Annotated in this window: 86 protein-coding genes and 1 tRNA gene (1 of these 87 cut by a window edge); 23 read left to right on the top strand and 64 right to left on the bottom strand. The window is 71.6% G+C overall.

Annotated features, from left to right (window positions below; genetic code table 11):
- Positions 1 to 114: 114 nt before the first annotated feature.
- The 4 genes from AB0435_RS01475 to purD all read right to left on the bottom strand — a co-directional run bounded on the left by AB0435_RS01475 (position 115) and on the right by purD (position 5991).
- Positions 115 to 1014, bottom strand: coding sequence for a phosphoribosylaminoimidazolesuccinocarboxamide synthase (locus AB0435_RS01475; RefSeq protein WP_366425901.1), 900 nt, complete (start codon positions 1012 to 1014; stop codon positions 115 to 117).
- A 69-nt stretch (positions 1015 to 1083) separates the two neighbouring features.
- Positions 1084 to 2553 carry a N,N-dimethylformamidase beta subunit family domain-containing protein gene (locus AB0435_RS01470; protein ID WP_366425900.1) on the bottom strand — a complete coding sequence of 490 codons (1470 nt, stop codon included), beginning with the start codon at positions 2551 to 2553 and terminating at the stop codon, positions 1084 to 1086.
- Between the two features lie 195 nt (positions 2554 to 2748).
- Entirely contained in the window at positions 2749 to 4470 is a 1722-nt protein-coding gene (locus tag AB0435_RS01465) for a hypothetical protein (protein ID WP_366425899.1), read from the bottom strand.
- Between the two features lie 261 nt (positions 4471 to 4731).
- On the bottom strand, positions 4732 to 5991 hold the full coding sequence (gene purD, locus AB0435_RS01460) for a phosphoribosylamine--glycine ligase (protein WP_366425910.1): 1260 nt from the start codon (positions 5989 to 5991) through the stop codon (positions 4732 to 4734).
- Positions 5992 to 6264: 273 nt separating this feature from the next.
- On the opposite strand from purD, the gene AB0435_RS01455 reads away from it, so the two are divergent.
- Entirely contained in the window at positions 6265 to 6996 is a 732-nt protein-coding gene (locus tag AB0435_RS01455; protein WP_366001985.1) for an SLATT domain-containing protein, read from the top strand.
- A gap of 59 nt (positions 6997 to 7055) precedes the next feature.
- On the opposite strand, the gene AB0435_RS01450 is transcribed toward AB0435_RS01455, so the two are convergent.
- From AB0435_RS01450 to AB0435_RS01435, 4 genes are all read right to left on the bottom strand, one after another.
- Complete coding sequence (locus tag AB0435_RS01450; protein ID WP_366001986.1) at positions 7056 to 7706, bottom strand: hypothetical protein; 651 nt, start codon at positions 7704 to 7706, stop codon at positions 7056 to 7058.
- 154 nt (positions 7707 to 7860) lie between these two features.
- A complete protein-coding gene (locus AB0435_RS01445; RefSeq protein ID WP_366425909.1) occupies positions 7861 to 10374 on the bottom strand; it encodes a dolichyl-phosphate beta-glucosyltransferase in 2514 nt (837 codons plus the stop codon).
- A 103-nt stretch (positions 10375 to 10477) separates the two neighbouring features.
- Positions 10478 to 11149: a GntR family transcriptional regulator gene (locus AB0435_RS01440; protein WP_366001989.1), complete on the bottom strand. Its 672-nt coding sequence runs from the start codon at positions 11147 to 11149 to the stop codon at positions 10478 to 10480.
- Between the two features lie 123 nt (positions 11150 to 11272).
- Positions 11273 to 12628, bottom strand: coding sequence for an aspartate aminotransferase family protein (locus tag AB0435_RS01435; RefSeq protein ID WP_366001991.1), 1356 nt, complete (start codon positions 12626 to 12628; stop codon positions 11273 to 11275).
- Positions 12629 to 12937: 309 nt separating this feature from the next.
- Between AB0435_RS01435 and AB0435_RS01430 the strand changes: the two genes are divergently transcribed.
- Positions 12938 to 13141, top strand: a complete 204-nt coding sequence (locus tag AB0435_RS01430; RefSeq protein ID WP_366001993.1) for a cold-shock protein — start codon at positions 12938 to 12940, stop codon at positions 13139 to 13141.
- A 104-nt stretch (positions 13142 to 13245) separates the two neighbouring features.
- Here AB0435_RS01430 and AB0435_RS01425 read toward each other — a convergent pair whose 3' ends face one another.
- Positions 13246 to 14532: an adenylosuccinate synthase gene (locus AB0435_RS01425; protein ID WP_366001994.1), complete on the bottom strand. Its 1287-nt coding sequence runs from the start codon at positions 14530 to 14532 to the stop codon at positions 13246 to 13248.
- Between the two features lie 175 nt (positions 14533 to 14707).
- Between AB0435_RS01425 and AB0435_RS01420 the strand changes: the two genes are divergently transcribed.
- Positions 14708 to 15661, top strand: a complete 954-nt coding sequence (locus tag AB0435_RS01420; protein ID WP_366001995.1) for a diacylglycerol kinase — start codon at positions 14708 to 14710, stop codon at positions 15659 to 15661.
- A gap of 350 nt (positions 15662 to 16011) precedes the next feature.
- On the opposite strand, the gene AB0435_RS01415 is transcribed toward AB0435_RS01420, so the two are convergent.
- From AB0435_RS01415 to AB0435_RS01340, 16 genes are all read right to left on the bottom strand, one after another.
- Positions 16012 to 16671 (bottom strand): response regulator transcription factor, encoded by a 660-nt coding sequence (locus AB0435_RS01415; RefSeq protein WP_366001996.1) that lies wholly within the window; start codon positions 16669 to 16671, stop codon positions 16012 to 16014.
- Complete coding sequence (locus AB0435_RS01410) at positions 16668 to 17960, bottom strand: histidine kinase (protein WP_366002180.1); 1293 nt, start codon at positions 17958 to 17960, stop codon at positions 16668 to 16670. Before AB0435_RS01410 ends, AB0435_RS01415 begins: the two co-directional genes overlap by 4 nt.
- A gap of 169 nt (positions 17961 to 18129) precedes the next feature.
- Positions 18130 to 18852: an alpha/beta hydrolase gene (locus tag AB0435_RS01405; RefSeq protein ID WP_366001997.1), complete on the bottom strand. Its 723-nt coding sequence runs from the start codon at positions 18850 to 18852 to the stop codon at positions 18130 to 18132.
- Positions 18849 to 20087, bottom strand: a complete 1239-nt coding sequence (gene kynU / locus AB0435_RS01400) for a kynureninase (protein WP_366425898.1) — start codon at positions 20085 to 20087, stop codon at positions 18849 to 18851. The genes AB0435_RS01405 and kynU overlap by 4 nt, the downstream gene beginning before the upstream one ends.
- Entirely contained in the window at positions 20080 to 20937 is an 858-nt protein-coding gene (locus AB0435_RS01395) for a tryptophan 2,3-dioxygenase family protein (protein WP_366425897.1), read from the bottom strand. The genes kynU and AB0435_RS01395 overlap by 8 nt, the downstream gene beginning before the upstream one ends.
- Positions 20938 to 21171: 234 nt before the next feature.
- Positions 21172 to 21585 (bottom strand): DUF3151 domain-containing protein, encoded by a 414-nt coding sequence (locus tag AB0435_RS01390; RefSeq protein ID WP_116212718.1) that lies wholly within the window; start codon positions 21583 to 21585, stop codon positions 21172 to 21174.
- 828 nt (positions 21586 to 22413) lie between these two features.
- Positions 22414 to 23856 (bottom strand): DHA2 family efflux MFS transporter permease subunit, encoded by a 1443-nt coding sequence (locus AB0435_RS01385; protein ID WP_366002000.1) that lies wholly within the window; start codon positions 23854 to 23856, stop codon positions 22414 to 22416.
- Positions 23857 to 24113: 257 nt separating this feature from the next.
- Positions 24114 to 25136, bottom strand: coding sequence for a class II fructose-bisphosphate aldolase (gene fbaA, locus AB0435_RS01380; RefSeq protein ID WP_366002001.1), 1023 nt, complete (start codon positions 25134 to 25136; stop codon positions 24114 to 24116).
- Between the two features lie 687 nt (positions 25137 to 25823).
- Entirely contained in the window at positions 25824 to 26135 is a 312-nt protein-coding gene (locus AB0435_RS01375) for a hypothetical protein (RefSeq protein ID WP_366002002.1), read from the bottom strand.
- On the bottom strand, positions 26132 to 26329 hold the full coding sequence (locus tag AB0435_RS01370) for a hypothetical protein (RefSeq protein ID WP_366002003.1): 198 nt from the start codon (positions 26327 to 26329) through the stop codon (positions 26132 to 26134). The genes AB0435_RS01375 and AB0435_RS01370 overlap by 4 nt, the downstream gene beginning before the upstream one ends.
- Before the next feature lie 76 nt (positions 26330 to 26405).
- On the bottom strand, positions 26406 to 27629 hold the full coding sequence (locus tag AB0435_RS01365) for a helix-turn-helix transcriptional regulator (protein ID WP_366002004.1): 1224 nt from the start codon (positions 27627 to 27629) through the stop codon (positions 26406 to 26408).
- Positions 27630 to 27963: 334 nt separating this feature from the next.
- Positions 27964 to 28503 (bottom strand): orotate phosphoribosyltransferase, encoded by a 540-nt coding sequence (gene pyrE, locus AB0435_RS01360; RefSeq protein WP_366002005.1) that lies wholly within the window; start codon positions 28501 to 28503, stop codon positions 27964 to 27966.
- A gap of 165 nt (positions 28504 to 28668) precedes the next feature.
- A complete protein-coding gene (locus AB0435_RS01355; protein WP_366425896.1) occupies positions 28669 to 29472 on the bottom strand; it encodes an aldose 1-epimerase in 804 nt (267 codons plus the stop codon).
- A gap of 110 nt (positions 29473 to 29582) precedes the next feature.
- On the bottom strand, positions 29583 to 30368 hold the full coding sequence (locus AB0435_RS01350) for an SRPBCC domain-containing protein (RefSeq protein ID WP_366425895.1): 786 nt from the start codon (positions 30366 to 30368) through the stop codon (positions 29583 to 29585).
- 91 nt (positions 30369 to 30459) lie between these two features.
- Positions 30460 to 31110 (bottom strand): NAD(P)H-binding protein, encoded by a 651-nt coding sequence (locus tag AB0435_RS01345; protein WP_366002008.1) that lies wholly within the window; start codon positions 31108 to 31110, stop codon positions 30460 to 30462.
- A gap of 54 nt (positions 31111 to 31164) precedes the next feature.
- The gene (locus AB0435_RS01340) at positions 31165 to 31788 is read right to left on the bottom strand and encodes a DsbA family protein (RefSeq protein WP_366002009.1); all 624 of its coding nucleotides are present in this window, start codon (positions 31786 to 31788) and stop codon (positions 31165 to 31167) included.
- Positions 31789 to 31914: 126 nt separating this feature from the next.
- On the opposite strand from AB0435_RS01340, the gene AB0435_RS01335 reads away from it, so the two are divergent.
- Positions 31915 to 32832, top strand: a complete 918-nt coding sequence (locus AB0435_RS01335; RefSeq protein WP_366002010.1) for an AraC family transcriptional regulator — start codon at positions 31915 to 31917, stop codon at positions 32830 to 32832.
- Here the strand turns inward: AB0435_RS01335 and AB0435_RS01330 are convergent.
- Entirely contained in the window at positions 32807 to 34417 is a 1611-nt protein-coding gene (locus AB0435_RS01330; RefSeq protein WP_366002011.1) for a polyamine aminopropyltransferase, read from the bottom strand. The two genes, AB0435_RS01335 and AB0435_RS01330, sit on opposite strands and share 26 nt — an antisense overlap.
- Before the next feature lie 98 nt (positions 34418 to 34515).
- The gene (locus AB0435_RS01325; RefSeq protein ID WP_366002012.1) at positions 34516 to 35034 is read right to left on the bottom strand and encodes a DUF2617 family protein; all 519 of its coding nucleotides are present in this window, start codon (positions 35032 to 35034) and stop codon (positions 34516 to 34518) included.
- Between the two features lie 850 nt (positions 35035 to 35884).
- Here AB0435_RS01325 and AB0435_RS01320 point away from each other — a divergent pair.
- Complete coding sequence (locus tag AB0435_RS01320; RefSeq protein ID WP_366425894.1) at positions 35885 to 37093, top strand: hypothetical protein; 1209 nt, start codon at positions 35885 to 35887, stop codon at positions 37091 to 37093.
- A 49-nt stretch (positions 37094 to 37142) separates the two neighbouring features.
- Here the strand turns inward: AB0435_RS01320 and AB0435_RS01315 are convergent, their stop codons facing one another.
- Together AB0435_RS01315 and clpB are read right to left on the bottom strand one after the other, a co-directional pair.
- Positions 37143 to 37673, bottom strand: coding sequence for a YbjN domain-containing protein (locus AB0435_RS01315; protein ID WP_366002014.1), 531 nt, complete (start codon positions 37671 to 37673; stop codon positions 37143 to 37145).
- Positions 37674 to 37749: 76 nt separating this feature from the next.
- A complete protein-coding gene (gene clpB / locus AB0435_RS01310; RefSeq protein WP_366002015.1) occupies positions 37750 to 40419 on the bottom strand; it encodes an ATP-dependent chaperone ClpB in 2670 nt (889 codons plus the stop codon).
- A 256-nt stretch (positions 40420 to 40675) separates the two neighbouring features.
- On the opposite strand from clpB, the gene AB0435_RS01305 reads away from it, so the two are divergent.
- Both AB0435_RS01305 and AB0435_RS01300 read left to right on the top strand, forming a co-directional pair.
- The gene (locus AB0435_RS01305; RefSeq protein WP_366002016.1) at positions 40676 to 41080 is read left to right on the top strand and encodes a PPOX class F420-dependent oxidoreductase; all 405 of its coding nucleotides are present in this window, start codon (positions 40676 to 40678) and stop codon (positions 41078 to 41080) included.
- 96 nt (positions 41081 to 41176) lie between these two features.
- On the top strand, positions 41177 to 41548 hold the full coding sequence (locus AB0435_RS01300; protein WP_366425893.1) for a hypothetical protein: 372 nt from the start codon (positions 41177 to 41179) through the stop codon (positions 41546 to 41548).
- Between the two features lie 89 nt (positions 41549 to 41637).
- Here the strand turns inward: AB0435_RS01300 and AB0435_RS01295 are convergent, their stop codons facing one another.
- The 4 genes from AB0435_RS01295 to dnaK are packed head-to-tail and all read right to left on the bottom strand — an operon-like array spanning position 41638 to position 45816.
- Positions 41638 to 42099: a helix-turn-helix domain-containing protein gene (locus AB0435_RS01295; RefSeq protein WP_361521335.1), complete on the bottom strand. Its 462-nt coding sequence runs from the start codon at positions 42097 to 42099 to the stop codon at positions 41638 to 41640.
- A 1-nt stretch (position 42100) separates the two neighbouring features.
- On the bottom strand, positions 42101 to 43273 hold the full coding sequence (gene dnaJ / locus AB0435_RS01290; RefSeq protein ID WP_366002018.1) for a molecular chaperone DnaJ: 1173 nt from the start codon (positions 43271 to 43273) through the stop codon (positions 42101 to 42103).
- A gap of 42 nt (positions 43274 to 43315) precedes the next feature.
- Positions 43316 to 43957 carry a nucleotide exchange factor GrpE gene (grpE, locus tag AB0435_RS01285; RefSeq protein WP_366002019.1) on the bottom strand — a complete coding sequence of 214 codons (642 nt, stop codon included), beginning with the start codon at positions 43955 to 43957 and terminating at the stop codon, positions 43316 to 43318.
- Positions 43954 to 45816, bottom strand: coding sequence for a molecular chaperone DnaK (gene dnaK, locus AB0435_RS01280; protein WP_366002020.1), 1863 nt, complete (start codon positions 45814 to 45816; stop codon positions 43954 to 43956). The genes grpE and dnaK overlap by 4 nt, the downstream gene beginning before the upstream one ends.
- A gap of 277 nt (positions 45817 to 46093) precedes the next feature.
- On the opposite strand from dnaK, the gene AB0435_RS01275 reads away from it, so the two are divergent.
- Both AB0435_RS01275 and AB0435_RS01270 read left to right on the top strand, forming a co-directional pair.
- Entirely contained in the window at positions 46094 to 48397 is a 2304-nt protein-coding gene (locus tag AB0435_RS01275; protein ID WP_366002021.1) for a (Fe-S)-binding protein, read from the top strand.
- Between the two features lie 227 nt (positions 48398 to 48624).
- Positions 48625 to 49608, top strand: a complete 984-nt coding sequence (locus AB0435_RS01270) for a Yip1 family protein (RefSeq protein ID WP_366002181.1) — start codon at positions 48625 to 48627, stop codon at positions 49606 to 49608.
- A 110-nt stretch (positions 49609 to 49718) separates the two neighbouring features.
- Here AB0435_RS01270 and AB0435_RS01265 read toward each other — a convergent pair whose 3' ends face one another.
- The 3 genes from AB0435_RS01265 to AB0435_RS01255 form a co-directional block, all read right to left on the bottom strand.
- Positions 49719 to 50216 (bottom strand): phosphoribosyltransferase, encoded by a 498-nt coding sequence (locus AB0435_RS01265; protein ID WP_366002022.1) that lies wholly within the window; start codon positions 50214 to 50216, stop codon positions 49719 to 49721.
- Between the two features lie 24 nt (positions 50217 to 50240).
- Complete coding sequence (dcd, locus tag AB0435_RS01260; protein WP_071962992.1) at positions 50241 to 50816, bottom strand: dCTP deaminase; 576 nt, start codon at positions 50814 to 50816, stop codon at positions 50241 to 50243.
- 82 nt (positions 50817 to 50898) lie between these two features.
- Positions 50899 to 51081 (bottom strand): hypothetical protein, encoded by a 183-nt coding sequence (locus AB0435_RS01255; protein WP_301894422.1) that lies wholly within the window; start codon positions 51079 to 51081, stop codon positions 50899 to 50901.
- A gap of 267 nt (positions 51082 to 51348) precedes the next feature.
- Here AB0435_RS01255 and AB0435_RS01250 point away from each other — a divergent pair.
- From AB0435_RS01250 to AB0435_RS01230, 5 genes are all read left to right on the top strand, one after another.
- Positions 51349 to 51419 (top strand) — tRNA-Gly (locus tag AB0435_RS01250).
- A gap of 703 nt (positions 51420 to 52122) precedes the next feature.
- Positions 52123 to 53103: a hypothetical protein gene (locus AB0435_RS01245; protein WP_366002023.1), complete on the top strand. Its 981-nt coding sequence runs from the start codon at positions 52123 to 52125 to the stop codon at positions 53101 to 53103.
- 5 nt (positions 53104 to 53108) lie between these two features.
- Complete coding sequence (locus AB0435_RS01240) at positions 53109 to 55943, top strand: DUF87 domain-containing protein (RefSeq protein ID WP_366002024.1); 2835 nt, start codon at positions 53109 to 53111, stop codon at positions 55941 to 55943.
- A 755-nt stretch (positions 55944 to 56698) separates the two neighbouring features.
- Entirely contained in the window at positions 56699 to 57571 is an 873-nt protein-coding gene (locus AB0435_RS01235) for a hypothetical protein (RefSeq protein WP_366425892.1), read from the top strand.
- The gene (locus AB0435_RS01230; protein ID WP_366425891.1) at positions 57558 to 58436 is read left to right on the top strand and encodes a hypothetical protein; all 879 of its coding nucleotides are present in this window, start codon (positions 57558 to 57560) and stop codon (positions 58434 to 58436) included. Before AB0435_RS01235 ends, AB0435_RS01230 begins: the two co-directional genes overlap by 14 nt.
- 119 nt (positions 58437 to 58555) lie before the next feature.
- On the opposite strand, the gene AB0435_RS01225 is transcribed toward AB0435_RS01230, so the two are convergent.
- The 17 genes from AB0435_RS01225 to AB0435_RS01145 form a co-directional block, all read right to left on the bottom strand.
- Positions 58556 to 59272, bottom strand: coding sequence for a hypothetical protein (locus AB0435_RS01225; RefSeq protein ID WP_366425890.1), 717 nt, complete (start codon positions 59270 to 59272; stop codon positions 58556 to 58558).
- Positions 59273 to 59330: 58 nt separating this feature from the next.
- Positions 59331 to 60572, bottom strand: a complete 1242-nt coding sequence (locus AB0435_RS01220; protein WP_366425889.1) for a peptidase M23 — start codon at positions 60570 to 60572, stop codon at positions 59331 to 59333.
- A gap of 4 nt (positions 60573 to 60576) precedes the next feature.
- A complete protein-coding gene (locus tag AB0435_RS01215; protein WP_366002030.1) occupies positions 60577 to 61368 on the bottom strand; it encodes a hypothetical protein in 792 nt (263 codons plus the stop codon).
- A 5-nt stretch (positions 61369 to 61373) separates the two neighbouring features.
- Entirely contained in the window at positions 61374 to 63542 is a 2169-nt protein-coding gene (locus tag AB0435_RS01210; RefSeq protein ID WP_366425888.1) for a hypothetical protein, read from the bottom strand.
- Positions 63539 to 64111, bottom strand: a complete 573-nt coding sequence (locus AB0435_RS01205) for a hypothetical protein (protein ID WP_366002032.1) — start codon at positions 64109 to 64111, stop codon at positions 63539 to 63541. Before AB0435_RS01205 ends, AB0435_RS01210 begins: the two co-directional genes overlap by 4 nt.
- Positions 64108 to 66663: an ATP-binding protein gene (locus tag AB0435_RS01200; RefSeq protein WP_366425887.1), complete on the bottom strand. Its 2556-nt coding sequence runs from the start codon at positions 66661 to 66663 to the stop codon at positions 64108 to 64110. The genes AB0435_RS01205 and AB0435_RS01200 overlap by 4 nt, the downstream gene beginning before the upstream one ends.
- A 12-nt stretch (positions 66664 to 66675) precedes the next feature.
- A complete protein-coding gene (locus AB0435_RS01195) occupies positions 66676 to 67329 on the bottom strand; it encodes a hypothetical protein (RefSeq protein WP_366425886.1) in 654 nt (217 codons plus the stop codon).
- Positions 67326 to 67559 carry a TcpD family membrane protein gene (locus AB0435_RS01190; protein ID WP_301886368.1) on the bottom strand — a complete coding sequence of 78 codons (234 nt, stop codon included), beginning with the start codon at positions 67557 to 67559 and terminating at the stop codon, positions 67326 to 67328. The genes AB0435_RS01195 and AB0435_RS01190 overlap by 4 nt, the downstream gene beginning before the upstream one ends.
- Before the next feature lie 94 nt (positions 67560 to 67653).
- Positions 67654 to 68865 (bottom strand): conjugal transfer protein, encoded by a 1212-nt coding sequence (locus AB0435_RS01185; RefSeq protein ID WP_366425885.1) that lies wholly within the window; start codon positions 68863 to 68865, stop codon positions 67654 to 67656.
- 224 nt (positions 68866 to 69089) lie between these two features.
- Complete coding sequence (locus AB0435_RS01180) at positions 69090 to 70058, bottom strand: hypothetical protein (RefSeq protein ID WP_366002036.1); 969 nt, start codon at positions 70056 to 70058, stop codon at positions 69090 to 69092.
- Entirely contained in the window at positions 70055 to 70546 is a 492-nt protein-coding gene (locus AB0435_RS01175) for a hypothetical protein (RefSeq protein ID WP_366002037.1), read from the bottom strand. The genes AB0435_RS01180 and AB0435_RS01175 overlap by 4 nt, the downstream gene beginning before the upstream one ends.
- A gap of 88 nt (positions 70547 to 70634) precedes the next feature.
- Positions 70635 to 71117: a hypothetical protein gene (locus AB0435_RS01170; RefSeq protein ID WP_366002038.1), complete on the bottom strand. Its 483-nt coding sequence runs from the start codon at positions 71115 to 71117 to the stop codon at positions 70635 to 70637.
- Between the two features lie 37 nt (positions 71118 to 71154).
- Positions 71155 to 72048 (bottom strand): hypothetical protein, encoded by an 894-nt coding sequence (locus AB0435_RS01165; protein WP_366002039.1) that lies wholly within the window; start codon positions 72046 to 72048, stop codon positions 71155 to 71157.
- Between the two features lie 59 nt (positions 72049 to 72107).
- Positions 72108 to 72599: a hypothetical protein gene (locus tag AB0435_RS01160; protein WP_366002040.1), complete on the bottom strand. Its 492-nt coding sequence runs from the start codon at positions 72597 to 72599 to the stop codon at positions 72108 to 72110.
- Positions 72599 to 73270, bottom strand: a complete 672-nt coding sequence (locus AB0435_RS01155; protein WP_366425884.1) for a hypothetical protein — start codon at positions 73268 to 73270, stop codon at positions 72599 to 72601. Before AB0435_RS01155 ends, AB0435_RS01160 begins: the two co-directional genes overlap by 1 nt.
- Entirely contained in the window at positions 73267 to 74316 is a 1050-nt protein-coding gene (locus tag AB0435_RS01150; protein WP_366425883.1) for a hypothetical protein, read from the bottom strand. The genes AB0435_RS01155 and AB0435_RS01150 overlap by 4 nt, the downstream gene beginning before the upstream one ends.
- Positions 74317 to 74325: 9 nt before the next feature.
- On the bottom strand, positions 74326 to 76158 hold the full coding sequence (locus tag AB0435_RS01145) for a type IV secretory system conjugative DNA transfer family protein (protein WP_366002043.1): 1833 nt from the start codon (positions 76156 to 76158) through the stop codon (positions 74326 to 74328).
- Between the two features lie 427 nt (positions 76159 to 76585).
- Between AB0435_RS01145 and AB0435_RS01140 the strand changes: the two genes are divergently transcribed.
- Positions 76586 to 78205 (top strand): translation initiation factor 2, encoded by a 1620-nt coding sequence (locus tag AB0435_RS01140; RefSeq protein ID WP_366425882.1) that lies wholly within the window; start codon positions 76586 to 76588, stop codon positions 78203 to 78205.
- A 73-nt stretch (positions 78206 to 78278) separates the two neighbouring features.
- On the opposite strand, the gene AB0435_RS01135 is transcribed toward AB0435_RS01140, so the two are convergent.
- Positions 78279 to 80351: an NB-ARC domain-containing protein gene (locus AB0435_RS01135; protein WP_366425881.1), complete on the bottom strand. Its 2073-nt coding sequence runs from the start codon at positions 80349 to 80351 to the stop codon at positions 78279 to 78281.
- A 121-nt stretch (positions 80352 to 80472) separates the two neighbouring features.
- On the opposite strand from AB0435_RS01135, the gene AB0435_RS01130 reads away from it, so the two are divergent.
- Positions 80473 to 80895 carry a hypothetical protein gene (locus AB0435_RS01130; protein ID WP_366425880.1) on the top strand — a complete coding sequence of 141 codons (423 nt, stop codon included), beginning with the start codon at positions 80473 to 80475 and terminating at the stop codon, positions 80893 to 80895.
- Between the two features lie 81 nt (positions 80896 to 80976).
- Here the strand turns inward: AB0435_RS01130 and AB0435_RS01125 are convergent, their stop codons facing one another.
- The 5 genes from AB0435_RS01125 to AB0435_RS01105 all read right to left on the bottom strand — a co-directional run bounded on the left by AB0435_RS01125 (position 80977) and on the right by AB0435_RS01105 (position 84812).
- Positions 80977 to 81846, bottom strand: a complete 870-nt coding sequence (locus tag AB0435_RS01125; protein WP_366002047.1) for a methyltransferase domain-containing protein — start codon at positions 81844 to 81846, stop codon at positions 80977 to 80979.
- Between the two features lie 158 nt (positions 81847 to 82004).
- Positions 82005 to 82700: a hypothetical protein gene (locus tag AB0435_RS01120; protein ID WP_366002048.1), complete on the bottom strand. Its 696-nt coding sequence runs from the start codon at positions 82698 to 82700 to the stop codon at positions 82005 to 82007.
- A gap of 117 nt (positions 82701 to 82817) precedes the next feature.
- Positions 82818 to 83264: a rodlin gene (locus AB0435_RS01115; RefSeq protein ID WP_366002049.1), complete on the bottom strand. Its 447-nt coding sequence runs from the start codon at positions 83262 to 83264 to the stop codon at positions 82818 to 82820.
- 223 nt (positions 83265 to 83487) lie between these two features.
- Entirely contained in the window at positions 83488 to 83886 is a 399-nt protein-coding gene (locus AB0435_RS01110) for a rodlin (protein ID WP_366002050.1), read from the bottom strand.
- 224 nt (positions 83887 to 84110) lie between these two features.
- Positions 84111 to 84812: a DsbA family protein gene (locus AB0435_RS01105; protein ID WP_366002051.1), complete on the bottom strand. Its 702-nt coding sequence runs from the start codon at positions 84810 to 84812 to the stop codon at positions 84111 to 84113.
- 513 nt (positions 84813 to 85325) lie between these two features.
- Between AB0435_RS01105 and AB0435_RS01100 the strand changes: the two genes are divergently transcribed.
- Complete coding sequence (locus AB0435_RS01100; protein ID WP_366002052.1) at positions 85326 to 85895, top strand: TetR/AcrR family transcriptional regulator; 570 nt, start codon at positions 85326 to 85328, stop codon at positions 85893 to 85895.
- A gap of 5 nt (positions 85896 to 85900) precedes the next feature.
- On the opposite strand, the gene AB0435_RS01095 is transcribed toward AB0435_RS01100, so the two are convergent.
- Positions 85901 to 86575 (bottom strand): ScbR family autoregulator-binding transcription factor, encoded by a 675-nt coding sequence (locus AB0435_RS01095; RefSeq protein ID WP_366002053.1) that lies wholly within the window; start codon positions 86573 to 86575, stop codon positions 85901 to 85903.
- 245 nt (positions 86576 to 86820) lie between these two features.
- Between AB0435_RS01095 and AB0435_RS01090 the strand changes: the two genes are divergently transcribed.
- The gene (locus AB0435_RS01090) at positions 86821 to 87882 is read left to right on the top strand and encodes an alpha/beta hydrolase-fold protein (protein WP_366002054.1); all 1062 of its coding nucleotides are present in this window, start codon (positions 86821 to 86823) and stop codon (positions 87880 to 87882) included.
- A 72-nt stretch (positions 87883 to 87954) separates the two neighbouring features.
- On the opposite strand, the gene AB0435_RS01085 is transcribed toward AB0435_RS01090, so the two are convergent.
- Entirely contained in the window at positions 87955 to 89130 is a 1176-nt protein-coding gene (locus tag AB0435_RS01085) for an alpha/beta hydrolase-fold protein (RefSeq protein ID WP_366002055.1), read from the bottom strand.
- A 215-nt stretch (positions 89131 to 89345) separates the two neighbouring features.
- Between AB0435_RS01085 and AB0435_RS01080 the strand changes: the two genes are divergently transcribed.
- The 3 genes from AB0435_RS01080 (at position 89346) to AB0435_RS01070 (ending at position 92950) form a co-directional block, all read left to right on the top strand.
- Positions 89346 to 89894, top strand: a complete 549-nt coding sequence (locus AB0435_RS01080) for a GNAT family N-acetyltransferase (protein WP_366002056.1) — start codon at positions 89346 to 89348, stop codon at positions 89892 to 89894.
- 88 nt (positions 89895 to 89982) lie between these two features.
- Positions 89983 to 91332: a carotenoid oxygenase family protein gene (locus tag AB0435_RS01075; RefSeq protein ID WP_366425879.1), complete on the top strand. Its 1350-nt coding sequence runs from the start codon at positions 89983 to 89985 to the stop codon at positions 91330 to 91332.
- Positions 91333 to 91585: 253 nt separating this feature from the next.
- Entirely contained in the window at positions 91586 to 92950 is a 1365-nt protein-coding gene (locus AB0435_RS01070) for a VWA domain-containing protein (protein WP_366425878.1), read from the top strand.
- 153 nt (positions 92951 to 93103) lie between these two features.
- Here AB0435_RS01070 and AB0435_RS01065 read toward each other — a convergent pair whose 3' ends face one another.
- From AB0435_RS01065 to AB0435_RS01055, 3 genes are all read right to left on the bottom strand, one after another.
- Positions 93104 to 94297 carry a HAMP domain-containing sensor histidine kinase gene (locus tag AB0435_RS01065; RefSeq protein WP_366002059.1) on the bottom strand — a complete coding sequence of 398 codons (1194 nt, stop codon included), beginning with the start codon at positions 94295 to 94297 and terminating at the stop codon, positions 93104 to 93106.
- A complete protein-coding gene (locus AB0435_RS01060; RefSeq protein ID WP_366002182.1) occupies positions 94294 to 94947 on the bottom strand; it encodes a response regulator transcription factor in 654 nt (217 codons plus the stop codon). The genes AB0435_RS01065 and AB0435_RS01060 overlap by 4 nt, the downstream gene beginning before the upstream one ends.
- 440 nt (positions 94948 to 95387) lie before the next feature.
- A complete protein-coding gene (locus AB0435_RS01055; RefSeq protein WP_366425877.1) occupies positions 95388 to 96593 on the bottom strand; it encodes an RICIN domain-containing protein in 1206 nt (401 codons plus the stop codon).
- 221 nt (positions 96594 to 96814) lie between these two features.
- On the opposite strand from AB0435_RS01055, the gene AB0435_RS01050 reads away from it, so the two are divergent.
- Positions 96815 to 97012 (top strand): hypothetical protein, encoded by a 198-nt coding sequence (locus tag AB0435_RS01050; protein ID WP_366002193.1) that lies wholly within the window; start codon positions 96815 to 96817, stop codon positions 97010 to 97012.
- Positions 97000 to 97239, top strand: partial view of a hypothetical protein gene (locus AB0435_RS01045; protein WP_366002061.1) — the 5' portion only. Its footprint extends 30 nt past the window's final position; the window shows 240 of its 270 coding nt (coding positions 1-240); it begins with the start codon at positions 97000 to 97002; its stop codon lies beyond the right edge, outside the window. The genes AB0435_RS01050 and AB0435_RS01045 overlap by 13 nt, the downstream gene beginning before the upstream one ends.

Raw genomic sequence — 97239 nt, 5'->3', positions numbered from 1 at the left:
GCTGTGGTGCACGACGCCGTACCGCTCGGGCTACTACGGCGCGAACGGCGGCCGGCGCACCGAGGTGACCGTCATCGACCCCGACACCCGCCGCAGGCGCAGCCGAGCCGCCGTCTACGACCAGCTCAGCCCCGTCAGCCGCTCGTACGCCTCCACGTACTTCGCCCGCGTCCGCTCCACGACCTCCGGCGGGAGTGGCGGCGGCGGCAGCTCGCCGTGGCGGTCCCAGGCGGACGCCGGTGACGTCAGCCAGTCGCGGACGAACTGCTTGTCGAAGGACGGCTGGGCGCGGCCCGGCTGCCACTCGTCGGCGGGCCAGAAGCGGGAGGAGTCGGGAGTGAGGACCTCGTCGGCGAGGACCAGTTCGCCGTTGTCGAAGCCGAATTCGAACTTCGTGTCGGCGAGGATGATGCCGCGGTCCCGGGCGATGTCGCGGGCCCGGCCGTAGACGGCGAGCGTCGTCTGGCGCAGCTGCGCGGCGGTCTCCGCGCCGACCTGCCGGGCGACCTCCTCGTAGGAGACGTTCTCGTCGTGCTCGCCGACCTCCGCCTTCGTCGCGGGTGTGAAGATCGGGGACGGCAGCTCGGAGCCGTCGGTGAGGCCCTCGGGGAGGGCGAGCCCGCAGACGGTGCGGGTCTGCCGGTATTCGGCGAGGCCGGAGCCCGTCAGATAGCCGCGGGCCACGCACTCGACGGGGGCCATGTCCAGGGAGCGGCAGATCAGCGTCCGGCCCTCCCAGTCGGCGGGGGCGCCGGCGGGCAGCTCGGTGGACAGGACGTGGTTGGGGACGAGGTCGGTGAGCCGGTCGAACCACCACAGGGACAGCTGGGTGAGCACCCGGCCCTTGTCGGGGATCTCGGTGGGCAGCACCCAGTCGTAGGCCGACTGCCGGTCGGAGGCGACCATGACCAGCCGGCCGGCCTCGTCGCGGTAGAGGTCGCGGACCTTGCCCGTGTGCAGGTGCACAAGGCCGGGCACCTCGACCGGTTCGGGCTTCTCTACGAATCCGGACACACGTCCTCCTGGTGGTTTGTCCAAGCACCACGATTCTGCCGTACGGCCGCACGCGCGGTCCGACGAGGGTCAGCAGCGCTTGCAGATGCGATCCAGGAGGTTGGCCGTGGCCCGCTGGACGCGGGTGTCCACATGGCCGGGCCGGTCCAGCGCCGGGGACCAGGCGAAGGTTCCGGAGGCGAAGACCAGGGCGCCGCTGGGGGCGCGGTAGAGCGAGGTCTCCTGGTGCCGCACGGCGCCCTCCGCGTCCTCGTACGGCGAGTGGGCCAGCAGGATGCGGCGGGTGTGCTGCGGCAGGGCCGTACGGGGGAAATAGCGGTCAGCCTCGCCCGCGACCAGGCCCGGCAGCTCGTCGCCCTCGCCGGCGCCGGTGGCGTCCCACAGCCAGTGGCCGGCGTTGCGGACGACCATGGGGGACGGCTCGGGCACCCGGCCGCCGTACTGGATGCCCAGCAGTTGCTGTTCGGCGGGCGAGGCGTCGCGCCAGAGGGCGGAGCGGCCGGGCCCGCGACGTTTTCGGCAGGTGAGCAGGCGGTCGGGGCCGGCGGGCGAGGGGGCCAGCTCGCACTGCCAGTACATGGTGTTCGCGGACAGGAACACCAGTGAGGTGCCGGAGTCGCGGGCCAGTTCGGCGGAGCGGCGCATGGCGGGCGACCAGTATTCGTCGTGGCCGGGGAAGACCAGGCCGCGGTAGCGGGAGGGGTCGACGCGGCCCGCGTGGAGATCGCGGGTGTCGGCGTAGGCGAGGTCGTAGCCGTAGCGCTCGGCCCAGCGGATGAAGTCGTAGGCGTGCCCCACGTGGAGCGGCAGGCCGGCGCCCGCGTAGGGGCGGTCGAAGGAGACCGTGGTGGCCGCCCCGCTCTCGCCCAGCAGCCGCCCCTCCTCGTCCCACGCGTGGTAGAGGCTCGCGCCCGTGCGGCCGTCCTCGGGGTAGAGGTTGTACGCCTGCCAGGTGATGTCGGGCAGGACGAGCAGCAGGTCGGCGGGGCGGCTGTCGCGGACCAGGAAGGGGATGTGGCTGCGGTGCCCGTCGGCGGTGGTCAGGACGGCCACATAGGCGCCGAGGCTCCAGTAGCCGGGGATCTGGAGCCGCCAGGACAGCCACCAGTGGTGGCAGGAGACCGTGCGGTCGGCGGTGAGCGGCGGGGGCTGGACGATGCCCGACAGCCGGGGGCTGGTGGTGATCTTCGCGGCGCCGTCGCCCGCGTAGTGGCCGACGCGGTAGACGTCCACGCTGAACGGCTGCGGCGGGTCCACCGTGATGCGGAAGTCCATGGCCTCGCCGGGGGCGACGGCGCTGTTGGAGGCGAAGCCCTTGATCTGCCGGCGCACGTCGTCGGCGGTGCGCGGCACGGGGACGCGGGAGGCGCGCCGCCGGTCGGGGACGTGGCTCTCGGCGTACCAGGCGAGCATCCGGCCCGACTCGTCGACGTAGGTCTCGCTGTCACGCAGCCAGGGCAGCGGGCCCTGGCCGAAGGGGTCGGCGACGGCGTGTGCGAGCGCCCCCGACTCCCAGCGGCGGATCCGGTCCGTCCCCATCGCGCTCCCTCCCCGCGCTTCCGACGCGTACGCATTTCCGTCGTCCGGCCCGGTGTGCCCCGGTGCGGCCGCACCCGTCGCCCCCCAGCACACCACATGGCGCACCCGCACCGTCACGGTCTGTCGCACTTTTTCCGGCCGGGCGGCCGGGAGCGGGGGCCGGTCGCACCGGCGGCCGGGGGGCGGCACGGGCCCTCACACCAGGCGGACCGGTTTCTCGGGTCGCACGCCGACCTCGCCCAGCCAGGCGCGCAGCGGCCCGGCGTCGCCGTCCTCGATCAGGCTCAGGACCGTGCGCGCCAGGTCGGCGCGGCGGGCGCCGCCGACCAGCAGGGCCGGGCCGTCCAGCCAGTCCAGACCGGGGCGGGCCCCGGCGGTGTCGACGGCGGCGCAGCACACCATGGCCGTCACGTGGTCGGTGAGCAGCTCCCGGCCGCTGCGGGGCGGCTGGAGCGGGAACAGCGGGGTGAGGCCGTCGAGCCAGGGCTCGGCCGCCGAGCCGAACGCGGCGCGGTCCACGGAGCGCTCCTCCGAGGCGGCCTCCCGGGCCACCTCGGTGCTGAGCCGCGCCTCCAGCTCCTCCGCGACCCCGGTGGCCGCCGGTCCGGTGAGGCGCTCCAGGACCCGGGCGACGGTGGGCGCGGCGGCGTCGAGCTCCGGGCCGGGCAGGCCAGGCAGGCCGGCCGGCCCGGCGGCACGGGCGGGGACGGCGTCCGGGACGGGCGGCCCGGTCACGGGATCCGGATACGGGACGGGGAGGTCGTCCAGGCAGCGGTGCAGGCGGGCCGCCTCCAGCCGCCACTTACGGTCCACGACCTCCTCCGGATACTGGCTCCAGGCGACCGGGGACCAGTCGGGCCCCGCCATGGCGGGGCCGCCGTGGAAGAGGCGGGCGGCCAGCAGGGAGGCCGCCTCGTCCATCGCGCCGGGCTCCTCCAGCAGATCGCACGCGGGGCGCTCGCCCAGCCGGGAGGTGAAGCCCTCGGCGAGGCGGTCGCGGCGGGAGAGCTCGGTGAGGGCGGAGACGACTCCGGCGTCCAGCCGGGAGGGCCAGCGGCCCATGCGCCAGGCGGGGAGCGCGACGCGGTTCAGCAGCCGGTCCCAGCCGGCGTAGGCGAGGCCCACCTGCTCCTGGGCGACGACCCGCAGGCCGTAGTCGACGGCCTGGGCACGCTCCGAGGCGGCCGCCGCCACCCCGCGCTCCATCTCCGTGGCGTGGTTCCGGCAGGAGCGCAGCAGCAGCCGGGCGACGCCCCCGACGAAGGCGAGGGCCGGTCGCCCCGCGGCGACGGCCACGGCGGCGTCCAGGCCCCGGACGAAGCGGCGGGCCGCGGCTATGTCGGGATGGGCGGACGGGCCCGTGCCCGCGACGACCGGGGCCAGCAGGGCGCGCAGCTCGGCGACGCGCATCCACCACAGGAAGGGCGAGCCGATCACCAGCACCGGGGCGGCGCCCGTACGCCGGGAGACGCGCGGGATGCCGTGCGGGGGCCCGTGCGCGGGGTGCGTACGGTCCTCCAGCCAGCTGTCGCAGTCCGGGGTGAGCGCCATGGCGGAGGGCGCCGGGACGTCCAGCCGCTCGGCGAGGTCGCGGACCATCCGATAGAGGTCGGGGGCCGTCTCCTCGGGGATCGGGACGGTGGGGCTCAGCGCGGGCCTGGCCCGGACGACCACGGTGCCGACGGCGGCCGCCAGCACCAGGGCCAGGACGGCCGCGCCGACGACGGCCCAGCGGGCCGTGCTCCAGCCGCCGCCGTCCGGGATGCGGCCCATGGCGACGCCCGCCAGCAGCACGACGGCCGCGGCGGCCGGCAGGAGGGCGACGGCCAGCGCGGTGCTGCGGATGCGCAGCACCGCCAGGGCTCGGGCGCGTGCGACCAGCACGCCTGCTTCCGGACCTGCCACGAGACCGATCACCCCCTGTTGCCTTGTCCGGGCTCCGCCGAGGAGTGCGACAGCGGACGCAACGCGGAGTGCGTTGCCTATCCCCCCACTGTGGCACCGGCCACTGACACCGCAATGCCGGTGGGCCAGTTGCCGGATGCACTTGGCTTGCGCCGCACCCTAGTTGGGGGCGCTGCGCGCGTCAGCCAGTTGGACAACTGGTCACCCGATGGAATGGCTTCGGTCAAAGCGGTGGCCAGAGACGGGCGGTGTGTGAACCCGGTGGCGCGCCCCTTACTGCTCGGCTTGCTGCTCCGACACCCGCTGCGCGATGTCCGTGCGGTGGTGGGAACCCGCCAGGCGGATCAGGCCGACGCCCTCGTACGCGGCGGAGCGCGCCGCGGCCAGGTCCGGGCCCGTCGCCGTCACGGACAGGACGCGCCCGCCCGCGCTGACCACGGAGCCGTCCGCGTCGTGGGCCGTGCCCGCGTGGAGGACGTAGGCGTTCTCCAGCGCCGCGACCTCCGGCAGCCCCTCGATCACATCGCCGGTGCGCGTGGTACCGGGGTAGTTGTGCGAAGCGACAACCACCGTGACGGCCGCGCCGTCGCTCCAGCGCAGCGGCGGGAGGGTCGCGAGGGTGCCGGTCGCGGCGGCGTGCAGCAGTCCGGCGAGCGGGGTCTTGAGGCGGGCGAGCACGACCTGCGTCTCCGGGTCGCCGAAGCGCGCGTTGAACTCGATCACGCGGACACCGCGCGAGGTGATCGCCAGCCCCGCGTAGAGCAGGCCCGAGAAAGGCGTGCCCCGGCGGCGCAGCTCGTCGACGGTGGGCTGGAGAACGGTCTCCATGACCTCGTCGACCAGCTTGGGGTCGGCCCACGGGAGCGGGGAGTACGCGCCCATGCCGCCGGTGTTCGGGCCCTCGTCGCCGTCGAGGGCACGCTTGAAGTCCTGGGCGGGCTGGAGCGGGACGACGGTCTCGCCGTCGGTGACGGCGAAGAGGGAGACCTCGGGGCCGTCGAGGAACTCCTCGATGACCACGCGGCCGCAGGCGAGCGCGTGCTCACGGGCGGCGGCCAGGTCGGAGGTGACGACGACGCCCTTGCCGGCGGCCAGCCCGTCGTCCTTGACGACATAGGGCGCGCCGAAGGCGTCGAGGGCCGCGTCGATCTCGGCGGGGCCGGTGCAGACGTAGGCGCGGGCGGTCGGGACGTTCGCGGCGGCCATGACGTCCTTGGCGAACGCCTTGGACCCCTCCAGCTGCGCCGCTTCGGCCGACGGCCCGAAGACGGGGATGTTGCGCTCGCGGACGGCGTCGGCGACGCCCGCGACGAGCGGGGCCTCCGGGCCGACGACCACGAGCTCCGCCCCCAGGGACACGGCGAGGCCGGCGACGGCCGCGCCGTCGAGGGCGTCGACCGCGTGCACCTCGGCGACCTCGGCGATCCCGGCGTTGCCGGGGGCGCAGTGCAGCGCGGTGACGTCGGGATCGATGGAGAGTGAGCGGCACAGGGCGTGTTCGCGGGCGCCGCCGCCGATGACGAGGACCTTCACACCGGTCACCCTATTGCCTCGTCGACTGATCGACTCCCGGGGCCGGTGCGCGACCGTACGGAAACGTCACTTCTCCGGCACGGCGGGGCTGCGGAACGGCGGAGGTCCGGCGACCCCGCCCTGTCCACCCACTCTTTCGGGTGAGTGTGTTTGGCGCCTATACCGGATTCCTCAGCAATTACGGACGGAAAAGCATGGATCTTGTGTCCAAGACCGTCCGTTCGGCGGTAGGAAGGTGGCTCGCGATCCATAGCTGCGAGAGGGAGTGCACGGGTGAGCCAGCCGGAGATGCAGCCCGAGGGGCTCCCCCGCGAGCAGGGTGGGAGGCAGCGGGGCGACCTGCGTGGCCGCGCCTTCCCACTCGGTGACTGGGGGGAGCCCGCGGAGCGTCTCGATGAGCTGTACCGATGGGTGGAGAACGGCGCGCTGTATCTCGTCGACTGGTATCTCGCGGACCGCGCCTGGAAACGCCGCTGGGCACGGGCGCTGCGCATCAGCGCCGCGGTCTGCGCGACGGTGGGCGCGGCCCTTCCGCTGCTCCAGTTGACGAACGTGGTCCGCACCGGCGCCGCTTGGGGATTCCTCGCGCTGCTCGGCGCGGTGGCCTGTGTGGCCGGTGACCGGTATTTCGGGCTGACGTCGGGCTGGATGCGGGCCGTGGCGACGGCGCAGGCCGTGCAACGGCGGCTGGAGGCCCTGCAGTTCGACTGGGCCTCCGAGTGCGTACGCGAGGTGCTCGGCCCGACCGAAGGGACGGCCAGTGAGGCGGCGGAGCGCTGCCTGACGGTGCTGCGGCGCTTCTCGGAGGACGTCTCGGAGCTCGTACGGGCGGAGACGGCCGACTGGATGGTGGAGTTCCGGGCGGGGCAGACGCCGCTGGTGACGCAGTCGCTGGTGTCGTGGGGGCCGCGCGGCGAGGGCGGCGGTCCGCTGCCGCGCTTCCCGCTGCCGCCGGGCACCCGGCCGAACATGCCGAGGCAGCGGCCGCCGGAATCACCACGCTGACCTGGTACGGAAGAACGGAAGAGCCCCGCGGCCGACCGCCGCGGGGCTCTTCCGTGCCACTAGCTGAAGACGATCATCGAGCCTTGGCCCAGGCTACGGGTGGCCGCCGCGTGCAGCCCCAGCCAGACGTGGCGCTCCCGCGCGAACGGGCTGTCGTCGTGCGGGCCCGGCGCGGCGGGCTCCTCCAGCCCCGTCGGCCGCTCCGGCGCGGCGGGTGCGGCCGGGGGGTTGGCGGGATCGATCCCCAAGGCCGGTGCCACGGTGTGCAGTTCCCGCAGCAGGCCCTGACTGGAACCCAAGGGGCCGCCGCCTTCGAGGAGTTCGTCGTTGGACAGCGGGTGCGCGAAGTCCACCGGTACGTACGCCCCCGCGTGGTCGTAGTGCCAGACCAGGTGCGACTGCTGGGCCGTCGTCTCGAACATCTCCAGCAACTGCTCGTAGTCCCCGCCCAGTTCGTCCACGGGGGTCACGGCGAGGCCGCACAGGTTCAGCAGGTGGGCACGGCGCAGGAAGTGCAGGGCGTCGTAGTCGAAACCGGCGACGGGGGCCACGTCCCCCGAGAGCCCCGGCATGTACCCGAAAACGGGCACGGGCGGCAGTCCCGCCTCGTCGAGCGCCTTGTCATAGACGGCGATCTCCTCGGCGAAGGGGTTGTCGGGGCTGTGGCACAGCACATCGACGAGCGGAACAAGCCAGAGGTCACAGGCCACGTGAGCTCACTCTCGTTGGGGGTCGCGGTCGCGGTGCGTGCCGGTGGTTCGGGCCAGAGTAATGCGGATGGGGCGGTTGTCATACTGGGCGATTCGCCGTTGTCCGGTGGGGGTTTCCTGTCGCCTGCGGCGTAGCGCCCTGCGGGCTGCGGCCTCAAGTGCCGGCCGGGCTTGTTTTTTCCCCAGCCCCGCCCCCCACATCCCACAGCCATACCCCGCCCGTCTTCACCGGCTCGTGGCCCGTCAGGGACGTCACCGCCTCGCGCAGCGCCGCCCCGTTCGTGCCCGGGTCCAGGATCAGCGCGTCCGCCTTCCAGAAGCGGAGGTCCGCGCGGAATTCGCGGCGCTGTTGGTCCCCGATGGCGGGCAGCGTGCCCGTTTCGTGGACCTTGCGGAGGAGTTCGGACGTGGGGCGCGGCTCGGGGCCGTAGATGCCGATGCGGTCGGGGCCCCAGGGGCCGTTGAAGTAGCCGCCGGGGAACGGGAAGCCGAGGCCGGCGCGGACCTGCCAGTGCAGCGCGTCCACGTCGGAGGGGCTCGGCACGGGGACGGGCACCAGCGAGCGGCCGGGGCGTACGTGCTCGCGCCACGTGCCGTCCGCGACGAGCGCGGGGACCGGCGCCCGTTCGACCGTGGGGTACGGCGTGGGGACGAGCGGCAGGAGGGCCACGGCGAGGGCCGCCCAGCCGAGCAGCCGGTGCGAGCGCTCGCGTTCGCTGCGCATCCTGCGCGCGGCCAGCCGGTCGCAGGCGAGGGCGAGCAGGATGCCCAGGGCGGGCACGCAGATCATCGCCACGCGGGACTCGATGACCGACTCGAAGAACGGCAGCTTGCCGACGAGCCGCCAGGGGCCGGGCAGCGTCCTGTCCGTACCGAGCAGCGGGATGTCGCGGCCGAGGGAGAGCACCGCGGCGGCGAGCGCGGTGAAGCCGAGGGCGCGGACGCGCGGCTGGTGCCACATCCGTACGACGAGGGCGACGGCCAGGACGACGAGGGGCCAGCCGAAGAAGGCGTTCTCCTCAGTCCTGTTGACGGACAGCGAGGCGGCGGTGCGGGCGTCGCCGCCCAGCGACCGGGTGGCGTACTCCAGCAGCGCCATCGGGTTGTTGCCGACCTCGCCGTGCAGCACGCTGTGGTAGCTCTGCGGGCCGAGGAACTGCCAGCCCAGCGGGAAGGCGACCAGCGGCACGGCGACGGCGGCGGCGACGCAGAGGCCGCGGAGCAGGCGCCCGGAGACGGCGCGGGCCGCGTCGGGGTCGGCGACGGCGTAGCCGAAGGCGAAGAGCACGAGGCCGGTCACGGCCAGCAGCAGCGCTTCCTCGCCGAGGAAGATCTGGTAGGTGAGGAACAGGCCGAGCAGCACCGCGTCCCGCGTCGGCCGGGTGCCCTCGCACAGCCGCAGCATCCGGTCGACGATCAGCGGGATCATGAACAGGACGAGGAAGTTGGGGTGCGCGTTGCCGTGCGAGATCATCGGCGGCGCGAAGGCGCAGAACGCGCCGCCCAGCGCGGCCGCCCAGCGGGAGCGGACGAAGCGCCTGGCGATCAGCCAGTACCAGGAGCAGGCGGTGGCGGCCAGGCCGCCGGTGAGCACGATCGCCCAGGTGACGTGCGCGCCGAAGGCGAGCGTCACGGGGGCGAGCGGCACGGACAGCCCGAGCATGGCGGTGTTGGCCATGAGGTTCACACCGAGCGGGAAGTTCTGCAGCTCGGTGAAGAGCGGGTTGTGGAGGTGGGCGACGTTGTCGGCGGTGACGGCGAAGAACCACTCCCACTGCGTCTGGTCGGAGCCGGCGTCGGCGAGGTAGCTGTGGCCGAGGCCGCCCCACAGTCCGCCGTAGAGCACGAAGGAGACGAGCAGGAAGAGCGCGGGCACGACGAAGCGCACGGGGTCGGCCGCGCGCCAGCGCAGGCGCACGAGGTCGGCGAGCACGGTGGGGTACGCCGACGGCCGGATCTTGGAACCGGGCTGGTGGGACCAGCGGACGGGCACCTCGTCGACCTCCCAGCCCCGCTGGTGGAAGAAGCGCAGCAGCTCGACGTCGTAGCTCCAGCCGTCCAGCCGGGAACTCGCGAAGGCGGTACGGGCCTTGTCGCCGTCGAAGAGCTTGAAGCCGCACTGGGTGTCCCGTATGCCCGGCACGGCGGCGGCCCGTATCAGCCGGGAGCCGGCCCGGCCCATGAGCTCGCGCACCGCGTGCTGGCGGACGGCTATCCGGGAGCCGGGCAGCGCGCGGGAGCCGACGGCGGCGGTGGCGCCCGCGTCCAGGCTGCGGCCGAGGAGGCCGAGCTCCTCGATGGGGGTGGCCAGGTCGGCGTCGGTGATCAGGACGCGGCGGCCGCGCGAGGCGAGCACCCCGGTGCGGACGGCGTGGCCCTTGCCGCGGTTCTCGGGGGTGCGCAGCAGCCGGATGCGGGGTTCGGTGGCGGCGGCGGCCTCGGTGATGCCGGCGGTGGCGTCCGTGGACCCGTCGTCGACGACGATCAGCTCCCAGGTGGCCGTGTCCTCCGCGGTGAGGTGGGCGCGGATCGCCTCCAGCGTGGGGCCGAGGCGGTCCTCCTCGTCGTACGCGGGGACGATCACCGTCAGGTCGACGACCGCGGTGGTGCCGGGCCGGGAAGCGGTGGCGGGGGCCGGTGGCGGGGCGGGCTGCTGGGAGGGCGGCATCACGAGATTTGGACGCCTTCGCACACGTTCCGGTTGCGGGTTCGCGATATTTTCATTCCTGATTCCATCCCCTCAACCGGTGGCCATGACCTGGCCTTCGACCCTATTCGGTCAGCCCGCTGATCAATGCCAGGGAATGTTCGTTGTATGCGGCAATGATGCTTTCCGCGGCCACGGCGTCCTGCGCCGTCACGGCCTCGACGAGCTCGCCGTGCCCGTGCCACAGACGGCCGCGGAGGGACGGTACGCGGCGCAGCAGCGGCACCGTGAAGATCCAGCTCTGCACCCGGACCCGGTCGAGGAAGTCCGATATGTAGGGGTTGCCCACCAGTCCGGCCAGCTCGCGCCAGAAGCGCAGGTCGTAGCCGATGAGGATGTCGAGGTCGCCCGCGAGCGCCGCCCGGCCCGCCTCCTCGGCCCGCCGTCGCACGGACGCGAGGGCCGCCGGGCTGGCCTCGCACAGCGCGCGCCCGGCGGAGCGCCGGAAGATCCCCTCGACGATCAGGGCGCGGGCCTCGACCATGTCGCGGAAGTCGGCGTAGGTGAACTCGCGCACGCGGTAGCCCTTGTGCAGCTCCACGTCGAGCAGCCCCTGCGAGCAGAGGTCGAGCAGCGCCTCGCGCACCGGGGTCGCCGAGACGCCGTACTGCTCGGCGATCTCCTTGACCGTGAACTGGCGGCCTGCCGGGAGCCGCGCCGCTATCACCTCGTCGCGCAGGGCGTCGGCGATCTGCGAGCGCAGCGTCGTCCGTCTGACAGCCTCGCTGCCGGGCATCGTCGTCCGTCTCCCCTTCCGTGACCGCGCGCCCGCATGCGAACGGCCCCCGACCAAGATAGGCGAGGGCCGTCGCGGTGCGTACGGGCGTGCGCGCGGGAAGGAAGAACGCTACCTTCCGCGTCAGGCGGTGTGCGCGTCGGCCACCGTGAGCGCGGCGTCGAGGAGGGCCAGACCCTCCTCGGCCTCCGCCTCCGTGAGGGTGCACGGCGGGACGACGTGGGTGCGGTTCATATTTACAAAAGGCCACAGACCGGACTTCTTGCAGGCCGCGGCGAAGGCGGCCATGGGGGCGTTCGCCTCGCCGGAGGCGTTGTACGGCACCAGGGGCTCGCGGGTGGCGCGGTCCCTGACGAGTTCGAGCGCCCAGAAGGCGCCCAGGCCCCGGACCTCGCCGACGCTCGGGTGGCGCTCGGCGAGCTCGCGCAGGCCGGGGCCGAGGACGTTCTCGCCGAGGTGCGCGGCGTTCTCCACGATGCCTTCCTCGGCCATCGCGTTGATCGTCGCCACGGCCGAGGCGCAGGCCAGCGGGTGCCCGGAATAAGTGAGTCCGCCGGGGTAGGGGCGCTGGTCGAAGGTGGCGGCGATCTCGGCCGAGATCGCGACGCCGCCGAGCGGCACATAGCCGGAGTTGACGCCCTTGGCGAAGGTCAGCAGGTCGGGGGTGACGCCGAAGCGGTCGGCGGCGAACCAGTAGCCCGTACGCCCGAAGCCGGCCATGACCTCGTCCAGCACGAAGACGATGCCGTGCCGGTCGCAGATCTCGCGGACGCCCGGGAGGTAGCCGGGCGGCGGGACCATGATCCCCGCGGTGCCGGGCACGGTCTCCAGGACGATCGCGGCGATCGTCCGCGGGCCCTCGAAGGCGATGGTGTCCTCGAGGTGGCGCAGCGCGCGCTCGCACTCCTGCTCCTCGCTCTCCGCGTGGAAGGGCGAGCGGTAGAGGAAGGGCGCCCAGAAGTGCACGACGCCCGCCGAGGCGGTGTCGGAGGGCCAGCGGCGCGGGTCGCCTGTGAGGTTGATGGCCGCCGCTGTCGCGCCGTGGTACGAGCGGTAGGCGCTGAGCACCTTGGGGCGGCCGGTGTGCAGCCGGGCCATCCGGACGGCGTTCTCGACGGCCTCGGCGCCGCCGTTGGTGAAGAAGATCTTGTCGAGGTCGCCGGGGGTGCGCTCGGCGATCAGCCGCGCCGCCTCGGACCGCACGTCAACGGCGAAGCCCGGCGCGATGGTGCACAGCTTCGCCGCCTGTTCCTGGATCGCGGCGACGACCTTGGGGTGCTGGTGGCCGATGTTGGTGTTGACCAGCTGGGAGGAGAAGTCGAGGTAGCGGTTGCCGTCGTGGTCCCAGAAGTACGCGCCCTCGGCCCCGGCCACGGCCGGCGGGTCGATGAGGCCCTGCGCGGACCAGGAGTGGAAGACGTGCGCGCGGTCGGCGGCCTTGACGGCGGCGCCCCGGCGGGGGTCGGGCTGCGTGCTCACGGTCGGTACCTCGGATCGGTGGGATGCGCGGAGACGTCAGCGTAGGGAGCGCGGCACCGCCGGGGTACCGGCACTGTGTATGGCGCTCGCCATGCCCGCCGACACAGTGCCGGGTGACCGCGGGGCCGCCGCGAAAAATGGCCACGGAGAGATTCACCGAAGTTCCCGCCGCTCGTGCTACGGTCATTTTCCGTTGCGGTTTTGGATCCGGTTTTCCCTGTGCGCCTGACGGTCTGTGACCTTTGGGCGCACTTGCATATTCAGTTGCAGTACGGAATTTCGGCACCGCTCTCTTGTAGGAGACCTGTCTTGGCTACCGGCACCGTTAAGTGGTTCAACTCGGAAAAGGGCTTCGGCTTCATCGAGCAGGACGGCGGCGGCGCCGACGTCTTCGCCCACTACTCGAACATCGCGACGCAGGGCTTCCGTGAGCTCCAGGAGGGCCAGAAGGTCTCCTTCGAGGTCACCCAGGGCCAGAAGGGCCCCCAGGCGGAGAACATCGTCCCCGCCTGACGCGCTCCGCGCCGGTGAATGAAAAACGGCCGGGCCCCGCACTGTGAGCAGTGCGGGGCCCGGCCGTTCGGCGTTCGGCCGCGGAGGACCTACGAGCCGAGGACCTACGAGAGGAACGAGTTGATCTCGATCGTCTCGGTGCGGCCCGGGCCGACGCCGATCGCGGAGATCGGGGCGCCGGACATCTCCTCCAGGGCCTTCACGTACGCCTGCGCGTTCTTCGGCAGGTCGGAGAAGGTCTTGGCCTTGGTGATGTCCTCGGACCAGCCCGGCAGCATCTCGTAGACCGGCTTCGCGTGGTGGAAGTCGCTCTGGCTGTAGGGCAGCTCCTCGACGCGCTTGCCGTCGATCTCGTACGCGACGCAGACCGGGATCTGCTCCCAGCCGGTGAGCACGTCGAGCTTGGTGAGGAAGAAGTCCGTCAGACCGTTCACGCGGGTCGCGTAGCGGGCGATGACGGCGTCGAACCAGCCGCAGCGGCGGTCACGGCCGGTGGTCACACCGCGCTCGCCACCGATGGTGCGCAGCGCCTCGCCGTCCTTGTCGAACAGCTCGGTCGGGAACGGGCCGGCGCCCACGCGCGTGGTGTACGCCTTGAGGATGCCGATCACGCGGCTGATCTTCGTCGGGCCCACGCCGGCACCCGTGCAGGCGCCGCCCGCGGTCGGGTTGGACGAGGTGACGAAGGGGTACGTGCCGTGGTCGACGTCGAGCAGCGTGCCCTGGCCGCCCTCGAAGAGGACGACCTTGCCGTCGTCGATGGCGTTGTTGAGGATCAGCGTCGTGTCGGCCACGTACGGCTTGATCTGCTCGGCGTAGGTGAGCAGCTCCTCGACGATCGCGCCGGCCTCGATGGCACGGCGGTTGTAGAGCTTCGCCAGGATCTGGTTCTTGAAGTCGAGAGCGGCCTCGACCTTCTGCGTCAGGATCGACTCGTCGTAGAGGTCCTGGACGCGGATGCCCACGCGGTTGATCTTGTCGGCGTAGGTCGGGCCGATGCCGCGGCCCGTGGTGCCGATCTTCCGCGAGCCGAGGAAGCGTTCCGTCACCTTGTCGACCGTGGTGTGGTACGGCGTGATCAGGTGCGCGTTACCGCTGACCAGCAGCTTCGACGTGTCGACGCCGCGCTCGTTGAGTCCGCTCAGCTCGGAGAGCAGGACCGCCGGGTCGACGACGACTCCGTTGCCGATCACCGGGGTGCACCCCGGCGAGAGGATTCCGGAAGGGAGGAGATGCAGCGCGTATTTCTGGTCGCCGACGACCACCGTGTGGCCGGCGTTGTTGCCACCTTGGTAGCGCACCACATAGTCCACGGATCCACCGAGGAGGTCGGTGGCCTTTCCCTTGCCCTCGTCACCCCACTGAGCACCGAGCAGCACAAGTGCGGGCACAGGCGTACACCCCTTCCGGGCGGGGCATGTCCAACGTGCGTGGTGGTGTTCACCCGCTTGCTCAGGGCGTACACCACCGCTAGAGCCGTCGAACCGGTGCCCCGGATAGACGAAGCCCCTGGCGCAACAGCGACAGGGGCTCTTGCACCGAGAGATTACCTGAGGAAGGACCGAGGTGTCGGCTCCAGACTCCACCGAGCAGCCTCTGCTCGTGGTCATCGACCCGGTCGCCCGCCGCGTTGACGGCGAGTCCGTACGGATCGCGAGGGATGTCCTATGCGGCGGCGCGGTGGCCAAAATCTGTTTTCCCGAGGGGCCGCAGGACGTCGAGCGCGCCCTGGCCCGCAGGGGCCGCAGACGGCCCGTCGTCATCGGCGACGACCGGGCGCTGCTGCGTGTCGTCCAGCTGCTGCACCAGCGCCGTGACCTGCCGGAAGTCCCCGTTTCCCTGGTCCCGGTCGGGGCCCTGCCCGCCGTGGCCCTGGCCCGCGCGCTGGGGGTGCCGCTGGGCACGGTCGCGGCCTCCCGGGCCGTGCTGGACGGCGCCGAGCGGCGGCTGGACGCCCTGGTCGACGACGCCGGCGGGATGGTCCTGGGCGAGCTGTGGGTCCCGGGCCCGGGAGGTGGCCTGAACCCGCCGCCGAACCCGGTGGAGACCACTGAGCTGAACGGGTCGCCCGTGGCCCCCGTGCCGGCGGCCGCGGACGGCATAGCCGACGTGGCTGATGTCACTGAGGCCGCCGACGGGAGCGGCAGCGGTGACCATCAGTCGTGGTGGTCGCCGGCGGCGCGCACCGCGCGCTCGGCCCTGACGCTGCTGACGGGCCCGGCGGCCCGCCACCAGCTGCCGTCCTGCACCCGGCTGCGGGTGGAGGCGGACGGGGTGCTGCTGGTCGATCTGGACGACCCGGTGGCGCGGGTCGCGGTCCGCGCGGTGGACGGTCATGCGGAGGTGACCGTCCACACGTACGCCGCCGCGGACGCTCCTGTGTCGGCCCTGGCCGAACGGGTCTCGATCTCGGGGCCCTCGTTCCACTACCGCGCGGACAACGTCCACACGGGGCCGGTGCGCACGCGGACGTGGTCGGCGCGGGAGGGGGCGTGGGGGTTGGTGCTGCCGCGGGGGTGAGGGGGTGGGTGGGCGCGGCTTGGGGTGCGGGTGCGTTGTCGGCTGCGGCGGGCTTGTTCCCCAGCCCCGCCCCTTCCCGAAACTGGGGCGCGTGCCCCAGCCCCCCGGCCACCGGTCCGTTGCCGCCTGCGGCGGGAGCGCCCTGCGGGCGCGTCCTCAAGCGCCGGACGGGCTGGATGGTGCGGACGGTGACCAGCGAACTCAGCCCGTTGGGGGCACCTCCCAGCGGTAGCTGGGGGAGTTTGAGGACAACGCGCGAAGCGTGTTGCGGGGTCTGGGGCGGAGCCCCAGTTTCGGGAAGGGGGCGGGGCTGGGGAAGAAAGCAGCCCGCCGCAGGCGGACGGAGAAGGTCACCCTCCCGGCGTCACCAAGCCGGTCTCGTACGCGAACACCGCCGCCTGCGTCCGGTCACGAAGGCCGAGCTTCACCAGGATCCGGCTCACATGCGTCTTCACCGTGGACTCGGCCACGACCAGGCCCGCCGCGATCTCGGAGTTGGAGCAGCCCTGGGCCACCAGGACCAGGACCTCCGTCTCGCGCTCGGTGAGGTCGCCGATCCGCTCCTGTGTGGGCACCTTCGGCGTGCCGAGGCGCGAGAACTCCTGGATGAGCCGCTTGGTGACCGTCGGGGCGAGCAGTGCCTCGCCGGACGCCACGACCCGTACGCCGTCCGCGAGCTGGCGGGCGGACGCGTCCTTGAGCAGGAAGCCGCTCGCGCCGGCCCGCAGCGCTTGGTAGACGTACTCGTCCAGGTCGAAGGTGGTGAGCACCAGCACCTTCGCGTCGGCGTCGGCCGCGACGATCTCCCGGGTCGCCTCCAGGCCGTTGAGCACGGGCATCCGGATGTCCATCAGGACGACGTCGGGGCGCAGCTCGGCGACCCGCTCCACGGCCTGTCTGCCGTCCAGCGCCTCGCCGACGACCTCGATGTCGGGCTGGGCGTTCAGCAGGACGGAGAAACCTTCGCGGACCATCATCTGGTCGTCGACGATCAGTACGCGGATGGTCATGCGGCGGTCTCCCCCAGGGCCACGGGCAGGAACGCGAGGACCTCGTAGCCGCCCTCCGGCGTGGCCTCCGCGGTCATCTCGCCGCCGAGCATCGTGACCCGCTCCCGCATGCCGAGCACGCCGTGCCCGGCGCCGGGCGAGGGCTTGGCCAGGCGGTCCGCCGGGCCGTTGGCGACGCGCAGGCCGAGCCCGCCGAGCACGTAGCTGATCTCCACGCGGACGTGGGCGCCGGGCGCGTGCCGCAGCGCGTTGCTCAGCGCCTCCTGCACGATGCGGTACGCCGACAGCTCCACGCCCTGCGGCAGCGGCCGCACCGCGCCCGTGGTGACGTGCTCGACGGCGGGGCCGGCCGCGCGGACGTTGTCGATCAGCGCGCCGATGTCGGCGAGGGTGGGCTGCGGCGCCTCGGGCCCGGCGAAGGCGTCGGGGTTCTCCGACCGCACGACGCCGAGGACGCGGCGCAGCTCGGTCAGGGCCGCCACGGCGTTCTCGCGGATGGTCTGGAAGGCGGCGGCGAGCTCCGGCGGGGTGTCCTGGACGCGGTACGGGGCGGCCTCGGCCTGGATCGCGACGACCGACATGTGGTGGGCGACGACGTCGTGCAGTTCGCGGGCGATGGTGGTGCGTTCCTCCAGGACCGTGCGCCGGGACCGCTCCACCTCGGTGACGGCCGCCTGCGCGGCGACCTGCTGCTTGGACTCGCGCAGGCCGCGTACGGCCAGGACGGCGAAGAGCACGATCCCGGAGATGGCCATCGTCTCGAACAGGTCGGAGACGAAGAAGCCGTCGCTGTACGGGCGGAACGTCCTGATGAACAGCTCGACGAAGACCCCCAGCGCGCCGGTGAGCAGCCACATCTCGGCCGCCACGCGGGGCCGGGTGCGCAGGGCCACGAGCAGCATGACGCAGAGGTGGGAGAAGAAGCCGCCGGTGGACGACGGCGCGAGGCCGTAGCCGCTCAGGAGCACCCCCGAGAACAGGAGCGCGCCCACCGACAGCCACCAGGCGCCGACGGGCCGGAAGAGCGTCGTGATGATCGGCACGCCGATGATCAGCGATATGAACAGCCCGTAGATGCCGCCCCAGTGCCCGCCCGCCGCGAACATGACGAGGCAGGTGAAGCCGGCGACGACAGCGTGCGGGGACCACCGGGCGTAGTGCGCGGCCCGGTCCGGCATCCTGCGGACGAGCCAGTGGTCGGCGCGCAGCGGGGGCAGCGGCCGGAAGGCGAAGGCGTCGGTGAAGAGGTCCTCGCGAAGCCCGCCGATGGCGCTCTTCGCCAGGCGCATCTCGCTGCGCAGACTGGGCTCATAGGTGTCGGTCACACCATCAAAGGTAGGCAAAGGCACGGGCGTGCCGCGTCCGCACGAATGGGGATCTCCGAAGGTCCGTCTCAAGGACTACGCGCGGCTCCACCTGGGGTGATGCCCACGGCCGGAGGCCCGTGACCCGGCACGGTCAGGGTCCGTCGACCGCCACGAGAACCTCGTCACACGCCGCCGCCCCCGGTGTCACCACCGCGTAGTGCCCGGCCCCCGGCAGGAGCCGGAGCTCCACCGGGCCGCCCACCGCCGCCGCGTACCTCCGGGAGAAGTCCACCGGCACCTCCTCGTCCGCCTCGCCGTGCACCAGCAGCGTCGGCACCGGGGGCGGCCGGAGCCGGACCGGGTCCGCCTCCGGCCGGTCCGTACCGCCCAGCAGTTCGTCGGCCGCCCCGCCGCTCAGGCGGAGCACCCGCGCCCGTGCGAGGTCCGTGACCGCCGCCACGGCGACGACGCGGGAGACCGTGCCCGGCGCCGTGCTCGCCGCCCACAGCGCGAGGTGGCCGCCCGCCGAGTGCCCGACGAGGACGTGCCGGCCGCCCGGCACATCGCGGGCGAGCACCGCCGCCACGTCGTCGAAGGTCTCCGGCCAGCCACCGCCGCCGCCCACCCGGCGGTACTCCGCGAGGGCGACCTCCGCCCCGCGTACCGCCAGCGCCGCGGCCAGGGGCGCGAGGTGGCGCCGGTCGTACGCCTCCCGCCAGAAGCCGCCGTGCAGGAGCGTCACGCGGGTGCCGGACGGCTCGGCGGGCCGGTAGACGTCGATCACCTGGCTGGGGTGGACGCCGTACGCGACGGTCTCGTCCGGCGGTACGTACTCCAGGGCCAGCAGCGCGTGCGCCTCGGCCTCCCCGGTCATGGGGCCGGCACCTCGGCCAGCGTCTCCGCCAGCACCCGCGCGGCGCGCTCGGCGTCCGCGAAGGCCGTGTACAGCGGGGTGAAGCCGAAGCGCAGGACGTCCGGGGGCCGGAAGTCCCCGACGACGCCGCGGCGTATGAGCTCCTCCATCACCGCGCCTGCGCCGGAACAGCGCAGCGCCACCTGGCTGCCGCGCTCCGCGTGCGCGGCGGGCGTGACGCTCTCGACGCGGCCCGGGGGGACGTACTCCCCGACGCAGCGCAGGAAGAAGTCCGTCAGGGCGAGGCTCTTGGCCCGGACGTCCGCGAGCGCCACCCCGTCCCACACGTCGAGCGCGGTGTCGAGCGCGAGGAGGGAGAGGATCTCCGGCGTGCCGACCCGGCCGCGCGCCGCGCCCTCGGCGGGGGCGTAGGCGGGGGCCATCGCGAAGGGGTCGGCGTGGGAGTTCCAGCCGGGCAGCGGTGAGTCGAAGCGGGGCTGGAGCTCACGACGGACGTGGAGACAAGCGGGCGAACCGGGCCCGCCGTTGAGGTATTTGTACGTGCAGCCCACGGCGAGGTCCACGCCCCACGCGTCGAGTTCGACCGGGAGGGCGCCCGCGCTGTGGCAGAGGTCCGCCACGAGGCGGGCCCCGGCTCCGTGCGCGGCGGCGGTCAGGGCCGGCAGGTCGTGGAGGCGGCCCGTGCGGTAGTCGACGTGGTTGACCAGCACGGCGGCGGTGCGCGGCCCGGCCGCCCCGGCCAGCTCCGCCGCGGGCACGGCCCGGACGCGACAGCCCGTCATCCGGGCGGCGGACTCCGCGACATAGCCGTCGGTGGGGAACGTGGCCGCGTCGACGAGGACTTCGTCGCGGCCCGGCGCCTCCTCCCGGGCGATGCGGACCGCCGCCACGACCGCCTTGAAGACATTGACACTCGTGGAGTCACCGACCACGACCTGGCCGGGCGCGGCCCCGACGAGCGCGCCGATCCGGTCGCCGATCCGCTCGGGCGCGGACCACCAGCCGGACTCGGTCCAGGACCGGATCCCCAGCTGCCCCCACTCCCGCCCGATGACGTCCGCGATCCGGGCGGACACCGCGCCGGGCAGGGCGCCCAGGGAATTGCCGTCGAGATACACGACCTTGTCGGCCAGCGCGAACTCGGCGCGCTTTGCGCGCAGTACATCACCGGCGTCGAGCTCGGCGGCCTCCCGGCCGAGTGCTCCGCTCATGCCCGCTCCCTCCACGTCAGACATGGCTGCGCGCCGTCCACAGCTCGGGAAAGACGTTCTTCGCGGCGCGCTTCTCCAGCCAGGCCACTCCCGAGGAGCCGCCCGTGCCGGGCTTCGCGCCCATCGCCCGGCGGGTGGCCACGAGATGGTCGTTGCGCCAGCGCCAGACCAGCTCGGCGACCTCGGTCAGGCTCTCGCCCAGACGGCACTCGTCGCCGTGCCGCGGGCCCTCGTAGATCCGCTGCCAGACCCGCTCGACGCCCGGGTCGGCGGCATACCGCTCGGCGACGTCGCGGTCGAGCACGGCCCGGGGTATCTCATGGCCGAGCCGCGCCAGATAGCGCAGCACCTCGTCGTACAGACTCGGCTCGTGCAGCGCCTTCTCCAGCTCCGCGCCGTCTCGGGGGGCGCCGCGATAGGGCGTCAGCATGGCCGCGGACTTCTCACCGAGCAGGAACTCCAGGCGGCGGTACGTGGCGGACTGGAACCCGGACGCCTCGCCGAGCGCGCCCCGGTACGCATTGAACTGACTGGGCGTCAGGTGCGCGATGGGCTTCCAGGAGGCGTTGAGCGACTCCAGCTCGTACGCGGACCGCTTGAGCGCGGCCAGCGCGGCCTCCGGGTCGTCCCGCCGGAGGGCGTGCCGGGCCGTGCGCCACTCGTGCACGAGGACGGTGAACCACAGCTCCATCACCTGAGTGGTGACCAGGAAGGCCATCTCCCCGGGGTCGTCGGAGAGCGGCTCCTGGAGCCTGCTGAGCACCGAGGCCCGGACGTAGTCCTCGTACGGCGTGGTGCCCTCGAAGTCGAGATTCGGGGAGACCGATCCGGCGGTCTCCGGGGCGGGCGGACAGGGTGACTGCGGCTGCGGCATCGCGCTCTCCTCGGCATGACGTGCTTCCGGGTAGCGGTCCGCCCCTTCCCGTCGGCATCGGAGCCCCGGTCCCCTGCCACGCATCATCCGTCCCGGCCGCCGCCCGCGGCAAGGCCTGTGGATAACCCCGCGGACAGCCGGAACGCCCCGCGTGGAGCGGGGCGTTCCGGCCGGTCCTGACTGGTTCTGACTGGTTCTGGCCGGTCCTGGCCGGTCCTGGCCGGTCGCGTCAGGTCAGCCCAGCGTGTTGGCGGCCGTCGGGGAGCTGTCCCGCAGGAACGCCGAGCAGCGCTCGTACTCCTCCTGCTCCCCGATCGACTGCGCGGCCCGCGCGAGCGCGTGCAGCGCGCGCAGGAAGCCGCGGTTCGGCTCGTGCTCGAACGGCACCGGGCCGTGGCCCTTCCAGCCGCTGCGCCGCAGGGCGTCGAGCCCGCGGTGGTAGCCGGTGCGCGCGTACGCGTAAGACTCGACGACCCGGCCACCCTCGAACGCCTCGTCGGCGAGCTGCGCCCACGCAAGCGAGGACGCCGGGTATTTGGCCGCCACCTCGGCCGGGGCGGCACCGGAGGCGAGCAGCTCGCGCGGCTCGGGGTCGTCGGGCAGGTGGGTCGGGGGCGGTCCCCCGAGCAGGTTCTCGTGAATGGACATGGGCTCCAGTCTGCCTTGTCGCTGCGCTGGCCGGGTGGGTGTGGGGGTTGCCGTTGTCTTGTTACGCGCCTGCCGGCGGGGCGCCTCTGCGGGCGGCGGTTGGTGGGGGTGTGCGCCGCTTGTCTTGTGCGGGTCCGTCTGCCGCCTGCGGCGGGTGGCCTCAATCGCCGGCCGGGCTGGGTTTGTGGCTGGACCGGGGGTGTGACCTCCGGGCTGAGGACCTGGAACGCGGTGCGGGCGCCCTGATCCGTATTGGGTGCCCCGACAACGCACCGCGTTCCAGAACCCCACCCTCCGGCCCCACCCCCTCCGCCGGAGGGCAAGTTGAAGGCCGGTGGGTGCGCCTCTCTTTTCCGCCAGGTGCGCCTTCCTCTTCCGCCGGGCACGCCGTTCTTTTCTTTTCCGCCGGGTGCGCGAAATCCAGCCCGTTGGGGCACCTCCCAGCGGTAGCTGGGGGAGTTTGAGGACGCGCCCGCAGGGCGCCCCCGCCGCAGGCGGCGAACCGGCCCGCAGCTCGGGGTCTGGGGCGCAGCCCCAGTTCGGGGTACGGATCCAGCCCGTCCGGCGTTTGAGGACAACGCGCGAAGCGTGTTGCGGGGTCTGGGGCAGCGCCCCAGTTTCGGGAAGGGGCGGGGTGGGGGAAAGCCCGCCGCAGGCGCCGACGGATCCGCAGCCCGGGGGGCCTGGGGCACGCACCCCCAGCACGGGAGGGCAGGCCAGAGCCCAACCGACCCCCGTCCCGGACCCCGGGCGGAGCCCCCACGCGGCGGAGCCGCACATCGACCGCGGCCGGGAAAGGGCGAGGCAGGGGACCCCACCCGCCAAGACCTACCTCTCATCCCCCGGATCCAGCGGCGGTGCCGAAACACCGCAGTGGTACGCCGCCTCCGGCCGGCACCGCCCGCCCGGAGGGCGCACCGTCGACCAGCCGAGCAGTGCCCCCACCACGAGCGACCCCGCGCACAAGAGCATCGAGCGGTGGAACGCCCCCGTGAACGCGCCGGGATCGCGGTACGTCTCCGGGCCCATGCCCGCGAGCAGCGGTAGCGCGGCCACGGCGATCAGGCCTGCCGCGCGGGCCGCCGCGTTGTTGATGCCGCTGGCGAGGCCCGCGCGGCCGACGTCCACGGAGGCCAGGACCGTCGAGGTGAGCGGGGCGACGAGCGCCACCATGCCCATGCCGAGCACGACGAGGGCGGGCAGGACGTCCCGCCAGTACACCGCGCCCGGTCCGACCCGGGTCATCAGCAGCATCCCCGCCGCGCACAGCAGCGGTCCGACCGTCAGCGGGATCCGCGGGCCCATGCCCTGCGCGACGCGGCCGGAGCGCGCGGACAGCAGCAGCATCAGGACCGTCGTGGGCAGCAGCGCGGTGCCCGCCTCCAGCGCGGACCAGCCGACCACGATCTGGAGCTGGAGCACCGCCAGGAAGAAGAAGCCGCTGAAGGCGGCGTAGACGCAGACGGTGACGGCGTTGACCGACGTGAACATCCGGTTCGCGAAGATCCCCGGCGGCAGCATCGGCTCGGCCCGCCGGTTCTCCACCTGCCAGAACGCCACGCCCAGCAGCACCCCGCCGACCGCCGGCCCGATCACCCAGGGCGACGCGCCCTTCCCGGGGGCGGCGATCAGGGCGTACGTCACCGCGCCGAGCGCCAGCGCCCCCAGCGCCGCGCCCAGGACGTCGAACCGCCCGTGCGCCCTCGGGTCGCGGGTCTCCGGCACGTGCCGGAGGGCCACCGGAACGCACACGGCCGCCAGTGGCAGGTTGATCAGGAACACCCAGCGCCAGCCCGGCCCGTCCACCAGCCAGCCGCCCACGAAGGGCCCGACCGCCGACGCCACCCCGCCGAGCCCGGACCACGCCCCCACCGCCCCGGCCCGGTCGTCCGGGTGGAAGACCGCCTGGATCAGGGCGAGCGAACCGGGCGTGAGCAGCGCCCCGCCGATGCCCTGCAGCGCCCGCGCGGCGATGAGCACGCCGGCGTCCGGCGCGATCCCGCACAGCAGCGACGCGAGCGCGAACCACACGACGCCCACCACGAACACCCGGCGCCGCCCGAACCGGTCCCCGAGCGCCCCGCCCAGCAGGATCAGCCCGGCGAGGGTGAGCATGTACGCGTTGACGGTCCACTGGAGCACGGCCAGGTCGGCGTTGAGGTCGGCGCCGATGTGGGGCAGCGCCACGTTGACGACGGTGCTGTCGAGCATCGCCATCCCGGAGCCGAGCACGGCCGTCAGCAGCACGAAGCGCCCTGCGGGCGTGCCCATACGGATGGCGGGGGAAACGGCGGAGGAAATTGCGGGGGAAGCAGCCGCGGTGTCCCCGGGCCGTGCTTCCGGCACGGCAGCCGGATCGGGCCTGCCGCCCGGGTCCCCTGCGGAGTCGCTCATGCCCGGATCATCGCGCGGCCGCGGCGTCCGGGCCAGCTGTGCGGAAGGGTCTGGCCCACGCTCGTCGAGCGTGGGCCAGACCCTTCCGGCACGGCATGTGCACCGGCGCCGCGAACGTCACCGGTGCCGCACGGCTACTTCAGCTTCGTGCCCGTGGAGCGCAGGTCCGCGCACGCCTTGGTGACGCGCTGGGCCATGCCCGCCTCGGCCAGCTTGCCCCAGGTGCGGGGGTCGTACGTCTTCTTCTCGCCGACCTCGCCGTCGACCTTCAGGACGCCGTCGTAGTTCTTGAACATGTGGGCCGCCACCGGACGGGTGAAGGCGTACTGCGTGTCCGTGTCGAGGTTCATCTTCACGACGCCGTTCTCCAGCGCGGTGCGGATCTCCTCCTCCGTGGAGCCGGAGCCGCCGTGGAAGACGAAGTCGAACGGGTCGGCCTTGCCGTACCGCTCGGCGACACCCTGCTGAAGGTCCTTGAGCAGCTCGGGACGGAGGACGACGTTGCCCGGCTTGTAGACGCCGTGGACGTTGCCGAAGGAGGCGGCCAGGAGGTAGCGGCCCTTCTCACCCAGGCCCAGGGCCTCGGCGGTGCGCAGCGCGTCGTCGACGGTGGTGTACAGCTCGTCGTTGATCTCGTGGCTGACGCCGTCCTCCTCGCCACCGGTCGGGGTGATCTCGACCTCAAGGATGATCTTGGCGTCGGCGGCCTTGGCGAGCAGCTCCTGGCCGATGGCCAGGTTGTCGGCGAGCGTCTCGGCGGAGCCGTCCCACATGTGCGACTGGAACAGCGGGTTCTGGCCGTTGGCGACACGCTGCGCGGAGATGTCGATCAGCGGGCGGACGTAGCCGTCCAGCTTGTCCTTCGGGCAGTGGTCGGTGTGCAGCGCGATGTTCACCGGGTACTTCTGGGCGACGACGTGCGCGAACTCGGCGAGCGCGACGGCGCCCGAGACCATGTCCTTGCTGTACTGACCGCCCAGGAACTCCGCGCCACCGGTGGAGATCTGGATGATGCCGTCGCTCTCCGCCTCGGCGAAACCGCGCAGCGCGGCGTGCAGCGTCTGCGTCGAGGTCACATTGATGGCCGGGTAGGCGAACTTGCCTGCCTTCGCCCGGTCGAGCATCTCGTTGTAGACCTCGGGGGTTGCGATAGCCAAGACACAATCCTCTCATGCGCTGGTTCAGGGCCTGGGCAGAGCCACTGTGCCGTGGCTGTTCGGCCGTCCTACGTCAGCCCCAGGCTACCGCCCGCGCTCGAACACGGACATTGGCATGCAATCGCGGAGCTCCTGCCCAGGCCACGCCCGCGACAGCAGGAAGCCCCACCCGCACGCCACGGAGACAACGCACGAGCGGGGCCGGTGTCGGCGCCCTCACCGCCGAAGAGGCACCCCCAGCGAAGCGAAGGGGCTGACCGGGACGAGAGCTCAAGCGCGTCCGCTTGGTCCTGGCACATCTGCCCACGCTCAAGGCTTGTCCGGTCGGGGGAACCTGCCGCCCACAGCGCCGGGAGATCACCACATCTCACGCCGAGGACGGCCTACCCGAGACGCTCAGGAAGGGATGCCGCCCAACCCCGCGTCCGGGATCTTGCAGCGGGGACAGCCCCCGCTCGTCTCAGTACTGCCGCTGCTCCGTGCAGAGGGCGCACGGGAAGCGGCACGGCGGGTGACCGGCCTCTTGGGGGATGTAGACCACCCCGGAGCGCCCATCTGCCGCCCCGCCGTACTTGGTCCACCATCCCTCGGGGGAGTCCGTATACGGGCCGTCAGGGTCGTCTATGGGGCTGACCAGTTCCGAGGTCGGCAACGGGGCCAGGGGGCGCCTGTGGAGCCTTGCGGGGGTCACCGGGTCGCTGCCCGCTCTTGCCGGGCCAGCCGTCCCGCCAAGACAGATCCCGGCGGGGGCGTGATGATCGTGTAGCAGGTGGAGCGCTCCACGAACAGCCGGTGCCCCGTCTTCTCGACGTGGGCCTTCTGCCGCTTGTCCGCCTCTTCCCGGTCGTCCAGGATGCGGAACTCCCAACGGCACACGGTGTCGTGCTCCTGGTCGCCGTCGCCCGGGATCACGTCACGGCAGATAACCACATACTCAGCGGCGGCGGTCTCGTCCGGGACGGTCACCCAGTCGACGAACCGGAAGTTCCGGGAGGTCACTTGGCGCCCCCGGCCTTGTCGGCGCACTCCTGGTGCCAGTAGACGGCGACGGGGGACGAGGAAGCCCGTTCGATGTCCCCTCGTCGGCAGGGAGTGTCAGTGGGGATGGGCTTCCGGCACTTCCCGCACGCCTGCCCCGCCGGCGCGTAGGTCACGTAGTCGTACGGGTGCCCGGTCTCGCGCGCTCTCGCCATCGTCGCTGTCCCCTCGCGTAGGTAGCGGAAGACGGTAAGCGGAACGGGAACTCACGAGAGGCCCAGTCTGTCCCCCTCAGCTCGCTAGTACCTGTACCTCCTCGGCGAGTGCCATCGCGTCCGACTTCAGCGGCCCACGGGCTTCCTTCGCCAGGTCGTAGACCAACCCCCGGGCAACCGGCGTGAACCGCACCGTCTCCGGCGACGCCTCCACAGCGCGCCTCATCCAGTGCAGCGCCCCGGCATGGTCCTTCCGCTGCTTCTGCGCGCGCCCAAGCTCGATCAGCACCCGCGAACGGCGCTCAACGCTCGGCACCGTTTCCAGGTCCACCGTTTCGGCTCGGCTCATCGCCGTCCCGGGCGTCCGAAGGTCGGTGGCGACGCTCACGGCATGGATGTCCGCGTTACCCCTGCCGAACACCGTCCATGAATGCGCGTAGCCATCGGGCAGCCGGTTCGCGGTGCGGTCAGCCTCGTCCCAGTGCCGCCACGCGTCGCCCTCAGCACCCTCACGAGCGTGTGTAATGGCCGCATGGAGGTGAAGGGCCCCATAAACGCCCCGCAGGTCGTCAGAGCCCCTCTCAAGATGCGTCTTAATGGCCTCAGCAGCCTCAGTGACGACGCGGATCGCTTCTTCGGCATAGCCGGACTCGCGGAGCCCGTTCGCCCACGTCCACGACGCCCCAGCGAGGCACAACGGACTGTCAGCGTCTTGCGCAGCGTTCCTGCCACGGTCGGCGATCAGCCAATACAGCTCCGGTTCGACGGCGAACGCGGCCGCCTGCTGTGCGAGGTGGTATACGTCGGCGAGAACGGCATACGCCTTCCGACGCTCCGGCCCGTCAAGACGACGGGGCAGCGCGGAAGCGTCCCGAATGAGGCCGGGGAGAAGGCTGGAGACCTCCGACCGTTGGAAGCGGGACGAGTGCCACAGCCGCCATGCCTCAGCCACACGCCCTCGGATCACGTCCACGCTCAGCGGCTCATCCGGGACGGCGAACAGCGGGCCCCGCAAGGCGTCACGGAGGTCAGCAACACCGGGCAGTACGAGCCGCGCGGACGGGCCTACCGGGGAGGGCACGGAATCACCCGTCAAGGTGGTCAGGTCGCTGATCTTCAGCGCGGTTGCGAGCCTGACAAGGAGGGTGTGGTCACGTAGCTGCCGCTCGCCAGATTCGATCTTCTTCAACCAGTCGGAGCCACGGCCAACTAGTCCAGCAAGCACAGGCCGCGTCATCCCGCGTCGCTCTCGGTAGAACCGGACACGCTCCCCGGTCGTCATCCCGGCCAGGTCTGTCATAGCCGCTCCTCGTACGAAGTCAAGCCCTTCTGGCCAGCGTACGCCGTGCGGTCAGCGCGAACGAGTCTTGTTCAGACGTTAGTTGACGCTCGCCCGCGAGATCGCTGACGCTCTTCCTCGTCGCCGACGAGCGACAGGGCGGCGGGGCACTCCCGTCGCGTGCGCGAGGCTGTGACAGGGGTCGCCAGACGCGCCCACAGCGAACTTCAGCAACACCCTGCCCCAGACTCACCGAATTGCTCCACATGGGTGCTCGGCCGGGGAAGCCCGAGGGGCGGGCTGGTTTCACGTGAAACCAGCCCGCCCCTCGGGGACGCTTTGACAAAATCGCAGGTCAGGACAGGCCGAGGTCGCCCAGGGAGTAGCCCGTCACATAGCGCAGGCCCGCGCCCTCGATGGCGGAAGCGGCACCGCGGTCGACGATCGTCGCCACGGCGACGACCTCCGCGCCCGCCTCGCGCGCCGCCTCGACGGCGGTCAGCGGCGAACCGCCGGTGGTCGAGGTGTCCTCGACCACCAGGACGCGGCGGCCCTTGATGTCCGGGCCCTCGATGCGGCGCTGCATGCCGTGCGTCTTCTGCGCCTTGCGGACGACGAACGCGTCGAGCTTGCGGCCGCGCGCGGCGGCGGCGTGCAGCATCGACGTGGCGACCGGGTCGGCGCCGAGGGTGAGGCCGCCGACGGCGTCGTACTCCAGGTCCGCCGTGGCGTCCAGCATCACCTGGCCGACCAGGGGCGCCGCCTCGGCGTCCAGGGTGATCCGGCGCAGGTCGATGTAGTAGTCGGCCTCCTTGCCGGAGGAGAGGGTCACCTTGCCGTGGACCACGGCCTTGTCCTTGATCTGCTGCAGCAGGGCGTCACGCGCTTCGCTCATGGTCCTGAGCTTAGGCCGTGTCCGGCGGACCTCGTCCCAGCGCGGGCCGTCCGCGGCGGGGACGCCCTCGGGGTCCCCCCGGACGGGGTCCGGGTGTCCCCCATCTCCGGACGGGCTCGACGCGGCTGACGTGGGTGCGCGCTTACGCCGTTCCGCCGGACCGGATCACGCCGGCGTCCGCCACGTCCACGTCGTGGAGATCTCCAGGGGGTCGATCGGAGTGACGAGGCGCGGCAGGGTGTTGAGGCCGTTCGGGGGGCCGGACTGCGGTTCGACGCAGACGGCCTCCTTCTCCTCGTCGTAGATCACGACCCACTCGGCCCGGCTGGCGACCTTCAGCTCCAGCTGTCCCGGCCAGGTGAGGGTGACGTCCACGCCGTCGGGCATGCCGAAGCAGTCGTCCCAGGGGCCGGGCTTCGGCGCGATGCGGCGGCCCGTCGGCAGGTGGTCGTCGCCACGCTCCTCCTGCCACTCCGCGTCGAACGCGAGCTCCATGTCACCGCCCGAGCCGAGGTCGCGCAGGAACCACGGGTGCCAGCCGGCCTGCGCCGGAAAGGAGTTGTCGTACGTCTCGACGCCCATGGTCAGCGTGAGGGAGTCCGGCCCCAGCTCCACCAGCTGGGTGACCCGGCCGGTGTACGGCCACGGCTCGGCGAGGTCGTACGTGAACGCGGCGGAGGTGTCGTCCGCGCGCGCCGTGCTCCAGGCGGTGTCGCGGCCGGTGCCGTGGATCGCGTGCGGGGGATGGTTGACGGGCATCTGATGGCGCTCGCCGCCGTTGCGGAACTGCCCCAGCTCGATGCGGCCGCACCAGGGGACCATGGGGAAGGCGCCGTACTTGGCACCCTGCCGCAGGAGTTCGGTGCCGCGGATACGCAGACTGGTGAGCCTGCATCCGTTCCGGGGATCCACGGTCAGTTCGGCGTCGCCGGCCTTCAGGTGGACCTGATTCGTCTTGTCGGTGCTCACGATGCGACCTTATGGGCAGGCCACCGGGATTCGGGGCTCCGCCCCGAATCCGGACCCCCGTTCGCCGGTCGCGCCTGTCCGCCGAGCCGCCCGGCTCCGGGGAACGCGGCTCAGCGCCTGCGGCGGAGCGCCCGGCTCACCACCACCGCCGAGGCCAGGGCCACCGCCGCCGCCGGGGCCGCCCAGCGCAGCGCAGCGGCCGTCGCCGAGGCCGCCTCCGGGGCGGGGACGGGCGCGTAACGGCCGCGCGGCGGCGCGTGGTCGACCTCTTCCGCGCTGCGCCCGATCATCGTGCGGCGCGCGTGCGCGGCCTCCGCGGGCGGCTCGTCGTCCTCGTCGTCGTCCACGTCGAGTTCGTCGTCGGCCGACGGGTCGAGGGACGGCGGCGGGACCTCCGTGTCGAAGACGCTGCCGCCCTCCAGCCGGGGGCCCTCACCCGCGGCGCCCGCCTCCTCCTCCGCGTCCTCCCGCAGCTCCTCCATGAGCGCGGCGGCGAAACGGTCCAGCAGGCGGCGGGCCGTGGCCTCCGTGGCCTTCTCGTCGAAGTCCGCCAGCCGGCCGGTGCTGCCGACCGTTCCCGTGCAGGTCAGCCGGGATCCGTCGGCGGTGGCCGCCAGCACGCCGCGCAGCGCGAGCGTCACCGTGCCGGAGCCGCGCACCTCACTGCCCTCACCCGACAGCTCGTAGGAGCCGTCGCGCTCGGTCAGGTGCAGCGAGCCCCGGTAGGTGATGGTCGAGCCACCTATGCGCAGCCGGAGGCGTCCGGCCACGAGCGCGCCGGAGGCATCCGCGACGTCCTGTTGGAGGCCGGGAACGCAGCGCACCACGCGGGCGGGGTCGGCGAGGACCCGGCGGACGGAGTCGACGGAAAACGGAACGAACACCTCATGCTCCATAGCAAGCGAGCCTACCCATCAGGCCCCTCACCAGTGCCTCTCAGGCCGAACTTTCCGTCGCGCCCCGCCCGCGGAGCCCCGAAGGGCGGGGTCAGTCGCCGACCGTGAAGCGCTCGCCCACGTGCTGCGGGCGCTCGATCTCGTCGACGAGCGCGACCGCGTAGTCCTCGGCGGAGATACGGCTCTTGCCGTCGGCACCGATGACGAGGTCCTCCAGCGCGGTGCGGTACGCACCGGTGCGCTCACCCGGCTCGATCAGCCCGGCGGGGCTGATGTTGGTCCAGCGGACATCGCCGACGGTGCGGTAGAAGTCCAGCGCGTCACCGTGCGCGTGCATGATCTGCAGCAGGAACTCGGGGAGCCCCTCGGCGTCCCAGACCTGCTTGCCGTCGGGCGTGCGCAGCGAGCCCGCGCCGCCGACCGAGATGACGCGCGGGGCCGCGTCACCGAGCGCGCGCACGCCGGCCACCAGCGACTCGGCGGAAGGCTTGATCGTCGCGACGTGGCCAGGGCCGTCGCCGCCGCCGACAGCGCTGACGACGACGTCCTGGCCCTCGGCGGCGGCGGTCACCGACTCCGCGTCGAGGACGTTGCCGGTGGTGACCGTGAGCGCCGGGTGGGTCTCGGTGACCTTCGCGGGGTCACGGACGACGGCGGTGACCTGGTGACCGCGGTCGAGTGCCTCGCGCAGGACGCGGCTGCCGATGGTGCCGTTGGCGCCGAAGAGGGCGATCTTCGCCATGGGGGTGCTCCTCAGAGAAAGAAATGAGTGGGGGGAAAGAAGGGGAGAAGGGGGTCAGTGCTGGTCGAGCGCCCGGGTGAGCGCCTGCGCGGACGACATCGGCCCGCCGAGCCGCCGCACCCCGCCGGGCGTGTGCAGCAGCAGTGTGGGGAAGCTGTCGACGCCCAGGCGGCGCACCTCGCGGAAGTCCGCCTCCGCCTCACGGCGGGTGTCCGTGTCCGCGGCGGCGGCCACGACGGCCTCGCCGTCGACGCCGTCGAGCCCGGCGGCGACCGCGCGCAGGGTGTCGGGGGCGGAGAGGCTCAGCCCGTCGACGTACCAGGCGCGCTGCAGGGCACCGGCGAACTCCAGTGTCCTCTCGGGCGCCTGTCGGCGCAGCGCGACCAGGGCCGCCGCGGCGTCGGCCGAGTCGAGCACGGCGGTGCCGTCGGCGAACGCCTTGGCGTAGCCGGGGCCGAAGACGGCGCCGGTCAGCTCGCCGATGCGGGCGTCGGCCTGCGGGATGTAGGAGTACGCGGAGACGGGCTGCGCCCGGGGACCGGTGAAGAGGCCCCCGCTGCGCACGGTCAGCTCGATACGCCCGGCGTTCGCCGCGGCGAATTCCCGGACGGCCGGGCCGAAGCCGTAGCACCAGCCGCAGTAGGCGTCGAATGCGTAAGTGAGCTTGTGCGGTGCCATGTCTTTCCCTGGAACGGGCAGCTGTCCCGGCCGGGACGGCTGCTGTGATCCATGCACTCCTTGTGGTGCGTTATGGCCACGCTATGGCCGTTTCCGGAGGCCGACCAGGTACGCTCAGGTCTCCTCATGGTGAAAAAGCGACACGCCCGTCAGGAAGAGATCGTCGAGCTCACCTACCGGGCCCCGCCGGGCACGCCCGAAGGGGTCGAGGTGATGACGCTCGCCCAGCTGCGCGCCCGCTCGCCCGAAGGCCTGCTCGCCAAGCCTCAGCGGCTGGACTTCCACCAGATCATCGTCGTCCGCTCCGGGGCCGCGGGACACACCGTCGACTTCACCGGTTACTCCCTGGAGGAGGGGTCGGTGCTGTGGGTGCGGCCCGGACAGGTGCAGCAGTACGGCGCGGTGGAGGGGATCGACGGCGCGGTCATCCTGGTGCAGCCCGGCTTCCTCTCCCCCGGCACGGCCGTCGCGGCGGTGGCCGACGACCCCTTCCGGCCGGTGCTGTGGCAGCCGGTCGGGCAGGACCGGGAGGCCGTCTTCTGCGCGGTGCACCACCTGGAGGCCGACTTCCGCACCAGCCGCGGACTGCCCGCCGACGTGCACTCCGCCGTGCTGCGGCACCTGCTGTCCGTGCTGGTGCTGCGCCTCGCGCATCTCACCGCCCCGGTCGGCAGCAGCGTTCCGGCGCCGGGGGACGCCTTCGTGCGCTTCCGGGCCGCCGTCGAGCGGGACTTCGCGGCCAGTCACCGGGTCGCCGACTACGCCCGCACGCTCGGCTACTCCCCCCGGACCCTTTCGCGCGCGGCCCTCACGGGCGCGGGGGTGGGCGCCAAGGAGTTCATCGACCGCCGGGTGATACTGGAGGCCAAGCGGCTGCTCGCGCACAGCGAGCTGCCCGCCGCCCGGATCGCCGAACGGATCGGCTTCGACGACGCGGCGAACTTCTCCAAGTTCTTCCACCACCGCGCGGGTTGCTCCCCGGGCGCCTTCCGCGCCACGCTCCGCCGGCGGCCCGGCGTCACTCCGCATAGCGGGGGTGCATGAGGGTCGACGGCAGCAGCCCGGTCTCACGGCTGCGCTCGGCGGCACGGGCGGCCGCGGTCAGCTCCCCGGGCGTCAGCGACTGCAAGCAGGGGCGCACCGGCGGGAGTTGCAGGGATATGGAATCCCGGGACGCCAGGACGAAGCTCCAGTCGTCCCCCTCCTCCTCGCGCTCGACGGCCCGCCGCTCGACCGCCCGCCGCTCGACCGTGCGCGCGGGCCCGCCGGGCGCGCCACCGCCCACCCGGTAGGCCCGGGTGCGCAGGCCCAGCGAGCGGATCGTGGCCTCCACCGTCCAGAAGACGTGCGGGCGGGCGTCGACCGTGCCTGCGTGGACGGCGAGCCGCCCGCCGGGCGCCAGGCGGCGCTCCGCCAGGCCGTAGAACTCCTGCGAATACAGCTTGGTGCTGGGCGTGATGCCCGGGTCGGGCAGGTCGCAGATCACCACGTCGTACGGGGGGTCGTCGGCGGGCCGGCCGCGCAGCCAGTCGAAGGCGTCGCCGACGACCGTGCGCACCCGCGGGTCCCGGAAGGCGTCGTGGTTGAGTGCGGTCAGATCGCGGTCGGTGCGGGCCAACCGCAGGAGGGCGCGGTCCAGTTCGACGACGGTGACCGAGGCGACGTCCCCGTAGCGCAGCACCTCGCGCAGGGCGAGGCCGTCGCCCCCGCCGAGCACCAGGACCCTGTGGTGCGGCCCGGACATCGCGGGGTGGACCAGCGCCTCGTGATAGCGGAACTCGTCGTCCCCGCTGACCTTCAGCCGCCCGTCGAGGAAGATCGAGAGCGGCTTGCCGCTCCCGGCTCCGCCGGTGAGCACGACCTCCTGCACGTCCGACTGCACGGCCACCCGCACGTCCGAGCCGTAGACCGCCTGGCGCGCGGCCCGCTCGAAGGGGCCGGTGAGGACCGTGCCCGCGGCCAGCAGCGCCAGCACCAGCGCGTTGGCGGCGAGGAGCGCCCAGCGCGAGCGCACGCTCAGATCGCCGCGGAAGAGCCAGAGCACCAGCGCCCCGCCCGCCGCCGCGTTGACCGCGCCGGTGAGCAGCGCGCCCGTCAACTGCCCGAGCACGGGCAGCAGCAGGAAGGGGAACGCGAGCCCGCCGACCAGGGCGCCCACATAGTCGGCGGCGAAGAGGTCGGCGACCGCGCCGCCCGCGTCCTGCCGCCGGATGCGCTGGATGAGGGTCATCAGCAGCGGCACCTCGGCGCCGATCAGCACCCCGATCGTCAGGGAGAACGCCACCAGGGCCGGCCGCGCCTGGCCGAACCAGGCGAAGCATGCGTAGAGCGCCATGGCCGACAGGCCGCCGGCCAGCGCCAGCACCGCCTCGACGGCGGCGAACCCCAGGGCGGCCCTGGCTCTCAGTCTCTTGGCGAGCAGCGAGCCGAGGCCCATCGCGAAGACCATCACCGACAGCACGACCGACGCCTGGGTGACGGAATCGCCGATCAGATACGAGGCCAGGGCGACCAGCTCCAGCTCGTACACCAGCCCGCAGGCGGCGCAGATGAAGACGGTGGTCAGGACCACGAAGCGGCCGAGCCCGGCCGGTACGGGCAGCCGCGCCGGCACCGGGCGGTAGATCATGATGGGAACGCTACGTCACGATCCGACAACCTTTTGTCACCCACAAGGGTTTATTACAGGTGTTCCATGGCGCGTTTCCGGGTGCCCCACGGGGCCGTTCAGAGGGCCGCGGCGGCCCGTGCGGCCACTCTCGTGCGGGTGGCGACCAGCCGCCCCTCCTGCGGATACGCGTGCCAGGTGCGCCAGCTGACCTGGCCCTCGCGCCGCTGCGCGAGCAGCGCGGTGAAGGCGTGCGGGCTCCCCGGGAAGGTGCCGGCCAGTCCGTACGGATGCTCGGCGACCAGCGCCAGCAGCTCCTGCGCCCGGCCCGCGAAGGAGCCGTGCGACAGGGTCTCTATCCGGGCCGCGAACTCGTACTCCCAGGCGCCGACGCGGCGGGCCACGCCCAGCGGCAGCGGGGTGGCGCTGCCCGGCAGACAGGCGACGGTCTCCGAGCAGACGCCGCCCTCCTCCTCCAGCAGCACCTGGTGGGAGGCGCCGAGCAGGCGCAGTTGGACAAGGGAGTCGGCGAGCCGCAGATCGAGGACGGCCAGGGCGGGGAGGGGGTCCTTCCCCAGACACCAGGCGAGGTCGGCGGCACGGGTGTCGGTGTAGGTGGTCTTGAGGGTGGTGAGCATGGGTCGGCTCCGCAAGCACGCAGTGGAGGGTGGGCCGGCCCGCCGAGGAGGACCAGAGTCTTCGAGTGCGCCGGCTCATGCCCACATATGAGTGTTCCGTGGGGTCCGATGACAGTGATTCCGAGGATTCCGTGAGGAGTCGTCGTCCGACACGTGTCTCTGAATGAGAGGGAATCATGAATTGACCGGCGCTCACAGCGTTTTTACCCATCTCATCGTGCTTTCCATCCACGCGAGGGCCAGGCAGTTCAACTGTTCAGAATCATTGCGCGCGGCAGGCCCCCGACAAGCGGCCGGACGCATATGCGATCAGCCATGAGCCATCTGCAAATCCCCTGCTCAAACAGCGTTTCCGAGCACTGTCGACGCCATGGGCACGGGTTCTTCACCAATACGGAACGAGAAATGCACGACACTGGAGGGCGCATTGGGGCGCGTCGCGAAGGCGGGCGCACGAATACCCACCACCCCGGCGCGCGGCGGGAGTTCACAGGGAAATCGCACGCCGCCCGGACGCGTCCACGCGCGGACTGCCGGTGCCGGTGCCGGGCGCCCTCCGCGCGCACCGCGGCGGGACGCGCGGGCAGGCGGCGGCCCACGCCCCCGGCGGACGGCGCGCACCACCCCCGGCCCGCCCCTCAGCACACCCGCACCCCCGTCCCGCGCAGACACTCCGCCGTGCCCGCCGAGCGGGTGGAAGGCGCACCGCTAACGGGCGTTCCGTGTCGCGCGCGTGACGCGCGAGACGCATGGTCGGTATGCCGAACCGCCCCCGTCCGTACCCGTGCCCCGGCCCCCCGCACCGCCCCCGCGGCGGACACCGGGCCGCGCCCGCACCGGAGGTGCCCCCGTGTCAGCCGACACCGCCGTGCCCGTACGAGCGCCGGAACCGCACCCCGCGGCCCCGAGTGCCCGTGCCCGCCGCCTCGACCGGGTGCGCGAAGCCCTGCGCAGAGCCGCCCCCGCGCTCGCGCTCTACGCCGCCGTCCGGCTCACCGGCATGTCGGTCATGGCGGGCTGGGCCTGGTGGATCGGACGGCATCCGCGCACGCTGCTCGGCCACTCCTGGGACGGCATCTGGTACGCCGACATCGCCCGGCACGGCTACGGCCTGATCATCCCCTCGCCCACCACCCGCGGGGTGGTCTTCAACGACCTGGCGTTCTTCCCGCTGTTCCCCGGTCTGGTGCGGGCGGTGATGACCGTGCTGCCGTTCACCGCGGTCACCGCCGGGCTGCTCGTCGCCTGGTTCTCTGCCGGCGTGGCCGCCTGGGGCATCTACGCGGTCGGCGAGCGGCTGCACGGGCACAAGCCGGCCACCGCGCTCGTCGTCCTCTGGGGGCTGCTGCCGCACGCGATCGTGCAGTCCATGGCCTACACCGAGCCGCTGATGACCGCCCTCGCCGCCTGGGCGCTCTACGCGGCTGTCACCGGACGGCGGCTGTGGGCCGGTGCGCTCGCGCTGCTCGCGGGGCTGTCGCGGCCCAACGCCGTCGCGGTGGCCGCGGCCGTCTGCGTCGGCGCCGCCCTCACCCTGGCCCGCGACCGGCGGGCCCGTACGGACTGGCGGGTCTGGGCGGGCGCCGCGCTCGCGCCGCTCGGCTGGACGTCCTACGTGCTGTGGGCCGGATTCCGCTCCGGCGGCGGGGTGCTCGGCTATTTCGACGTGCAGCGGCTGTGGGGGTCACGGTTCGACTTCGGGCGGGACGCGTTCCGGTTCGTCCGGCACCTCTTCATCGGCCGGGACGCCATGGCCTACTACGTGACCCTGGCGATCCTGGGCGTCGCGCTGGTCGCGCTCGTCCTGCTCTTCCTCGACCGGCCACCCGCGGTGCTGGTGGTCTACGCGCTGGTGCTCGTCGTCATCGCGGTCGGCGGCTCCAGCTACTTCGCGTCCAAGCCGCGCTTCCTGCTGCCCGCGTTCCCGCTGCTGCTGCCGGCGGCCCTGGCGATGGCGAGAGCCCGGCAGCGCACCGTCGTCGTGACGGTCGGCGCGCTGGCCGGGCTCTCGTTCCTCTACGGGACGTACCTGCTCACGGTCGCCCGCATGCCGATGTGAGACCGGCGGCACACGGGCCCCGCCGGTCGCCGGCCGGGGGCCGGAACGCTCAGGCGTCCTCGTCCGGCTTGTCGTCGCCGGACTCGGCGTCGGCCTCCAGGCCGAGCTGCTCGACGAGCCACTTGTCGAACTCGATCGAGGCGCGCACCCAGCTGACCGTGCTGGAGACGAAGTGCTCCAGGGAGACGCCGACGCCGATCAGCATCTGCGCCTCACCGATCAGCCGGACGGTGCCGTCGTCGTTGGTGTGGGTGTAGACCTTCGGCCACAGGGTGCGGCGGTTCCAGTCGTCGACGACCTCGAGGAGCTGTGCCTTTTCCTCGATGCCGTGCGGACGGTCGTAGAACGTCCGCACGGAGAAGACCTGCTGCTCGTCCTCGCCGCGGAACATGAAGTACGTACGGAACTGCTCCCACGGTGCGGCGAGGTCTCCCTCGTCGTCCACGACGTACTTCAGCTCCATCTGCTCGAGGAGCTGCTTGACCAGGTCCTGGTCGGGGATGACGGGGCCGGCCGGGCCCGTCTCCTGCGGTTCGGGCTGGCCCCCGAAATTCGGAATCGAGGACGGGTCGATGCTCACCGTGAATTTCCCTTCGTACGGTTCCCGCCATCCTCCCCCATGCCGGGCGGGGGCTGGCAACCCCCGCCCCCCGGGATCACGCCGCCGGTGACGGACCCGCGAGCGCTTCCCGCCGCTCCGGCCCCACCGTCAGGCCGTCCCCGGCCGGATCGACGTCCACCTTTACAGTGTCGCCCTCCCGGATCCCACCGGCCAGGATCGCCTTCGCGAGGCGGTCGCCGATGGCCGTCTGCACCAGGCGGCGCAGCGGGCGGGCGCCGTAGGTGAGGTCGGGCGCGGACCCGTCCGGGGCGTCCGGGCTCTGGCCGAGGGTGGCGAGCCAGTGCAGGGCGGGCTCGGTGACATCGAGGGTGAGGCGGCGGTCGGCCAGGCGCCGCTGGAGGTGGGCGATCTGGATGGTGGCGATCCGCTCCAGCTGGCCCACGCCCAGGGCGTGGAAGACCACGAGGTCGTCGAGGCGGTTGAGGAATTCCGGCCGGAAGGAGGCGCGGACGGTCTCCAGCACCTTCTCCCGCTTCTGGTCCTCCTTGAGCAGCGGATCCACCAGATAGGTGGAACCGAGGTTGGAGGTGAGGATCAGGATGGTGTTGCGGAAGTCGACCGTGCGGCCCTGGCCGTCGGTGAGCCGTCCGTCGTCGAGGACCTGGAGCAGGATGTCGAAGACCTCGTGGTGGGCCTTCTCGACCTCGTCCAGGAGCACGACGGTGTAGGGGCGGCGGCGGACGGCCTCGGTGAGCTGGCCGCCTTCCTCGTAGCCGACGTAGCCGGGCGGGGCGCCGACGAGGCGGGCCACCGAGTGCTTCTCGCCGTACTCCGACATGTCGATGCGGACCATGGCCCGCTCGTCGTCGAAGAGGAAGTCCGCGAGTGCCTTGGCCAGCTCGGTCTTGCCGACGCCCGTCGGGCCGAGGAAGAGGAAGGAGCCGGTGGGGCGGTCGGGGTCGGCGATGCCCGCGCGGGAGCGGCGTACGGCGTCGGAGACGGCGGTGACGGCCTCCTCCTGGCCGATCAGGCGCTTGCCGAGCTCCTCCTCCATGCGCAGCAGCTTCTGCGTCTCGCCCTCCAGCAGGCGGCCGGCGGGGATGCCGGTCCAGGAGGCGACGACGTCGGCGATGTCGTCCGGGCCGACCTCCTCCTTGACCATGAGGTCGCGGGTGGCGGCCTCCTGCTCGGCCTCGGCCTCCGCCTGGGCGGCGGCCGCGAGCTCGCGCTCCAGGCCGGGGATCTCGCCGTAGAGCAGCTTGGAGGCGGTGTCGAAGTCGCCGTCGCGCTGGGCGCGCTCGGCCTGCCCGCGCAGGTCGTCCAGGCGTTCCTTGAGCTCGCCCACCCGGTTGAGGGACTGCTTCTCCTTCTCCCAGCGGGCGGTCAGGCCGCGCAGTTCCTCCTCCTTGTCGGCGAGGTCGCGGCGCAGCTTCTCCAGGCGCTGCTTGCTGGCCTCGTCCACCTCCTTGGAGAGCGCGAGCTCCTCCATGCGCAGCCGGTCGACGGCGCGCTGGAGCTCGTCGATCTCCACGGGGGAGGAGTCGATCTCCATGCGCAGCCGGGAGGCCGCCTCGTCCACGAGGTCGATGGCCTTGTCGGGCAGGAAGCGGGAGGTGATGTAGCGGTCGGAGAGGGTGGCGGCGGCGACCAGGGCGGAGTCGGCGATCTGGACCTTGTGGTGGGCCTCGTAGCGGCCCTTGAGGCCGCGCAGGATCGCGATGGAGTCCTCCACGGAGGGCTCGGCGACCAGCACCTGCTGGAAGCGGCGCTCCAGTGCCGGGTCCTTCTCGATCCGCTCGCGGTACTCGTCCAGTGTCGTCGCGCCGACCATGCGCAGCTCGCCGCGGGCCAGCATCGGCTTGAGCATGTTGCCCGCGTCCATGGCGGAGTCGCCGCCGGCGCCCGCGCCGACGACCGTGTGCAGCTCGTCGATGAACGTGATGATCTGGCCCTCGCTGGACCTGATCTCGGCCAGGACGGTCTTGAGCCGCTCCTCGAACTCACCGCGGTACTTCGCGCCCGCGACCATCGCGCCGAGGTCGAGCGAGACGAGCCGCTTGTTCCGCAGCGACTCCGGGACGTCGCCCTTGACTATCCGCTGGGCCAGCCCCTCCACCACGGCGGTCTTGCCGACGCCCGGCTCGCCGATGAGGACGGGGTTGTTCTTCGTGCGGCGGGAGAGCACCTGCACCACGCGGCGGATCTCGGTGTCCCGGCCGATGACCGGGTCGAGCCTGCCCTCGCGGGCGGCGGCGGTGAGGTCCTGGCCGAACTTCTCCAGCGCCTTGTACGTGCCCTCCGGGTCCGGCGAGGTCACGCGCTGTCCGCCGCGGGCCGCCCCGAAGGCGTTCAGCAGCTTCTTCGCGGACGCGCCCTGCCGCTCCAGCAGCTCACCGGTGCGGCCGCCCTTGGCGGCGAGGCCGATGAGCAGGTGCTCGGTGGAGATGTAGGTGTCGCCCAGCTCGCGGGCGCGCTGCGAGGCGTCGGCGATGACGGCCAGCAGCTCGCGGTTGGGCTGCGGCGGCGCGACCGTCGACCCCTGCACGCTCGGCAGCCCGGCGAGCTCCCGCTCGGCACCCGACCGCAGCGCCGCGGCATCGGCCTCGACGGCCGCGAGCAGGTCCATCACGTTCTCGTTGTCCTGCCCGGCGAGGAGGGCGAGCAGCAGGTGCGCGGGCGTCATGTCGGCATGCCCTGCCGACACGGCCCGCTCACTGGCACCGCTCAGCGCCTCACGGCTCTTGTTCGTCAGCTCGGCATCCACGACTGTGCGCTCCTCCTCTGTGTCTGTGCTGCTCCGATGGCTGTCCTGCTGAAGCCAACGTGCGATAAGTTGAGCCTATTCCACTCAACCTTGTTCTGGCCAGCACGCCAGAGAAGTGGATCATGGACGCCCTGGCAGCCGGCCACGCCCCCTCTTCTCCTGGTCTTCCCATGGTCCGGCCGCGGGGAGCTCCCCGCGCCCCGGGGGCCGCCGCCGCGCCGATGCGGGCCGGGCGCTCCCCACTACCCTTCCCTGCATGGCTCACGATCTGCGCAACCTCTCCCCCGCCTACGCCGAGTTCTGGCGGGAGCGGCACCTCTGCACCCTGACCACCACCCGCCCCGACGGCAGCCCGCACCTCGTGCCCGTGGGCGTCACGTTCGACCCCGAGGCCGGGATCGCCCGCGTCATCACCAACAAGGGCAGCCGCAAGATCGCGAACATCCTGGCCGCCGGGGCGGACGGCGCCCGGGTCGCGGTGTGCCAGATAGGTGAGCGGCGCTGGGCCACGCTGGAAGGCGTCGCCGTCGTCCGCACCGAGCCGGAGGCCGTCGCGGACGCCGTCGCGCGGTACGCCGAGCGGTACGGGCGGACGCCCGCGCCCAACCCCGACCGCGTCCTCGTCGAGATCACCGTCACCAAGGCGCTGGGGCTGGTCTGAACCGACCCCGGTTGGCCCTGTGCTGATGCCGCGCGGCGCGGGCACTCGTACCGTCGGGATGACGGTCGTCTCGACGACAAGAGGAGTACCCACGTCATGAGCGGCGCCGAGAGCGCGGATCACGTCAGCGTCCATCTGACCGGCTGTGGACACCAGGACGCGGGCGCGGTGTTCCGCGCCCTGGAGGCCGCGTTCCCCGAGGGCGCCGGGCCGCCGCGCAGCGAGACGAACGCGGCGGGCCCGGAACACCCCATGGTGTGGTGCATGGTCGTCGACGCCCGCACCCGCCGCGCCCCCGCGAAGGCCGCGCCGGTCCCGCTGTCCGGCCCGGTCGACGCCGACCTCTTCGGCGCCGCGGACCCCGTGCGCCAGGTCGGCGAGGAACTGGCCATGGCCTTCACCGTGGAGAGCCGCGGCACGGTCCCGGGCGAGCACGAGCTGGAGGTCCGCCTCCGCCTCACCGGCTGAGGCCGCAGGCGACGAAAAGCCGGACGGAAGCCGGACAAAAGCCGGAGGGGCCCGTGGAGCGATCGCTCCACGGGCCCCTCCGGACCGGCTCAGCCCTGGTCGCGCCTGGGGCGCCAGACCACGAGCGCGCTCGTCTGCTGCACGTCCTGGTACGGGACCAGGTCGCGGCGGTACGACGCGTGCACCGCGGCCTCACGCTGCTGCATGGCCGTGGCGGCGCCCTCGACCGCGCCCTGGAGCTCCGCGATGCGCGCCTTGAGGGCGGACACCTGGTTCTCCAGCTCGATGATGCGCTTGATGCCGGCGAGGTTGATGCCCTCGTCCTGGCTCAGCTGCTGGACCTGCCGCAGCAGCTCGATGTCGCGGGCCGAATAGCGCCGGCCGCGCCCGGCCGTGCGGTCCGGGGAGACCAGGCCGAGCCGGTCGTACTGCCGCAGCGTCTGCGGGTGCAGACCCGACAGCTGCGCGGCCACGGAGATGACATAGACCGGCGACTCGTCGGTCAGCTGGAAAGGCTGTGCTGGTTCGAAACGCCGTCGTCGGCCGTCCATCTCATGCTCCCTTCGCGGCCTGGAACAGCTCGGCCCTAGGGTCCTGGCCCGCCGTCGCCTCGCGGTACGCCTGGAGGGCGTCCCGCGCCTTGTCGTCGAGCTCCTTCGGCACGGCCACCTCGACGGTGACGAGGAGGTCGCCGCGGGTGCCGTCCTTGCGCACCGCGCCCTTGCCCCGGGCGCGCATCGTACGGCCGTTGGGCGTGCCCGCCGGCAGCTTGAGGGTGACCGGGGGGCCACCGAGCGTCGGGACCTTCACCTCGCCGCCCAGCGCCGCCTCCGCGAAGGAGACCGGCACGGTGACGGTGAGGTTGTCGTCCTTACGCCCGAAGACCGGGTGGGTGTCGACGTGGACGACGACGTACAGATCGCCGTTCGGCCCGCCGCGCTCGCCCGGGGCGCCCTTGCCGCGCAGCCGGATCCGCTGGCCGTCGGAGACGCCCGGCGGGATACGGACCTGCATGGTGCGGGAGGACGTGGCCCGGCCGCTGCCCTTGCAGACGTCGCAGGGGTTCTCGGGAATCAGCCCGCGGCCCTTGCAGTCGGGGCAGGGATCGGTCAGCGAGAAGCCGCCGCCCGAACCGTGCGACACCTGACCGGTGCCGACACAGGTCGGGCAGACCCGCGGCGTGCCGTTCTTGTCGCCCGTGCCGGAGCACGTCTTGCACGCCGCCGAGGAGGACATCCGCAGCGGGACCGTGGCCCCGTCGACCGCCTCGGTGAAGCTGAGCGACACCTCGGACTCGATGTCCTGGCCCCGCCGCGGCTGCGTACGCGTGCCGCCGCCGCGGTTGAACAGGCCGCCGAAGACGTCGCCGAGACCGCCGCCGAACCCGCCGGCGCCCGCTCCGCCCTGGGCGCCTCCGAAGAGGTCGCCCAGGTCGAAGTTGAAGGAGCCGCCGCCCGCGCCGCCCGGCCCGGGACGGAAGCCACCGCTGCCGAAGAGGGCGCGTGCCTCGTCGTACTCCTTGCGGCGCTTGGGGTCGGCGAGGACGTCATTCGCCTCGGAGATCTCCTTGAAGCGCTCCTCTGCCTTGGCGTCGCCCTTGTTGGCGTCCGGGTGGTTCTCGCGTGCGAGCTTCCGGTACGCCTTCTTGATCTCGGCCTCGGTGGCGTCCTTGGGCACGCCGAGGACCTTGTAGTAGTCCTTCTCCACGAAGTCCTTGGTGCTCATCCCCGGCGTCCCTCCTTCCGGTCACTGCGGTCGGTCATAGCGTCAGCCCTTGTCCGGGCCACCGCTCTCCTCGGCCTCGTCGCCCTCGCCGTCGCCCTTCTGCGCGCCCGGCTGGGGCTCGGCGACCGCGACCCGCGCGGGGCGGATCGTCCGCTCGCCGATCCGATACCCCGGCTGCAGAATCTGCACGCACGTGGTCTCGGTGACGTCCGGCGCGTAGCTGTGCATCAGCGCCTCGTGCACCAGCGGGTCGAAGGGCTCGCCCTCCTTGCCGAACTGCTGCAGGCCCATCTTGGCGACGACCGTCTCCAGCGACTCGGCGACGGACTTGAAGCCGCCGACCAGCTCGCCGTGTTCACGGGCGCGGCCGACGTCGTCGAGCGTGGGGAGGAGCTCGGACAGGAGGTTCGCGACGGCGATCTCCTTGACCGTGACCCGGTCCCGCTCCACCCGACGGCGGTAGTTCTGGTACTCGGCCTGGAGCCGCTGGAGGTCCGCCGTGCGCTCGGCGAGCGCCGACTGGGCCTGGTCCAGCTGTGCCTGGAGCCCTACCTCGACCAGTTCTTCCCCGGCCGGGGCCGGGCCCGCCTGGTCGGCGGACCCGGCGCCCTGCGCCGCGTCTTCGGGGGTGGCGTCGGAGGGGACTTCAGGCTTCTCGTCGAAACCCGGGGTCTCCTCGGTCACGCCGCACCGCCCTTGGTGTCCTTGGGCTTCTCGTCGTCGACGATCTCGGCGTCCACGACGTCGTCCTCGGGCTTGGCCTGACCGGCGCCGGCGGCACCCTCGGCGCCCGCGGCACCCTGGGCGGCCTGCGCGTCGGCGTACATCGCCTGGCCGAGCTTCTGGCTGACCGCGGCGACCTTCTCGGTCGCGGTGCGGATCTCGGCCGTGTCCTCGCCCTTGAGCTTCTCCTTCAGCTCGGCGACAGCGGTCTCGACCTCGGTCTTGACCTCGGCCGGGACCTTGTCCTCGTTGTCCTTGAGGAACTTCTCGGTCTGGTAGACGAGCTGCTCGCCCTGGTTACGGGACTCGGCGGCCTCGCGGCGGCGGTGGTCCTCCTCCGCGTACTGCTCGGCCTCCTGGCGCATGCGGTCGACCTCGTCCTTGGCGAGCGAGGAGCCGCCGGTGACGGTCATCTTCTGCTCCTTGCCCGTGCCCAGGTCCTTCGCGGTCACGTGCATGATGCCGTTGGCGTCGATGTCGAAGGAGACCTCGATCTGCGGGACGCCACGCGGGGCCGGCGGCAGGCCGGTCAGCTCGAACATGCCGAGCTTCTTGTTGTACGCCGCGATCTCGCGCTCGCCCTGGTAGACCTGGATCTGCACGGACGGCTGGTTGTCCTCGGCCGTCGTGAAGATCTCGGAGCGCTTGGTCGGGATCGTGGTGTTGCGCTCGATCAGCTTGGTCATGATGCCGCCCTTGGTCTCGATACCGAGGGACAGCGGGGTGACGTCGAGCAGCAGGACGTCCTTGACCTCACCCTTGAGGACACCGGCCTGGAGCGAGGCGCCGATGGCGACGACCTCGTCCGGGTTCACACCCTTGTTGGCCTCCTTGCCGCCGGTCAGCTCCTTGACGAGCTCGGCGACGGCGGGCATACGGGTGGAACCGCCGACCAGGACCACGTGGTCGATCTCGGACAGGTTGATGCCCGCGTCCTTGATGACGTTGTGGAACGGCGTCTTGCAGCGCTCCAGCAGGTCCGCGGTCAGCTGCTGGAACTGGGCGCGGGTGAGCTTCTCGTCCAGGTGCAGCGGGCCCTCGGCGGACGCCGTGATGTAGGGCAGGTTGATCGTCGTCTCGGTGGACGAGGACAGCTCGATCTTCGCCTTCTCAGCGGCCTCGCGGAGGCGCTGGAGGGCCATCTTGTCCTTGGACAGGTCGACGCCGTGGCCGTTCTGGAACTGCTTGACCAGGTAGTCGACGACGCGCTGGTCCCAGTCGTCACCACCGAGGTGGTTGTCACCATTGGTCGCCTTGACCTCGACCACGCCGTCGCCGATCTCGAGCAGCGAGACGTCGAAGGTGCCGCCACCGAGGTCGAAGACCAGGATGGTCTGGTCGTCCTTGTCGAGGCCGTAGGCCAGGGCGGCCGCGGTCGGCTCGTTGACGATGCGCAGGACGTTGAGGCCCGCGATCTCACCGGCCTCCTTGGTGGCCTGGCGCTCGGAGTCGTTGAAGTACGCCGGGACGGTGATGACCGCGTCGACGACCTTCTCGCCCAGGTAGGCCTCGGCATCCCGCTTGAGCTTCTGCAGGATGAAGGCGCTCATCTGCTGCGGGTTGAAGTCCTTGCCGTCGATGTTGATCTTCCAGTCGGTGCCCATGTGGCGCTTGACCGACCGGATGGTCCTGTCGACGTTGGTGACCGCCTGGCGCTTGGCGACCTCGCCGACCAGCACTTCGCCGTTCTTCGCGAAGGCGACGACGGACGGCGTGGTCCTGGCGCCCTCGGCGTTGGTGATGACGGTGGGCTCACCGCCTTCGAGAACACTGACGACGGAGTTCGTCGTACCCAGGTCGATGCCGACCGCACGTGCCATGTCGATTCCTCCAGCTGACTTGAGTGGAACAGACTCAAGGGTGCAACACGGATCTCCCGCTGTCAACGGACATGAGTCGAGGCCACTCAACTCTTATGCGGGCCTTATGCGCAGGCGGGCGGGGGTGACATCGTCAGGACGGGCCGCCGCGGGGCCACTTGAGCGACACAGATCACCGGCGGTGCGCCTATATCGGGGGCGCGCGAGTGAGTAGTCTCGTACAGACCGGATAAGTTACTGATTAGTAATTCGCTCTCGCAGGTTCGAGGAGCCCGCCATGCAACTCGCCGCGATCATCGTGGTGCTGGTTCTCACTGCGGTCGCCGTGGCGCTGTTCGGCCGCGCCGTCGCGCAGTTCGTCAAATTCTTCAAGCTCGGCGCCCCGCTTCCGGCCGGTGCCCGCGTCGACGAACCAGGCCGCCGCACGCTCACCGTGGGCAAGGAATTCGTCGGCCACACCAGGATGAACAGATGGGGTGTCGTCGGCGTCGCCCACTGGTTCGTGGCCGTCGGCTTCCTCACCCTGGGCGGCACGATCCTCACCGCCTACGGCCAGCTGTTCAAGGCCGACTGGACGATCCCGTACATCGGCACCTGGCTGCCGTACGAGCTCTACATCGAGTTCGTCGGCCCGGCGACGGGCCTCGGCGCCCTCGCGCTGATCATCATCCGGCTGCTGAGCCTGCCCTCCCGCGCGGGCCGCAAGTCCCGCTTCGCGGGCTCGACGGCGTGGCAGGCGTACTTCGTCGAGTACGTGATCCTGGTGATCGGCCTGGCCATCTGGGTGCTGCGCGGGCTCGAGGGCTCGCTCCAGGGCGTCGACCACTACGAGGCCGCGTACTTCACCTCGTACCCGCTGATCATGGCCTTCAAGGGGCTCAGCACGGGCACGCTGCAGAACCTCACGTACCTCGCCGCGATGATCAAGCTCGCCGTGACGACGATCTGGGCCATCACGGTCGCCTCGAACATCGACATGAGCATCGCCTGGCACCGCTTCCTGGCGTTCCCGAACATCTGGTTCAAGCGGGAGTCCAGCGGCGAGGTGGCGCTGGGCGCCCTGCAGCCGATGGTCAGCGCGGGCAAGCCGATCGACTTCGAGGACCCGGGCGAGGACGACCAGTTCGGTGTCTCGCAGATCGAGCACTTCTCCTGGAAGGGCCTGCTGGACTTCTCCACCTGCACCGAGTGCGGCCGCTGCCAGTCGCAGTGCCCCGCGTGGAACACCGGCAAGCCGCTCTCCCCGAAGCTGCTGATCATGGCGCTGCGGGACCACTCGCACGCCAAGGCCCCCTATCTCCTGGCCGGCGGCGGCAAGGACGCGGAGGGCACCGAGAAGGCCACCGCCGAGCAGCTCAAGGACGTCCCCGCGGCGGCCCTGGCCGAGGCGGAGCGGCCGCTGATCGGGACGCTGGAGGCCGTATCCGACAGCGGCTTCGCCGCGGGCGGCGTCATCGACCCCGACGTGCTGTGGTCGTGCACCACCTGCGGCGCCTGTGTCGAGCAGTGCCCCGTCGACATCGAGCACGTCGACCACATCGTCGACATGCGGCGCTACCAGGTCATGATCGAGTCCTCCTTCCCCTCCGAGGCGGGCACGATGCTCAAGAACCTGGAGAAGAAGGGCAACCCCTGGGGCCTGGCCAAGAAGCAGCGCCTGCAGTGGACCAAGGAGGTCGACTTCGAGGTCCCCGTCGTCGGCAAGGACATCGAGGACCTCACCGAGGTCGACTACCTCTACTGGGTGGGCTGCGCCGGCGCCCTGGAGGACCGGGCGAAGAAGACCACCAAGGCGTTCGCCGAGCTCCTGCACATCGCCGGCGTGAAGTTCGCCATCATGGGCGGCGACGAGAACTGCACCGGTGACTCCGCCCGCCGCCTGGGCAACGAGTTCCTCTTCCAGCAGCTCGGCCAGCAGAACGTCGAGATGCTCAACATGGCGTTCGGCGAGTCCGCCGAAGGTGAGGACGGGGCGGAGGGCGTGAAGGTCGAGAAGGCGAAGAAGAAGATCGTCGCGACCTGCCCGCACTGCTTCAACACCATCGCCAACGAATACCCGCAGCTCGGCGGCGACTACGAGGTCATCCACCACACCCAGCTGCTCCAGCACCTCGTCGACGAGGGCAAGCTGGTTCCCGTCACCCCGGTCGAGGGCCTGATCACGTATCACGACCCCTGCTACCTGGGCCGCCACAACAAGGTCTACACCCCGCCGCGCGAGATCATCGCGAAGGTGCCGGGCCTGCGCAACGAGGAGATGCACCGCCACAAGGAGCGCGGCTTCTGCTGCGGCGCCGGCGGCGCGCGCATGTGGATGGAGGAGCGCATCGGCAAGCGCATCAACAACGAGCGCGTGGACGAGGCGCTGTCCCTCAACCCGGACATCGTCTCCACCGCCTGCCCCTTCTGCCTCGTCATGCTGACCGACTCCGTCAACGGCAAGAAGAACGAGGGCAAGGCCAAGGAATCCATCCAGGTCGTCGACGTCTCCCAGCTCCTGCTCGAATCGGTCAAGACACCGGTCGAGCCCGAGGGCGACGGGGAGACCGCTGACGCACCCGAGCCCGAACCGGTGAAGTAGCCGGCTCGTACGCATCGCGTATTCCTGACGACGGCCGGTCCCCGCGTGACACCGCGGGGACCGGCCGTCTCCGCTTCCTGCCGCCGAGGCCGCCGTTCACACCTCGCCGGGCCCTGAGTTTTCCCCTAAGGGATGTCACAGGACGGCAGCAATGGCGGGGCCGATTCCACCGCCCCGGCTCCGCACTTCCCAGGAGCGGGTACGTTCGAAGCGTGGCTGGATTCAGGATGGGACGCGGACGGGACTCACACGACCCCGGTCCCGCGCAGCAAGGACAGCGCCCGGGGCAGCAGTACCAGGCCCCGTACGGCGGTCGGACCGGTGCCCAGGGCGGCGGTCAGCAGTGGCAGCAGCCACCGGGGTACGACGAACCGGAGTACTTCGGCGGCGGCCCGCAGCAGGGCTACGGGCCGTACGACCCCGGCCGCCCCGCTCCGCAGCACGGGCGGAGCGCCGACGATCCGGGCCACACCCAGCAGTTCGGCGTCGGCGAGGCGCCGGACGCCTACGGCGCGTACAACAGCGGCCCGGCGGGCGGCCCGTACGGCCACGACCCGCGCAACGACGGCTACGGCGACGGCTCCTACAGCGGCGGCACGTACGGCGACGGCACGTACGACAGCGGCGGCACCTACCGCGCGGGGCAGCAGATGCCCGCGCCGCCCGCCGGGCCGCGCCTGCCGTGGAAGGAGCTGCTGAAGGGCATCGTCCTGCGCCCGTCGGCCACCTTCTGGCAGATGCGCGACCACGCGGTGTGGGTCCCGGCCGTGATCGTCACCTTCGTCTACGGCCTGCTCGCCGTCTTCGGCTTCGACAAGGCCCGTGACGACGTCCTGCACGCCACGCTCGCGAACAGCATCCCGTGGGTGCTGATGACGGGCGTGCTCGTCGTGATCTCCGGCCTGATCCTCGGCGCCGTCACCCACACCCTCGCCCGGCAGCTCGGCGGCGACGGCATATGGCAGCCGACGGTCGGCCTGTCGATGCTGATCATGTCGATCACGGACGCGCCGAGGCTGCTCTTCGCGATGTTCCTGGGCGGGAACAGCACGATCGTCCAGGTGCTCGGCTGGGCGACCTGGCTGGCGGCCGCCGCGCTGTTCACCTCGATGGTGAGCAAGTCGCACGACCTGCCGTGGCCGAAGGCGCTGGGCGCGTCGGCGATCCAGCTGGTCGCCCTGCTGTCGATCATCAAGCTGGGCACGCTGTAGGACTGCCCGTCTGCCATAGGGCCACAGGGAAGGGCCCCGGTCGCATCACTTCGCGACCGGGGCCCTTCCCTGTGCAATGACACCTCTACGCATTTATGCGCGTAGAAGACTTACGCGTCGAGGATCTGACCCTCGCGCCGGACGACCGGCGGTTCCACGCTCCACGGGAAGTTGATCCACTCGTCGGTGCGCTTCCAGACGTACTCGCAGTCCACCAGGGAGTGCGACTTCTGGTAGATCACGGCGCTGCGGACCTCGGCGACGTGATCCAGGCAGAAGTCGTGCACGAGCTTCAGCGTCTTGCCGGTGTCGGCGACGTCGTCGACGATCAGAACCTTCTTGTTCGAGAAGTCGATCGCGTTGGGCACCGGCGCGAGCATCACCGGCATCTCCAGCGTGGTGCCCACACCGGTGTAGAACTCCACGTTGACCAGGTGGATGTTCTTGCAGTCCAGCGCGTACGCCAGGCCGCCCGCGACGAAGACGCCGCCGCGCGCGATGGAGAGGATGATGTCCGGCTCGTAACCGTCGTCCGCGACGGTCTGCGCCAGCTCACGGATGGCCTGGCCGAAGAGGGGGTAGGTCAGATTCTCGCGGATGTCACTCACTGTTGCTGTTCGCCTTGTCCCTGCTCAGACCTGCGTGCGGTGAAAGTTCTGGAAGGACCGCGAGGGCGTCGGCCCGCGCTGGCCCTGATAGCGGGAGCCGTGCTTCGCGGACCCGTAAGGATGCTCGACGGGTGAGGTCAGCCGGAACATGCACAGCTGCCCGATCTTCATCCCCGGCCACAGCTTGATCGGCAGCGTGGCCATGTTCGACAGCTCCAGCGTCACATGACCGGAGAACCCGGGGTCGATGAACCCGGCCGTCGAGTGCGTCAGCAGACCGAGCCGGCCGAGGCTGGACTTGCCCTCCAGACGGGAGGCCACGTCGTCGGGGAGCGTGATGACCTCGTACGTCGAGGCGAGCACGAACTCACCGGGGTGCAGGATGAACGCCTCGTCGCCCTCCGGCACCACCTCACGGGTGAGGTCCGCCTGCTCGACCGCCGGGTCGATGTGGGGGTACCGGTGGTTCTCGAACACCCGGAAGTAGCGGTCCAGCCGCACATCGATGCTCGAGGGCTGCACCATCGATTCGTCGAACGGGTCGATGCGCACCCGGCCGGCGTCGATCTCGGCCCGGATGTCCTTGTCTGAGAGAAGCACGGGTCGAGGATACGCGGAGAAGACGGACAACGCGGGCCCGGTCCGATCGGACCGGGCCCGCGAGGCGCTCAGCGCTCCTTGATCACCGCTTCTGGACCGCCACCGGCACGGAGTGCCGCAGCCTGGCACAGCGCGGGCAGCGGAGCAGTCGTCCCGGGCCGAGCCGGCCGGGACCGAGGTTCTGCATCGGGAACGAAGCGGTGCTGAACACGTGCCCTTCGGCACAACGAACGACGGTGCGCTCCATCGAGCTCCCTTTCCCCATGGTGTTGCTCATGCGCGCCTCCGGCGCGACATGAAAGACAAAAGCCACATTAGGGGATGGGTCGCGGCGACTCGCACCCGGCACTCCAGACCGCCCCCGCCGACTTGCCGACCCCTACCGTACGCCTCAACTCCCGCCCGCCGAGGCCGTGTCCCCACCGCCTTCACCAACCCCGCCAATGACGCGAAGACCCTCACGGCACGTGCACCGGGGGCCTTCGATGGGGTAGAGTGTGCGACGATACGACGCTCCGGAACGGGCGTCCGCGCGGGTGTAGTTTAATGGTAGAACATGAGCTTCCCAAGCTCAGAGCGCGAGTTCGATTCTCGTCACCCGCTCTTGGAAGAACCCTCAGGTCAGCGACCTGGGGGTTCTTTGTTGTCTAGACCTGTTGCGGGGTTCCGTGCCCTCCGCGTGCCCCAACTGCGGTCGATCAAGGCTCACATGCCGCCGCCGCACCACTTTCGACCGGTGCGGCAGCGGAGACGTCTCGCATCGCGAGACGCTCTCCCAGTGACGCGCGCCACCACGAGGGCCCGCTCCTTCGTCGCATCAGCGGGCCGCGAACCGGTAGGCCTCGGCCTGAGGGCCATGCGGGACGGGAAGACTCGCACTCCACGCGCCTCCAGGAGGTGAACCATGTTGCCGACGGGGGCGACACCCAGACCCCAGCCGGTGCGTACGAACTCCGCAGCCCGCCCGGCGGAGCAGTCTTCGCCCCCTGCGTCCCGGATACGGGACCTGCTCTTCCTCCCGTAAACGGCTGAAGGAAGTGAGAGTGGGGAGGTCCGGCGCCCCGCGCGCCAGAACGAGCCGGGATGCGGTGGTCGCAGGAGTGTGCTCCGCCGGAGCGGCCAGCCGGTCCGCTGTCGGTGAACCGCCCGGCCGGCGGGCCCGTCCCGGCAAGCCCCGAATCACTGACGGCGTTTCAGTGCTTTTGCGCCCGATGTCGGCTCGACCGGTCTGCCCGGCGTGAAGTTCCGATAAGTTGCGGTGCCGAACGATCAACGATTCACGCCAGACCCCGATGCGGAGTACGACATGAGCACCTATCCGGGCGGCGCCGCCGGACCTGCCGACTGGGCGGCCTCGGGGGCGACAGGCCCCAACGGCTCCTATCGGAACCAGACCCTGAAGTACCAGCAGATCGAGCTGAGTTTCGACGAGTCGGTCACGCTCCGGACGGTCATCGGCCACTGGGCGACCGCGGCCTTCGCCGCGTCCCTGGTGTGGCTGGTCTGCGGGCTGTTCGGCCTGCTGACGAACGACTTCGACTTCGAAGAGGCCGGTACCGCCTTCAGCGTGGGCGGCATCCTGGCCTTCATCGTCTTCTGGCTGATCCTGCTCTTCTCCTCCTTCACCGAGCCCGTCTCGGAGTGGCGGACCCTGCTGGAGGACAAGGCGCAGGCGTCGCCCTCCGCCTATGCCGCGATCTACGGCGCGCTGTCCCACCGCCGCATCCCGGTGACGGCCGTGCCGTCCCGGATCCGCAGCGACATCCTGCAGCCGGAGGCGGTCACCAATCGTCTCGTCATCAGCAGCGGGCGATATGTGGCCTACATATCCGTCTTCGAGTACGGGACCAGCCTCTACCTCGGCTGGACGATGTGGCGCATCCGCCCCGGCGCGGTGATCATCGGCACGTATATCAAGGACCTCGTCGGCGGGCTCATGGGCCGCACCGGTGACGTCAGCCAGATGCTCCGCACCGAGCGACCGCGCGCCATGCGGGAGGCCGTGCACTCGGCGGTCCGGGAAGGCGTGGAGATCGCGGTCCAGGGCATCGAGGTGCCCATCGCCTCGGCCTTCGGACAGGACCTGCCCGTCATGACCGCGCCGGGACAGGGGCCGGCCGGCCCGCCGGCTCCGCCCGCGCCGCCCGTCATGCCTGTCGCGCCGCCGACCCAGCCCGTACCGCAGCCCGCGCCGCCGGTTCCGCCTGCGCCGGGCGGGCACACCGGGCATCCCGTGCCCCCCGCAGCACCCGGCGGCCACGGCCCCGCTTCCCGGTGGACCCACTGAGCGGCATGGGCCGGCAGACCGACAGGACGCCCCCGCCGGGCGTCCTGACCGTCGGCGACGGCACATCGGTGTGGGCCTGGGCGGCCGTCCGCATCGAGGCCGCCGCCGACCTCACCGAGACCAGGGAGTACGCCGACCTCACCGAGGACGAGCGCCGGACCAAGGCGGTCGCGGCAGAGACTGCCTGGCTGGCGGGCCAATGGGACACCCGCCACGACGCCCGCATCGAGCTGCGCTATCTGACCGACCCGGTCGAGCGCAGGATCTCGTGCGCCCTGCTGGCCCGGGTGCGCAGTGACGGGGCGGCCACGGCAGAAGACTCCGCCGTGACCGCGGTGCTCGCGCTCCGCGACCGGCTGGGGCAGCTGCCGCACCACGTCCACACCGCCCCGGTCGAGGACGCGGCCGAAGTGGCGCGGTGGCTCACGCCGTTCACCCCCGACCCGGCCGGCCTGGCCGAGATCCGCAAGCGCTACCGGACGGGCCTGCCCAACCGGCCCGACGCGGGCGTGCAGTACTACCTCTCCCCGCAACCGTTCACCGCCGCGGCGCCGCCGTGGGACGCGCTGTGGCAGGCGCTCGCGGCACACCCGTACCCACTCATGCTGACGGTCGGCCTCGAACCGTACCGAGTGCCCGACGACCTCGGACCGATGCTGCACCGGATCGCCACCCACTACGGGCGGCTGGCGACGCCGGGACAGCTGCCGGAGGGCCTGTGGAGCCCGGCGACCCAGCTGGCCCCGGACAACTTCGCCGTGGACGCCGCGAAGGTGTACGCGGACGCCGCGCGCCGCTACACCGACCGCGCCTTCCGCATCCGCATCGCGCTCGCCTCCCCGAACCCGCTCCCCGAGTCCCTCGCCGAGCTCGTCGGCGCCACGGTCTCCCCGCAGGAACGGCCCGGCCAGGGCACCACGCTGACCGAGACCTTCACCGGTCCCGCGCACGTCACCGTACGGCCGGCGCCACCGGAGCTCGCGGCGGCGTGGACCGGGATCACGACACTGGAGCACGCCCGCTGGGGCGGCGACCAGCGCTGGCAGCTGCCCGAACCGCTGTCACCGCCGCTGCGCCTGCTGCCCGAGCTGGTCGATGCGCGGGAGGCGGGTGCCGCGCTGCGGCTTCCCCTCGCCGTGCACGGACACATGCCGGGCTTCCCGGTGCGCAGGCCCGACATGGCCCTGGAGACCGACTACCGCCCGGACGGGCCGGCCCTCGAACTCGGCCGCCAGCTGGTGCACGGCGCGCCGGCCGGGCCGCTCGGTGTCGGACTGGGGTCCCTCACCCGGCACGCGCTGTTCGTCGGGACGACCGGCTCGGGCAAGACCAACACGACCCTGGCCTTCTGCCAGCAGCTCTGGCGGGACCACAAGGTGCCGTTCCTCGTCCTCGAACCGGTGAACTCCGAGCTCGACGACTACCGCTGGCTCGCCACCCGCCCCGGCTTCGAGGACCTCCTCGTCCTCACCGTCGGCGACGAGACGACGGCGCCGTTCCGGCTGAACCCCTTCGAGGTGCCGCACGGGGTCCGGATCAGCACTCACACGGCCGGGCTGCTCGCCTGCTTCGACGCGGCGTTCGGGCTCTGGGACCCGCTGCCGGCCATCTACAACCGGTCCCTGCGCAACACATACGCGCGGAAGGGCATCGTCCCCACCGACATCTCCACACCCGCCCACACCGGGTCGTGGCCCACCCTCCGCGACTTCATCGCCGAGATGCGCAAAGAGTGCGATCAGCTCGGGTACTCCGGCGAGGTCAAGGACAACATCATCGCCGCGTCCAGGCTGCGGGCCGAGTCCCTCGCGGAGGGCGCCTGCGGCAGCACGCTGGACTGCGCACGCTCGTACCCCGTCGAGGAGTTGCTCAGCCGCCCCGTCGTCATCGAACTGGCCGGCGTAGGCGACAACGAGAAGGAACAGTCCCTCGTCACCGCGCTGATCCTGCAGACCATGACGGAGCACTACAAGGCGACCCGGCGGGGAGACGGCCTCTCCCACATCACCGTCATCGAGGAGGCCCACCGGCTGCTCGGACGGCCCGTCGCCTCCGGCGGAGACGGCAAGGAAGGAAACGCGCAGGCCCGCGCGGCCCAGGCCTTCGCCAACACGCTCGCCGAGAACCGCAAGTACGGGGAAGGCCTGGTGATCGTCGAGCAGGTCCCCGAGAAGCTCATCGAGGACGCGTACAAGAACACGAACCTCAAGGTCATGCACCGGCTGCCGTCCGCCACGGACCGGGAGCTCATCGGCGGCACGATGCGGTTCTCCCCCGACCAGGAGCGCTACGCGTCGTCCCTGGAACCCTTCCAGGCCTTCGCCCACCACGACGGCATCGACCGGCCTGCCCTGATCCGGGTGCCGAACGTACGGGCCGAGGCGGCCGCGGAAACCGGGGCGGCCCGGGCACCGCTCGCCGACAGCGCGGAACTGGCCGACCGCTTCCGCGCCTTCGCGGCGGCGACCCCGGACGTCGACGCGGCACTCGCCCCCTTCGCCGACTGCGAAGGCTGCCGACACCGCTGCGCGTTCCGCTCACGGGCGGCGACCGCGGTATGGCCGGAGCACGGGGCCGAGTTGAAGAAACGCGTCGTCGACTACCCCAAGACGTCAGCCGCCCAGGCCGAATGGTGGTCCCGCACCGCGGAATGGGTGGCTGACATCGCCGACGCGGTCGCCCCGCCGGGCGCGGGGGCGGACGCGGTCGCCGACTACCGCGCCTGCGTCTTCATCCACCTCGCGCAGGCGGCGTGGAAGCGGAAGACACTGCCGTGGGTGCGTCTGTACCGCAGCAACGCCAAGGCTGATGCCGGTGCCGACACGAGAACTGAGTCATGAGCGATCGCCCCACCGAGACCGAACGACCACCCGAACAGCCGCCGTCGTCGGAATCCGGAGCGGACGAGGCCCCCGAACCGACGGCGGCGCAGGACGCGCCCGAACCGTCCTCGCCCGGGTCAACGCCCGAGCGGCCCGACCAGACGCCTGAACCCGGCGGCAACGCCTCCGACGGGGGTGAGGATTCCGACGACGCGCCGGAGCCGGCGGAAGCAGAGGACTCCGAGAAGGCAGGGGAGACAAAGGAGGCACCCGCCGAGCCCGAGAACGTGGACGAGCCTTCCGACGGGGGTGAGGCTTCCGACGCCGCACCGGAGCCGACGGAGCCCGGGGAGCCCGAGCAGTCGTCCGAACCCGGGTCCGAGGCAGGGTCCGACGACGCACCGGAACTTCCCGCACCCGAGGACACACCCGCGGCTGAGGCGGAAGAGCCGCCGCCGGAAGAGGCAGCGGAAGCACCCTCGCGCGCCGAGAGCGTGAATGATCCGGACGAAGCCCCTGATCCCCCCGAGCCGCACGACAGGGACACTGCCGCCACTGCCGAGCAACCACCAGAGGAGCCCCCACCAGCACCCGAAGCTCAGCCTCCGGCCGGTGAGGCCCCGGAGCCCGCCGCGTCGGTCGACGACGCTCCGGAACCGCCCGCGCCAACGGACGTACCGGAGCCGCCTACCGACACTCCGCCCCCGGCCGACGAGGCCCCGAAGCCGCCGACTGATGCTTCGGATCCGGCCGATGACGCTCCGGATCCGGCTATGGACGGTCCGGAGCTGGCCGATGAGGCGCGGGACTCGCCTGCGGACGAATTCACCGGTCCCGATACGGCGGCCGGGGAGACCGTCCCACCAGAGGACGACAACCGCATCCGCCAGGCCCTTGAGCCGAAGGCCGAGTTGGAGGTCGACGAGTCCGAGGGGGCGGCCGAACAGTACGGCAACGACGCGCTGCGCGACGGCCCCGGTTACCAGGAGGAGATCGACGACCAGCTGGGGGCGCGCGGCCTGGACCACTCCGAGCATGACAAGTTCCGCCTCACCCGGACCAACGAGCTGAGCGAGGCGCAGGCCCGCGAGGTCATCGGGGTCCGTGACGCGATCAAGCTCGACGAGGGCCGCATGGTGACCAAGGTGATCACACCCGAAACCATGCAGGCCTACCTGGACAACGTCACAAAGCTCGGCAAGGACGACTTTCATCCCGATAAGTTCCGCGGTTCCATCGCGCGTGGCTGCGACACCGCCGACCTGCGCAACATGGATCAACTGCGCGACGGGCTCGCTCTTGACGACGGCGGGGCCGGTTGGACCCCCGTTCCTCCGGGCGCGTCCGAGGCGTACCAGCTGCGATTCCCGGCACCGCACGACATGCGCGCCGAGCCGAGCCTCGGCGCCGTCGGCGATCAGAGGCTGGCCGACCACGTCGCCGACATGGCCGGCCAGAGCCAGGGGCGGGCCTGGCGTGACCCGTTCCTCGGCACCGGCTACACCGGCGGGGGTGTCCCGGAGTGGATCGCCGAGTCCACCGGCTTCCCCCACCATGCTGAGATCTGGCGTATGCACGCCGACGGCTCCGAAGAGGCCGTCGGCTTCTTCGACAAGAACGAAGGACTGTGGAATGACTATGACTGACCCTGCGAGCCACCCCTCCCCGGTCAACGGCGAAGTCGCTGTCTTCCGCGGTGATCTCTATCGGACCCGTGACGCCGTGGGGCTGTGGCCCTGCGTCGAACTGCTGCCCGAGCCCGGCCGTCCCGCACCTGAAGGGCTCGCGCCGCGCGAGGCCGCCGACGGGTCGGTGGGGTATCCGGTCGCGCCGGAGCGTCTGGAAGCCTGGTACGCCGTGACGTGGACGTTCCGCTGGCGCGGCGAGCTTTTCGAGTGCACCGCCGCCACGCCCACCACGCTCACAGGCGACTACCTCGGCTCCGACGAACACTTCGCCAAGGAGCACCTCAGGCGCCGGGGTATCCCCTACCGCGGCGTCTTCCCGCGCAACGAGGTGACAGAGCTGGAGGAGCACCGCGAAGATCTGCTCCAGCCTCTGCACGTCATGGTGCAGCGTTTGACCGAAGCTGACCATTTCCGCCCCAAGACCTACGCGGTCTACCACGGCCGGACGTATCCGGCTGCCGCCGAGGCCGACGCCTCGGGCCTCATCGCGCTGACCACCGGGGACGACCGACCTGAGGGTCTCGTCGCCGATCCCCGGGACCCGGGTGCCGGGCACTTCCTGGCCGCCCCGGAGCAGTTGGAGGCCTGGTACCGGATCCACTGGACCTTCCGCTGGCGGGGCGGCCCCTTCGACGCCGTCGGGGCGGTGGACGGCAGGATCAAGGGCGTCTACACGGGCGGCAGCTGGGGCTTCGCGGACAACATGATGCTGACCGACGAGTCGAGTCCCGACGGAGGGCAAACCCGGTACACGGTCAGGGCGGGCCTCGGCGGTGTCACCGACCTCGAACAGCACCGCACCGACCTACTGGCCGAGCAGTAGCCGAGGCCCTGGCGGGCCTGGGGTCACAGGTTCATGGCCCACGGGGAGGGGACCTCCGACAGCGCGCTCGCGGACAGCCGGCACGGTTTCGGGGCTGAAGGACGCGGTGTCTGCGCCAGTCACGCCGTCAGGTGCGCGATCCGGCCGAGCTCCGGGCGGAGGGTCTCCGCCGACGCCGGGTCGGCCGCGCGCAACAGGGCCCAGGCGGCATGGGCGTTGCGGGCCGCGCGGCGGGTCTCCACGTCCGGGGCCCCGGCCTGGCGGCGGCGCTCGGCGGCGAGCACGTGCAGCCGGGTGGCGGCGGCCCAGTCGTCGCGCAGTAGCAGGGACAGCCAGGCGCGGGTGGCCAGCGCGCCCAGGGTGTGGGGGTGGAGGGGGCCGAGCTCCGCGGTCAGCACCGTCTCCAGGTCCTCGGCCGCGGCGGCCGCCCCCGCCAGGTCGCCCCGCAGCTCGGCGGTGACGACCCGGCCGAGCAGGGCGGCGTGACGGGGCCCGAGCGGCCCGGCCCGCTCGGTGAGGGCCGCGAGTGCGACGGCAGGAGCCGGCGCCGGGTGCGGGGCCGGGGCCGGGTGCGGGGCGTCCAGCGGGGTCACCGCGCCGTCGTGATCGACTATCAGGGGCCAGACCGAACCGTCGGGCTCCTTGGCGTTGATCCGCACCGGATGCCCGCGGCGGGCGGCCCGTACGCGGATGTCGGCCAGGGCGGACGTGCGCGCGTCCTGCCCCGGCAGGTTCTCGACCGGCTCCCCGTCGACGGTGGTTTCTCCCGTGGCGCTGATCACGATCGTGTACACGGGTGTCAGAGGGACCGAATCGAGGTCCGTCACAACAGGCATGGCCAATCCTTACTTCCCGCCGGTCCCCTTCGGTTCGGCCGCACCATCATCACCCGGGTCATCCCGCGTTGGGGTAGTAGGGGGGTGACCAGCCCAGGTACTTCGCGCCCCACTTCGTCTCGATGTCGGTGGCGGGGACGATGGATATCTCGCCTATCGCCCCGATGTCGTTGGACGCGATCTTGCCGTCCCCGACGTAGATCGCGACGTGGCCGGCGCGGTGCCCGGTGTCCCAGAACATCAGCGCGCCCGGCGGCGGGTTGCGGTCGCCGTCGTGACGCATGTCCTTGGGCATCTCGACCTGGTAGTGGTCGATGGCGTAGTTGGTGCCGGAGGAGTTCCAGCCGTACGCGATCGAGGTGAAGGCCAGGCACCTCTGGTACCAGCCGGAACGGTGGCTGTCCGCTTCGGCGCGCGCCCACTTGATGGCGTCTTCGGTGGAGCGGCGGTTGACGACCTTGGGAGGCCAGGACGACTTGCCGTCGTGGAACGGCTCCCCCGGGCTGCCGGGCTGGCTCGTACCCGAACCGGATGTGTCGCAGTTGTCCGTCGGCTCGTCGGGGTCCTTGCTGCCCTTGCCGCTGTCCGCGGGCTTGCCGCTCGATCCGCTGTCGCCGGTCTTGCCCTTCTTACCGGGGTGGTTCTCGCCCGAGCGCTCCAGGTCGATGCCGGCTTCCTTGGCGATGCTGCGGGCCTGGGTCTCCTTCGGCCCGTAGGCGTCGGCGAAACCGGACCGCTGCACCTTCTGCGCGGCGTCGTTCAGCGAGAGGTTCTCCCACGGGACGTCGTCGAGCCCCGGCGGGTCGCCGCTGTCACCGCCGAAGAAGAACATGTGGGCCGCGTACTTGGGATCCAGGATCTGCTCTCTCGTGCCCCAGCCCGACGAGGGCCGTTGCTGGAAGAGACCGAGGGAGTCCCGGTCCCCGTAGCTGATGTTGTCCAGCTCCGACTCGGCGAGCGCCGTCATCAGCGCGATGAGCGTGGCCCGGCCGGGCAGCTTCCCGTCCTTGGCGACCTGATCGATGGTCTTCGCGTTCGCCACCTGGCGAGCGCGCAGGTCCTTGCTCGCCCCGCCCGTCGCGTCCCCTTTGCTGCCGTTGCCCGACGGACCGTCGTCGGCGGGCTGTCCGGGCTTGCCGCAGCCCATGGCGTACGCGCCGCCACTGCCGCCGAGGCCGCCGAGCGCGCCGAACAGGATCAGGAAGGCCATGAACAGGGCCGCGATCGGCAGGCCCAGCTTGACCATCAGGGCACGTCGGGCTCCCCCCGCCGCCAGGGCGAGGGCCTCACGTCCGTCCAACGACTCAGACCCCCAGGATCCTGCCCACGCGCCAGCCGTCCTCGCCGCGCATGATCTCGGTCAGCAAGACCTTGGTCTCGGTGTACTTGCGGTAGCCCGCGACCGTGGTGTCCACGGTCACCTTGCGCCACACGCGCGTGGGGGTGTCCGCCTGCTGGCGCACCCGGTCGTCGTCGGCGGGTCCTACGGTGACCTTGTCCACCGTGGACACGCCCCCGTTGGAGACCAGTTCGCCCCACGCCTTGTCGTCGAACTGCTCGAGGTTGTCCCGCAGAGCGGAGGTCATCCACGGCGCCGCGCGACGCACCGCCGCCTTGTGGGTCTTGTCCACCGGCGGGTTACGGGCCCAGTAGGCACGCGCCCAGTCCTCCGCCGTCTTCTCCGGCTTGCTGAGGTCCGGCTTGGCGGAGTCGGAGGGGGACGTGGCCGGAGAAGGGCCGCTGCCCTGTCTCCAGCGCATCTCCCCCGGCCGCGCCTCCTCCGGGGAAGCCTCGGCTCCCGGCTGTACGACCCGCGCCGGCGCGTCGTGGCTCGGCCACCAGTGGGTGGCGGCCGCCCCGAGGGCCAGGAACCCGGCGATCACCAGGATGGCGCCGCCCGCGGTGACCGGCTCCCGGCGCCGCTCCTCCGCCAGGCGGCGCTTGAGCTCCACCTTCTGGCCCTTCCGGTAGACCTTGCGGGCCCGGCGGCGCAGGGACCGCTTGGGCGCCGTCTCGATCTCCTCCGGGTACTCGTACGGGGTCTTGAGCAACTCCCGCCACTCGGCCGGGTTCCGGGGCCCCTTGTCCTTGCTCACTGGGCTCACTTGTTCCTTCCGCGACGGCGGTTGGGGGCCGGGGTACGGGCCGCGGTGGAACCGCCGGAGGAGGGCGGACGCTTCTTCCCGCCCGAGGAGCCGGTCCGCTGCGCGGTGGTCTGCTCCCTGCGGAGGCCATTGATGCGCTGCTGCCGGGACGCCTGGCTCAGCTTCGGTCCCTGGCGGAAGGTATGGACGTCCTGGCCGTTGCCGGGCTTCGAGGACGACGGGTTGCGGCGGCTGCTCGCGGACTTCGCCTGTCCCGCCTGCGCGGAGCCGTTCCGGGCGCTCTGGCTGTTCTGGCTCTTCTCGGTGTTCTGGGTGCTCTGGGTGCGAGCCCGACCCCGATGAGCAGCCACCGTCGCGGACTTGGATTGCATGCTTGCCACGGTGGTGGTGCGACGCTCCGGCAGGTCCACGGCCGTGCCCGCACCCTTGCGGTACGCGCCCGCGCGGGTCACTCCGCCGGAAGCGCGCGGGCCGTCCGAACCCATGGCCCGCTCGTCCGCGCCCGATCGATCCGATCCGTCCTTGGACTTGGCGCCTCCGCGCACGCCGAGCGGAACGGTGCTGTTGGTGGCGGCCCATGAGCTCATGGCCATGGCCTTGCCGACGTGGGAGACCTTCTCGTCGAAGGCCTTCGCGCCCTTGCGCGCACCCGTGGCCGCGGCCTTGCCCGCTTGCTTGCCGGCCCAGCCGGTACCGCGCGCGGCCTTCCCGGCCGTCCAGCCGGTGGCCCTTCCGGCCATGCGGCTGGCCCCGCGTCCCATCGCCATGCCCAGCGCCGAACCACCGGGGGTCAGCGAGCCCGAGACACCGACGATGCTCTCCATCACGGAACGGAACTTGAACGCCACGATCGCGCTGGTGATGCTGACACCGGCGGAGGCGAAGTAGCCGTACGTGCCCAGCATCGTGATGCTGACGGTGTTCAGGACCAGGACCACGCCCAGCACCATCGTGCTCACGAACGACTGCATGGCGAAGCCCAGAAGGGCGTCGAACCAGCGCATGCCCCACTGCCGAGGTCTGCCGGGGATCACCCACAGACAGGCGAAGACCACCCCCGCGAGCAGCAGCATCAACGCGCCGATCAGCGAGGCGAGAGAGGCGAAGGCCAGGGCGATGGCGAGCACGGCGAAGAGCACGGCGCAGATGAAGGCGGCGATCGCGACCGTGACGCGGCCGGCGTTCTTGCCCTGCCGCCACTTCATGGCCGGTACGCCGACGTCACTGTCGCTGAGGTCTTTACTCAGGTACTCCTTGCGGGCGTCGTCGAAATCGTCGTCGTCCGGCTTCTTGTCCGTTCGCCTGAGGGTTTCCTCACCGTACTGCTTGCAGGTGTTGAGGTTGCCGAATTCGGCGATGCACCAGGGAGTGACGACGTACGAGCGCCAGATCGCGTCGGAGGACTTGCGGACCAGCTTGTTCTTCTTCGACTCCTCGGCTTTCTTCTGCTCGTTGGGGTCTGTCTTCGGCTTGCCGTCGTCCTCCGTCTGTCCGAGGTTCGCGTCCCCCTTGACCTCGAAGGGCTCCTTCACGTCGCGGTCCATGCCGGCGCTGGTGGCCTCCGCGGCGATGCTGGCACCGACTTCGCGCACGCTGTCGATGCCGTCGACCCATACCTGGGGGGTCGATATCAGCGACACCGCCAGAATTCCCGAGGCCGCCACCCAGCCGAGCTGGCTGAGCCCGCTGCCGCTCGCCTTCCGGTGGTTGGCCCAGGCCACCATGGCGCCCACGGCCAGGGCCGAGGGCAGCAAGGTCGCGGAGACCGTTCCGGCCGCGCCGGATATGGACTTGATGATCGCGTCGTGGATGTCCTGGACCTTGGTGAGGTCCATCGTCCACTGGACGGCGACCACGGCCGACTGGGTGACGAAGACCGTCAGCCCCATGAAGAGTTCGGCCATGCCGTTGAGCATCGACCAGCCGATGTCCTTCCAGCCCAGCTCGCTGTCCAGCCGGTAGTAGAGCGCGGCGCCGAACTGCTCGTAGAGGGTGTGGCCGCCGCCCTGCCCGATGCTGGGGGTGCGCAGGAGGTCGCCGATGCCCGCCGGCTTGTATTTGTCGTACTTCTTGTCATCGGCCGCCGCGGCCCCGGCGGTCACCATCAGCGTGGTGAGCGCACCGAGGAGGGGTATCGCGAGGTTCCGGAAGCGGGGAATCCTCATCCCGAGGACCTCATCAGGGCGCTGCGGACAGGACTGGCGGCCGACATGTCTTCGTCACGCATGTGCGTGAACTGGTCGACCAGCCACGTGCCGTCGTTCTTGACCATGCGCACGGCCCACCGGTAGTAGGAGGCCCGCGCACCGTCGGCCTTCTTCTCCGTGAGCATCAGACCCGTCCCCTCGGGGTGGTTCCCGATCGGCCCCACGGACAGCGACCCGCCCTCGGTGGTCACGGTGCCGACGGAACCGGGCTTCTCACCGTCCCGGTACTGGAAGTCCTTCACACAGCCTTCGAGCCCCCCGTCCCCCTGCTTGTTCGGGGTCATCAGGCCGCACATCGTCCGTACGTCGTCGGTGACGCTCGCCTTCGTGTACCGCACGGCGGCGTCCTTCATGGCCGCCTCGTCCTTCGCCCGTTCCCGGGCCTCCGCGTCCGCCCGGGCGCGCTCCTCCTTGCTGACACCCGGGTTGCCCCCGGTCCGGCCGCCCTTGCTGTCCGAGGACGACGAGCACCCCGTCACCACCAGGACCGACGCCACCACCGCGGCCGCCGCTGTCATCCGCTTCACGCGCTTGCCTCCTGAGGCTCGGGCTTGCTCATCGGCACAGGCCCCGCTCCGACGCCGGTCGTCTTCGGCGTCGTGCTCAGCAGCTCCAGCACCTCCAGCGACGGCACGTCGAACTGCACCGTCGCGCTGTTGAAGCGGCGGTCGCGCATGATGCAGTGGCCGTGCCGGATCTCCTGCGTCACGTCGACGCCGATCGCCTGGATGAGCTGGCGCGTGTGGTCGCCCTTCGGCAGGTCGAGCAGGGCCGCCATGGCGTCCTGCTGTTCCGCCGTCGTGAGCTGGAAGCCGAAGACGGTCGTCATCTGCTCGACCAGGCCGGTGAGGCCGGCCAGCGACTCCGGGTCCTGGGTGTCGACGACCAGGGCGGTGTGCAGCGCGCGGCCGACACGGGCGATGTACTGGAGGAACGAGCTGCCCTCCCGGGTCGCCGTCAGGACGTGCACCTCCGGCACCGCGACGACCTTGCGCAGGCCGCGCAGGTCCTTCCGGCCGGCCATGCTGATGCCGTACGCGAGCAGCGAGTGGACGAGGGCGACCGAGAGCCGCTGGTGGACCGACCAGTCGTCGCGGTCGTCGTCGGGGGCCGGCAGGGTGATGCCGGGCACCTGCACGACCCAGATGCCCGGCGAGGGCGTGAGCAGCGCCGAGCCGTCCGGCCTGCCCATGAAGGGTGCGCCGAGGCCGGTCAGCGACAGCTCGTACAGCGCGTTGCCCGCCTCGCGCGACAGCTCGTCCTCGGACCGCCGCAGCCGCTCGATGACCTTCCAGGTCGCCGGGTCGCCCGCGGCGATGGTCTCGTTGACCGCGCTCTGGATCGGGGTCTCCGCGCCGCGCATGCGCAGGTGCTGCGGCAGGGCGATGCCGAGCTGCGCCGGGACCTCGGTCTGCGCGCGCTCGGCGCTCTCGCCGGACAGCAGGGTGAAGAGGTCGGCGACGCCCGCGAACTGCGCCCCGGTCTGGATCAGATGGGCGTTGAGCCCGAAGCGCTGCCCGGCCGACACGAGGCCGCCCATGTCGCCCTTGAAGTCCAGCGCCAGCACGAACGAGCCGCGGAAGCCGGAGTCCAGCAGCGACAGCATCATCGCGGTCGTCTTGCCGCGGCCACTGCGTCCGATGAACGCCGTGGTCGTGGCGTCACCGCGCTCGGAACCACCGGTCAGGTCGTTGCGCACGACACCGGGCGTCGAGCCGGTCAGATAGCCGATCGCCGGTCCGGTGTCGTCACCGACCGACGCGCCGCCCCAGAACCAGGAGCCGGCGAAGGCGCCGACCGTGCGCGTGTGCACCAGGTCGGGCACCCGCAGCATGTCGCCGGGCTGGGACTCCAGCCACAGTTCGCGCTGTTCCTCCGCGGCGACGCTGACCTCGATGCCCAGGCCGCCGTAGTGGCCGATGACGGCGTCGCAGCGGGCGCGCAGGTCGTCCAGCGAGATGTCACTGCTGACGATCAGGCGGGGGTGGTCCTCCATCAACGTGACGTCCTCGCGCTTCATGTCGCGCGAGAGCCCTGTCATCGTCTCCTCGGTCTCCTCGATCTCCTGCGCGGTCTCGCCGGCGGAGTGCTTGGCGGCGCTCTGCCGCTGCTCCTTGGCGAGCCTGCGCACCTCGTCGATCGCCTTCAGGGCGTCCCGCTTGTGCAGGACCTTGAAGCGGACGGAGGGCTCGGGGTTGACCGGCTTGACCTGGATGTCGGCGTCGTGGTCGTCGTCGGCGTACTCGGGTACGTAGGTGATCTCCGCGACGGTCCGCAGCCACTCGCCCGCGCCCGGGGACTCCATCTCCTCCGGGAAGCCGTCCATGGTGAGGATCGCGGTCCAGGACGTCGTCTCGCCGTGCTGGTCGACGAAGCGCAGGTGGTCGGGGTAGGGCAGGACGCGGCCGCGGGTGAGCTGGGCCAGCTTGGCGCCGGATATGAGGCCGTCGCCGCCCGGCGTCGGCAGCGGGGTGCCGCGGCGCTGTTCACGGGCGACCATCCAGGCCAGCATCTCGACCGTGGCCGGCTGCGCCTTCCACGGCGTCGTCTCCAGCTGCCGGCCCAGGCGCCGGGTGAGCGCGTCGAGGCGGGCGATCTCCTTCTGGGAGACGGAGGTCGAGCCGATGCCCAGGGCGTCCTGCGCGCCCCTGCTGCCCCGGGCCTTGGCCTGCGTGGAGCGCTCGGAGATGCGCACGCCGAGCAGCAGCAGCCGGGTCGGCAGCTCCAGGTCGTCGAGGCGGTCGACACGGATGTCGGCCCATTCCGCGTAGTCGCCCGCCGAGAAGAGGGTGTCCGCCTCGTTCCGGTACTCGGCGGCGTTCAGCGGCGCCCACAGCACCTTCAGGTGGCAGTCGTGGCCGGAGAGCGTACGGGCCAGCGCGCTGCTCGCCTGGTCGTGCTCGGCGTCCCGGGCGCTCTCCGACATCAGGTCCGTGTTGGAGCCCGAGAGGACGAACCACGCCTCGGCGTGCGTCTCGGTGACGACCAGGCCGTCCGCGAGGGCGACATAGCGGGGCGGCGGGGCGGAACGGTCACCCTCGACGCCGAGAAAACGGGCGATGCCCTTGAACAACTTCAATGTCGGCTACCTTTACATGCCATTCGGGCCGGGCCGGTGCGCCGCACTGCCCGTCCATGCCTGCTGGGCCGCGCTCTGCGCCTGCTGCCGCGCCGCCGCCTGCTCGGCGGCCTTGCGCTCCTTGCCGGAGAGGCCGCGCATCCGCGCGCGATAGACGTGGTCCGGGCCGTAGAGCCGGGGCCTGGCGTCCAGCTTCGCCTGGCGGCCGGCCGTCGGCTTGGGCTCCTCGCCCCCGAGGACGCCCTCGAACACACCCATGCCCGGGAGGGCCAGGAGCTCGTCCGTCCGCTCGCCCAGCCGGGCCCTGAGCGGGAGCCACTCGCTGCGGTCCGCCGCGCGGCGGCCGCCGTTGACGACCGGCCGGTGACCCACCGTCAGATACCGGAAGGCCAGCGCCCACTGGGTGAGGTTCCACCGCCGCTCGTTACGCCGCGAGCGCTGCGCGCCGTAGAACGTGATGAGCGCGGGCGGCGCGAAGTAGAGGGTGAAGAGGAACTTCGACGGGAAGCCGAAGACGAGCAGCAGTCCACCCAGCCAGACCGCGTAGATCGCGGCACCGGTCACCAGGACCCGGCGGGACGGGCCCTCGCCGAGGTCCATGCCGAGCAGCTCGTGCTGCCGCGTCTCCAGGTCGAAGTGGCGGGTGAAGGTGTGCCCCACCCTCATGAGCCGGCCACTTTGTTCCAGACCTCGGTCAGCATGTTCTTCGAGGCGTCCGGCGCGAAGACGAAGCCCGCCACGACCACACCGGCCAGGAAATGGCCGAGGAGCTCGCCCCATTCACGCTTCGCGTAGTGGCCGATGGCCCTGACCGCGAGGACGATCAGGAAGATGTTCCCCGCGATCAGGAACACCCAGGACTTGAGTTCGGCGCCACTGGTCAGCGCGAGTTGCATCGGAATTCCCCCATGGTGAGACGGGCAACGGTGAATGGATGAGCGCCGGAGAACCGGCGGAAAAGGATTTCGGTGGTACGGGCGGGCGGCCCGGCTACGGCGTGAGACCGCCGTGCACCTCGGCGACCTGCCAGCGCTCGGCCTGGGCGGACGACACACGCGTCAGCTTGACCCGGTAGGTCTGCTCGATCTCGGCTCCGCCGACGTTCCAGCCGACGACGACCGTGCCGACGCGGTCGGTGCCGCTTCCCTCGTCCACGGCCCAGTTGCGGATCGTGCCGAGCGTCATACCGGACGGCAGGGCCGGAATGGAGGCGCCGGGCGCGGCGACCGATTCGGCGTCGCCCGTGGCGTATTTGGAGAAGAACTCGTCGACCACATCGCGGGTCCTGCCGGCGAACTCCATGTCATTGGTCCTGGAGTCCGGCGCCGGTACGGACGGACCGCTGTTCGGCACGCCGACGATGCCGGGCTGACCGGTGACGACGACGCGGCCGGACGCCTGGACGACGGGGACCTCCAGGCCCATCCACCGCGTGGCGGACTTGGCGTCCTTCTTCGGATCGTCCTTCTTGCTGTCGTCCTTCTTGTCGCCCTTGTCGCCCTTGTCGGCAGGGGCGGCGTCGGGAGTGTTCACGAGGACGTCCACGCGGACGCGGGCGCGCTTGTCGCCGAGCACCGAGACGGTGCTCGGCTGGACGACGAGCACCTGCTGGTGCCCCTTGGAGTTCCAGCCGTCGGTGGTGTCGGTGCCCCTCGGCATGTCCCGCGCGAGAGCGGCGGCCCGCGCCTGCGGGTCGCTCTCGTCCCAGGTCAGATACGAGCGCGCGAACCGCGCGGCGACCGCCTGCGCCTCCTCGACCGGATACTGCGGCCCGCTGTCGGTCTTGGCCGGAGCCGGCTTGGCCGGGGCGGGCGCCCAGATCCACGACCGGACGCCGGTGATCACGGCCAGGGCGACGACGCCCCAGAGCACACCGCGGCCGACCTTCACGGCGAACTTGGCGCCGCTCTTCTCGTCCTCGATCCGCCAGGGCACCTGGCTGTCCGGGGTGCTCTTCGCTCCCGCCTCCGCCCCCGCCTCCGTCGGCTCGGTGCGGCCGGGGCCGGGCATCTGCGCCTGGAGCCGCGCGCCGGCGTCGGTCCACTGCTGAAGACCGGCGGGCACGGAAGCGGCGGGGGCCGTGGGGGTCGTCGGGGCGGCGGATGTCAGGGACTTGTCGGCGATAGGAGTTGCCGTGCCCTTATCGCCTTTCGGCTCCGGCAGATTCAGTATCCGCCGCATGACCGTCTTGAACGTGCTCAACCTCGGTGACCCTTCCCCCGTACAAGGCCTGAGTGCCTGGACAGTACGTGGGCCTATTACTGATCGTCAAACAGCTTGATTTGTCCAATGAGTGACCAGGAGTGAGCGAACTCCTACCGGTTCCGCATCGGGAATTCCCGACAAGGCGGGTGTTTCAGGAACGCCGCCCCCGCGATCGCGTGGCGCCCATCACGCCCATTCGGACCGACCCGTCCCTGCACCCCTTACATCAACGCCGGACCACGGCCCCGGGACTGATTCGGCAGCGGGTCGACAACGGGTGCGGTGGTGCGGGACTGTTGCCTGGGCTCGGGTTTTGTAGCCAATCTGTTGCGCAGGCCGGGGCCTTCTTTCTGGAGTGATTCCTCCAGGCCTGTGCCGAGGACGACCGATTGTTGCTGCTCCTCGGTATGGGCAGCGGCGGCCGCGTGGGTGGCGCGGAGATCCGCCTCCATGCCCCGGACCTCCTGGACGATTTCGCGATCGACATCAGGGTTGAGCTTGGCCCGGATCACCCGCTCACGCAGTTCTTCGGCGCCCGGCGGGATGCGTACGTTCGCGTACCGCTCGTTCTGCAGGAGATCCGCGGCTTCTTTGTACGACTTCGCAAGCTTCTCGTCGCCCGCGCTGATCTCCTCGAACGTTCCCGACCGCGTCAGTTCATAGAGTTCGTGGTTCTCGGACTTGGCCTCGAAACTCTCCGGCGTGTGGAACTGGAGCTCGAACTTCTCCTCGGTTTCCGGGTGCTGCCAGGCGGTGTTGACCCCCTTGTACACCGGGTCTTCCCAGGTATTCGTCTCGGAGATGGGCTCATATCCCTGCTCCCGCAGCTCCGCGTAGGCCTGGTTCGTGCCCTCGACGTAGGTGTCCGCGTCGAAGGTCAGCGTGTAGCGGTTGAGGTCGTCGACCTTCTGCACCTCCCGCTCGGCCTTGCGGCCACGGCCTACGGCGACGGCAACCTTGCGCCGGAAGGAGTCCAGCCCCTTCAGGGAGTAGTCGAGCCCTTCAAGCTTTCCACCGTAGGAAGCCGAACGCTCCTCCATACCGGCCATGAGGCCGTCCAGCCGGCCTCGCGACGCCTTGGCCTCCTCCCAGCGAGAGGTCACCAACCGGTTCTCGTCCGCCGACAGTTCCAGGTGGTCTTCGGACTTTTCCTTGGAGCCTCGCCAGGCACCCACACCCGAGTCAGTCACAGCTCAGTTGCCCCCGTGACGCCGCGAATCTCCTGAAGCAGTCGTTCTGCCTCGTCGACACCGATCTCGACCAGGTACGGCGGCCTGGACGCGCGGGCGTCGAAGAACTCGAAGACGGCACTGTCAGGCCGCCACTCGTTGTTCCGCATGAACGTCTCGTCGTAAATGCGCTCCGGACTCCTGCGACGACGGACCACCGTGGTCGGCTGTTCGCCGTCGCGCCACTCTCCCTCATCGCCGAAGTAGGACCAGTACTGCACCCATCCCTGCCGGTCCGCCTCGAGCTCGGCGGCCCGCTCGGCCGTGACCTCGTGCAGAATCTTCGCCACCGGCGGGTATTTGACGTTCGTGTCCTTGATGTCGTGCCACTGCCAGTCCAGCAGAGACAGGTACTCCCACTCCTCACCCGACCGCCGCCAGAGGCCGTCCGGGCGCTCCAAGGTGTACCCCTCGGGGACTTCCGCGAAGTATTCGTAGTGCTCGCTCATCATTGACCTTCCTTTCCGGACTTCATGCCGTACCGCCCACTCCGCATCAACTCGGCGGATTGCTCATGCGTTTTCGAGAACTCCACGCTCACAGGTCAGTGGCCCCCATCACCCCGAAGAGCTCCCGCAGGAGCCGCTCCGCTCCTTCCGCGGTGAGCTCCTCCAAGTGCGGGGGGTTGGTCTGACGCGCGTCGAAGAAGTCGGAGACGGCACCGTCGGGTTTCCACACGCCCCCACGCATGAACGTCTCGTCGTGGACGCGCTCGGGGCTGCTGCGCCGCCGCACCACTGTCGAGGGTCCCTCCCCGGCCAGCCACCTGCGCTCACTCGGGTGGAAGGCCCAGTACCGCACCCAACCCTGCCGGTCGGCCACCAACGCGGCGGCGCGTTCGGCGGTCACCGGAAACAGGGCTCCCGGCATGGGCGCGCGACCGGTCGTGTGCCATCCCCAGTCGAGCAGCGACAGGAATTCCCAGTCGTCTCCCGACCGCCGCCAGAGGCTGGAGGGCCGTTCCGCCGTGTAAGGCGGAGCCGCTTTGACGAAATGCGCGTACTGCCTCTGGTCGGACACCGGTGGTCCTCCTCCATAAATCTTCCCGCGCGTCCGATTACGCCAGCGCCGGCCCGCGCCCGCGCGACTGCGTCGGCAGCGGATCGACCGCGGGGGCCTGGGCATTCGGCCGACGAGCGGGCTCGGACTTCGGTGCCAGCCTGCTCCGGAGGTCGGGGCCGTCGGCTTGCAAGGACTCGCCCAGGTCGACCCCGAGGGCGTTCACGGGTTGCTGCGCCGCCGCCGGGGAGGCCTTGGTCGCGTTCTCGACCCTGCGCTCTTCTTCCAACTGGGCGACATGTTCGACGATCTTGGGGTCACGATGGGGCTCAAGGGTGTCCCGGATCAGGGGCTCGCCGATCCGCTCCGTGCCGGGAGGGATCGGGACGTTGTCGTAGCGCTTGCTCTGAAGGTAGTTGGCGGCGTCCTGATATTGCCGCGCGAGCTCTTCGTTCTTCCCCGTGAACTTCTGGAAGGTGTCGGCGCGCGAGATTTCGTACAGCTCGTGGTTCTCCATCTTGGCCTTGAAGCTTTCCGGAGTGTGGAACTGGAGCTCGAACTTCTCTTCCGTCGCCGGGTTCTGCCAGGAGGTGTTCACGCCCTTGTAGACGGGGTCGCCCCAGGTGTTCTTCTCGGATCGGGGGATCGGCTCGTACCCCTGCCCGCGAAGCTCCTCGTACGTCCGCTCGACGCCCTCGGTGTACTTCTCGGACTCGAAGGTCAGGGTGTACCTGTTGAGGTCCTTGATCTTCTTCGCCGTCTTGGCCACGCTGTCGCCTTCGTCCTTCGCGGTGGCTGCTTTACGGCGAAAAGAATCGATCCCCTTGAGGGAATACTCAAGTCCCTCCAGATTGCTGCCGTGCGACTCCGCGGTGCTCTGCTGGATCCCCGTCATGATGCCGTCCAGTCGGGTGCGAGCTGTGGCCGCCCGCTCCCACCTTTCGGTGACCACACGGTTCTCCTCAGCGCTGAGTGAGCCGCCCTCCCCGCTCCATGCCTCGAACTCCCCCGTCACAGATCCGTGGCCCCCGTCACGCCACGCAGTTCCTGCAGAAGCTGTTCCGCGTCGTCACGGCTGATCTCCACGAGGTGCGGGGGATCGGATTTCCGAGCGTCGAAGAAGTCGAGAACAGTGGCGGTGGGTCCCCACGAGTCGTCCATCTTGAACGCCTCGTCGTATACCCTCTCGGGGCTCGGGCGACGCCTGACGACCGTCGTGGGCGGCTCGCCGGTGCGCCAGTCCTCCTCGTCCGTGTACCGGGCCCAGTACCGCACCCACCCCTGCCGGTCCGCCTCCAGCGCCGCCGCCCGCTCGGCCGTGACGGCGTGCAGCTTCTCCGCCACCGGCGGGTAATTGACGTTCGTGTCCTTGACGTTGTGCCACTGCCAGTCCAGCAGAGACAGGTACTCCCATTCCGCACCCGACCGCCGCCACAGTCCGTCGGGGCGCTCCAGGGTGTAGCCCTTGGAGACTTCCGCGAAATACTCGTACTGATCACTCATCAATGACCTCCCTTTCCCGACTTCATGCCGTACCGCCCGCTCTGCACCAACTCGGCCGCCTGCTCGTGCGCTTTCGAGAACTTCACGTCCTCCGCCGCATCGCGCACCCGGCCCGAGCGGTAGAGATCGTAAAGGAGACGGTTCTCCGACTGGACCGAATAACTCGCGTCCGTGTGAAACCTGATCTCGAACCGCTGCTCTCCGCCCGGCCGCTGCCAGGCCGCTCGGAATCCCTTGTAGAGGGGGTCCTCCCAGGTGTTCCGTTCCGAGCCGGGTACGAGCTCGAAGCCCTGCTCGTGCAGGAAGGCGTACGCCTGCTGGACGCCCGCCGTGTAGTGATCGGTTGCGAGCACGAGCGTGTAGCGATTGAGGTCACTGATCTTGCGGGCGAATGCCCCCACATCGACACGGAGCCGCTTTCGCGCGGCGGCCTGGCGGCGGAAGGCGAGAAGGCCCTTGAGGCGGTGCTGCTTTCCTTCCAGCCGGGCGCCGTACGGTTCTCCCGACCGGGCCACGAAGGTCTCCAGGACGGTGTCGAGTTGGCCGTGGGCCGCGCGTGCCTTTTCCCAGCGGGCCGTGACGAGGCTGTTCTCCTCCGCCGTCAGCGCCAGCGGACGGACGTCGTCGGCGCGGTCGTCCCGCCAGGCACCGGCCGGCTTGTCGGTACTCACAGTTCCGTGTCCCCGTTCGCCAGCCGTGCCGCCTCCGCCGCGTCGATCCCGACCAGGTGCGGCGGGTCGGAGGGCCGGGCGCTGAGGAAGTCGTGGACGGCGTCGGTCGGCTCCCAGGCGCCGTCCGGGCCGTACGCCTCGTCGAGGATGCGCTCCGGACTGCGGCGCCGCCGGACCACCGTGGTCGGCGGCGCGCCGGCCCGCCAGTCGGCCTCGTCGGTGAAGTGGGCCCAGTACGTGACCCACGACTGCCGGTCCGCGGCCATCTCCAGGGCGCGTTCGGCCGGGAGCGGGCGCAGGATCTCCCGGCGCACCGGCAGCTCCGCCGCGGCGTGCCACTGCCAGTCGAGCAGGGAGAGGTACTCCCAGCTGTCGTCGGCGCTGCGCCACAGGCCGTCCGGCCGGTCCTCGGTCCACCCCTGCGGGACCTCGGCGAAGAAGGCGTACCGCGCGTTCTCCAAGCGGCGGCGCTCGGCCTCCGCCTCGGCAACGCGGGCGCCGAGGGCGGCCGTGTCGGTGGGACGGCCGGGGCGGTCCGGGGAGTGGTCCGTCTCGCACTCGCCGAACATGTAGTTCTGCCGGACGCGCTCGACCGTGGGCCACAGCCACATCTGATGCCAGTACGCGAGCTCGGAACCGCTCCGGGTCGGGTCGGCGTCGGCCTCGACCGCCGCGCACCAGGCCGCGCGGAGGGCGGCGAGCTCCTCGACGACACCGCCGTGCTCCGGCCAGCAGGGCCAGATGCGCAGGTGGAGCTGGGGGGCGTAGTGCCGCCCGAACCAGTCGAGCCAGTCGGCGAGGTCCCGCCAGTCCCGCTCCGTGGCCCGCAGCGACCACGGGAGGTGACCGCCGTTCCCGGAGCCCCCTGAGCCCCCGAAGCCGCCGGAGGCCGCTGCCTCCAGGGCGTTCAGGCGGTCGAGGATCTCGCCCAGGATCTCCTCGACCTCGCCCTGTTCGCGCTTGACGCCCAGGGCGAACTTCTTGATCTGCTCCTCCAGGCCCGCGCGGTAGGCGGCGAACTCCGAGGCCTTCAGTGCGTCGTCCACGGGGTGCTCCTACTGCTGTTCGTACGGCGTCGGGCCGATGCGCGCGGCGCGGGTCGCCAGTTCACCGGCGCGCAGCGCCCGGCCGTCGCGGCTCTGGTCCCACGGCTCCAGCTCGACGATGACGCCCGGCGCGCCGCGGAAGAGGAGCAGGGCCTGGCCGTGCGGGAGCTGACGGATCTCCTCGGGGCGCAGGATGCGGCGTTCGCGCTTGACCTCGGAGGTGGTGTGGCCGAAGAGGCGCTGGGTGTCCCGGGAGGTGGAGAGCTCGGCCAGCTCGGTCTCGCCGATCAGCTCGGAGAAGCGGCGCAGGGCCTCGATGTCCTTGAGGCCGCCCATCACCAGGGACGCGGCGGCGTTGTCGAGGAGCGTGGCGGCCTCCTTGTCGCCCCAGCGCAGACCGGCCTGGGCGAGGGACTGGAGGGCGTAGACGAGGTGGATGCCGTAGCCGCGCGCGTCGGAGGCGAGCGAGGGGAGCTTCGGGAGCGGGGCGACGTTGGCGACCTCGTCCAGCACCAGGCGTAGGAAGGGGTCGAGCCGGCCCGAAGGCGTCCGGGGCGCGCGGCGCTTGGCCGCGTCGACGACCTCGCCGAGCAGCATGGTGGTCAGCGGCGAGACGTTGGTCGAGGCGTTGGAGTCGCTGATGAGGACGAGCGTGTCGCGGGAGGCGACGAAGCGGTCCGCGTCGAAGACCGGCACGCCTTCCTGGGGGGTCACGCAGCGCAGCACCTTGCGCAGCGCGAGGGGCTCGATCTGCGCGGCGAGGGTCTGCCGGGTGGAGGCGACGGTCTCGTCGGCGCCCGTCGAGACGGACCGCAGCAGGACGTCCCAGCCGGGTTCGGCGCCCGGGTGGTCGGTGAGGATGGCGCGGGGCTCGCTCGCCTTCTCCAGGTTGGTGGCCCAGCGCAGCACGTGCTCGATGGTGCGGCCCTCCAGCGCGGCCGCGTGCAGCAGGCGGGTCAGCGCCGAGGAGGCCGTCTGCTGGAAGAAGCCGGCGTTGGTGGAGGAGCCGTCGTCGGCGCCCATGCCGACGGAGAAGGACAGCGCGCGCGACGTGGCCGTCTCGCCGTCCTGGCAGCCGGCCACCGGGTCCCACACCATGCGCTCCGGCCAGCCGACCGTGTCGAGCGGGTCGAAGACCCACACCTTGCCCTGCCGGGAGCGCGGCTGGGCGATGACGTCGAGGACGTCGGCGCGTGTCGAGGTGACGACGAGCGGGCCGGGCGCGTCGAGGCAGGCGGGGATGACGACGTTGCGGGACTTGCCGCCGCCGGAGGGGGCGATGACCGCGATCGAGTCCTCCGGCGTGGCGACGAGCGGCTGTCCGCTGCCGAGCTGCCGGCCCATCCGCCAGCCGAACTCCCGCAGTTCGGCGCGGGCGACGGCCTTGGGGTCGTAGCGGCCGTCCTTGCCGGAGAAGCTGGTGGCGCGGGTCTGCGCGGCGGCCGCCCGGGCGCGCGCCTCGCCGAGGTTGTGGCGGGCCTCGACGGCGGAGGCCAGGCCCTCGCCGCCGGCGCCTCGGGAACGCCGCGCGCGGGCGCGCACGGCCAGCGTGATCAGGGCGATGGGTACGGCGATGAAGGCGAGCCAGACGCAGACGGTGACGGCGGGCGAGGCGGCGTGGATGCCGTCCTCGCCCAGTCCGTCCAACGGCCGGTGCAGGGCGAGCGCCTTGACGGTCGAGGCGACGTCCGACACAGCCATGCCGTCGGCGGTGGCCACCAGGGCCAGATGCCAGGTGGCGAAGAGCCCCACCACCAAGGCGACGCCCTTCGCCAGGGCTATCTCGCCCTGGGGCCCCGCTCCCTTTTCCCGCTTCCGCCCCGACTCCCGTGCGTTCGCCACGCGCGGCCCCCGTTCTCACCTGCGTTCAAGGCCCCTGACGGTAACACCCCCGATTCGCGCCAAAGCCGCAGCTCAAAGGTCTGGGCCTGGCTTGCGGGCGCGGGCGGTCGGGCGCCCCGGGAGCCCGCGTTTCCCCGCCGGTACGATCAGCGGCATGCCGCAGGAGGCCCTCGACGATTTCGCCCGGTCCAGCAGGAACGACGGTCCCTTGACCGGCATTTCAGGTAGAATCAACAGTTTTCGGACAGCCGGACAGCCGGACAGCCGGACAGCCGGACAGCCGGACAGCCGGACAGCCGGACACCCGGACAGCCGGACACCCGGACAGCCGGACACCCGGACAGCCGGACACCCGGACAGCCGGACACCCGGACAGCCGGACACCCGGACACCCGGACCCCCGGACACCCGGACACCCGACCGGACCGTGCTCATCGCCGTGCGTTCGGCCGGCGCCCTGCACCGGCTGCTCGACGTGCTCCCCGTCTTCGAAGGTGACGGGCGCATCGCCGTCCGGTTCACGCTCGTACCGGGGTCGGCGTTCGACGTGGACGCCCTCGCCGCCCTGGAGCGGTCCGACGCCCGGACCGAAGGCTGGGAGCAGGCACTCGCCCGCAAGCACGACCTCATACTGACCGCGAGTCCGAAGGGCGCGCTGCGGGTCCTGTCCGGCCCCCGCGTGGTGATGCCGCACGGCGCGGGCTTCAACAAGTCGCTCAGGGAAGAGGGTTCGCCCCATCTCCCGTCCGGCCTGGACCCCCATTACCTGCTCGCCGACGGCGAGCCCTGGGCCGACCTGCACGCGCTGGCGCACGGCGAGCAGCTCGACCGCCTCACCGAGCACTGCCCCGCGGCCGCCGCGCGGGCGTCCGTGGTGGGCGATCCGACCCTGGACCGGCTGCTCGGCTCGCTCGCCCACCGGGAGGGCTACCGCTCCGCCCTGGGCACGGGCGAACGGCGGCTCATCGTGCTCACGTCCACCTGGGGCCCGGAGTCGCTGCTGGCCCGTCGGCCCGACCTGCCGCGCGAACTCCTCGGCCGGCTGCCGCACGACGCCTACCAGCTCGGCCTGATCCTCCACCCCAACGAACACAGCCGCACCGGCGCCTTCGACCTCTCCCGCCGGCTCGCCCCCGCCCTGGCGGCGGGTCTGGTGCTGGCCAGGCCCCACGAGGAGTGGGCCGCGCTGCTCGTCGCGGCCGACGCCGTGGTCACCGACCACGGTTCCACCGCCCTCTACGCGGCCGCCCTCGGCCGCCCGGTCGTCGGGGCGTACGACGGCGGGAGCGAGCTGATCCCCGGCAGCCCCATGGCGGCCATGCTGGCGTCGGCCCCCAGGCTCACAGAGGGTCTGCCGGCGGCCCTCTGCGCGGCGGAGGCGCGGGACACCCGCCGTTTCGCGGACGCCGCCTTCGCCCGGCAGGGCCAGTCGCTGCGACGGCTCCGGGACGAGCTCTACCGGCTGCTGAGGCTCCGGCCGCCGGCGGTCCCCGTGGCCCCGCACCCGCTCCCCCGCCCGGCCACCGTGCCCCGCCGGCCCGCGGCCTTCGCCGTACGGACCCAGGTCTCCGGGCGCCGGATCGGCGTCGAGCGGTTCCCCCCGGACACCTCCGAGGCCGTACGTCATCTGGCCGCCGAACACCCGGAGGCGGACACGCGCCACACGCAGACCGCGGCGGTGCTGTGGCGCCGGGCCCGGAACGCCGCACCGGCACCGCACAACAGCGCCTGGACGGCGGCCGGTTGGACCGAGCGGATCCTGGACGAAGCCCCGGGGTGCCGCACCGCGGCCGCGATCCTCACCCCGGAGCGGTGCCTCGTCCGGCACCGCTCGGCCGGTCCGCTCAGTCTCCACATCGAACCGTGCCGGACCGCCGGACGCGTCCTGCGCGCCGACCCGGCCGCCGTCGTCTCGGCGGTCCACGCCTGGCTGGGCGAGACGCCGCGGTGGACACCACCGGTGACGCTCGTCTGCGACACCGGCCCGCTCACGGTCCGGGTGCGCCTGACCCCGGCCGACGAGGCGGACCTCGCCTACGAGCTCTGACAGCGGCGATGTTCGTGGTGCCGCCGCTGGTGGGTCCGGCCCGAGCTCCGACCGAAGCCCGATCAGGAACCGGTCAGGAGCCGGTCAGGCCGCCCGCGCGGTCGGCCAACGCCCGTGCCGCGGCCCGGTGTCCGGCCGCCTCGGCCGCCGCGCCGCGCTCGTCGGCCAGCCCCGCGAGCTCCTCCAGCACGCGCGCCTCGTCGACGGCGGAGCCGCGCTCGCGGGCGCTCTCCAGCGCGGCACGCGCCAGGCCCTCGGCCTCCGCCGCCCGCCCCGCGCACCGGAGCGCCCGGCCGAGCTCGAATCCGGTGCGGGCGGTCATCCGCTCCCGCTGCTGCTCCCGCGCCATCCGGTGCGCTTCCTCCAGCGAGCCGACCGCCCGCCCGACCTGACCCTGGCGCAGGGCGGTGCGACCCAGCAGGTACGTCTGGAGGAGCACGCCGTACGCGTTCCCTATCGCCGTGTGGATCCGCCGGGAAGCCTCGAAGTCCGCGGCGGCGCCCGCCAGGTCACCCTTGGCGAACTTCAGCAGACCGCTGAACTCCACTGCCGAAGCCCTCAGTCTGCGCTCCTCATCGGACTCGCCCAGGGCCTCGGCGGCCTTCAGAGCGCGGCTCAGGTGTTCCGCGGCCTCGTCGTACCGCTGCTGCTCCCACAGCGGCCTGGCCAGCTGGCAGCGCGTCCGGACCATCGCCGGCAGGTGTTCCAGCCGATCGGCGGCCGCCACGCCGGTCGCGAAGGCGTCCGTGACGTCCGCGTAGTGCGGATGGTCGAGGAAGTGGGTCCACAGCGGCTCGCACAGCGCCCACGCGTCCTCGTACAGCCCGCTGTCGAAGGCCAGCCGGACGCAGCCGTACAGCGCGAGCCTCCGCGACTCCAGCCATCTGAGCGCGTCCGGCTTGGTGGAGAACTCGGCGTCGGGGACACCGGCGACGGCCTCGGGCAGCTCCGCGAGGGTCATGCGCGGGCCGGCCGCCGTCAGGTCCGCCCGCGCGGCCTGGCGGCGGTACCAGCGGATCAACGCGCGCCGTGCCACGTCTCGTTCCGCCCCCTCGGGGTCGGCCTCGCGCGCGCGGCGGTCGGCGTGGCCGCTCAGCAGGTCGTGCATCCGGCAGCCCTCGGGCCTGTTCTCCAGCAGGCCCGCCGACTCCAGCTCCTCCAGCGCGTCCACGGCCCGCTGCTCCCCGGCGCCGAGGAGCGCGGCGGCCGCCGGTGCCGTGACGACCGGCGCGGGATGGAGCGACAGCAGGCGGTAGAGCCGGGCGGCCTCCTGGCCCAGGCCCGCGTACGCCGCGTCCCACACCGCCTCGACCATGGGGATGCCCTTCTCGCGCAGCTCCGCGGTCAGTTCCTCGACGAGCCGGGACAGGCTGCGTCTGCGGTACTTCCGGACCCACTGGCCGGCCACCTTGAGCGCCGCAGGCAGTCCGCCGCAGCCGCGGACGAGCGCGGCCGTCGCGTCCGGTTCCGCCGGCAGCCGGTGGTCGTCCACGATGTGCGCGAGGAGCCGCGCCGCGTCCTCCAGGGCGAGGGGGTTCACGGGCACCTCGACCGGTGCCGTGCCGTCGAGGTCGTAGAGCGCCCCCTGGCTGGTCACGATCACCAGGCTCCCCGAGGAGGCCGGGAGCAGCGGTACGGCTTCGGTGCCGTACCGGGCGTTGTCGATGATCACGATGAGCCGCTTGTCGCGGGTGAGCGTCCAGTACTGCTTCTTGCGGCCGGCGAAGGACCGCTCCAGCCATTCCGCGGTGACGCCCAGGCCGGTCGACAGCTCCGCGACGGCGTCGGCGACCTCCACCACGCCGTCCCGGCGCAGATCGTCCAGATCGACGTACAGCACGCCGTCGGGATAGCGCCGGCTGAGCCGGCGGGCCACGTGGAACCCCAGAGCGGTCTTGCCGATCCCACCGATGCCGCTCAAGGCCACGACCAGCGGGGAGCCGTCGCCCGCGTGGCTCTCGGCGGCCCGCGCGATGCGCTCCTGCTCGGCCTGCCGGTTCACGAAGTGCGCGAGCGCGGGCGGCAGCTGGAAGGGCACCGGCCGGTCGGACGCCACGGCACCGTGCAGGTGCAGCGCTTCGATGCGCCCGGCCTGGACCACCACGTCCGCTCGCCCGTCCAGGCTGTTGTGCGTCTCCTCGGCCATTCCCCAACTCTACGGGCCACTCCTCGTGCTGACGGGCCGACGGATCGCCGGAACAGCCGCGTCCGGTGGGTCGCGCGCTTCTATGGTGGCTACAACCGACGACCACCCAGGGAGCGTATCCATGGACCCGATCACGGCGGCGGCCCTCACCGCACTGGCCGGAGGGCTGGGCGGGGAAGCCGCCCGTCAGGCATGGCAGGGGCTCGCCGCCCTCGTGCGGCGCCCGTTCGCGCGGGGAGGGACACTCGACGCGGCCCCCGGCGTGAGCACGGGGGAGCCGGAGCTCGCCTCCCTGGAGGGTGCCCCGGCCGATCCGGTACGGGCACAGGCGCTGGCCACGGCCCTGGGCGTCCGGGCAGCCCTGGACGGCGAGTTCCGGGCGCTGCTCGACGAGTGGTGGCAGCGGGCGCAGGCGACGCAGTCGGCCGGTGACGTGCACAACCACATCAGCGGCGGGACCCAGGCCGAGGTGTTCCAGGGCAGGGACTTCTCCGGCATCACCCTTCACGTGCACCGCGACGCGGGACCCGCGGACCGGCGCTGAACACCCCGCGAGGTGCCCGGCGGAGCCCCGGACCGTCGGCCCGGTCCGGGGCTCCGCCGGGCACCGGGCCACTTATGCCGATTACGCCGCCGGCTTGCGGAGCACCGCCATGAAGAAGCGGGTCTTGCGGATGAGGGTCTCCTGCGCGCTTCCGAGCCCGGCGATCAGCCCGTCCACGAACTCCGCTCCGAACCGCTCCGAGAACTCCGCCCGCCGGGAGTAGACCCCCAGCGCGAACACGTTCATCGTCATCGCCAGATTCGCCGACAGGTCCTTCAGCGACAGCGTGTGGAAGCCCGTACGGCCGACGATGTCGAAGAACTCCCCTAAGCGGGGCGGGACGTTGGCGGCGTAGACGGTCTCGAAGAGCGCGGTCTCGGGCTCGGTGAGCTCCTCGGTGACGACCGATTCCAGGACCATGAGATCGCCACCGGGCTTCAGGACCCGCCAGGCCTCGCCGAGGGCCTTGACGCGGTCCATGTGGCAGAGGCTCTCCACCGCCCACGCGCAGTCGAACGACTCGTCCTCGTAAGGGAGTCGCATGGCGTCGGCGACCTCGAAGGTGAGACGGCCGGAGAGGCCGTGCTCGCCCGCGAGCCGGTTGGCGACCCCGATCTGCTCCTTGCTGACGGAGACGCCGGTGACCGAGACACCGCGCTGCTGTGCCAGCCGGAGGGCGGTGCGGCCGGTGCCGCAGCCGATGTCCAGGACGCGCTGCCCCTCCTTGGGGTCGAGCGTCTCGATGAGGTAGTCGGTGTACCGGTCCTGCGCCTGCGACGACATGGCCGCCAGTTCCAGGCTCTGCGGGACGGGCGCGTCCGGCGGGAACCACAGGCCGCAGTGCACGCTCTGGCCGAGGGTCAGGTGGTACACCTCGCCGAACTTGTCGTACCAGTCGCCGACCTCGTCGGCGGTGACCTTCAGCTGGGGGGTTGTTGTCTCCTGCGGCACAGTGCGTTCCTTCCGAGTGCGACATCGACGGATCGCCCGGGCCGGACATGACGGTGCTCAGCTACGATCACCGGCCCTCGCCCGGGAGATCCTTCAGCACCCCGCGGAGGCCGGACAAGGTCGCCTGCCACCGCGAACGGACAGTTCAGGCCACCGTCTCACTCGTCCTCGTACGCCGCTTCCTCCATGAGCCGCTCCGCGATGTCGTCGGCCCACGCCTGGGCCCAGTGGCGGAGTTCGCCGACAGCGGCCTCGTCCAGGCCCTGGGCGGTGAACTCGCCGTCGTCGATCCATTCGGCCCCGGCGAGGCGGGCCTGGAGGTCGGTGAGGTCGAAGTCGGCGTCGCGGGCGTGGCGGCGGCCGAGCTCCTCCAGTTCGACGGGGGACCAACGGGCGGCCGCGGCGCGCACGTCGACGAGGCTGCGGGCGAGCCCGAGGTCGGCCAGGGCGCGCACCTCCAGGCCCACGACGTCCTCGACGGCGGGCACGGGCCCGTACTCCGTGGGTACGGCGGGCCGCCACAGGGTCTCCTTGCGGAGGTCGACGGCGCACTCCTCGCCGGTCGTGGGGTCGGCCACGGTGAGCCGCGCCGCGAGGGGACCGGCCGAGACCGGCCGCACCCGCCAGCCCCGCTCCTCCAGCCCGGCCCGCAGTGCCGCCGCGATCGCGTCCATGGGCCGGGGCGCGTCGGTGACGAACTCCAGGTCCCGGCCGGGCCGGCCACCGAGCCCGTGCGCGCGCACGGCGTGGGCCCCGGCGAGCACGACCGGCGCGGGCGCGCAGGCGGCCACCACGTCGGGCGACAGCCGCCGGTGCAGCCCTTCCGGAGGGGGCGGGGGCATATCGGGCAGCATGATCGCGATTATGTCGCACGGGCGGCCCGGAACAGCGGTGCCCGCTCCGCGCACCCGTACGCGCCGAAAGCCGCCCCCGGGTCGGCCCGGGGGCGGCTCGTTCAGGTGTTGGCCGGGTCAGCGACCGTGGTGACCGCCGTGACCTTCGTGGCCGAAGCCATGGCCTTCGTGGTCACCGTTCCAGGAACCGTTGTCGGACAGGATCGGGATCTCGTCGAGGATGTGCGACAGCGGGTCGTCCCCGTCCTGGATCGTGGAGTTCTCGGTGCACTGCTGCTGTTGCTGCGAGGACAGGATCGGGATGTCCTGGAGGCCGACGTTGAGCAGGCCGATGAGCGACTGGGCGCCGAGCTTGCCGATGCCGAGGCAGGGCTTGTTGAGCGAGCCGTTGATCAGCCCCATCTGGGGGCTCATATAGCCGCCGGTCCAGGTGTTGCCGTACATCTGGCCCGCGCCGTTCGCGTTGGAGACGTCGTGTCCATTGCCCACCGCCATCGCCGGGGCGGTGGAGACGCCGGCCGCGGAAGCCACGAGCACCGTGGTGGCCACTACTTTCTTGATCACGCTATTCCTTCGCTCTGGTCGACGACTTACGGGAGCGCCCTGGCTAACTCGGAATTCCGGCGGAGGTTATTCGGCTTCACTCCTTCAGCCCACCACGCGGCCCGATCAGAATAAAAGCGCGCGGTGCCACGCACCGGGAATCGCGACGAAAAGCCCCCCTGCCGCGGGGCCCGCACACCCGCGGCAGAGGGGGCTTCTCGTGCATCCGGTGTCGTCCGGGGGCCTACAGGCCGCCGTTGCCGGAGCCGTTGCCCGACAGGACCGGGATCTCGGACAGGATGTGCGACAGCGGGTCGTCCCCGTCGTTGATCGTGGAGTTGTCGGTGCACTGCTGCTGCTGCTGCGAGGACAGGATCGGAACGTCCTGGACGCCGACGTTGATGAGGGCCAGTACGGACTGGACACCCAGCTTGCCGATACCCAGGCAAGGCTTGTTGAGCGTGCCCTGGATCAGGCTCATCTGCGGGCTTTCGACGCCGCCGGTCCTGGTGTTCCCATAACCGGTCCTGGCTGCGTTGCCGTTCGCGACGTCCTGGTCGTTGCCGATCGCCAGCGCGGGGCCGGCGAAAGAGCCGACCGCGGAAGCCGTCATCGCGGCCGTGGCCATTACCTTCTTGAGCACGTCTATGCCTTTCGATCGTGTAGCGCCCCCACTGGGAAAGCGTTCTGAATAACTCCGGCCTTTTGGAGAGGTTCCGGGCTTTCACTCATTCGAGCCAGTGGGCTCGCTGCACGTATTACTGGCACATCGCGGGACGTATTACTGGCACTCTTATGACCGGCCGGGCCGCCGATAAGCCATGACGCCGGCGAGCGTGACATGGCGATAAGGCCCGCACCACGACGTCAGCAGACGGCACCGACGGGCGCGGGCGTGCCCGCCGTGCGCGCGGGGGCTCCGGACAGGGCTTCGTAGAGCGCGCGTTCCGTCTGCGGGCCGCACAGCACACGGTCACGGATCCGGAAGAGCGGCACCCCGGTGACGCCGTGGCGGCGCATGCGGTCCAGTTCCTCGCGCAGGGCCTCGGCGTCCGGCTCCTCGTACGGCGTCGTGCCGCCGCCCGGAAACCGACGGAGAAAACCGTCCGGTCCGGATGTGCTTCCGGCGGTTTCCAGGCCGCACTCCTCGGCCAGGGAACGCAGCACGCCGGGGTCGCCGATGTACAGCCCGTCGGTGAAGTGCGCGCGGAAGAGCCGCTCGACCATCGCCTCGGCGCGGCCCTGCGCCTGCGCGCGGGCGATGAGCAGATGCGCGGCGAAGGTGTTGCCGACGACAGCCCGGTCGTAGTCCAACTCCAGCCCCTCACGGGCCGCTTGGCCGGTGGTGCGGGCGATCTGGGTCTCGGCGTACGGCCCGAAGAGCCGCTGGAGCACCGGCACCAGCGGCTGCGCCACGTTGGGCGCGGCCGGCGCGAGCTCGTACGGACGGAAGGTCAGCTCCACCTCCCGGCCCGCGGCGCGCAGCCGTCCGGCCGCCCGTCGGAGGCGGGTAAAGCCGATGTAGGAGTGGACGCAGATGACGTCCAGGACCATATCCGCCTTCACCATCGGAACCCCCAAAGCGCGGATTTACCTACCGTCGAGCCACTGAACAGGAAAGTAAATCAGCAACTTGCCGGGCGTCAAGTATGGTTTTGCGGTCTCATCACCCGGCACGGAGGCGCCTCCCGGGAGCCCCGGCACCCACGAGCGCCGCCCCGCCCGCCGGTCCGCCCGCCGCGTCCCGTACGCGCCGCGCCGTGCCCGCGCGCACCTGGTCGGACAAGCCCTGGGTGGCGACGGGGAATTGAAGGAAATTGAAGGAAGGCACGGAGACCACGGAGCCCACGACAATGTACGTATTGCGTGCCGGTGGTGTCGCGGTCGCCGTCACCGCCCCCGCCGCGGAGGTTTCCTGCGGCATGATCTCCACGCCCGCTCAGCGTGTGCGACGGCGACCCGGCCCGTTCCGCTCATGTGCGGACGGGCGCGGTGGGACCCGCGAGGACAGGCTGCCAACTTGCCGGGCGTCAAGTAGGTTCGGCTGAGGGCGGCAGCTTCACGACAACAGCAGGAGAGACCATGGGCAGCACCCCTCAGGCGCGCAGGAGCGACACCCGTGAGCGCATCCAGAAAACGGCCCTGGACCTCTTCGTCTCACGTGGTTACGAGAAGACGTCGCTGCGGGAGATCGCCGAGGAGCTCGGCGTCACCAAGGCAGCGCTGTACTACCACTTCAAGACGAAGGAGGACATCCTCACCGCGATCTCCGAAGACCTCGGCCGCCCCGTCGACGAACTCATCGCCTGGGCCGCGGAACAGCCACCGACCCTCGATACCCGGCGGGAGCTGATGACCCGCTACAGCGCGGCCCTGAAGTCGGCCATGCCGATCTACCACATCCTCCAGGAGAACCAGGCGACCCTGCGCGACCTGGCCGTCGGGCGCACGCTGCGCGGCCGCGTGGAGGACATCTCCCGGCTGATGCACACCGGGGACATCGACTTCGGCACCCACGTCCGCGTCGCCAGCGCCCTGCTGACCGTCCACTTCGGGGCCTTCACGCTGGACCAGCTCGGCGGTACGGACGAGGAGAAGCGGCAGGCGCTCCTCGAAGTCGCGCTGGAGACCCTCGGCGCCCCCACCGATTGACACTTTCAGGCGACCCCGACCGGGGCGACGGCGCGCTGCCGCTCCAGCTCCGCCAGCGCGCGGGCGCCCCGGCCGGGGGCGATGTCGAGCCGGGCGAGCACCGCGGGCACGGCCACCCCGGGCATCAGGTGCTCGTAGAGCACGATGGCCCGCCGCTCCAGGTCGGCGCGGCCGCAGACCGTCTGCGAGAGGGCGTTGATGCCGCCGTACGCGGCGACGATCAGCTCGGCGACCTCCGACGGCATGACGTGCGGCAGCACCTCGCCGCGCTCCTTGCCCTCCATCAGGGTCCGGGTGTGCAGCTGGGTCCAGTCGTCGAAGCGGGCGTCGCGGTCCGGTGCCGTCGCGCTGTGCTCGATGGACAGCCGCACGCAGCCCCGCAGCACCGGGTCCACCAGCAGCCGGTGGGTGAAGATCATCCCGATGTCGACCAGCTCCTGCATCTTGGAGGAGCGCGGCAGTTCGGGGCGCAGCGCAGTGACGGACATCCGGGTCTGGACGACGGCGCGGGCCAGGTCCTCCTTGGAGGCGAAGTGGAAGTACAGCGCGCCCTTGGTCACTTCGGCGCGGGCGAGGATCTCGCTGATGGTGGCGGCGTCGTAGCCCCGCTCGTCGAACACCACCGCGGCCGCTTCCAGGATGGCCCGCCGCGTTCTTATCGCACGGTCCTGCTTTGCCACGGTACGCCTCCGCATCGCTGAGGGACCCGCGCTCCGCGTCCTGAGCGGCAGGGCGGATCACTGACCGCTGTCGCTGCCGCCGGGTTCCCGCGCGCAGCCGCGGCGTAGAGCGTATGCAGGACACCCGCGTCAAGGGAGGAGAGCGAACCAGCCATCGTGACCGGCACCGTGGCCCGGAAGGGGGTTGACTAGGGTCCGGTGCCACCGGCCGCGGCCGGTCCGACGAGCCGAGGGAGCCCGTAGGGATGAGCCTCACCGGGAGCGCGTTCTTCGCGCTGCTCATCGCGGCGACCGCGGTCGCCGTGCTGGCGACGCTGCTGCTGTGGACGAGGATCCCCGGTCCACGCCCCCTCGCCTGGCTGGCGCGCGTCGTGCTCATCGGGCTGTGCCAGGTGACCGCGATCTGTGTGGTCGCCACCTGGATCAACAGCAGCTACGGGCTCTACGCGTCCTGGGACGACCTGCTGGGGCGGCCGAGCGGCGCGGGCCCGGTGTCGATGCCCGGCCCGCCCCCGGAGCGGGCCCGCTTCATCCGCGGGGACGCCGGGATACAGGAGACGTACGTCCGTGGGCGCGCCTCGTCGCTGTCGGGGCAGGTGATGGTCTGGACCCCGCCGCAGTACGACGACCCGCGCTACCGCAAGACCGCCTTTCCCGTCGTTCTGCTGCTGCACGGCGTCCCCGGTTCGCCGCAGTCGTGGATGGAGCAGGGCCACATGCCCGGTGACTTCCAGAAGCTGCTGCGGGACGGGACGAGCCGGCCGTTCATCCTCGCCGTGCCGATCATCAATCCCGGCGGCGTCGACACGGACTGCTCGGACACCACCGGGCACAAGGTCGCGACCTGGCTCTCCTCCGACGTCCCGGACCTGATCAGGGACCACTTCAGGACGGGGAAGGGCCCGCGCTACTGGGGGCTGCTCGGCATCTCCACGGGCGGCTACTGCGCGGCCAAGCTGCCCTTGCAGTACCCCAAGGTGTTCGGCGCGGGCGCGGCCCTGGACCCGGATCCGCTGACCGGTGACCGGGGCGTCCTGGCGGACGAGCAGCTGCGGCTGCACAACAGCCCCATGTGGCTGGTGGCCCACACCCAGGCCGACGTCGGCCTCTTCCTCGCGACCTCGCGCCAGGACCGGGACAGCCCGCCCTCGTACATCGAGGAGTTCCAGCGGGCGGCGGCCGGCAGCAAGGTCCGGCTGCGGACGATGCTGACGCAGCGGGGCGGGCACAACTACAACACGTGGATCTCGATGTACCCGGCGGCGTTCGACTGGCTGGGCGAGGAGCTCGACAAGGGACCGGCATAAAGGGAAAAGGCGTAACGGAAAAAGGGGGCCCTGTGGGCCCCCCCTTTTCTGTCTTTTCCCGTCCATCAGAGGTCAGCTGTTGACGTCCTGCGGGAAGACCAGCTGCTTGCTCATCCACTCCAGGCTCGGCGAGATCTCCCGCCGCCAGGTGGTGAAGTTGTGGCTGCCCTCGTCCAGGATCATCTTGGAGGCGAGCATCGGCTCCTTCACCGCCTTGAGGAACTTCTCCGTCTCCTTGTAGTTCTTCTCGCCCTTCTTGCTGCTGGTGACGAGCACGGAGACCTTCGGCACCGGCATGTTGCCCAGCCGCCAGATCAGGTCGTGCTCGCGCTCCCGCTGCTTGCCCTCCTCGCCGCTGCCGAAGAGGTTTCCGGTGGTCAGATCGTTCTTGATCTTGTAGTCGGCGGAGAGGGCGGCGGCCGCGGGATAGACGGAGGGCTGGCGCATCGCGAGTTCCAGGGCACAGGTGCCGCCGGAGGAATAGCCCATGGCGCCCCAGGCGCTCGCCTCGTGCCCGACGCGATAGGCGCTGCGCATGGCCTCGGGCACGTCCTTGGTGAAGTACGTCTCCGCCTGCGGGCCGCCGGGGACGTCCACGCACTCGGTGTCGCGCGGCGGCGCGATCGTCGGCCGGAGCATCACGATCACGGTCGGCTGCATCTTCTTCGCGGCCAGCAGCTCGCTCGCGGTCTTCGGGATCTGGAGGTATTTGGAGAGGTTGTCGATGCCGCCCGGATATCCGCTGATGGCCACGATCACGGGGAAGCGCTGGCGCTCGTACTGCTTCTGGAAATACTGCGGCGGCAGATACACGAACGCCGGCTCGACGACATTGGCGCGGCGCCCGACCAGGCGCACCGACTCGACCGTCCCGACCTGGTCCTTCGGGCCGTCCGGCAGGCCCATGCGGTCACCGCTCTGCGAGCTCGCGGGCCGGATCAGGCCGCCGCCCTTGGCCGTGTCGACCGTGCCGTTGCCGGCGTCGGTGACCGCCGTGACCTGGCCCGGCGACCGGTCGTAGCGGCCGAGCAGCTGGCCCCAGGTGCCGTAGAAGCTGTTGGCGGAGTTCACCGCGAGCAGCACCACGGACATGATCGCCAGCTGGGTCACCAGGATCGAACCGAGCCGTCCCAGCACAGGCAGCGCGCCGCGCCCGGAGAGCCGGGGCCAGAGCCATACGGTGAGGCCGACGCACAGCACGGCGACGAAGACCACCGTGTACAAGAGTGACCGGCTGGTCAGGCCCATGCGTCTCTCAACTCCCTGCCCCCGTGGTGGGTACTCGTGTTCGGTAGAACGATGCTCACCGGTAAAGAGGCCGGATTGGGCGGAGAGGGTTGCCCTGCACCCATTTCTTACCCTTCTCTTGGCCTGCCCGTGTCCTGGACGTACGGCACCGTTACCGCGCCGGAAACCGCCTGTCCGGGGGGTGGGTGACGGCCTCGCTGGGCAGGAAAGGGCGCATGGGCGACGTCTTCTTGCGCAGGTTGAGCCGCTGGCAGTCCGACCAGTACCGCGAGCAGCTCGCGGATGTGCACACAGCGGCGTACGGGGGCGCGCCCGGCGAGCCCTCCTCCGCCCGCTCCCGCTTCCGGGAACGCCTCTCCGAGGACTCCGCGCGGCCCGGCTTCGACCTGGTGATCGCCGAGAACCGCGGGCCGGTCGGCTGCGCGTACGGCTATCCGCTGGCCCGTGACAGCGACCGCTGGCACGGCTTCGACGGGCCCGTTCCCGCGGACCTCGCGGAGCTGACGGCCGCCGGGCGGGTCTTCCTCGTCGCCGAGCTGATGGTGCTGCCGCGCCACCGCCGCCAGGGCATCGGCCGCCGCCTGCACGACCGGCTGCTCGCCGGCAGCGGGGCCGGGCTCGCCGCGATGCTGCTCTCCCCGGCGGACGCGCACGGGGACGGCGCGCACGCGGCACGGCTGTCGTGGGGGTGGACGACCGCGGGCAAGCTCTCGCCCGGCGGCGGGCTCGTGCTGGAGGTCTTCACCCGGCCGCTGCGGAGGTGAATCCTCCATGCCGGAAGGTGCGGGAGGGCGCCGCCGGAGGGCCTGTACGGCTCTGGCCGAACGGGACGTTCCCCGGGATGGTGGAGGCATGACGGAAACCCCCGCGAATCCCTGCCTCAGCGGACTCTTCGCGCCCGTCCACGAGGAGATCACCGCGATCGACCTCCCGGTCACCGGCCGTCTTCCCGACTCCCTGCGCGGCCGCTATCTGCGCAACGGCCCCAACCCGCTCGGCGCCCCGGACCCGGCCACGTACACCTGGTTCAGCGGGGTGGGCATGGTGCACGGCGTGCGGCTGCGCGACGGCCACGCCGAGTGGTACCGCAACCGCTGGGTGCGCTCCGACGAGGTCGCCGGGCGGCTGGGGGAGAAGCTGCTGCACGGCCCGCGCCACCTGGGCATGGACTCCGCGCCGAACACCCACGTGCAGTGCTTCGCCGGACACCTCCTCGCGCTGGTCGAGGCCGGTCCGCTGCCGTACGAGCTGGACGAGGACCTGTTCACGATCGGCCCCTTCGACTTCCACGGCACGCTGCCCGGCGGGCTGGCCGCGCACACCGTCGTCGACCCGCGGAGCGGCGAGCTGCACGCCGTCGCGTACTGCCCGGCGCTGCCGTACGTGCAGTACCTCGTCGCCGGGACCGACGGGCGGATCCGCCGCAGTGTCGACATCCCGGTGGACGGCCGGCCCGTGATGCACGACTTCTCGCTGACCGCACGGCACGTCCTGCTCTACGACCTGCCGGTGGTCGCCGCGGATCCGGCGGAGCCGGGCGGCGCGCCCGCCCACTGGGACGCCGAGCGGCCCGCCCGGCTCGGGGTGCTGCCCCGGAACGGCGGCGCGCGGGACGTCCGCTGGCTGGAGGTCGACCCGTGCTACGTCTTCCACCCCATGAACGCCTACGAGCGCGACGGCGTCATCACCGTCCACCTCGTCCGCTACGAGCGGGTCCTCGACCGGCGGGACGCGGCCACCGTGCGGCACCCGCCGCTGCTGGAGCGCTGGACGGTGGACCTCGCGGCCGGGACCGTGCGGCGTGCGCGGCTGGACGACCGCGAGGTGGAGTTCCCCCGGGCGGACCCGCGGCGGCTGACGGAGCGGCACCGCTTCGGTTACGCGATGGCGCAGGCCGCCGCCGGTGACGGCCGGCGGCTGGGGGCGGGGCTGCTGAAGTACGACCTGGAGCGCGGCACGAGCGAGGAGTTCCGCGTGCCTCCGCACGGCGACGTCGGCGAGGGCGTGTTCGTCCCCTCCGCTCCCGGCGCGGCCGAGGACGACGGGTGGGTGATGGCGTACGCGTACGACCCCGAGCGCGGGGCCTCGGACCTGGTGGTGCTGGCGGCCCAGGACTTCGCGGCGGGACCGGTGGCGCGGGTGCACCTGCCGGTGCGGGTGCCGCTGGGCTTCCACGGCAACTGGATCCCTGACGGTGTGTGAGAGTGCCGCGCGGGTAGGCGTAGTGGGAAGCACGGCTGCTCACGGGTGCTCAGGAGCGCTCAGGGTGAGCCCAGCTGGCGCAACCGGACGCGGGGGCCGTCCCCCGACGGTGTCGGGCGCGGGACGGCTTACGAGGGTCTGAGCACGCCGGGAGGGGCGTGACGGCTAGCCTTACGTAGCCATCCGGACCCGGGATATTCCCCGACACTCCGGACATTTCATAGCTCCCGAGACACGTGAAGGACTGCTCCCCATGGGCATTCGGAGTCTGCTGCGGAACGCGTTCGGCCGGTCCAGGACAGCGACAGCCGAGCGCGACGAACCCAGCCTGCCCCAGCAGAACGCGGGACGGCCGGCCGGAGCCGACGGCACGGAGCCGGCCGCCGGTGCGGCCCCCGCCCCGGAGAAGGAGCCCGCGGTGGTCGTCCCGGGGCCGTCGGCGGAGCCGATGACCGTGCCCGCGCCGAGCCCTGACACCGCGTCGGCTTCCGTCCCGGCCCCCGCGTCGGAACCCGCGCCCGCCGCCGCGTCCGTCCCGGCCCCCGCGTCGGAACCCGCGCCCGCCGCCGCGTCCGTGCCGGCGCCCGCCTCGGAGCCCGCCCCGGCCGAGTCCCTCCGTGCGCCGCTGCCCACGCAGCCGACCACGGAGCGCGTGCCCGACCCCGGGCCGCTGGGACCCACGCCCGGTCCCAAGCCGGACCCGCTGCCCCAGCCGGAGCCCGGGCCGACGCCGATGCCCTCCCCCAAGCCCATCCCGGAGCCGGACCCGGTGCCCACGCCGCTCCCCTCCCCGCCGGTGGAGCCCGAGCCGACGCCGCGCCCGGTCCCCAAGCCCGAGCCCGCCCCGGGCCCGTCGCCCGAGCCCCAGCCCGCGATGCCGCCCCGCGACGCGGAGGCCGGGAGCGCCGTCAGCCTGGAGAAGGTGGAGCGGACCGCGCCCGCGCTGGTCAGCCTCTACAAGAGCGCGGCGGTCTCACTGCGGAAGCAGGGGCTCACGGGACAGCGGGCGGCCGTCTATCTGGTCCTCGACCGCTCGGGCTCGATGCGCGAGTTCTACAAGAACGGCACCGTCCAGCACCTCGCCGAGCAGGCGCTGGGCCTCTCCGCCCACCTCGACGACGACGGCACCGTCCCGGTCGTCTTCTTCTCCACCGACGTCGACGGCACGGCCGAGCTGGACCTCGGCGACTACGAGGGCCGGATCGAGGAACTCCACAGCTCCATGGGCCACATGGGCCGCACCAACTACCACTGGGCCATGGAAGCGGTGATCGAGCACTACCGGAAGTCGGGCGCCACGGACCCGGCGTTCGTCATCTTCCAGACCGACGGCGGCCCCTACAGCAAGCCGGCCGCGGAACGCGCCCTGTGCGAGGCGGCGAAGCTCCCCATCTTCTGGCAGTTCGTGGGCTTCGGCGACCCGGAGAGCAAGGGCTTCGACTTCCTGCGCAAGCTGGACAACCTCGCCGTACCGGAGAAGCGCGTCGTCGACAACGCGGGCTTCTTCCACGCGGGCCGCGACCCGCGCGCGCTGACGGACGCGCGCCTCTACGAAGAGCTGATGGTCGAATTCCCCGAGTGGCTGGCGGAGGCGCGCGCGGCGGGCATCGTGAAGTAACTCCGCCGCCGGACGGGCTTGGTGATGCGGACCGCGGCTTCGAGCGCGCAAGGGGATCGCGACCACATCGACCACATCAAGCCCGTCCGGCGTTTGAGGACACCGCCGCGCAGCGGTGGTGCGCACGGGACGGCCCGCGGCCGAGGCACAGGATCAGCCCGCCACGGCCCCCGCACCGCCACCCGCGGGGAACCGCACGGTCACCCGCAGCCCGCCGCCCCGTCGCGGGACCGCGTCCACCGTGCCGCCGTGCGCCCGCGCGATGGAGCGGACGATCGACAGGCCCAGGCCCGTGCCGCCCCCGAGCCGTTCCCGCCCGGTGCCCCGCCGGAAGGGCTCGAAGAGGCCGTCGACCTCCTCCGCGGCGACCTCGGGGCCGGTGTTCGTCACCGTCAACGCACCCGGCCGTACGCGCACTTCCACGCTCCCTCCCGGGTGGTTGTAGCCCACCGCGTTGCGCAGCAGATTGCCGGTCAGCTGCGCGAGCAGGACGCGGTTCCCGGTGAGCGGGGAGGGCACGGCGCGCGTCTCGACGCGTACGCCCTCCCGTGCCGCGCGGTCCGCGACGGCCGCGGTCTCCTCCGCCACGACCTCCGCGAGGTCGAGCGGCTCCCGGCGCTCCAGGCCGCGCTCGCTGCGGGCCAGCACGAGCAGGCCGTCGATCAGGTGCTCCGAGCGCCGGTTGGTCTCCAGCAACAGCTCCTTCGTGCGCGCCAGTTCCTCGGGCGGCATCCCGGCGTCCAGGCCGACCTGGATGGCGGCCCGCTGGGTGGCGAGCGGGGTGCGCAGTTCGTGGGAGGCGTTGGAGACGAAGCGGCGCTGGCTGTCGAAGGCGCCCTCCAGCCGGCCGAGGAGCGCGTCGATGGTGTCGGCCAGCTCCTTCAGCTCGTCGTCCGGGCCGCGCTGTCCGATGCGCTCGTGGAGATTGCGCTCGGAGATACGGCGGGCGGTGGCGGTCATGGTGTGGACGGGCCGCAGCACGCGCCCCGCCGTCCACCAGCCGACGCCCACCGCCAGCAGCGCGGTGAGCAGGAGGGCGAGCGCGGACCACAGGACGAGCTGGTGGGAGGCGGCCGCGCTGACGTCCCCGGTGACCTGGTAGATCGTGGACGGGGCGAGCCTCGTGGCCTCCGGCCCCCGGAAGGGGACGGCCGTCGCGTCCGGCCGCAGCGTCTCCGCCGGCAGGGCGGTGCGGGCGATGACGGTGGCCTGCTCGCGCGTACCGGCGCGGGAGAGGACGTTGACCGTGGCCAGCAGCAGCGCGCCGAGCACGAGGAAGACCGCGCCGTAGGCGGCGGCGATGCGCGTACGGGCGGTGAGCGCGGGTCCGGGAACGCGGAACCTCACAGCGCGTACCCCACGCCCTGGACCGTGCGGATCAGCGGCGGCTCGCCGAGCTTGCCGCGCAGCTTGCTCATCGCCACGCGGACGGCCCCGGTGAAGGGGTCGGCGTGCGCGTCCCAGGCGCGCTCCAGCAGTTCCTCCGCGCTGACGACCGCGCCCTCCGCCTCCAGCAGGATCTGGAGCAGGGCGAATTCCTTGGGGGAGAGGTCGAGGTCCCGCTCGTCGCGGGACGCCGTGCGGCGCACGGTGTCCAGCCGCAGCCCGGACCGCTCCAGCACCGGCGGCGCGGGACGGGCGCTGCGGCGGCGCAGCGCCCGTACGCGCGAGACGAGCTCGGGAAACTCGAACGGCTTGGGGAGATAGTCGTCGGCCCCCAGGTCCAGCCCGGCGACGCGGTCCTCCATGCTGCCGGCCGCGGTGAGCATCAGGACGCGGGTGCGGGAGCCGGACGCGACGAGGCGGCGGGTGACGTCGTCGCCGTGCACGCGTGGCAGGTCGCGGTCGAGGACGACGACGTCGTAGTCGTGCAGGTCCAGATAGGCGATCGCGGCGTCGCCGCTGTAGACCGTGTCCACGGCGAACCCGGCCCGGCGCAGGCCGGTGGCGACCAGCTCGGCCAGCATTTCCTCGTCCTCGGCGACCAGCACCCGCATGACGTTGTCCATCCTTGTCGGCATTCACCCCCCTTCCAGCATGCCTGCGGGTCTACCGCACGGGATGTTTCGCGGATGTCTCCGTCGCCGGCGCTCCCACCTCGCGCCCCTGCCGCGCGCCCGTTCGCGGCGGCCGCCTCCGCGACGGGCCGGAGCGTGCGGCTCCGGACCGCATGCCTCGCGCGCCCCCTCGATCACCTCCGGGCGCCCCTTCACGGTGGTGACGCCGGTGCGATCGAGTGACTACCCTAGGTAGTCGTAGGATCACTCTTCGGATCTATCAGTCATTCATCAGCCGTCCAACGGGCTCCGCGCGGCGGCGCGAGCGGGGCACGACCGAGTCTCGAGGCCGATGAGAGCCGATGAGAGGGGGAGGGGAGCTCGGGTGGCGGGAGAGGGTCGCACCTCCCGCCACCCGGGCAGACGTCTCCCCGGCCGCCCTACAGCCAGGCCCCCAGCAGGAAGGGGTACGCGTCGAGGATCTCCGACGGGCCCCGGACCACCTCGCGCAGCGTGAAGACGACGTACTGCTCGCCCTTCGTCGCGAAGAAGTGCGTCTCCTCCCCCACGCCCGCCGACGTCACCGCGTCCGGCACACCCGTGAACGCCTTCGGCAGATGCCCCAGTTCGACGTCGTGCACCTCGCGCTCGTACGCGGTCCCCGGCCGGTCGACGACCACGATCCCGCGCTCCCCGAACACCAGATAGGACGAGCCGTCCGGCGCCGCGGACACCGCCTTGAAGCGCCGGCCGACCCGCGGCTGGAGCTCCTGGGCGGGGAAGTACTCGTCGGCGGGCAGCAGGTCCTCGCCCTCGTGGTCGGAGAATTCGACGGCGAGGTCGCCCTTGACGCCGAGGTACGGGTGCCGGTGGCCGCGCGGGGTGCGCGTCACGAAGTCGAAGCCGCCGTGGAACTCCTTGGCCAGGTGCGGGAACGCCTCGCTGATCTTCATCCGCCCGGCCTCCACCCGGTTCCGCCGGGAGAACCGCACGACCTCGTCGCCCCGGAACCCGGCGAAGCGGATGTACGGCGTCCGGTCGGCCCCCGGCACCCACTTGGAGACCGTGCCGAAGACGCCGCCGGTCGCCTCCAGCGTCGTCTTGAGCACGCTGGAGGCCGTGGCGACGACGCCCCCGGCGCCGGGCTCCACGACCAGACCGGCCAGCGCGTCGAACGCCCGTTTCTCACCGGCCGGTTCGACGGCCTCGAAGTGCCACCGCCGGTCCCCGGCAGGGGCGATCGCGCTCTCCGCCGTCTGCTCGATCACCGCGCCCTCGGCGGCGGAACCACCGCGCACGGTCAGCCGCAGGCCACTGCCGACGTTGACGACGGGCGAGCCGTTGACGTCGTCGTCCGTGATCCGCCAGGTCTGGCTCCGGTACGCGGGCGCGCTCTCCTCCAGACGCGTCTGCTCGACGGCGGCACCCTTGCCGTACCGGCGGACCCGGAGATAGCGGCCGCTGCGCAGATTCCGCACCCGGTAGGTGTCCCTGCCCCCTTGCCCGGCCTCCAGCCGCCACGCCTGCCCGGCCCGCGCCGGCCACTCGCGCAGCCGCTCCTGCACCACCGCCGCGCCCTTCGCCGTCAGATACAGCCCGGTCTCGTCGTTCCTGATCAGGTACGTGGTCTTGGCGCTGACGCTCATGGACCCTCCTGTGAACGGCCGGAATCGCTGCCTTGCTCCGGCGCCCCACGTTAGGAGCGCGCGGGAGGGGGTGCGACAGGAAACCCGGCCATCCGCACGGCTGTGGACCAAGGCTCGTTCAAGTGGCCTGATCAGGCTTACGCCTCAGTGGGCATCCTCCATGCGTGAGCAATGAAAATCCCCCCTCGCTCCCTGCCCCCACTCCCCCTCCTCCCGCGTCCGTGAGCTATGCCGTGGACACCCGCACCAATCGCCTCGGCCAAGTCATGGACCGGCACGCCGGATACGTACAGCTACGCCCTCCGCAGGGCGGCGTCGAATGGGACTGCCCGCCCGAGTACGCCCGGCCCGCCTCCGAGGCGGAGGCGCTGCGCGCCCGTGTGGCACGGCTGAATGCCGAGAGCAGGTGGGGGCTTTGACCGCGCGCACCGTCTTCCTGTTCGGGAACTGGACGCTCCAGCCCGACCTGGAGCCGGACGCGGAGCCGATCACGTACGCGATGCAGTGCGCGGTGTGCGAGGAGTGCTCGGACGCCGTCGAGGACGTCGCGGACGCCCAGGGCTGGACGTTCCGGCACGCGGGGCACCACCCGTCCCACCACACCTACCGGGAGGTGATCACCAGGCCGTGGCGGGCGTGGATGGCC

It is taken from the genome of Streptomyces sp. NPDC051173, from assembly GCF_040689515.1.
Classification (GTDB): Bacteria; Actinomycetota; Actinomycetes; order Streptomycetales; family Streptomycetaceae; genus Streptomyces.
The sequence above is the reverse complement of the archived record's forward strand: the minus strand, read 5'-3'. Positions and strand labels throughout refer to the sequence as shown.

Coding starts and splice junctions, on each gene's coding strand:
- AB0435_RS01470 (WP_366425900.1), bottom strand. CDS start 2,553: ATGGGGACGGACCGGATCCGCCGCTGGGAGTCGGGGGCGCTCGCACAC.
- AB0435_RS01445 (WP_366425909.1), bottom strand. CDS start 10,374: ATGCCGCCCTCCCAGCAGCCCGCCCCGCCACCGGCCCCCGCCACCGCT.
- AB0435_RS01440 (WP_366001989.1), bottom strand. CDS start 11,149: ATGCCCGGCAGCGAGGCTGTCAGACGGACGACGCTGCGCTCGCAGATC.
- AB0435_RS01415 (WP_366001996.1), bottom strand. CDS start 16,671: ATGACCATCCGCGTACTGATCGTCGACGACCAGATGATGGTCCGCGAA.
- AB0435_RS01410 (WP_366002180.1), bottom strand. CDS start 17,960: ATGCGCCTGGCGAAGAGCGCCATCGGCGGGCTTCGCGAGGACCTCTTC.
- AB0435_RS01405 (WP_366001997.1), bottom strand. CDS start 18,852: ATGACCGGGGAGGCCGAGGCGCACGCGCTGCTGGCCCTGGAGTACGTA.
- kynU (WP_366425898.1), bottom strand. CDS start 20,087: ATGTCTGACGTGGAGGGAGCGGGCATGAGCGGAGCACTCGGCCGGGAG.
- AB0435_RS01395 (WP_366425897.1), bottom strand. CDS start 20,937: ATGCCGCAGCCGCAGTCACCCTGTCCGCCCGCCCCGGAGACCGCCGGA.
- AB0435_RS01390 (WP_116212718.1), bottom strand. CDS start 21,585: ATGTCCATTCACGAGAACCTGCTCGGGGGACCGCCCCCGACCCACCTG.
- AB0435_RS01385 (WP_366002000.1), bottom strand. CDS start 23,856: ATGGGCACGCCCGCAGGGCGCTTCGTGCTGCTGACGGCCGTGCTCGGC.
- AB0435_RS01370 (WP_366002003.1), bottom strand. CDS start 26,329: ATGGCGAGAGCGCGCGAGACCGGGCACCCGTACGACTACGTGACCTAC.
- AB0435_RS01365 (WP_366002004.1), bottom strand. CDS start 27,629: ATGACAGACCTGGCCGGGATGACGACCGGGGAGCGTGTCCGGTTCTAC.
- pyrE (WP_366002005.1), bottom strand. CDS start 28,503: ATGAGCGAAGCGCGTGACGCCCTGCTGCAGCAGATCAAGGACAAGGCC.
- AB0435_RS01350 (WP_366425895.1), bottom strand. CDS start 30,368: ATGGAGCATGAGGTGTTCGTTCCGTTTTCCGTCGACTCCGTCCGCCGG.
- AB0435_RS01345 (WP_366002008.1), bottom strand. CDS start 31,110: ATGGCGAAGATCGCCCTCTTCGGCGCCAACGGCACCATCGGCAGCCGC.
- AB0435_RS01340 (WP_366002009.1), bottom strand. CDS start 31,788: ATGGCACCGCACAAGCTCACTTACGCATTCGACGCCTACTGCGGCTGG.
- AB0435_RS01335 (WP_366002010.1), top strand. CDS start 31,915: ATGGTGAAAAAGCGACACGCCCGTCAGGAAGAGATCGTCGAGCTCACC.
- AB0435_RS01330 (WP_366002011.1), bottom strand. CDS start 34,417: ATGATCTACCGCCCGGTGCCGGCGCGGCTGCCCGTACCGGCCGGGCTC.
- AB0435_RS01325 (WP_366002012.1), bottom strand. CDS start 35,034: ATGCTCACCACCCTCAAGACCACCTACACCGACACCCGTGCCGCCGAC.
- AB0435_RS01305 (WP_366002016.1), top strand. CDS start 40,676: ATGGCTCACGATCTGCGCAACCTCTCCCCCGCCTACGCCGAGTTCTGG.
- AB0435_RS01300 (WP_366425893.1), top strand. CDS start 41,177: ATGAGCGGCGCCGAGAGCGCGGATCACGTCAGCGTCCATCTGACCGGC.
- AB0435_RS01295 (WP_361521335.1), bottom strand. CDS start 42,099: ATGGACGGCCGACGACGGCGTTTCGAACCAGCACAGCCTTTCCAGCTG.
- dnaJ (WP_366002018.1), bottom strand. CDS start 43,273: ATGAGCACCAAGGACTTCGTGGAGAAGGACTACTACAAGGTCCTCGGC.
- dnaK (WP_366002020.1), bottom strand. CDS start 45,816: ATGGCACGTGCGGTCGGCATCGACCTGGGTACGACGAACTCCGTCGTC.
- AB0435_RS01275 (WP_366002021.1), top strand. CDS start 46,094: ATGCAACTCGCCGCGATCATCGTGGTGCTGGTTCTCACTGCGGTCGCC.
- AB0435_RS01270 (WP_366002181.1), top strand. CDS start 48,625: ATGGGACGCGGACGGGACTCACACGACCCCGGTCCCGCGCAGCAAGGA.
- AB0435_RS01255 (WP_301894422.1), bottom strand. CDS start 51,081: ATGGGGAAAGGGAGCTCGATGGAGCGCACCGTCGTTCGTTGTGCCGAA.
- AB0435_RS01245 (WP_366002023.1), top strand. CDS start 52,123: ATGAGCACCTATCCGGGCGGCGCCGCCGGACCTGCCGACTGGGCGGCC.
- AB0435_RS01240 (WP_366002024.1), top strand. CDS start 53,109: ATGGGCCGGCAGACCGACAGGACGCCCCCGCCGGGCGTCCTGACCGTC.
- AB0435_RS01235 (WP_366425892.1), top strand. CDS start 56,699: ATGGACGGTCCGGAGCTGGCCGATGAGGCGCGGGACTCGCCTGCGGAC.
- AB0435_RS01230 (WP_366425891.1), top strand. CDS start 57,558: ATGACTATGACTGACCCTGCGAGCCACCCCTCCCCGGTCAACGGCGAA.
- AB0435_RS01225 (WP_366425890.1), bottom strand. CDS start 59,272: ATGCCTGTTGTGACGGACCTCGATTCGGTCCCTCTGACACCCGTGTAC.
- AB0435_RS01210 (WP_366425888.1), bottom strand. CDS start 63,542: ATGAGGATTCCCCGCTTCCGGAACCTCGCGATACCCCTCCTCGGTGCG.
- AB0435_RS01195 (WP_366425886.1), bottom strand. CDS start 67,329: ATGAGGGTGGGGCACACCTTCACCCGCCACTTCGACCTGGAGACGCGG.
- AB0435_RS01190 (WP_301886368.1), bottom strand. CDS start 67,559: ATGCAACTCGCGCTGACCAGTGGCGCCGAACTCAAGTCCTGGGTGTTC.
- AB0435_RS01175 (WP_366002037.1), bottom strand. CDS start 70,546: ATGAGCGAGCACTACGAATACTTCGCGGAAGTCCCCGAGGGGTACACC.
- AB0435_RS01160 (WP_366002040.1), bottom strand. CDS start 72,599: ATGAGTGATCAGTACGAGTATTTCGCGGAAGTCTCCAAGGGCTACACC.
- AB0435_RS01135 (WP_366425881.1), bottom strand. CDS start 80,351: ATGGCCGAGGAGACGCACAACAGCCTGGACGGGCGAGCGGACGTGGTG.
- AB0435_RS01130 (WP_366425880.1), top strand. CDS start 80,473: ATGGACCCGATCACGGCGGCGGCCCTCACCGCACTGGCCGGAGGGCTG.
- AB0435_RS01120 (WP_366002048.1), bottom strand. CDS start 82,700: ATGCTGCCCGATATGCCCCCGCCCCCTCCGGAAGGGCTGCACCGGCGG.
- AB0435_RS01105 (WP_366002051.1), bottom strand. CDS start 84,812: ATGGTGAAGGCGGATATGGTCCTGGACGTCATCTGCGTCCACTCCTAC.
- AB0435_RS01100 (WP_366002052.1), top strand. CDS start 85,326: ATGGGCAGCACCCCTCAGGCGCGCAGGAGCGACACCCGTGAGCGCATC.
- AB0435_RS01090 (WP_366002054.1), top strand. CDS start 86,821: ATGAGCCTCACCGGGAGCGCGTTCTTCGCGCTGCTCATCGCGGCGACC.
- AB0435_RS01085 (WP_366002055.1), bottom strand. CDS start 89,130: ATGGGCCTGACCAGCCGGTCACTCTTGTACACGGTGGTCTTCGTCGCC.
- AB0435_RS01080 (WP_366002056.1), top strand. CDS start 89,346: ATGGGCGACGTCTTCTTGCGCAGGTTGAGCCGCTGGCAGTCCGACCAG.
- AB0435_RS01075 (WP_366425879.1), top strand. CDS start 89,983: ATGACGGAAACCCCCGCGAATCCCTGCCTCAGCGGACTCTTCGCGCCC.
- AB0435_RS01070 (WP_366425878.1), top strand. CDS start 91,586: ATGGGCATTCGGAGTCTGCTGCGGAACGCGTTCGGCCGGTCCAGGACA.
- AB0435_RS01060 (WP_366002182.1), bottom strand. CDS start 94,947: ATGCGGGTGCTGGTCGCCGAGGACGAGGAAATGCTGGCCGAGCTGGTC.
- AB0435_RS01055 (WP_366425877.1), bottom strand. CDS start 96,593: ATGAGCGTCAGCGCCAAGACCACGTACCTGATCAGGAACGACGAGACC.